Annotated in this window: 107 protein-coding genes, 8 tRNA genes, 2 rRNA genes, 1 pseudogene and 1 other annotated feature (2 of these 119 only partly in view); of the genes and pseudogenes, 55 read left to right on the top strand and 63 right to left on the bottom strand. The window is 60.4% G+C overall.

Annotated features, from left to right (window positions below; all coding sequences use genetic code 11):
* The 5 genes from L9O85_RS00830 to L9O85_RS00810 form a co-directional block, all read left to right on the top strand.
* Positions 1-712, top strand: the 3' portion of a protein-coding gene (locus tag L9O85_RS00830; RefSeq protein WP_301579205.1) for a C45 family autoproteolytic acyltransferase/hydolase. The gene continues 302 nt to the left of window position 1, outside the view; the window shows 712 of its 1,014 coding nt (coding positions 303-1,014); its start codon lies beyond the left edge, outside the window; the stop codon is at positions 710-712.
* Between the two features lie 147 nt (positions 713-859).
* On the top strand, positions 860-1,171 hold the full coding sequence (locus L9O85_RS00825; RefSeq protein ID WP_050622476.1) for a DUF6442 family protein: 312 nt from the start codon (positions 860-862) through the stop codon (positions 1,169-1,171).
* Positions 1,168-1,299: a hypothetical protein gene (locus tag L9O85_RS00820; protein ID WP_256181791.1), complete on the top strand. Its 132-nt coding sequence runs from the start codon at positions 1,168-1,170 to the stop codon at positions 1,297-1,299. The genes L9O85_RS00825 and L9O85_RS00820 overlap by 4 nt, the downstream gene beginning before the upstream one ends.
* Positions 1,300-1,320: 21 nt before the next feature.
* Complete coding sequence (locus L9O85_RS00815; RefSeq protein WP_108980073.1) at positions 1,321-1,635, top strand: DUF6442 family protein; 315 nt, start codon at positions 1,321-1,323, stop codon at positions 1,633-1,635.
* A gap of 4 nt (positions 1,636-1,639) precedes the next feature.
* Positions 1,640-1,846, top strand: coding sequence for a helix-turn-helix transcriptional regulator (locus L9O85_RS00810; RefSeq protein WP_050622479.1), 207 nt, complete (start codon positions 1,640-1,642; stop codon positions 1,844-1,846).
* A gap of 193 nt (positions 1,847-2,039) precedes the next feature.
* Here the strand turns inward: L9O85_RS00810 and L9O85_RS00805 are convergent, their stop codons facing one another.
* Positions 2,040-2,942, bottom strand: coding sequence for an MBL fold metallo-hydrolase (locus L9O85_RS00805; protein WP_108980074.1), 903 nt, complete (start codon positions 2,940-2,942; stop codon positions 2,040-2,042).
* Between the two features lie 17 nt (positions 2,943-2,959).
* On the bottom strand, positions 2,960-4,825 hold the full coding sequence (gene mnmG, locus L9O85_RS00800; RefSeq protein ID WP_276756371.1) for a tRNA uridine-5-carboxymethylaminomethyl(34) synthesis enzyme MnmG: 1,866 nt from the start codon (positions 4,823-4,825) through the stop codon (positions 2,960-2,962).
* Between the two features lie 313 nt (positions 4,826-5,138).
* On the opposite strand from mnmG, the gene proS reads away from it, so the two are divergent.
* Entirely contained in the window at positions 5,139-6,581 is a 1,443-nt protein-coding gene (gene proS, locus L9O85_RS00795) for a proline--tRNA ligase (RefSeq protein ID WP_050622482.1), read from the top strand.
* A gap of 309 nt (positions 6,582-6,890) precedes the next feature.
* Here the strand turns inward: proS and spoIID are convergent, their stop codons facing one another.
* Both spoIID and L9O85_RS00785 read right to left on the bottom strand, forming a co-directional pair.
* Positions 6,891-7,958 (bottom strand): stage II sporulation protein D, encoded by a 1,068-nt coding sequence (gene spoIID, locus L9O85_RS00790; RefSeq protein ID WP_301579202.1) that lies wholly within the window; start codon positions 7,956-7,958, stop codon positions 6,891-6,893.
* A gap of 129 nt (positions 7,959-8,087) precedes the next feature.
* Complete coding sequence (locus tag L9O85_RS00785) at positions 8,088-8,630, bottom strand: QueT transporter family protein (protein WP_301579200.1); 543 nt, start codon at positions 8,628-8,630, stop codon at positions 8,088-8,090.
* A gap of 352 nt (positions 8,631-8,982) precedes the next feature.
* Between L9O85_RS00785 and L9O85_RS00780 the strand changes: the two genes are divergently transcribed.
* From L9O85_RS00780 to L9O85_RS00765, 4 genes are all read left to right on the top strand, one after another.
* On the top strand, positions 8,983-10,026 hold the full coding sequence (locus L9O85_RS00780; protein ID WP_301579198.1) for an acyltransferase family protein: 1,044 nt from the start codon (positions 8,983-8,985) through the stop codon (positions 10,024-10,026).
* Positions 10,013-10,834, top strand: coding sequence for an amidohydrolase family protein (locus L9O85_RS00775; RefSeq protein ID WP_050622486.1), 822 nt, complete (start codon positions 10,013-10,015; stop codon positions 10,832-10,834). The genes L9O85_RS00780 and L9O85_RS00775 overlap by 14 nt, the downstream gene beginning before the upstream one ends.
* 85 nt (positions 10,835-10,919) lie before the next feature.
* On the top strand, positions 10,920-12,242 hold the full coding sequence (locus L9O85_RS00770; RefSeq protein ID WP_301580081.1) for an MATE family efflux transporter: 1,323 nt from the start codon (positions 10,920-10,922) through the stop codon (positions 12,240-12,242).
* A gap of 191 nt (positions 12,243-12,433) precedes the next feature.
* Complete coding sequence (locus L9O85_RS00765) at positions 12,434-13,828, top strand: MATE family efflux transporter (RefSeq protein WP_050622487.1); 1,395 nt, start codon at positions 12,434-12,436, stop codon at positions 13,826-13,828.
* Positions 13,829-13,920: 92 nt separating this feature from the next.
* On the opposite strand, the gene L9O85_RS00760 is transcribed toward L9O85_RS00765, so the two are convergent.
* Positions 13,921-16,215 (bottom strand): sensor histidine kinase, encoded by a 2,295-nt coding sequence (locus L9O85_RS00760; protein WP_301579195.1) that lies wholly within the window; start codon positions 16,213-16,215, stop codon positions 13,921-13,923.
* Positions 16,187-16,894 (bottom strand): response regulator transcription factor, encoded by a 708-nt coding sequence (locus L9O85_RS00755; RefSeq protein WP_108980081.1) that lies wholly within the window; start codon positions 16,892-16,894, stop codon positions 16,187-16,189. The genes L9O85_RS00760 and L9O85_RS00755 overlap by 29 nt, the downstream gene beginning before the upstream one ends.
* Positions 16,895-17,278: 384 nt before the next feature.
* Between L9O85_RS00755 and L9O85_RS00750 the strand changes: the two genes are divergently transcribed.
* Both L9O85_RS00750 and L9O85_RS00745 read left to right on the top strand, forming a co-directional pair.
* A complete protein-coding gene (locus L9O85_RS00750) occupies positions 17,279-17,743 on the top strand; it encodes an RNA polymerase sigma factor (protein ID WP_050622490.1) in 465 nt (154 codons plus the stop codon).
* Between the two features lies 1 nt (position 17,744).
* Positions 17,745-19,145, top strand: a complete 1,401-nt coding sequence (locus tag L9O85_RS00745) for a stalk domain-containing protein (RefSeq protein ID WP_301579193.1) — start codon at positions 17,745-17,747, stop codon at positions 19,143-19,145.
* Between the two features lie 454 nt (positions 19,146-19,599).
* Here L9O85_RS00745 and gdhA read toward each other — a convergent pair whose 3' ends face one another.
* The 6 genes from gdhA to L9O85_RS00715 form a co-directional block, all read right to left on the bottom strand.
* Complete coding sequence (gdhA, locus tag L9O85_RS00740; protein WP_050622492.1) at positions 19,600-20,946, bottom strand: NADP-specific glutamate dehydrogenase; 1,347 nt, start codon at positions 20,944-20,946, stop codon at positions 19,600-19,602.
* Positions 20,947-21,469: 523 nt separating this feature from the next.
* Complete coding sequence (locus L9O85_RS00735; RefSeq protein WP_050622493.1) at positions 21,470-22,594, bottom strand: ABC transporter ATP-binding protein; 1,125 nt, start codon at positions 22,592-22,594, stop codon at positions 21,470-21,472.
* Between the two features lie 184 nt (positions 22,595-22,778).
* Entirely contained in the window at positions 22,779-23,687 is a 909-nt protein-coding gene (locus L9O85_RS00730) for a dihydrodipicolinate synthase family protein (protein ID WP_108980084.1), read from the bottom strand.
* A gap of 48 nt (positions 23,688-23,735) precedes the next feature.
* On the bottom strand, positions 23,736-24,581 hold the full coding sequence (locus tag L9O85_RS00725; RefSeq protein WP_108980085.1) for a carbohydrate ABC transporter permease: 846 nt from the start codon (positions 24,579-24,581) through the stop codon (positions 23,736-23,738).
* Between the two features lie 14 nt (positions 24,582-24,595).
* A complete protein-coding gene (locus tag L9O85_RS00720) occupies positions 24,596-25,534 on the bottom strand; it encodes a carbohydrate ABC transporter permease (protein ID WP_050622496.1) in 939 nt (312 codons plus the stop codon).
* A gap of 134 nt (positions 25,535-25,668) precedes the next feature.
* Positions 25,669-27,021 (bottom strand): extracellular solute-binding protein, encoded by a 1,353-nt coding sequence (locus L9O85_RS00715; RefSeq protein ID WP_108980086.1) that lies wholly within the window; start codon positions 27,019-27,021, stop codon positions 25,669-25,671.
* Positions 27,022-27,255: 234 nt separating this feature from the next.
* On the opposite strand from L9O85_RS00715, the gene L9O85_RS00710 reads away from it, so the two are divergent.
* A complete protein-coding gene (locus tag L9O85_RS00710) occupies positions 27,256-27,924 on the top strand; it encodes a GDSL-type esterase/lipase family protein (protein ID WP_256181806.1) in 669 nt (222 codons plus the stop codon).
* 70 nt (positions 27,925-27,994) lie between these two features.
* On the opposite strand, the gene L9O85_RS00705 is transcribed toward L9O85_RS00710, so the two are convergent.
* On the bottom strand, positions 27,995-28,636 hold the full coding sequence (locus L9O85_RS00705; protein WP_301579190.1) for a YesL family protein: 642 nt from the start codon (positions 28,634-28,636) through the stop codon (positions 27,995-27,997).
* Positions 28,637-28,931: 295 nt separating this feature from the next.
* On the opposite strand from L9O85_RS00705, the gene L9O85_RS00700 reads away from it, so the two are divergent.
* A complete protein-coding gene (locus L9O85_RS00700) occupies positions 28,932-30,806 on the top strand; it encodes an LTA synthase family protein (protein ID WP_050622500.1) in 1,875 nt (624 codons plus the stop codon).
* 338 nt (positions 30,807-31,144) lie between these two features.
* Here L9O85_RS00700 and gpr read toward each other — a convergent pair whose 3' ends face one another.
* Positions 31,145-32,035 carry a GPR endopeptidase gene (gene gpr, locus L9O85_RS00695; RefSeq protein ID WP_108980091.1) on the bottom strand — a complete coding sequence of 297 codons (891 nt, stop codon included), beginning with the start codon at positions 32,033-32,035 and terminating at the stop codon, positions 31,145-31,147.
* Positions 32,036-32,233: 198 nt separating this feature from the next.
* On the opposite strand from gpr, the gene rpsT reads away from it, so the two are divergent.
* Positions 32,234-32,497: a 30S ribosomal protein S20 gene (gene rpsT, locus L9O85_RS00690; protein ID WP_050622502.1), complete on the top strand. Its 264-nt coding sequence runs from the start codon at positions 32,234-32,236 to the stop codon at positions 32,495-32,497.
* Positions 32,498-32,597: 100 nt separating this feature from the next.
* Positions 32,598-33,470, top strand: a complete 873-nt coding sequence (locus L9O85_RS00685) for a YihY/virulence factor BrkB family protein (protein WP_050622503.1) — start codon at positions 32,598-32,600, stop codon at positions 33,468-33,470.
* Positions 33,471-33,539: 69 nt separating this feature from the next.
* Here L9O85_RS00685 and secG read toward each other — a convergent pair whose 3' ends face one another.
* The 9 genes from secG to recJ all read right to left on the bottom strand — a co-directional run bounded on the left by secG (position 33,540) and on the right by recJ (position 44,168).
* Positions 33,540-33,770, bottom strand: a complete 231-nt coding sequence (gene secG / locus L9O85_RS00680) for a preprotein translocase subunit SecG (RefSeq protein WP_050622504.1) — start codon at positions 33,768-33,770, stop codon at positions 33,540-33,542.
* A 143-nt stretch (positions 33,771-33,913) separates the two neighbouring features.
* A complete protein-coding gene (locus tag L9O85_RS00675; RefSeq protein ID WP_301579187.1) occupies positions 33,914-35,788 on the bottom strand; it encodes a glycoside hydrolase family 13 protein in 1,875 nt (624 codons plus the stop codon).
* Between the two features lie 84 nt (positions 35,789-35,872).
* Entirely contained in the window at positions 35,873-36,811 is a 939-nt protein-coding gene (locus L9O85_RS00670) for a uridine kinase family protein (protein ID WP_050622506.1), read from the bottom strand.
* A gap of 4 nt (positions 36,812-36,815) precedes the next feature.
* A complete protein-coding gene (gene hemZ / locus L9O85_RS00665) occupies positions 36,816-38,327 on the bottom strand; it encodes a coproporphyrinogen dehydrogenase HemZ (protein WP_301579185.1) in 1,512 nt (503 codons plus the stop codon).
* A 43-nt stretch (positions 38,328-38,370) separates the two neighbouring features.
* Positions 38,371-38,985 (bottom strand): MBL fold metallo-hydrolase, encoded by a 615-nt coding sequence (locus L9O85_RS00660; RefSeq protein WP_050622508.1) that lies wholly within the window; start codon positions 38,983-38,985, stop codon positions 38,371-38,373.
* Positions 38,986-39,050: 65 nt separating this feature from the next.
* Complete coding sequence (gene dtd / locus L9O85_RS00655; protein WP_050622509.1) at positions 39,051-39,509, bottom strand: D-aminoacyl-tRNA deacylase; 459 nt, start codon at positions 39,507-39,509, stop codon at positions 39,051-39,053.
* A gap of 32 nt (positions 39,510-39,541) precedes the next feature.
* Positions 39,542-39,754, bottom strand: coding sequence for a hypothetical protein (locus L9O85_RS00650; RefSeq protein ID WP_108980095.1), 213 nt, complete (start codon positions 39,752-39,754; stop codon positions 39,542-39,544).
* Positions 39,755-39,782: 28 nt separating this feature from the next.
* Complete coding sequence (locus tag L9O85_RS00645) at positions 39,783-42,017, bottom strand: RelA/SpoT family protein (RefSeq protein ID WP_050622567.1); 2,235 nt, start codon at positions 42,015-42,017, stop codon at positions 39,783-39,785.
* A gap of 72 nt (positions 42,018-42,089) precedes the next feature.
* Complete coding sequence (recJ, locus tag L9O85_RS00640) at positions 42,090-44,168, bottom strand: single-stranded-DNA-specific exonuclease RecJ (RefSeq protein ID WP_108980096.1); 2,079 nt, start codon at positions 44,166-44,168, stop codon at positions 42,090-42,092.
* A 271-nt stretch (positions 44,169-44,439) separates the two neighbouring features.
* On the opposite strand from recJ, the gene L9O85_RS00635 reads away from it, so the two are divergent.
* From L9O85_RS00635 to ileS, 10 genes are all read left to right on the top strand, one after another.
* The gene (locus tag L9O85_RS00635; protein ID WP_108980097.1) at positions 44,440-44,955 is read left to right on the top strand and encodes a transcription repressor NadR; all 516 of its coding nucleotides are present in this window, start codon (positions 44,440-44,442) and stop codon (positions 44,953-44,955) included.
* Positions 44,956-44,976: 21 nt separating this feature from the next.
* A complete protein-coding gene (gene miaA, locus L9O85_RS00630; RefSeq protein ID WP_301579180.1) occupies positions 44,977-45,921 on the top strand; it encodes a tRNA (adenosine(37)-N6)-dimethylallyltransferase MiaA in 945 nt (314 codons plus the stop codon).
* Between the two features lie 52 nt (positions 45,922-45,973).
* Complete coding sequence (gene hfq / locus L9O85_RS00625; RefSeq protein ID WP_050622513.1) at positions 45,974-46,210, top strand: RNA chaperone Hfq; 237 nt, start codon at positions 45,974-45,976, stop codon at positions 46,208-46,210.
* Positions 46,211-46,261: 51 nt separating this feature from the next.
* Positions 46,262-47,530, top strand: coding sequence for an HlyD family efflux transporter periplasmic adaptor subunit (locus L9O85_RS00620; RefSeq protein WP_301579178.1), 1,269 nt, complete (start codon positions 46,262-46,264; stop codon positions 47,528-47,530).
* A gap of 51 nt (positions 47,531-47,581) precedes the next feature.
* A complete protein-coding gene (locus tag L9O85_RS00615; RefSeq protein WP_050622515.1) occupies positions 47,582-48,292 on the top strand; it encodes a YggS family pyridoxal phosphate-dependent enzyme in 711 nt (236 codons plus the stop codon).
* Between the two features lie 43 nt (positions 48,293-48,335).
* The gene (locus L9O85_RS00610) at positions 48,336-48,818 is read left to right on the top strand and encodes a cell division protein SepF (RefSeq protein WP_050622516.1); all 483 of its coding nucleotides are present in this window, start codon (positions 48,336-48,338) and stop codon (positions 48,816-48,818) included.
* A 4-nt stretch (positions 48,819-48,822) separates the two neighbouring features.
* A complete protein-coding gene (locus L9O85_RS00605) occupies positions 48,823-49,692 on the top strand; it encodes a hypothetical protein (protein ID WP_108980101.1) in 870 nt (289 codons plus the stop codon).
* Between the two features lie 31 nt (positions 49,693-49,723).
* Entirely contained in the window at positions 49,724-50,458 is a 735-nt protein-coding gene (locus tag L9O85_RS00600; RefSeq protein WP_050622518.1) for a DivIVA domain-containing protein, read from the top strand.
* Positions 50,459-50,605: 147 nt separating this feature from the next.
* Positions 50,606-50,837, top strand: a binding site (T-box leader).
* A 43-nt stretch (positions 50,838-50,880) separates the two neighbouring features.
* The gene (locus L9O85_RS15145; RefSeq protein WP_108980102.1) at positions 50,881-51,141 is read left to right on the top strand and encodes a PF20097 family protein; all 261 of its coding nucleotides are present in this window, start codon (positions 50,881-50,883) and stop codon (positions 51,139-51,141) included.
* A 14-nt stretch (positions 51,142-51,155) separates the two neighbouring features.
* A complete protein-coding gene (ileS, locus tag L9O85_RS00595; RefSeq protein ID WP_301579176.1) occupies positions 51,156-53,963 on the top strand; it encodes an isoleucine--tRNA ligase in 2,808 nt (935 codons plus the stop codon).
* 163 nt (positions 53,964-54,126) lie between these two features.
* Here the strand turns inward: ileS and L9O85_RS00590 are convergent, their stop codons facing one another.
* Complete coding sequence (locus L9O85_RS00590; protein WP_256181818.1) at positions 54,127-55,647, bottom strand: peptidoglycan DD-metalloendopeptidase family protein; 1,521 nt, start codon at positions 55,645-55,647, stop codon at positions 54,127-54,129.
* A gap of 112 nt (positions 55,648-55,759) precedes the next feature.
* On the bottom strand, positions 55,760-56,098 hold the full coding sequence (locus tag L9O85_RS00585) for a hypothetical protein (RefSeq protein ID WP_256181820.1): 339 nt from the start codon (positions 56,096-56,098) through the stop codon (positions 55,760-55,762).
* Between the two features lie 292 nt (positions 56,099-56,390).
* Here L9O85_RS00585 and typA point away from each other — a divergent pair, with 292 nt between their 5' ends.
* The 9 genes from typA (at position 56,391) to L9O85_RS00540 (ending at position 68,842) form a co-directional block, all read left to right on the top strand.
* Positions 56,391-58,217, top strand: coding sequence for a translational GTPase TypA (gene typA, locus L9O85_RS00580; RefSeq protein WP_108980104.1), 1,827 nt, complete (start codon positions 56,391-56,393; stop codon positions 58,215-58,217).
* Positions 58,218-58,319: 102 nt separating this feature from the next.
* Entirely contained in the window at positions 58,320-59,780 is a 1,461-nt protein-coding gene (locus L9O85_RS00575) for a hypothetical protein (RefSeq protein WP_050622524.1), read from the top strand.
* Between the two features lie 56 nt (positions 59,781-59,836).
* Positions 59,837-60,958, top strand: coding sequence for a hypothetical protein (locus L9O85_RS00570; RefSeq protein ID WP_050622525.1), 1,122 nt, complete (start codon positions 59,837-59,839; stop codon positions 60,956-60,958).
* A gap of 207 nt (positions 60,959-61,165) precedes the next feature.
* Positions 61,166-61,606, top strand: coding sequence for an Hsp20/alpha crystallin family protein (locus tag L9O85_RS00565; RefSeq protein WP_050622526.1), 441 nt, complete (start codon positions 61,166-61,168; stop codon positions 61,604-61,606).
* Between the two features lie 308 nt (positions 61,607-61,914).
* The gene (locus L9O85_RS00560) at positions 61,915-63,123 is read left to right on the top strand and encodes an MFS transporter (protein WP_050622527.1); all 1,209 of its coding nucleotides are present in this window, start codon (positions 61,915-61,917) and stop codon (positions 63,121-63,123) included.
* A gap of 136 nt (positions 63,124-63,259) precedes the next feature.
* Positions 63,260-65,113 (top strand): sigma 54-interacting transcriptional regulator, encoded by a 1,854-nt coding sequence (locus L9O85_RS00555; protein ID WP_108980107.1) that lies wholly within the window; start codon positions 63,260-63,262, stop codon positions 65,111-65,113.
* Between the two features lie 2 nt (positions 65,114-65,115).
* Positions 65,116-66,411: an SLC13 family permease gene (locus L9O85_RS00550; protein ID WP_050622529.1), complete on the top strand. Its 1,296-nt coding sequence runs from the start codon at positions 65,116-65,118 to the stop codon at positions 66,409-66,411.
* 33 nt (positions 66,412-66,444) lie between these two features.
* Positions 66,445-67,974 carry a serine hydrolase domain-containing protein gene (locus L9O85_RS00545; protein ID WP_256181828.1) on the top strand — a complete coding sequence of 510 codons (1,530 nt, stop codon included), beginning with the start codon at positions 66,445-66,447 and terminating at the stop codon, positions 67,972-67,974.
* A 13-nt stretch (positions 67,975-67,987) separates the two neighbouring features.
* A complete protein-coding gene (locus L9O85_RS00540) occupies positions 67,988-68,842 on the top strand; it encodes an alpha/beta fold hydrolase (protein ID WP_050622531.1) in 855 nt (284 codons plus the stop codon).
* 321 nt (positions 68,843-69,163) lie between these two features.
* On the opposite strand, the gene L9O85_RS00535 is transcribed toward L9O85_RS00540, so the two are convergent.
* From L9O85_RS00535 to L9O85_RS00500, 8 genes are all read right to left on the bottom strand, one after another.
* On the bottom strand, positions 69,164-69,529 hold the full coding sequence (locus L9O85_RS00535; RefSeq protein WP_301579170.1) for a DUF4368 domain-containing protein: 366 nt from the start codon (positions 69,527-69,529) through the stop codon (positions 69,164-69,166).
* Entirely contained in the window at positions 69,526-69,816 is a 291-nt protein-coding gene (locus L9O85_RS00530; protein ID WP_276756323.1) for a hypothetical protein, read from the bottom strand. Before L9O85_RS00530 ends, L9O85_RS00535 begins: the two co-directional genes overlap by 4 nt.
* Entirely contained in the window at positions 69,803-70,108 is a 306-nt protein-coding gene (locus L9O85_RS00525) for a plasmid mobilization protein (protein ID WP_276756321.1), read from the bottom strand. Before L9O85_RS00525 ends, L9O85_RS00530 begins: the two co-directional genes overlap by 14 nt.
* Before the next feature lie 600 nt (positions 70,109-70,708).
* The gene (locus tag L9O85_RS00520; RefSeq protein ID WP_276756319.1) at positions 70,709-70,957 is read right to left on the bottom strand and encodes a hypothetical protein; all 249 of its coding nucleotides are present in this window, start codon (positions 70,955-70,957) and stop codon (positions 70,709-70,711) included.
* Between the two features lie 170 nt (positions 70,958-71,127).
* Complete coding sequence (locus L9O85_RS00515; RefSeq protein WP_276756317.1) at positions 71,128-71,376, bottom strand: hypothetical protein; 249 nt, start codon at positions 71,374-71,376, stop codon at positions 71,128-71,130.
* Positions 71,357-71,809 (bottom strand): hypothetical protein, encoded by a 453-nt coding sequence (locus L9O85_RS00510; RefSeq protein WP_276756316.1) that lies wholly within the window; start codon positions 71,807-71,809, stop codon positions 71,357-71,359. The genes L9O85_RS00515 and L9O85_RS00510 overlap by 20 nt, the downstream gene beginning before the upstream one ends.
* Entirely contained in the window at positions 71,802-72,194 is a 393-nt protein-coding gene (locus tag L9O85_RS00505) for a hypothetical protein (protein WP_301579168.1), read from the bottom strand. The genes L9O85_RS00510 and L9O85_RS00505 overlap by 8 nt, the downstream gene beginning before the upstream one ends.
* A 39-nt stretch (positions 72,195-72,233) precedes the next feature.
* Positions 72,234-73,193 (bottom strand): LysR family transcriptional regulator, encoded by a 960-nt coding sequence (locus L9O85_RS00500; protein WP_276756312.1) that lies wholly within the window; start codon positions 73,191-73,193, stop codon positions 72,234-72,236.
* Between the two features lie 146 nt (positions 73,194-73,339).
* Here L9O85_RS00500 and L9O85_RS00495 point away from each other — a divergent pair, with 146 nt between their 5' ends.
* The 7 genes from L9O85_RS00495 (at position 73,340) to L9O85_RS00465 (ending at position 80,209) form a co-directional block, all read left to right on the top strand.
* Positions 73,340-74,311 carry a hydroxyacid dehydrogenase gene (locus L9O85_RS00495; protein WP_276756310.1) on the top strand — a complete coding sequence of 324 codons (972 nt, stop codon included), beginning with the start codon at positions 73,340-73,342 and terminating at the stop codon, positions 74,309-74,311.
* Positions 74,312-74,343: 32 nt separating this feature from the next.
* A complete protein-coding gene (locus L9O85_RS00490) occupies positions 74,344-75,045 on the top strand; it encodes an RraA family protein (RefSeq protein ID WP_276756308.1) in 702 nt (233 codons plus the stop codon).
* 34 nt (positions 75,046-75,079) lie between these two features.
* The gene (locus L9O85_RS00485; protein ID WP_276756306.1) at positions 75,080-76,075 is read left to right on the top strand and encodes a tripartite tricarboxylate transporter substrate binding protein; all 996 of its coding nucleotides are present in this window, start codon (positions 75,080-75,082) and stop codon (positions 76,073-76,075) included.
* A 28-nt stretch (positions 76,076-76,103) separates the two neighbouring features.
* The gene (locus L9O85_RS00480) at positions 76,104-76,655 is read left to right on the top strand and encodes a tripartite tricarboxylate transporter TctB family protein (RefSeq protein WP_301579166.1); all 552 of its coding nucleotides are present in this window, start codon (positions 76,104-76,106) and stop codon (positions 76,653-76,655) included.
* Positions 76,655-78,166: a tripartite tricarboxylate transporter permease gene (locus L9O85_RS00475; RefSeq protein WP_276756302.1), complete on the top strand. Its 1,512-nt coding sequence runs from the start codon at positions 76,655-76,657 to the stop codon at positions 78,164-78,166. Before L9O85_RS00480 ends, L9O85_RS00475 begins: the two co-directional genes overlap by 1 nt.
* Before the next feature lie 5 nt (positions 78,167-78,171).
* Entirely contained in the window at positions 78,172-78,990 is an 819-nt protein-coding gene (locus L9O85_RS00470) for an MBL fold metallo-hydrolase (RefSeq protein WP_276756300.1), read from the top strand.
* 70 nt (positions 78,991-79,060) lie between these two features.
* Positions 79,061-80,209 (top strand): amidohydrolase family protein, encoded by a 1,149-nt coding sequence (locus L9O85_RS00465; protein ID WP_276756298.1) that lies wholly within the window; start codon positions 79,061-79,063, stop codon positions 80,207-80,209.
* Between the two features lie 1,244 nt (positions 80,210-81,453).
* Here L9O85_RS00465 and L9O85_RS00460 read toward each other — a convergent pair.
* The 6 genes and pseudogenes from L9O85_RS00460 to L9O85_RS00435 all read right to left on the bottom strand — a co-directional run bounded on the left by L9O85_RS00460 (position 81,454) and on the right by L9O85_RS00435 (position 85,811).
* The gene (locus L9O85_RS00460; protein WP_276756296.1) at positions 81,454-81,963 is read right to left on the bottom strand and encodes a DUF4368 domain-containing protein; all 510 of its coding nucleotides are present in this window, start codon (positions 81,961-81,963) and stop codon (positions 81,454-81,456) included.
* Between the two features lie 230 nt (positions 81,964-82,193).
* Positions 82,194-82,316: pseudogene (locus L9O85_RS00455) on the bottom strand (hypothetical protein); the annotation flags it as partial.
* Positions 82,317-82,526: 210 nt separating this feature from the next.
* Positions 82,527-83,033, bottom strand: a complete 507-nt coding sequence (locus L9O85_RS00450; RefSeq protein WP_301579163.1) for a recombinase family protein — start codon at positions 83,031-83,033, stop codon at positions 82,527-82,529.
* An 89-nt stretch (positions 83,034-83,122) separates the two neighbouring features.
* A complete protein-coding gene (locus tag L9O85_RS00445) occupies positions 83,123-83,317 on the bottom strand; it encodes a hypothetical protein (RefSeq protein ID WP_276756292.1) in 195 nt (64 codons plus the stop codon).
* Between the two features lie 37 nt (positions 83,318-83,354).
* Entirely contained in the window at positions 83,355-83,501 is a 147-nt protein-coding gene (locus L9O85_RS00440; protein ID WP_276756290.1) for a hypothetical protein, read from the bottom strand.
* Positions 83,502-84,812: 1,311 nt separating this feature from the next.
* Entirely contained in the window at positions 84,813-85,811 is a 999-nt protein-coding gene (locus L9O85_RS00435) for a LysR family transcriptional regulator (protein ID WP_276756288.1), read from the bottom strand.
* 182 nt (positions 85,812-85,993) lie between these two features.
* Between L9O85_RS00435 and L9O85_RS00430 the strand changes: the two genes are divergently transcribed.
* The 7 genes from L9O85_RS00430 to L9O85_RS15110 all read left to right on the top strand — a co-directional run bounded on the left by L9O85_RS00430 (position 85,994) and on the right by L9O85_RS15110 (position 92,956).
* Positions 85,994-86,992, top strand: a complete 999-nt coding sequence (locus tag L9O85_RS00430) for a 4-hydroxy-2-oxovalerate aldolase (RefSeq protein ID WP_276756286.1) — start codon at positions 85,994-85,996, stop codon at positions 86,990-86,992.
* 2 nt (positions 86,993-86,994) lie between these two features.
* Positions 86,995-87,951 carry a 2-hydroxyacid dehydrogenase gene (locus tag L9O85_RS00425; protein ID WP_276756284.1) on the top strand — a complete coding sequence of 319 codons (957 nt, stop codon included), beginning with the start codon at positions 86,995-86,997 and terminating at the stop codon, positions 87,949-87,951.
* Positions 87,952-88,070: 119 nt separating this feature from the next.
* Positions 88,071-88,634 (top strand): HD domain-containing protein, encoded by a 564-nt coding sequence (locus L9O85_RS00420; RefSeq protein WP_276756282.1) that lies wholly within the window; start codon positions 88,071-88,073, stop codon positions 88,632-88,634.
* A gap of 63 nt (positions 88,635-88,697) precedes the next feature.
* Positions 88,698-89,519: an MBL fold metallo-hydrolase gene (locus tag L9O85_RS00415; RefSeq protein WP_276756280.1), complete on the top strand. Its 822-nt coding sequence runs from the start codon at positions 88,698-88,700 to the stop codon at positions 89,517-89,519.
* A gap of 27 nt (positions 89,520-89,546) precedes the next feature.
* A complete protein-coding gene (locus L9O85_RS00410) occupies positions 89,547-90,848 on the top strand; it encodes an SLC13 family permease (RefSeq protein WP_276756278.1) in 1,302 nt (433 codons plus the stop codon).
* A gap of 159 nt (positions 90,849-91,007) precedes the next feature.
* Entirely contained in the window at positions 91,008-92,336 is a 1,329-nt protein-coding gene (locus L9O85_RS00405) for an SLC13 family permease (RefSeq protein ID WP_301579160.1), read from the top strand.
* A 260-nt stretch (positions 92,337-92,596) separates the two neighbouring features.
* Positions 92,597-92,956: a winged helix-turn-helix domain-containing protein gene (locus tag L9O85_RS15110; protein ID WP_346015863.1), complete on the top strand. Its 360-nt coding sequence runs from the start codon at positions 92,597-92,599 to the stop codon at positions 92,954-92,956.
* Positions 92,957-93,037: 81 nt separating this feature from the next.
* Here L9O85_RS15110 and L9O85_RS00395 read toward each other — a convergent pair whose 3' ends face one another.
* From L9O85_RS00395 to L9O85_RS00380, 4 genes are all read right to left on the bottom strand, one after another.
* Positions 93,038-93,289 carry a TnpV protein gene (locus L9O85_RS00395; RefSeq protein WP_276756275.1) on the bottom strand — a complete coding sequence of 84 codons (252 nt, stop codon included), beginning with the start codon at positions 93,287-93,289 and terminating at the stop codon, positions 93,038-93,040.
* Positions 93,290-93,414: 125 nt separating this feature from the next.
* On the bottom strand, positions 93,415-93,783 hold the full coding sequence (locus L9O85_RS00390; RefSeq protein ID WP_276756274.1) for a TnpV protein: 369 nt from the start codon (positions 93,781-93,783) through the stop codon (positions 93,415-93,417).
* A 284-nt stretch (positions 93,784-94,067) separates the two neighbouring features.
* Positions 94,068-94,144: transfer RNA gene (locus tag L9O85_RS00385), tRNA-Arg, on the bottom strand.
* Positions 94,145-94,474: 330 nt separating this feature from the next.
* A complete protein-coding gene (locus L9O85_RS00380; RefSeq protein ID WP_301579155.1) occupies positions 94,475-95,911 on the bottom strand; it encodes an aldehyde dehydrogenase family protein in 1,437 nt (478 codons plus the stop codon).
* Positions 95,912-96,243: 332 nt separating this feature from the next.
* Between L9O85_RS00380 and L9O85_RS00375 the strand changes: the two genes are divergently transcribed.
* The 6 genes from L9O85_RS00375 to L9O85_RS00350 all read left to right on the top strand — a co-directional run bounded on the left by L9O85_RS00375 (position 96,244) and on the right by L9O85_RS00350 (position 103,469).
* Positions 96,244-97,134: a LysR family transcriptional regulator gene (locus L9O85_RS00375; RefSeq protein WP_108980171.1), complete on the top strand. Its 891-nt coding sequence runs from the start codon at positions 96,244-96,246 to the stop codon at positions 97,132-97,134.
* A gap of 250 nt (positions 97,135-97,384) precedes the next feature.
* Positions 97,385-97,651: a 30S ribosomal protein S15 gene (gene rpsO, locus L9O85_RS00370; protein WP_008982127.1), complete on the top strand. Its 267-nt coding sequence runs from the start codon at positions 97,385-97,387 to the stop codon at positions 97,649-97,651.
* Between the two features lie 214 nt (positions 97,652-97,865).
* On the top strand, positions 97,866-100,016 hold the full coding sequence (locus tag L9O85_RS00365) for a polyribonucleotide nucleotidyltransferase (protein ID WP_050622456.1): 2,151 nt from the start codon (positions 97,866-97,868) through the stop codon (positions 100,014-100,016).
* A gap of 68 nt (positions 100,017-100,084) precedes the next feature.
* A complete protein-coding gene (locus tag L9O85_RS00360) occupies positions 100,085-101,086 on the top strand; it encodes an acyltransferase family protein (RefSeq protein WP_301579149.1) in 1,002 nt (333 codons plus the stop codon).
* A 20-nt stretch (positions 101,087-101,106) separates the two neighbouring features.
* A complete protein-coding gene (locus L9O85_RS00355) occupies positions 101,107-102,060 on the top strand; it encodes a sugar-transfer associated ATP-grasp domain-containing protein (RefSeq protein WP_301579147.1) in 954 nt (317 codons plus the stop codon).
* Positions 102,061-102,218: 158 nt separating this feature from the next.
* Positions 102,219-103,469, top strand: coding sequence for a M16 family metallopeptidase (locus L9O85_RS00350; RefSeq protein ID WP_301579146.1), 1,251 nt, complete (start codon positions 102,219-102,221; stop codon positions 103,467-103,469).
* A gap of 72 nt (positions 103,470-103,541) precedes the next feature.
* On the opposite strand, the gene L9O85_RS00345 is transcribed toward L9O85_RS00350, so the two are convergent.
* The 20 genes from L9O85_RS00345 to L9O85_RS00250 all read right to left on the bottom strand — a co-directional run.
* Entirely contained in the window at positions 103,542-104,417 is an 876-nt protein-coding gene (locus L9O85_RS00345) for a CPBP family intramembrane glutamic endopeptidase (RefSeq protein WP_301579145.1), read from the bottom strand.
* A complete protein-coding gene (locus L9O85_RS00340) occupies positions 104,414-104,725 on the bottom strand; it encodes a YbjQ family protein (RefSeq protein WP_050622452.1) in 312 nt (103 codons plus the stop codon). Before L9O85_RS00340 ends, L9O85_RS00345 begins: the two co-directional genes overlap by 4 nt.
* Entirely contained in the window at positions 104,706-104,978 is a 273-nt protein-coding gene (locus L9O85_RS00335; protein ID WP_301579142.1) for a hypothetical protein, read from the bottom strand. The genes L9O85_RS00340 and L9O85_RS00335 overlap by 20 nt, the downstream gene beginning before the upstream one ends.
* On the bottom strand, positions 104,962-105,222 hold the full coding sequence (locus tag L9O85_RS00330; protein ID WP_050622450.1) for a hypothetical protein: 261 nt from the start codon (positions 105,220-105,222) through the stop codon (positions 104,962-104,964). Before L9O85_RS00330 ends, L9O85_RS00335 begins: the two co-directional genes overlap by 17 nt.
* Positions 105,206-105,859 (bottom strand): MerR family transcriptional regulator, encoded by a 654-nt coding sequence (locus L9O85_RS00325; protein WP_050622449.1) that lies wholly within the window; start codon positions 105,857-105,859, stop codon positions 105,206-105,208. The genes L9O85_RS00330 and L9O85_RS00325 overlap by 17 nt, the downstream gene beginning before the upstream one ends.
* Positions 105,860-105,929: 70 nt before the next feature.
* Complete coding sequence (locus L9O85_RS00320) at positions 105,930-106,724, bottom strand: YhfC family intramembrane metalloprotease (protein WP_050622448.1); 795 nt, start codon at positions 106,722-106,724, stop codon at positions 105,930-105,932.
* A 297-nt stretch (positions 106,725-107,021) separates the two neighbouring features.
* Positions 107,022-107,708: a tRNA (N6-threonylcarbamoyladenosine(37)-N6)-methyltransferase TrmO gene (tsaA, locus tag L9O85_RS00315; protein ID WP_050622447.1), complete on the bottom strand. Its 687-nt coding sequence runs from the start codon at positions 107,706-107,708 to the stop codon at positions 107,022-107,024.
* A 91-nt stretch (positions 107,709-107,799) separates the two neighbouring features.
* Positions 107,800-109,746, bottom strand: coding sequence for an FtsX-like permease family protein (locus L9O85_RS00310; protein ID WP_301579138.1), 1,947 nt, complete (start codon positions 109,744-109,746; stop codon positions 107,800-107,802).
* Positions 109,727-110,485 carry an ABC transporter ATP-binding protein gene (locus tag L9O85_RS00305; RefSeq protein ID WP_276854120.1) on the bottom strand — a complete coding sequence of 253 codons (759 nt, stop codon included), beginning with the start codon at positions 110,483-110,485 and terminating at the stop codon, positions 109,727-109,729. The genes L9O85_RS00310 and L9O85_RS00305 overlap by 20 nt, the downstream gene beginning before the upstream one ends.
* 78 nt (positions 110,486-110,563) lie before the next feature.
* Positions 110,564-111,574, bottom strand: coding sequence for a sensor histidine kinase (locus tag L9O85_RS00300; RefSeq protein ID WP_301579137.1), 1,011 nt, complete (start codon positions 111,572-111,574; stop codon positions 110,564-110,566).
* A complete protein-coding gene (locus L9O85_RS00295; RefSeq protein WP_301579136.1) occupies positions 111,561-112,235 on the bottom strand; it encodes a response regulator transcription factor in 675 nt (224 codons plus the stop codon). Before L9O85_RS00295 ends, L9O85_RS00300 begins: the two co-directional genes overlap by 14 nt.
* A gap of 1,004 nt (positions 112,236-113,239) precedes the next feature.
* A tRNA-Thr gene (locus L9O85_RS00290) sits at positions 113,240-113,315 on the bottom strand.
* A gap of 56 nt (positions 113,316-113,371) precedes the next feature.
* Positions 113,372-113,448: transfer RNA gene (locus L9O85_RS00285), tRNA-Asp, on the bottom strand.
* Between the two features lie 38 nt (positions 113,449-113,486).
* A tRNA-Trp gene (locus L9O85_RS00280) sits at positions 113,487-113,562 on the bottom strand.
* A gap of 3 nt (positions 113,563-113,565) precedes the next feature.
* Positions 113,566-113,642, bottom strand: a tRNA-Ile gene (locus L9O85_RS00275).
* Positions 113,643-113,712: 70 nt separating this feature from the next.
* A tRNA-Asn gene (locus L9O85_RS00270) sits at positions 113,713-113,788 on the bottom strand.
* Positions 113,789-113,825: 37 nt separating this feature from the next.
* Positions 113,826-113,941, bottom strand: a 5S ribosomal RNA gene (rrf, locus tag L9O85_RS00265).
* A 115-nt stretch (positions 113,942-114,056) separates the two neighbouring features.
* Positions 114,057-114,131: transfer RNA gene (locus tag L9O85_RS00260), tRNA-Glu, on the bottom strand.
* Positions 114,132-114,194: 63 nt separating this feature from the next.
* Positions 114,195-114,270 (bottom strand) — tRNA-Lys (locus L9O85_RS00255).
* A gap of 81 nt (positions 114,271-114,351) precedes the next feature.
* Positions 114,352-114,505: ribosomal RNA gene (locus L9O85_RS00250) — 23S ribosomal RNA — on the bottom strand; it runs 2,684 nt beyond the window's last position.

The raw sequence follows: 114,505 nt of genomic DNA, 5'->3' as shown, positions 1-114,505 counted from the left end.
AGGGGCCCTGTTCGGCCGGAACAGCGACTTTCTCACGGAGCTGGAAGAGCACAACGCCAACTGCCTATACCGTTTTTCCGACGGCGGCTATTCTTTTGTGGGCAACACCACCTCCTTCCTCCAGATGGAGGACGGCGTCAATCAGTTCGGACTGGCGGCGGGACTCACCTCGGTGCCCCCCAGCCCACCCCGCCCCGGGCTGAATGCTGGTCTGACCCTGCGGCTCCTGCTGGAATCCTGCCGGGATGTTCCCCAGGCCCTGTTGCTGCTCCAGCAGCTCCCCGTCTCCTCCTGCCACACGCTGGTGCTGGCCGACCGGGCTGGGCGTATCGCCCTGGCGGAGTGTGCCCCGGAGCGCACCCAGATCCATTGTCCCGGGGAGACGGACGCCTTCGTCTGCTCCGTCAATTCCTTCCACCTCTCCGCCATGGCCCCCTTCCGCCGGCAGACAGACGACGACTGGCGGGCGGAAGAGCGCTATCTGACCCTCACCCGCTCCCTGGCCGCCTGGGGCCCGGAGCTCGACCTCCAAGCTGGACAGGACCTGCTCTCCGGCAGGATGGGCTTCCTGTGCCAGTATGACCGCAGGGAGGGCCGGGACACCGTCTGGTCCGTGCTCTATGACACGGCCTCCGGCACCCTCCTGCGTGCGGAGGGCAACCCCGGCCGCCTCCCCTTTCAGCCAGACTCCAGGCTCTCGTTTCGTTCCTGACCTCATACGGGGAGCGGCCCTCTGCCGCTCCCCGTCATCTTATTACGCTTGTCATCTTGCAAAGTATTATTATTTTTTTGCAAGGTTTACTTGACAATTTTGGGGTGACGTGATATGCTTGCCTCACCAAACGAAAGGAGCGCTGCTATGATGGACAAGGAAGACATTCTGAAGCGGAGCCGCCGCGAGAAGGACGAGGGCCTGACCTATGCCCAGGACCGGGGCCGGCAGTACGGCGTGGTGGGATTTCTGGTGCTGTTTCTCGTCATCATGATCTACAACATGGTCCGGGGGCTGGACAACTCCCTGCCCCTGACCCTGTTTTGGGCCTATCTCTCCTGCGAGGCCGCAGGCCGCTACTTTGCCCGGAAGGAAAAGAGCGTGCTGGCCACCGCAGTGCTGGCCGGACTGGCCTCCCTCTTCTCCCTGGTCTCCTACATCCTGGAGACCCTGCCGTGAGCCCGGCCAGACCGCTGGGGCCGGCCAGGCTGGTACTGACGTTTGTGCTGCTGTCCGCCCTTTTCCTGCTGGCCCTGCTGGCGGGAATGCTGCGGCTGCTGGTACTGGCGCTGGTGCCCGCCCAATGAGAAAAGAAAGGAGCATGATCCATGAACAAGGAAGAGATCCTGGCGAAAAGCCGCAAAGAAAACGTCCTTCAGGACGAGATGGAGCGCACTGTCCGCATCGAGGGGGAGTCCTTCAGCCTGATCCTGGTCTTTCTGGTGGGGGTAGTGATCGTGATCTTCAACCGGCTCCACGGCCTGCCCGCCAACAGTGTGCTGGCCATGTTCTGGGCCTCCTGTGTGGGCAACCGCCTCTACCGTCTCACCAAGCGGAGGAACACCTCCGACGTGGTGACGCTGCTGATCTCTCTTGCTTTTTTGGCCTGGAATCTGGTAAGATACTTCACACAGGGATGGTGAGGACATGGATGAACAGCTGGTCTTGAAAAATCGCTTAAAGGTGGCCCGGGCGGAGCGCGGTCTGTCCCAGGGAGACCTGGCCAAGCTGGTGGGCGTGTCCCGCCAGACCATCAGCTCCATTGAGACCGGCCAGTTCAACCCCACCGCCAAGCTGGCCCTGGTGCTGTGCATCGCGCTGGACAAAAAATTTGAGGAGCTTTTCTATTTCTGAAATAAATTTTTCGAATTTTTGGTTTAATTTTTCTGTAATTTCTTGATATTAAACCTTGTTATTATCTACCCGCAAAAATTATATAATATTGAATATACGCCGACCAGCTGGCAGCAATATGCTCGTTAACGGTCCGCACAGAATTTACCGGGCCCCGGAGATCAAATATCTCCGGGGCCCGGTTATACTGTCCTCATATTTTCTTTGATGGCAGGTAGAAGGCCGTCCCCTGGCGGGTCTCCATGCCCAGCTCCCCCTGGTCCATCAGATACTCCACAAACAGGCGGATGTTCCGCTCGTAGTACAGCGCCCGGCGGGGCCGCCGGGTGAGCAGGGAAAACCGGGTGCATACCGCCCGGCAGATCTGGCTGAAGTCCATGGGCTCTGTGATCAGGTCCCGGATCTCTCCGGCCCGGCGGCGCACCAGCTCCTGGTTGGCGTCGATGAGGGGGCCGATCTCTCTTCCGGCGCACACCCCCTTGTGAGCCATGATAAAGAAGTCGCAGTCCTCCAGCTCCCGCAGCCGCTCCCGGCTCTCCATGGCCAGCTGGATGGACAGGCCGTAAGGCAGCTTGGCGTCCAGCAGCGCCTGGGACATCAGGGCGTCCCCGGTGTAGCACACGTTGTCCGGGGTGACGGCACAGATGTGGCCGGAGGAGTGCCCCGGTGTGTGCAGGATGCGGAACATGGCTCCCGCCAGCCGGATGGGCCCGTCCACCGGTGGGAGGATCAGATCCGGGACGTGCACCATCTCGCTCATCTCCTGCTCCGCCGCATCGGGGGAGACCAGCAGCCGGTAGCACTTCAAATTCAGGATACTGCTGCACATCCCCGCCTCCGGGGCGGTGAGTGCCACGGGGAGGTGGTACTTCTCCTGAAAATACCGGTTATTGGCGCAGTGGTCCACATGGGCGTGGGAGCACAGGATGCCTGCCGGCTCCAGCCCCGCCTCCAGCAGGGTCTTCTCGATCTCATCCCGCTCCTTGGCCAGCCCGCTGTCCAGGAGAACACACCGCCGGTCGTCCAGCAGGTACAGGGGGATCAGCTCGTTGGCCTCCAGCACCCAGGTGCTGCCCTTCACTTGTGTCAGCTTCATCTTCTTCTCCTTTGTCCTCACTTGCCCAGATAGACCATCAGCACCGCCACATCAGCGGGGGAGACGCCGGACACCCGGCTGGCCTGCCCCAGGTTCCGGGGCCGGATCTGGGCCAGCTTCTGCCGGGCCTCCAGCCGCAGGCCGCCAATGGCCTCATAGTCCAGGTCCGGCGGGAGAGGCCGGTCCTCCAGCTTCTTCATCTCCGCCACCTGCCGCAGCTGCCGGTCGATATAACCCTGATACTTGATGGTGATTTCCACCTCCTGGACAATCTCCCTGGGAAGGGGGGGGCGCTCCGGGTCGAAGGGAGCCAGCTCCTCATAGGTGATCCTGGGCCGGCGCAGCAGGTCGGCCAGCCGGGCCCCGTCCCGCACCGGAGGCTCCCCTTTCTCCGCCAGCAGGGTGTCCAAGGCAGCGGAGGGAGGTGTCCCGGCCCGCTCCAGCCGGGCCGCTTCCCGGTCCACCGCCTCATACTTGACCTGCACCGCCTCCGCCTGCTCCCGGCTCACCAGCCCCAGCCCGCGGCCGATGGGAGTCAGGCGGCGGTCGGCGTTGTCCTGGCGGTGGAGCAGCCGGTACTCGGTGCGGGAGGTCATCATGCGGTAGGGCTCGTTGGTCCCCTTAGTCACCAGGTCGTCGATGAGCACCCCGATGTACCCCTGGTCCCGGCGGAGGATCAATGGAGGGCGGCCCAGCAGCTTCAGGGCGGCGTTCACCCCCGCCACAAAGCCCTGCACCGCCGCCTCCTCATAGCCGGAGGAGCCGTTGAACTGTCCCGCTCCGTACAGTCCCGGCACCTGCTTGCTCTCCAGGGTGGCCTCCAGCTGGGTGGGGTCCACGCAGTCATATTCGATGGCATAGGCGCACCGGGTCATCTCCGCCCGCTCCAGCCCCGGAACGGTGTGCAGCATCTCCAGCTGCACCTCCTCAGGCAGAGAGGAGGAGAACCCCTGGATGTACAGCTCCTCCGTGTCCAGCCCCATGGGCTCCACGAAGAGCTGGTGGCGCTCCTTATCCGGGAAGCGGACCACCTTGGTCTCGATGGAGGGGCAGTACCGGGGCCCTACCCCCTCGATGGTGCCATCGTACAGGGGGGAGCGGTCCAGATTGGCCCGGATGATGTCGTGGGTGCGCTGGTTGGTGTAGGTCAGCCAGCAGACCGCCCGGTTCTCCGGCGGGCGCTCTGTCTGGAAGGAGAAGGCCAGCCCCTCCTCATCCCCAGGCTGCCGCTCCATGCGGGAGAAGTCCACACTGCGGGCATTGACCCGGGGGGGCGTGCCCGTCTTGAAGCGGCGGATGGTCAGGCCCAGCCCCGTCAGGCACGCTGTCAGGGGGACGGCGGCAGCCAGGCCGTCAGGCCCGGAGTCCCGGACCACCTCCCCCACGATGGTGCGTCCCCCCAGATAGGTCCCGGTGGCCACCACAGCCGCCTTGACCCGGTAGACCGCCCCGGTGTAAGTGACCACGCCGGACACCGCCCCTCCGTCTGTGAGGATGTCCACCACCTCGGACTGCTTCACCCACAGGTTTTCCTGGCGCTCCAGGGTGTGCTTCATCACCTTCTGATATTCCCGTCGGTCCGCCTGGGCCCGCAGGGACCAGACTGCCGGCCCCTTGCCCCGGTTGAGCAGGCGGTACTGGATGCAGGCCCGGTCGGCCGCCCGGCCCATCTCGCCCCCCAGGGCGTCCAGCTCCCGGACCAGATGGCCCTTACCGGTGCCGCCGATGGCCGGGTTGCAGGGCATGTTGCCCACCGCATCCAGGTTGATGGTGAAGCACGCCGTCCGCAGCCCCATTCTGGCGCAGGCCAGGGCGGCCTCAATGCCAGCGTGGCCCGCGCCGATGACGGCCACATCAAATTCTCCTGCGTCGTATCGTGTCATCGCTCTTTCTCGTCTCCCCGGCAGGCGGCGTGGATGATCCTCTGCCGCCTGCTCTGTGCATTTCGGGTCATTGTAACACAAAATCGGCCCACGCGCAAGGAAAAGGCCCGGTCCCGGCCCGCCTCAGCCTACCAGGTCCGCTGCCGCGGCGTGGCTGAGGATATAGAATTCCCCTTGTCTGGGCCTCCCATACCGCTTGTTTTCCTTGACTTTTCCCGGTTCTGTTTATAAAATGGATGGGACACATTGATCTGATGCCCGGCCCTGCGGGGCCGCGCCAGTTTTTAGTTTGATGATAAAGGACGGATCTAGAATGGCCAATGACAAGAAGAAGCAGGTGGAGCAGATCACCGACATGGAGGTGGACTTCGCCCAGTGGTACACCGACGTGTGCAAGAAGGCGGAACTGATCGACTACTCCTCCATCAAGGGCATGTTCATCTACCGCCCCTATGGCTATGCCATCTGGGAGAACATCCAGCGGGAGATGGACCGTCGGTTCAAGGAGACCGGCCACGAGAACGTGTATCTGCCCATGCTGATCCCCGAGTCCCTGCTCCAGAAGGAGAAGGACCATGTGGAGGGCTTTGCCCCTGAGTGCGCCTGGGTCACCTACGGCGGCAGCGAGAAGCTGGAGGAGCGCTACTGCATCCGTCCCACCTCTGAGACCCTGTTCTGTGAGCACTATAAAAACATTATCCACTCCCACCGGGACCTGCCCAAGCTGTACAACCAGTGGTGCTCTGTCCTGCGCTGGGAGAAGACCAGCCGCCCCTTCCTGCGCCACCGGGAGTTCCTGTGGCAGGAGGGCCACACCATGCACGCCACCGAGGAGGAGGCCCGGGAGGAGACCATGCGGATGCTGAACCTCTACGCCGACTTCATGGAGAATGTGCTGGCCATGCCCGTGGTCCGGGGCCGCAAGACAGATAAGGAGAAATTCAACGGCGCGGAGGAGACTTATACCGTGGAGTGCATGATGCATGATCGGAAGGCCCTCCAGGCGGGCACCAGCCACTACTTCGGTGACGGCTTCGCCCGGGCCTTTGACATCACCTTCACCGGCAGGGACAATCAACTCCACTACCCCCACCAGACCAGCTGGGGCGTGTCCACCCGGATGATCGGCGGCATCATCATGACCCACGGGGACAACAACGGCCTGGTCCTGCCCCCCCGCATCGCCCCCATCCAGGCCATCGTCATCCCCGTGGCCCAGCACAAGGAGGGCGTGCTGGACGCCGCCGCCGCCCTGCTGAACCGCCTGAAAGCGGCGGGCATCCGGGCCCAGATGGACGACAGCGACCAGTCCATGGGCTGGAAGGCCGCCCAGTACGAGATGAAAGGCGTCCCCCTGCGTGTGGAGATCGGCCCCAAGGACATGGAGAAGGGCCAGTGCTGCATCTGCCGCCGGGACTCCGGCGAGAAGGTCTTCGTCCCCCTGGCAGAGCTGGAGGCTAAGGTTCAGGAGCTGCTGGACGCGGTCCACGACGGACTGTTCCAGCGGGCTAAACAGAATCTGGAGGACCACACCAAGGTGTGCCGCACCCTGGACGAAGTCAAGTCCTTCATGGAGGGCGAGGGCGGCTTCGCCAAGACCATGTGGTGCGGTGAGCTGGAGTGTGAGCTGAAGATGAAGGAGCAGGCCGGGGTCACCTCCCGGTGCATGCCCCTCAAGCAGGAGGCAGTGGGCGACACCTGCGTCTGCTGCGGCAAGCCCGCCAAGCACATGATCTACTGGGGCGTGGCATATTGACCTTTGATGGATGAAATATGGAAGGGCTCCGGCAGTCAGAAGCTGCCGGAGCCCTTTTTGTATCCCCGCCTCTTCCCAATGCCATTCGGAGGCCGGCCTGCATCTGCGGCTCTGCTGTTGCTCCAGGTGCTCATATAGGGAGGCACCGCCCCGCGGGATGGTCTTTGAATTCTGCTCTCTGGTCCACTCCTCATCGGGCCGTGTTCCCGCATCTGCTGCTCTTCCTATGTGCTGCGGCCGCTGCGGACGGGACGGCCCTCTGTCAGAAGCGGAGGGGCCTCCGGTGCGGCAGGGGCTGTTTCCCCGATCTTATTCCCCCGCCGCTCCGTACAGCTCCCCCACCTCTGTCCCGGTGTAGTACCAGGTGAGGATCTCCTCGAAATCGCTCCCCTCCCTAGCCATGGCATTGGCCCCGTACTGGCTCATGCCCACCCCGTGTCCGTAGCCGGTGACGTCAAAGGTGAAGGCTTCCCCGTCCCAGGACACGGAAAAGCTGGCGGAGCGGAGCCCGAACAGAGTCCGCACCTCGCTCCCGGTGAGGGTGACGCCTCCCAGATCCACGGAGGCCACTCCGCCGGCTGAATTTTCCACCGGCTGCGAGAACCACCCCGAGGGGTCCCCGGACAGGTCCGCCCCCGGATACTGTGCCAGCGCCGCCGTCCTGACCTCTTCCGCCGTCAGGACCACCTGACTGTGGTAGTTGGGCACCTCCTCCCCCTCCGGGCTCTCCACTCCCACCAGATAGTCCACCGAATTCCCCCATGCCTCCACTGCCCCCACCGTCCGGCCTGCAGCGGAGGAAAAAAACACCGCCTGAATGGGCGCCCCATTATAGAGCACCCCCAGTCCATCGGTCTCCTCCACGGCCCGCTGGATCTTTCCGCTGTACAGTTCCGCATTGGCCCCCCAGCGGGCCTCCGCCTCCGCCCGGTCCAGATACGCCTGGCAGCAGCCGCTGTCATCGCAGATCTGGGCGTCCGGGTGCCGGGGGCTGGATGCCTCCTGAAGGGTGACCGTATAGGTACGGGCAGCGCAGGCCTGTGCCTTCAGGGCCTCCTCCTCAAAGGAAGCGGGCATCTCCGCTGCCACCACCCCCCACAGGTACTCCTCCATGGTCAGTTCCTCCACTGTCCCGTCCGATCGGCTCAGCCGCACTACCCGCCCCCGGTCCTGGCTGGCGGCCGAGACGCTGGACGGCGTCCGATGGAGGGGCAGTGTTCCCTGGGGCAGAAGCTCCTGGGAAAATTCCCCTTGCCGCACCAGCAGGGCGGGCATCAGGAACAGGACCAGAGCCAGGGCCATCCCCGCTCCGGCCGTCCGGCCCAGATCCTTCCGCATCCTCCGCCCCCTGGCGGCGTCTCGCCCCTGGAATCTCATGTCCCGCCCTCCCTCTTTTCCCCTGATCGCTCTCACACCCTCCAGATTATGCATGTCCCACCCCAAACATGCGCAAAAAGAGATCACCGGACGGCTCTCCCGACCGGTGATCTCTTTCTCGTTCTATCTTCAGGCCCGCTCCCGCCCCGCACGGGAAGACAGCCGCTCCAGCCGCTCGGCCGGGATCATCCCCCTGAAATAGGGCACCTGAGGCATTGCGGACAGCAGCAGGGAGCCCAGAGCATAGCAGGCGATCAGCTCACCCAGCCCCACCGTCACCGCGTTGAAGCCGAATGCCGTCCAAAACGCGGGAGTGATGCCGGCCTCCGCCCAGGCGATCTCCGCCCCCACGATCACTGCGTTGCACAGCACGGGGGGCAGGGGTGCCAGCCATCGGCTGGTCATCCGGCTGGTCCACAGGCAGGCCAGCAGGGTGGCCATGGACCCGAACACCACATCCAGCACGAAGGGGGAAAACAGGTTGGCGATGATGCACCCCACAAACAGCCCCGGCGTGGCGGCGGGGAACAGGAACGGGAGCACGGTGAGGGCCTCGGCGAACCGGATCTGGACCGCTCCGTACTGTGGCACGGGCAGAGTGATGGTGAGCGCTGCGTAGACAGCGGCCAGGACAGCGGCCAGGGTCAGGTCTCGGGTGGTAAATTTGCGCATAAAAAAACCTCCATTTTCTTTTTTAGAGAACGAGAGGCAGGGCCTCCCGAACGAACACGGCGCGTCTCACGACCGTGCTTGGACGAGATGTGGGAACTCGTCCCCGGCATCATACCACAGCCCGCTTCCCCTGTAAAGAAAAATTTTGCCCCCGGTCGTTCGCCTACTGTAGGAGTACAATACATGCTGGACAGATGAATAAAAAGGATGGAGGACAATGCCTCATCGGTTAAAGTTGAAGTTGTGGACAACAACTCAACGAGAGAGGGAGGAAGATCGGGACAGACTCGGCTTTTCTTTCCCGGGCGGCTGTGATATAATGTTACGTTACAGGCCAGAGGAGGTGAGGCGCATGGAGCGCGGGAGCGGACACAACGACAAGCTGGACCTGTGGAAATGTGTCGCCATTTACAGCGTCATCTTTATCCATATCCTCCTTCCGGGACAGATCGGGGTGGCGGTGAACTGCCTGGCCCGGTTTGCGGTCCCGCTGTTTTTCCTCTCCGCCGGCTTCTTCAGCTGGCGCAGTCCGCCCCGTGTGCTGGCCCGCCGGACGGTCCGCACCGCCGGCCTGCTGCTCTTCGCCTGCCTCGCCCTGCTGGGTCTTGGGTGCGCCATGGCCAGACACGGCGGTGCCTCCATGGGTGCCTACCTTCTGGGGCGCTTTACCTGGGCCAACGCAGCATCGCTGGTACTGTGGCAGCTCTTTCCCCTGCCCTACTCCTGGCCGCTGTGGTTTCTGGCCGCGCTGCTGATGATCTACCTGATGTGGTGGGGCCTCACCGCGCTGCTCCGGGGCCGCCTGCCCCACCGCCTGCTGGCCGTCCTGGCTCTGGGCCTGCTGGCCGTCCACCTGGTGCTGGGGGAGGGCCGGAGCCTCCAGGGGCTGGCAGTGGACAGCGTGCGCATCCGAAACGTGTGGCTGGACGGCCTGCCCTTCTTCCTCCTGGGCACCTGGATGGGATCGCAGCGGGAGCGGATCGAGGCCCTGCGGCCGGGCTGGCTCTGGCTGGGGGCGGCGGCGGGGTCCCTTCTGGCGCTGTGGGAGCGCAGCCGCACGGAATTCCTGGACCTCCATGTGGGGACGGTGCTGGCCGCGGTGTGCGTGATGGCGGCCTGTGTGGCCGGTCCGGCGGTGAAAAGCCCGGTGCTGAGGAGGACCGCCTGCCGCTGCGGGCGGGAGCTGACCTTTTATATCTTTGCCTTTCATGTGCCCATCTACGGGGTGATGAAGGAGTGGAGCGACACTGTGCCGGGCTTTGCCTGGGCCATGGAGCGGAGCTGGCTGCTCCCCTTCCTGGTGGCGGTGCTCTCCACACTGCTGGCCATTGGCCTGAATGGGGGCGCGGCCTGGCTGCGCCGCCGGATCAGAGGAGGGACTTATGAAGATCATTGACGCGCACCTGCACATCTTTCCGTCCGAGCCGGGGACCGATGCCATGGCCCGTGGGGTGGGGCACGAGAACTCGGTGGAGCATCTCCGGCAGGTCTATGGGGAGCTGGAGATCGTCCACGGGGTGGTGATGGGCAACCGCAGCCTGGAGACCGGCTTCCACAACTACCCCCGGGACCTGTTCCACTACTGCGTGGGGCTGGACAGCCTGGTGCTCCGCCGGGGGAGCCACATCCCGGAGGACCTGCCCGACCAGGTGGAGGAGCATCTGAAGCGGGAGAACTGCTGCGGCGTGAAGCTCTACCCCGGGTACAACCGGATCTGGCTGTCCGATCCGGTGTACGAGCCCGTCTACCGTCTGGCGGAGCGGTATGACAAGCCGGTAGCGGTCCATATGGGGCTCACCGCCCACCCCCGGGCCCACCTGAAGTACAGCCACCCCCTGGCGCTGGACGAGGCGGCGGCGGACTTCCCCAGGACCCGGTTCGTCATGTGCCACTTCGGCAACCCCTTCCTGGAGGCGGCCGCGGCGGTGCTGGAGAAGAACCCCAACGTGTGCGCTGACCTGTCCGGGCTGCTGGAGGGGCGTGCGGACCTGGACCGCTACTTTGTGGAGCGGGCCGGATACGTGGGGCTGCTGCGCACCTGGATGGACTATCTGGGCTGCTGGGACCGCTTCCTGTACGGCACCGACTGGCCCATCGTCAATCTGGCGGAATACCGGGACTACGTCACCCGCATCGTGCCGGAGGAGCGCCGCCCCGCCGTCTTCTTTGACAACGCCAACCGGGTCTATGGGCTGGGGCTTTGACTCAAAATCCAGAAAAGAAAGGCAAGTGACTCCTGTGGAGGAGAGAGAATCAAATGTGCTGGGGACGGCACCCATCGGCCGTCTGATGCTGAAGCTGGCCGTACCAGCGGTGGCCGCCCAGTTCATCAACATGCTGTACAACATCGTGGACCGCATCTACATCGGCCACATCCCCGAGGTGGGGGACCTGGCACTGACCGGGGTGGGGGTGACCTTTCCCATCATTACGCTGGTGTCCGCCTTTGCCGCCTTTGCCGGGCAGGGAGGCGCGCCGCTGGCCGCCATCCAGCTGGGGGCGGGAAAAAAGGACCAGGCGGAGCGGATCCTGGGCAACTCTCTGGCCCTGCTGCTGATGACCGCCGCAGTGCTGACGGTGGGCTTCAGCGCCTTCAAGGAGCCCATCCTGCGGGCCTTCGGCGCCTCGGACGCCACCATTGGCTATGCCTCCAGCTACATCGGCATCTATCTGCTGGGCACGGTCTTCGTCCAGCTGGCCCTGGGCCTGAACACCTTCATCAGTGCCCAGGGGAAAGCGATGACCGCCATGCTCAGCGTGCTCATCGGCGCGGTGCTGAATATCGTACTGGACCCCATCTTTATTTTTGTTTTCCATTGGGGGGTAAGGGGTGCGGCCCTGGCCACCATCCTGTCCCAGGCGGTGAGCGCCTGTTGGGTGCTTGCCTTCCTTTGCTGTCCCCACAGCATCCTGCGCATCCGCCGCGCCTATGTCCGGCCTGACCCCAGAGTGATGGGGAAGATCGCCGGCCTGGGGGTGGCACCCTTTATCATGCAGTCCACTGAGAGCCTGGTGACCGTGGTCCTGAACACCGGGATGCAGACCTATGGCGGGGACCTGTATGTAGGCTCCATCACCATCATCCAGTCCATTATGCAGATGATCGTCATGCCCACCCAGGGCATCACCCAGGGGGTCCAGCCCATTATGAGCTACAACTACGGGGCCAAGAACTACCGGCGGGTCCGGCAGACCTTCAAGCGGCTGCTGGCCGTCACCATGACGGTCACCTGCTCCGCCTTTGTCATGGTGGCCCTGATCCCGGGGGTGCTGGCCCGTATCTTCACCCCTGAGCAGGAGCTGATCCAGCTGGTGTCCCGGGTCATGCCCCTCTTCTTCGGGGGCATCTGGGCCTTCGGCGCCCAGATGGCCTGCCAGAGCACCTTCATGGCCCTTGGTCAGGCCAGGACCAGCCTGTTCCTGGCCCTGCTGCGGAAGGTGATCCTGCTGGTGCCCCTGGCCCTCATCCTGCCCAGAGTCACCGGCAGCGTCATGGGGATCTATGCGGCCGAGCCCATCGCCGACATCCTGGCCAGTGCCACCACCCTGACTTTGTTCCTCTCTCAGCGGAAAAAGCTGCTGCCCACCGAGAAGGACGCTCCGAAGGCCTGAGGGGCGAGACGGGCCGCTGTGGCAGAAGGCCCCACGGTCCCGGTCATGACAATTTGACAGACCGGCTGGAGGGGAGCGGGGAAAAGATTGTGAAAAAAAGCTCTATCCCAAAGGGGGGCGGACCGCTATAATATTGCAGTCCAGGAGACGGGCGCAGGCGCCCCGCTCCGCATCAGAAGGAGGGACCCCCTATGACCCGCGATCTCACCACCGGCAGCCCCATGCGGCTGATCGCCGGCTTCACCCTGCCCACGCTGCTGGGCCTGTTGTTCCAGCAGCTCTACAATCTGGTGGATACCATGATCGTGGGCAAACTGCTGGGGTCTGCCGCGCTGGCGGCGGTGGGCTCCACCGGCTCCATCAGTTTTCTGGTCATCGGCTTCTGCATGGGCATCTGCAACGGTTTCGCCATCCCGGTAGCTCAGCGCATTGGGGCGGGAGAGCCCTCCAAAATGCGCCGATACGTAGCCAACGCCGCCTATCTGGGGGCGGGCATCGCCGTGGTGCTCACCGCAGCCACCGGCCTGCTGTGCCGTACGATCCTGACCGCCATGCAGACGCCGGAGGAGATCTTCGCGGATGCGTACAGTTATATCTTCGTGATCTTCATGGGTATCCCGGCCTCCATCCTCTACAACCTGCTGGCTGCCATCATGCGCTCTCTGGGGGACAGCAAGACGCCGGTCTATTTCCTGGCCCTGGCCTCCATCCTGAATATCGGCCTGGATTTCGCTTTCATTCTGCTCTTCCGTGCGGGAGTGGCGGGGGCGGCCATCGCCACCGTGCTCTCCCAGGCTCTGTCCGGCCTGGCCTGTCTGGCTTTCATGGTCAGGCGCTTCCCCATCCTGCGCATGCAGGGGGCGGAGAAGCGGTTTGACCTCCACTCCGCCAAGGTTCTGTGCTGGATGGGCATCCCCATGGGCCTCCAATACTCCATCACCGCCGTCGGCTCCATCATCCTCCAGTCCGCCGTCAACGGCCTGGGAACTGCCGCTATCGCCTCGGTGGCCGCCGGAGCCAAGCTGTTCCAGCTGATCTGCTGTCCCTATGACGCCATGGGCTCCTCTATGGCCACCTACTGCGGCCAGAACGTGGGGGCCTGCAAGCTGGACCGGCTGGGACAGGGGATGCGGGCCTGCGCCTGGCTGGGGCTGGGCTATGCCGTGCTGGCCGTGGGGGCCATGCTGCTCTTCGCTCCCCAGTGCGCCATGCTGTTCCTGAACCAGGATGAGGCCGATCTTGCCCGGCTTGTGTCCCTCACCAGCCAGTATATCACTACCCTCACCGCTTTCTTCTTCCCCCTGGCCCTGGTCAATATCGTGCGCTTCTCCATCCAGGGGATGGGCTTCAGTCAGCTGGCCATCCTGGCGGGGGTGCTCGAGATGGCCGCCCGGACGGTGATGGGCCAGGTCTTCGTCCCCCTGTTCGGCTTCACCGCCGCCTGCTTTGCCTCCCCGGTGGCCTGGATCAGCGCCGATCTGTTCCTGATCCCCGCCGCCATCCTCTGCATCCGCCATCTGCGGAAGCTGTATCCCGATCAGACCGAGGAGGCCGCCCTCCGCCCCGTCCGCGCGGAAGGACCGTAACCCCATTGACACAGAGGGCCCAGGCGCAAAAGCGCCTGGGCCTTTCCATTTGTCAAAAAAGTCCGCCCGTACGGCTGTTTCCGAAATGCGGATCACCTGGGATCGGACGGGGAGGCGTCCAGGGGGAAGGAGACCAGGGCGGTGAAGAGGTCGGCCTGGGTCTCTACCTGGAACTGACCGCCGCAGGCCTGGACAAAGCTGGAGGCAATGGACAGGCCCAGCCCGCTGCCGCCGTCGGTACGGCTCTCGTCCCCCCGGACGAAGCGCTGGGTGTAGTCCAGGCCGGGACGGAGTTCTGCGGCAGAGGTGTTGCGCAGGGCGGCCACCGCCTGTCCCTCCTCCACCGTGAGGGTCAGGTACACCCGGGAACCGGCCAGGGAGTATTTCAAGGCGTTGCCCAGCAGATTCTGGAACACCCGGTAGAGGCGGTCACTGTCCCCCTGGATGAGCACCGAGTGGTCGGGGAGCTGGGTGCGCAGCTGCAGCCCGCTCTCCTGGATGGGCTGGTCCATATCCGCCAGGGTCTGGCGGAGCAGGCGGGCCAGGTCCAGCCGTTTGAGGCTCACCGGCAGCTGGCCGGAGGCCGCCTTGCTCACCTCGAACACATCCTGCACCATCCCCTTCAGCCGCTGGGCCTTTTGGGAGAGGATAGTCACATACTCCCCGGCAGGGGGCTCCAGATGTTCCTGCTCCAGCAGCTCGGCATAACTGATGATAGAGGTGAGGGGGGTCTTCAGGTCATGGGACACATTGGTGACCAGCTCCACCTTCATCCGCTCGCTGCGGGTGCGCTCCTCCATGGCGGCCTGGAGCCCCTGCTGGATGTGGTTCAGGTCATCCGCCGCCTGGTACAGGTCGTGGTCCCGGGGCAGTTCCAGGGGGCGGGCCAGCTCCCCCGCCCGGACGGCGGCGATCTGACCGGTGAGCGCCCCCAGATCCCCCCACAGCCGGCGCTGGCGGAACAGGAATGCCGCTGTCACAGCAGCGAGCAGAAGGGGCGGCAGACAGAGGAGCCAGGCCGTCTCCAGCCGGACGGAGCCCCAGGACCAGCTGGAGCACCAGATCAGCAGACCGGCTGTGACGCAGTTCAGCAGCAGACAGGACAGAGAGACCAGGCCGGCGGAGCGGCTGAGCCGCTTCTGGACAGGGAGCTCCAGCTCCCGGGCGGCCAGCATCCCCAGCACTCCGTGCCGCCATGCCTGCCTGTTGTACCGCAGGTCGTTGAATATCAGCAGGTACAGAGCCAGGAAGGCCAGAACAGCGGCGGCGGGACGGGTGCCCAGCGCCTGAAGGAAATCGAAGAGCACGTCCGGCCCTTCCCCCGTTCCATACACATGGGTCTCTGCCTGGGACTGAACCACATCCCCGCTGTAAGAATAGAGGGCGACGGCCCCCGTGTCCCACTGTGCGGAGCCGCTGCTGACGGTGGAAGAGGCCGCGGCATAGGCCGAAGTGGGCGTGGAGGCGATCCAGCCGCTCAACTCCCCCCAGGGGAGGAGGAGCAGCGCCAGAAGGGCCAGGAGCACCTTGACCTCGAACCAGATCCGGCCGGTCCCCCGGGCCAGGAAGCGGTCCGCCCTGGCCTTGTCCCGGCGCAGGACCAGAGCCAGGGCCAGCAGCAACACACCGCCCCCCAGCATCCCCCACTCTGTCAGCAGCTCCCGGCGGTACTGCGCCAGGTTCTGGACCAGGTCATAGAGCTGGGAGGTGCGGATATCCGCGCCGGAGCCCAGATAATTCCCGTAGACCATAGGCTTTGGATCTGACGCCGCGGCCAGATAGACCTGGATGTTTCTGGCATCCGCATCCATGGGGAAGTTCTCATAGCCTGGGACGAACCACAGGTCATCCTCGGTGTACCAGCCGTCCCCATATACATCCAATTCCCGGCCGTCCTGGGTAATGGACACCATTCCGTCCTCACAGCGCAGCGCGAAGCGGTACCCCTCCGGCGGCTGACCGGAGGAGAGGAAGCCGCCGTCCGAGGTGTTGGTGTACAGGACACTGCCCCGCCGCGCCACGGCGTAGAGCAGGTTCTTGTCCCCCTCCAGGCCATCCAGGAGCTCCTTCCCGTAGTCGCCTCCGGAGGTGTACTCCCAGGTCCCCGCGGTGAGACAGGCGTCCAGCCAGTTGCAGATGATAGTTCGGAAGGCGGCGGTGTCCTGCCAGTCCTCCTCCAGGCTGTCCCTGGCCCACCGGGCGCCCAGCTCCGTGGACCACCAGCCGTACTGGCCCAATCCGCCGGCCAGCAGGAGGCTGATCCCCAGCAGGAAAGCCGTCAGCCCCGCCGCCGCCCGCAGGCGGCCCCCCGCCGGGCACGCCGCCGGTGCCGGGGCCCTGTCTGTCTTGTTGCCTCTGTTAAGGATGTTTTTCCATTTTATAACCAATTCCCCACACCACCTTCAAATAGTCCGGCTCCCGAGGGTTGAGCTCGATCTTCTCCCTGATCCGGCGGATGTGCACCATCACTGTGTTCTCCGAGGCGTAGGCCTCCTCCCCCCAGACCCGGCGGTAGATCTCCTCCGCAGGAAAGACCCGGCCCAAGTTGCACATCAGCAGGTCCAGGATGCCCAGCTCCGTTGCGGTGAGCTTCACCTCGTCCCCGTCCGCCGTCAGGACCCGGCTGTCCGGGTCGTAGGACAGCCGGCCGTTGACAATGCGCCGGTCTCTGGCGGAGGCGTTCACATCCCCCAGCCGGGTGTACCGCCGCAGCTGGCTGCGCACCCGGGCCACCAGCTCCTGGGTGGAGAAGGGCTTGGTCACATAGTCATCCGCCCCCATGGACAGTCCCAGCACCTTGTCGCTCTCCTCGCTCTTGGCGGACAGGACAATGATGGGCAGGTTGCGCCGTTCCCGGATGCGGAGGACGGCGGAGAGGCCGTCCAGGCGGGGCATCATCACATCCATCAGGATCAGCCGCAGCTCCGGGTCCAGGGCGTGGTCCAGGGCCTCCATGCCGTCATAGGCACGCAGCACCCGGTAGCCCTCCTTTTCCAGGGCCAGGGCGATGGCCCCCACGATCTCCCGGTCGTCATCCACCACCAGGACGGTCTCCTTTGTGTCCATAGCGCAGCTCCTCTCTCGGTTTGCCTGGGAACAGGATAGCAGAGATTTCTTACAAAAAAGCGGGGGGAAGTCTTACAAGTTTCTTACAGATGGGGCCCGGCCGCCGGCCCTTCCATTTTTCCTGATATATATATACCATAAATGAGGAGATCACAAAAGAGGAAAGGTGCGGACCGCCCCCAAAGCCTTCCCCCCTCTGGGGGGAGGTGGCACGGTGAAGCCGTGACGGATGAGGGGTCTTTCTTCTCCCGTCCCGCTTCTATGAGGCAGACACCCACTGTGTGCCCCTGCGCAGGTCCGGTTCAGGGGCCGCGCAAAAATTTTTTGATCCCTGCAACATTTTGCCCCGCTGTGGGGTGTTTGAGGTGAAAGGAGGGGGATGACATGGACCGGACGAGCCAGGCGGAGGAGACGGTCCGCCGCTACTCTGACATGGTCTATCGCCTTGCCTTTGCCCGGACGGGGAACACCGCAGACGCTGAGGATGTGTACCAGGAGGTCTTTCTCCGCTACCTCCGCAGCGACCCCCAGTTCACCTCGGAGGAGCACCGGAAGGCCTGGCTGCTGCGGGTCACTATCAACTGCGCCAAAAAGCTTCATGCGGCGCCCTGGCGGCGGCGGACGGAGCCCCTCAGTGAGACGCTGGAGGCCCCCTCCCCGGAGGGAGAGGCGCTCTGGGAGGAGCTGCGCCGCCTGCCGGACAAGTACCGCACGGTGCTCCACCTCTACTACTACGAGGACATGACCACGGAGGAGATCGCCCGGCTGCTGGACCGGAGCCCGGCCACGGTGCGGTCCCAGCTGATGCGGGGCAGAGACAGGCTGCGGGTGCTGCTGGAGGAGGGATAGCATGGATCGAAGAGAATACAAGCAGATGATGGAGCAGATCCGTCCTGCGCCCGAGCTGATGGAGCGGGTGCTGGCGGAGGGGCAGACGGAAAGGAGCAGACCGATGAAGCACAGGATACGTGCTGCGGGGGTAGCGGCCCTGGCGGCAGCACTGCTGATGGGCACCGCCCTGGCAGTGAACAGCGGATTTTTGGAGCGGTATTTCAAGGGCGACCTGAGCGTGGTGGAGCCCTATATCCAGGGGGGCGAGAGCGTGTCGGACGGGAAATTCCGCCTGACCCTGGACAGCGCCGTGGTGGACCAGTACGGCCTGGTAGCCCAGGTGACCCTGGAGGCCCTCACCGACGAGGGGGCGGCCTGGCTGATGGAGGGGGCCCAGATGAGCCCATGGGAGCGCTATGATGCCCCTGAGTCCACCTTTGATCCCGGAGACGTATGGCTGGCCAGCGCCGACTACGCGGGGGAACAGCTGTCCTGGCGGTACTGCAACGCCTCCCCCAAACTGGAGGGTGCGCACAGCTACAGCTATTGGGAAGACATCAGCCTGCGCACCGACCGGAGCGTGACCACCCAGCTCCGGGTGGAATTCGACCCCAACGAGATGGAGGAGGGACTGGACACCCTGTGGATCGGGGTGGACTGCATGGGACCGAAGTATGCCATCCGTCTGCCGGAGGTGGGCTCCATGGGCGCCGTGACGGTGGAGCCGGAGCGCAAGATCCTCCTCAACCCGGAGTGGGACCGGAGCGCCACCGTCCACCTGCTGGAGTTCGGCCCCCTGAGCTACAAGCTGGTCTACTCTTATGGGGAGTGGGAGGAGTCCTGGGACACCTTCCTCCAGGGGGAGTTCTTCCTGAAGCTGAAGGACGGCACCATTTACACCCCCGGCGACCTGAAGGCCGGGTGGGGTACCCGTCCGGAGTATGACGATGCCCCGGAGGGCCAGCGCACCATCACCGAGACCACCATCGGCTTCTTTGACCGGGTGGTGGATCTGGACCAGGTGGAGTCGGTGATCCTGGGGGACCTGGAGTACCCGGTGGACAGCAGCGGGCCCGTCCCGGCGGAGCTGGACGAGAGCCTGCGGCCCTTCGTCCTCTACTACCCCGGCTGGAGCGATGACGACCAGGTGCCGGCGGCGGAGCTGTGCAGCCGGCTGGGAGCCGGCTGTCATTGGGACCGTGAGGCCGGGACGGTGACCATCACCTACCGGGGCCACACCGCGGTGCTCACCGTAGGGACTGAGGAGCTGGTGGTGGATGGAGCAGAGGAGATGACCTTCGGCCCCACTGTGGAGCGGGACGGCCAGGTGTACCTCAACTGGAAGGTCTGCGACTACCTGGAGATCCCCTGCCAGAGCATGACCTACGCCCTGCGGATCATGCCGCCTGGTCTGAAATAAAGGGGGACTGGCATCGGGCCCACACCCCGGCATATCAACGCGCCCCCGGGACAGAAACTGTCCCGGGGGCGCGTGAAACTGTCGAAAAAGTGGCGAAGTCACTTTTTCGAGAAAGCAGCAGTGCTGCGCGCAGGGTTTGTCCGCCGCAGGCTGGCAAACCCTCAGCTTGTCGACAAAGTATTTTCGACGAGCTGAGAGCACTTTTCAGAACGTTTTAACGTTCTGAAAAGTGGTTTGATTGCATGTGAAAGACAACCCTGACGGTTTTCTTTCACAGTATCTTTCCCCCCGAGTCCTTTGGCTGGCCGTTTTTTCGACAGTCTGCCTGCACCTGCAGCCTGAGTTGGTTTGCGTCTGCGGGCGCGAACTCTGCCAGGCTTTTTCCACAAGCTGATGCGTCCCCGGGACAGTTTCTGTCCCGGGGACGCTTCTGATAGGATCTCAGACGAAGCGGTCAATACACGCCCTGCCACAGCATGGCGTCGGCCACCTTCAGGAAGCTGACGATATTGGCGCCGGCCTGGATGTCGCCCTCCTGGCCGTACTTAGCTGCGGTGTCGGCGCACTGGCGGTAGATGTTCTCCATGATCTCCTTCAGCTTGGCGTCCACCGCCTCAAAGGTCCAGTACAGGCGCTCGCTGTTCTGGCTCATCTCCAGGCCGGAGACAGCCACGCCGCCGGCGTTGGAAGCCTTGGAGGGGGAGTAGAGGAGGCCGGAGGCTTTGATGGCCTGGATGGCCTCGGGAGTACAGGGCATGTTGGAGCCCTCAAAGACGGCCTTACAGCCGTTGGACACCAGCAGTTTGGCGGAGTCGGTGTCGATCTCGTTCTGGGTGGCGCAGGGCATGGCGATGTCGCAGGGGACGGACCAGATGCCGGCACAGCCCTCCACGTATTTGGCAGTGGGGACATAGTTGGGATAGGTGCTGATGCGCTCCCGCTTCTGCTCCTTGATCTGCTGGATGATGCGGAAGTCGATGCCGTTCTCGTCCACCACATAGCCGTTGGAGTCGCTCATGGCCACCACAGTGGCTCCCATCTCGGTGCACTTCTGATTGGCGTAGGTGGCCACATTGCCCGAGCCGGAGATGATGACCTTCTTCCCCTGGAAGGACTGGCCGTGGTCGGCCAGATAGGCGGCGCCGAAGTAGCACAGGCCGAAGCCGGTGGCCTCGGTGCGGGTGAGGGAGCCGCCGGAGGCCAGGCTCTTTCCGGTGATGGCGCCGGTCCACTGGTTCTTCAGCTTCTTGTACTGTCCGAAGAGGTAGCCGATCTCCCGGCAGCCCACACCGATGTCACCCGCAGGGACGTCGGTGTTCTCACCGATGTGGCGGTAGAGCTCATTCATAAAGGCCTGGCAGAACCGCATGACCTCGCCGTCGGACTTACCCTTTGGGTCGAAGTCGGACCCGCCCTTGCCGCCGCCCATGGGGAGGGTGGTCAGACAGTCCTTAAAAGTCTGCTCAAAGGCCAGGAATTTCATGACAGACTGGTTGACAGAGGGATGGAATCGCAGCCCCCCCTTATAGGGGCCCAGGGCGGAGCTGTGCTGCACCCGGAAACCGTGATTCAGGCGGGTCTTGCCCTGATCGTCCACCCAGGACACCGGGAAGCAGATCAGGCGCTCCGGCTCGGCCATGCGGCCCACGATGTTCTGCTGCTCATAGCGGGGGTCGGAATCGATCACAGGGGAAAGGGGCTCCAGAAATTCCTCCACAGCCTGGAGGTACTCGGGCTCGTGGGCGTAGCGGGCCCGCAGATCATCCATCACGGAATTAAGGTAAGCGTTCTGAAAGGACATTGTTGACCACTCCTAGAAATTTATTTTCTCTGGCACCAGGTACTTTATTGAGTTAGCGAAGTGATGCTATTATAGTCCTTTAAAAATTGATACGCAAGATGGGAAAATAAATAATTCATATTTTAACGAAAATGACGGATTTTTACCGCCAAATCCATCAAAAACAAAGGAGCGCAAAAATTATAATGCAAAAAAGACGGATGAGCTGCATCAAAATCCAGACTGGCCGCCGGGGCTGCCGGGGAGAGCACGCAGGCCGCCCTATGACTTTGTTAAAAATACCGAAAACTATGGGAAAATATGGTATATTCGGACAAAGGCCAGCCAAACATGTCCGCCCGGGCGCAAAGCCTCCCTGCTCCGGCTCGTCAGCGCCGGAACAGGGAGGCTGGAACGGGCACGGTCCCGTCCGGAGGTGGGCGGGTGCTGGGGCCCTCTGCAAAAAGGCGCGGTCCCCGTCCGCATGATCGGACGGGGACCGCGCCGGGTGCTTATCCGTGTCTTCCTACTTCTGTTCCTCGATTCAGACGAGCAGGCTCTTCTCAGATTCGGGGTCGAAGAGATGGATGAGGCTGGGGGAGAAGGTGAAGCGGAGCTTGGTGCCATAGGGCACGCCGCCCCGGTACTCCGCCGGCAGTTCTACGGTGGGGGTGCGGATGACCACCTCCTGGCCGCCCTCCACGGTGGCGTGGAGGTACAGCTCGCTGCCCATCAGCTCGGACACCTCGATGGATGCCTCGATGGCGGAGGCGGAGGGGTCCTTCTGCACCGCGATGTGCTCCGGACGCACACCCAGGATCACGTCGGCGCTCTGCTGTCCCTTCCCGGCCAGCTTGGCGCTCATCTCCCCGTCCAGCGGGAAGCTGGCCCCGGCATACTCCACCGAGTAGTCGCCGCCCTTCTTCTCCAGGCGGGCGTTGAAGAAGTTCATCTGGGGCGTACCGATGAAGCCGGCCACGAAGATGTTGATGGGCTTCTCAAAGACCTCCTGGGGGGTGCCGATCTGCTGCACAAAGCCGTCCTTCATGATCACGATCCGGTCGCCCAGGGTCATGGCCTCTGTCTGGTCGTGGGTCACGTACACGAAGGTGGTGTTGATCCGCTGCCGCAGCTTGATGATCTCCGCACGCATCTGGTTGCGCAGCTTGGCGTCCAGGTTGGACAGGGGCTCATCCATCAGCAGCACCTTGGGCTCCCGGACAATGGCTCGCCCGATGGCCACACGCTGCCGCTGGCCGCCGGACAGCGCCTTGGGCTTCCGGTCCAGATACTGGGTGATGCCCAGGATCTCCGCCGCCTGGTCCACCCGCTGCTGGATCTCCTCCTTGGGCACTTTCTTCAGCTTCAGGGGGAATTCCATGTTCTCCCGCACCGTCATGTGGGGATACAGTGCATAGCTCTGGAACACCATCGCGATGTCCCGGTCTTTGGGCTCCACGTCGTTGACCAGCTTGCCGTCGATGTACAGCTCTCCCTTGCTGATTTCCTCCAGGCCCGCCACCATCCGCAGGGTGGTGGACTTGCCGCAGCCGGAGGGGCCCACCAGCACGATGAACTCCTTGTCCGCGATCTCCAGGTTGAAGTCGCTCACTGCGGTGACCGAGTTGTCATAGATCTTGTAGATGTTCTTCAGACTGACAGTTGACATGGCTTCTGGCCGTGAGACCTCTGCCTCCGCAGCAGGCCCCTCCCCCGGGCGGGCTGTCCCTCCCGGGGCTTACGACAGGTCTCCACACTGCCGCACCGCCGGCCGGCGGTCTTTTCTTCCTCCTTTTTTATGGGTCCGAGGACTATGAAGAATGGAGTAGTTCCACGGCCCTGGTCTCGTTAGATCAGCAGTACTTCCCGATGGCAGCCGAAATCATCCCTGCCGCTTCCCGCACGATGGATGCGTCTCCGTCGGCCAGAGGGGGCATGGGCAGGCGGACGCTGCCTGCGTCGGGGCCGCCCTGGAGACGGATGATGGCCTTCTGGACCGCGTACAGGTTGCCCTTGGCGGTACACATCTTGTAAATGATGCGGCAGGCCTCGTTCTGGATCTGGCGGGCGGTCTCCATCTCACCCTTGCCGTACAGCTCATAGATTTTCAGATACAGCTCGGGCATGACGGCATAGGTGCCGCCGATGCCGCCGATGGCGCCCGCCGCCAGGCCGGACAGGAACTGCTCATCGGGGCCGTTGAATACGATGCAGCCCTCGTCCTTCCACATCTGAATGTCCTGGACAGGCATGGAGGAGTTCTTTACGCCGATGACCCGGGGATTCTTCAGCATCTCCTTGAGCAGGGAGCCGTTCAGGGCCACACCGGCCAGCTGGGGGATGTTGTAGATGACGAAATCCGTGTTCGGGGCGGCGGCGGAGATGTCGTTCCAGTACTTGGCGATGGCGTAGTCAGGCAGGTGGAAGTAAATGGGTGGGATGGCGGCGATAGCGTCCACCCCCAGGCTCTCCGCGTGGGCGGCCAGGGCCTGGCTGTCAGAGGTGTTGTTGCAGGCCACGTGGGCGATGATGGTGACCTTGCCTCTGGCCTCGGCCATCACATTCTCCAGGACCAGCTTGCGCTCCTCCACACTCTGGTAGATGCACTCGCCGGAGGAGCCGCCCACATACAGGCCCTTCACGCCCTTGCCGATCAGATAGCGGGTGAGCTCCCGCACCTTGGTGGCGCTGACGGCGCCCAAATCGTCATAGCATGCGTAGAATGCCGGGATGACGCCCTGATATTTGCTGAAATCGCGCATAAATCGATCACTCCAATATAATTTGCAAAGATTTAAAGTTTTTTAGGATCAGCCCTTGACCGCACCCATGGCGATACCCTGGGTGAAGTACTTCTGGAAGGCCACGAATACGATGATGATGGGGATGGAGGCCAGCGCCGCGCCCGCCATGATCAGGCCGAAGTCAGTGGACATCTCGCCCTGAAGGTTGGCGATGGCCAGCGGCAGGGTCCAGCTCTCCGTGCTGGTGAGCATGACCAGCTGGAGGAAGTAGTCGTTCCAGGTGTTGACGAAGGTGAAGATTGCCAGCGCGCCGATACCGGGCTTGATCATAGGGAAGACCACGGTAATGAAGGTGCGCAGCTCACCCGCGCCGTCCACCCGGGCCGCCTCCAGGATCTCTGTCGGGATGGTCTCGGAGAACTGCTTCATCAGGAATACGCCGAAGGGCCAGCCCACCGTGGGCAGGATGACGGCCCAAAGGGTATCGTTCAGATGGAAGAAGTTGGTCATCTCCTGGGCCAGAGGGATGACGATGACCTGCTTGGGCAGGGCCATGGCGCAGATGATGATGGTGAACAGGACGCCCCGGCCGATGAAGCGCTTCTTGCCCAGGGCGTAGCCCGCCAGGGAGGCGGTGAGACAGGTCAGGATCATAGCCGCCGCCGAAATGAAGATGATGTTGAACAGCCACAGGAAGGCGGGGTTGTCAAACAGCCGGGCGTAGTTTTCCACCGTGGGTTCGATGGGGAACCAGATGGGCGTCCGGGCCGTGATCTCCAGCTTGTTCTTGAAGGAGCCGGTGACGATCCAGTACAGAGGGAACAGGAAGAAGATCACCATGACCACCAGGATGGCCACGGAGAAAACCTTATACCCCTTGGAGGTGCCGCTCAGATCAGTGGTTTTTTTCATGTTCTCGCCCCTCCTTAATTGTCAGTCTTCGCCACTTTGAACTGGATGGCGGAGAAAATGGCGATGATGAGGGCCAGAACCACGCCGATGGCACAGGCATAGCCCAGGTCGTTGAGCCGGTACGCGGTGTCGTAGACCTGGTACATGATGGTCATGGTGGAGTTCAGCGGGCCGCCCTTGGTCAGCAGCTGGATCAGCGCGAAGCACTGGAAGGTGTTGATGGTGGTGATGACCAGCACATACAGGGTAGTGGGCATGATGGAGGGCCATTTGATCTTCCAGAACACCTGAAACTTGGTGGCGCCGTCCACCTCGGCTGCCTCGATAATGGAGTTGTCCACATTGCCCAGAGCCGCCACATACAGCACGATGGGCTGACCGATGGAGGTGGTGAACAGGATCAGGATGATAAACCAGATGGCGGTTTTGGGATTGCCCAGCCAGTCAAAGCTGGAGGTGCCGGCCACCTGATTGAGGATGCCGTTGTAGGGGTCCAGGATCCACTTCCACACCACGGTGATGGCCACCGAGCCGGTGACCACCGGCAGGTAGAACACACATCGGAAGAAGGAGCGGGGAATGGAGTGCATCTTGTAGATGGCGGAGCTCACCCACAGGGAGAATGCGGTGACGCTGGGCACCGCCACCACCACCATGAGCACCGTGTTCAGAAAGCCGCGGTGGAAGATGGGGTCCTGGAACAGCTTGATGTAGTTGGACAGGCCGGCGAAGCCCTTGACGCCGCCCAGTCCGTAGTCGGTAAAGCTGTAATACACACAGATGAACATGGGGACGACCACGAAGGTCACAAAGAAGATCAGGCTGGGCAGCAGGAACAGGTAGGCCGAGGTGGTCTCCCGCCGCACCAGCGCGCGGCTCATACCGGAGGTAGCGCTTTTCTTGACTTTTTTAGGCTTCTGTCCGGCAGCCGGAGCAGGAGTGTTCTGAGCCATAAGATTTCCCCCTCTTTGACAAGAATTTGCCTGCCCTCCCCCGGGGAGGACGGAAGATACACAGTGCCCGCCCCCTCTCATTCAGGGAGCGGGCACAGGATCGCATGGAACAGGATACGTGCTTCCGCAGGAGGTCAGCCGATGTTGGCGTTCGCCTGAGACACGAAGTTGTCGGCAGCGGTCTGAACGTCAGCGCCGGTGGTCAGGATCTCAGCGAGCATGGGCCACCACAGGGCGCGCTGCTCGGTCCAGCCGCCGGTCAGGTTGTAGTAGCGGCCCAGATAGTTGCTCATCAGGGCGAAGGGAGCGCGCAGGTCGGCATCCTCAGCGTCGGCGTAGACATCGCCCCAGTCGGAGTGCACGGGGAAGAAGCTGGAGGTCTTCACAGCCTCCACACCGGCGGTGGCATCGTTGCAGACAAAGTCGATGAACTTTTTGGCGGCGTCGATCTTAGCCTGGTCCTTGTTGTCGAAGATACCGAAGCCGTAGGGGCCGGCCATCTCCAGCTCGGGGGTGCCATCGTCAGAGGGGAACGCCATGGCGAAGGGGGTGAACTGGGTCTGGTCCGCGTACTGGCTGTAGTTGGAGAAGTTCCAGCAGAAGCTGACCGCACAGGTCTGGTTGGCGAAAGCCTGAAGCTCATCGGCAGCGGCGTAGCTGGCGTTGGCGGACAGAGAGCCGGCGTTCACCATGTTCTGCAGCAGGGTCAGAGCCTTCACATTGTTGGCGCTGTTGGCATTGTAGGAGGTGCCGTCCTCGGTGACATAGTAGTCGGAGTACAGGTTGTTCACCAGGGCGCGGGTACCCTGGTCACCGCCCTGGGCGCCGCAGTAGACGATACCGGGGGTGGCCACGGTGACGGTGCCGTTGTCGATGGCAGTCTTGATGGCAGCCATGGCGGCCTCGAAGCCCTCAGTGGTCCAGGTGCGGGTCTCCTCGTCGATGTACTGCAGGGCGCCGGCGGCCTCAAAGACCTCGTAGTTGATGGCCATGCAGTGGGCGGCCGCGCTCAGGGGGTACATGTAGTAGGTCCCGTCCAGCTGGCAGACGCTGGAAATATTCTCGCCAATATCCGCGGAGGCATCGCCCCACACGTCGCCCAGGTCCACCATCAGGCCCTCACGGGCGTAGTTGCCCACGATGCGCTCGGGGCCCTCAAAGATGATGTCGGGGCCGCTGCCGGAGGTGATGGCGGAGGTGAGCTTCTGGTCGCCGTCCTGATAGTTGATGGGGGTGACGGTGACCTTGATGTCGGGGTTGACCTCGTTGAAAGCGGCGATCAGGGAATCCCAGTTGGAGGCCTCGGTGAAGCCGCCGATGTTGAAGGCCCACAGGCTGATCTCAGTGGCGCTGCTGGAGGTGGTGCCCGATGAAGAGGCACCGCCGCTGGACTGACTGGGGGTGGAGCTGTTGCCGTTGCCGCAGGCAGCCAGGCCCAGCGTCATGGCGGAAGCCAAGACAAGAGCTGCTACTTTTTTGAATTTCATTTCATTGTCCTCCTTGTGAATCATTTTTCACAAATAATTGCCGATTGGGTTAAGAAAATTTTATAGGAAATCACCGAGCTTGTCAAGACGGAATGAAAAAATTTTCACAAATTGCGAAAAAAGAAAATTTTTAACGTGGAGTTAGACCCAAATTGAAACAAAACCTTGACAATTTCAGGAAAACTGATAGGTTATAGGTACAAAAAAATAAACAAAACGGGGGACTGAAATATCATGAAGCGCCATGTTATCTGTCTGGGCGACTCCAATACTCACGGCTACTGTGGAGCTCAGGAGGGAGAAACCCTCTGCGGAGGCCGGTTCAGCGAGGCGGAACGCTGGCCCTGTCTGCTCCAGCGCGCCCTGGGAGAGGAATATTTGGTGATCGAGGAGGGACTGTGCGGGCGGACCACGGTATTCCCCGATCCTCTGGAGCCGGGGCTGGACGCCATTTCCTATCTGCGTCCCTGCCTGCTGAGCCATGCCCCGGTCTCCCTGCTGATCCTGATGCTGGGTACCAACGACACCAAGGAGCGCTTCGGCCTCTCGGCGGAGGAGATCGCCCGTGGGATGGAGCGGCTGGCCCGGCAGGCCATGTCAGAGGACTGCTGGGGACCCGGGGGACCCGACCTGCTGGTCGTGGCGCCTCCCGCCATTCGTCCGGAGGTGGAGCACTCCCCCGTGGCCGCTGCCATGGGCCGGGGATGCGCGGAGAAGTCCCGTCAGCTGGCGGAGCACTACCGCCGGCTGGCAGCCAGGCTGGGCGCGCGTTTCCTGGACGGGGAGGGCTGTGAGCTGAATCGAGTGGACCACATGCACCTGACCCAGGCGGGCCATGCCCAGCTGGCGGCCAGGGTGGGAGCGGTCCTCTCCGATCCGGCCACGGGGGCGCTCGGGCAGTGAAAAAAGCGGGCGGGGACACCGGGAATGGTGTCCCCGCCCGTTTGCCGTCGAATGAGAGGTGCGGAGAGGGTCACAGCTCCTCCCCTTCAGGCTCCTTCTCCGGGAGATACCGGCGGATGACGCGCTCCGCGGGCAGGGAGGCGAGCAGTGCGTTGAGAGCAGGGGTGAAGACAGCCAGCGGGAAGAAGCCGACCGTGGCCCACACCGTGACGAACAGGAGCAGGATCAGGAGCAGGGTCTGGGGCAGGTGGCGCAGGGTCACCTGAAAGGAGGTGACCAGCAGGTGTCCCAGCCCCATCTGGAAGCGGGACAGCAGAGGGAAGGCCCAGCAGGACACGCCGGCGGGGACGATGAGGGCCGCGCAGTAGCAGCCGTACATGGCCAGGGCGCCGCCGCCCACGGAATTGGCCGCCAGGACCATGATCTGGTACCCCTGGAGGAGCAGGGCGCCCGCGGCCAGGACCAGCAGGCCGGCGGGGATGCCCACCCGGAGATTGGCCCGGAAGGAGCGGAAGAAGGTGAGGTAGGTGCTGTCCCCCTGGCGGACCACACAGTGGGTCACCGTGTGGTACAGGGCGGCACAGGCCGGGCCGAAGGTGACCAGAGGGAGGGAGAGCGCCACCCATAAAAGGCTGAGCCCTACCACGTCCACCATGCGGGAGAGTGTGCGGAAAAAGCCGTTTTCCGGATCAAAAATACCTCTGAGCCCCATAAGCGACACCCTTTCCCCGGGACATAGTCCCGTATCTGTGATAGGTCGGGAAACATTATACCACTGGAACGGCAGCAGAGGCAAGACGGGAGTTTGCGGGGCGGGTCTGGGCCCCCACGGGATGCTTGGAGCCGACGCCCCTTCCCGTCCTTTGGGCCCCGCATTCCACGCAGGGGGCGGCTGCCCGGGCATCGGGCTGGATCGCCTGGGAAATCCGCTGTTTCTTTTTCCGGTCCGCTGTGATATACTGCTCCATTATGGGGCCGCGTCCCCCATCCCGCATGAGGTGATCTGAATGACTCGGCTGCGCGCTGTTCTGCTGGCTCCCCCAGGGACCCAGCCCAAACTGCTCCGCTGGCACCACGTCTGGCTGGCATTTGCCCTGACAGGGCTGGGCTTCTGTGTCGGCGTCCTGACGCTGATGCTCGCCGCCACCGCCTATCTCAAACTGGACAGCACGGACCTGTTCCTGTCCTATTTCCTGTTGGAGCCCATGCTCCTGCTCCTCAATGTCCTGCCGCCCATCCTGCTCATCTGGTTCTTCTATTTTCTTACCCGTCGGGCCTGGGCAGCTTTTCTGGGCAGCTTCCTCCCCTGTGTGGGACTGGCCCTGGTGAATTACTTCAAGATCCGCCTGCGAGGGGACCCTCTGCTGGCCGCCGACCTGCGCCTGGTCACTGAGGCGGGGGGGATCGTGGGACACTATCAGTTGGACCTGACCTGGCTGGTGTGGCTGTGTGCGGCCTGCCTGATCCTGGGTCTCCTGTTCTCCGTTTTCCTTCTGCCCCGCGGGATAGGCCGGGGCCCCCTTCGCTGGTTCTGCCTGTGCTCCTCCGCCGCCCTGCTGGCGGTGTCCTATGCGGCCCTCTACTGCGACCAGAGCCTGTATGACCGCACCGCCAACGACACCCATATCACCCCCTGGTCGGATGTGGAGGTCTTTGTCTCCCGGGGCTGCCTCTACCCCTTTCTGTACAGCGTGCAGGACATGTTCCCCACCCCGCCGGAGGACTACGACCCGGAGGAGGCCGCCTCCCTGCTCGCCCGGTATCCAGACCAGGACATCCCGGCGGACCGCCGGGTCAACGTGGTCGGGGTGATGCTGGAGGCCTTCTGTGACCTGACCGACTTCCCCGCCCTGGCGGAGCAGCCCGCCGTCCAGGCGGTCTATGCCCCGCTCCACGACCTGGAGGAGCAGTCCGTCTCCGGCGACCTGCTGACCAATATCTTCGCGGGCGGCACGGTGGACAGCGAGTGGGGCTTTCTCACCGGCTACACTCAGCACGAGGACTTCCGCAAGCCCACTGACTCCTATGTCTGGTATTTCCGGGAGCAGGGCTATCACACCCTTTTTCACCACCCCGGCTACAGCTGGTTCTACAACCGCCAGAATGTCAACGAGTACCTGGGCTTTGAGGAGAGCTGGTTCACCGAGAACTACTACGGGGCGCTGGTGGACCCGGTGGATGCCGTGATGCGCTCCGACGAGGCGCTGGTGGACGGTATTCTGGACGGGCTGCGGGAACCGGGCCCCTGGTTCTCCTTCTCCGTCAGCTATCAGAACCACGGCCCCTATGAGACCGCCTCCGCCCAGGAGGTCTTCCTGTCCCCTGGGGACACCGGCTGGTCGGCGGAGACCTGCAACATGCTCAACAACTATATGTCCAATGTCTCCAGCACCCTGGCCGCCATGGAGCGGCTGACCCGGGAGCTGAATGCCCGGCCCGAGCCTTTTGTGCTGGTCCTTTTTGGGGACCACAAGCCCTGGATGGGCAACGGCAATACGGGGTACACCGAGATTGGGGCCGGCTTCGACCTGTCTCAGCTCTCCGGCTTCCGGGAGTACTACTCCACCCCCTACCTTATCTGGGCTAACTCCGCCGCCCGTGAGGCGCTGGGCAGCAGCTTCACCGGGGAGGGCGGCGACTTCTCTCCCTGCTTTCTGATGAACAAGGTATTTGAGCTGTGCGGCTGGGAGGGCCCCGGCTTCATGGAGCTGTCCCGCCAGCTGGAGGCCATCTCCCCCTTGATCCATACTCGGGGGCTCTTCCTGAGCGGCGGCATCCTCACAGATGCTCTCGTCCCGGAGGAGGCCCGATTCTACCAGCAGTTCCTCCAGGCCCAGTACTACCGGGAGACTGTGGTCATCCCCGGGGAAATTTCTTCTTAAAAAGCCCCCAGCCAGGACCGGCTCTGTTCCGGTCCTGGCTGGGGGTGTTTTGGTCCTATGTGGGGAAGGTCCACGGCAGGGGCGTTTCGGGAAGAAACCATTAGAAATAAGGAGTACAGGCCCGCCTCCGTCTCAGGATGCCACAAAAGGGATTCCGCCCCGCAGGGTGGAATCCCTCTGACAAATCATGACTGAGACGGGAAAAGAAAGACCCCTCATCCGTCGCGGCATACGCCGCGCCACCTTCCCCCCGGTGGGGGGAAGGCCTGAAGGGCGGCTCTGGGAGCCGCCCCTCTGTCGGGACCTCCCTTTCTTCCCATTTGGCAGCGGCTCCCCCCTCAGCTCAACAGCAGATCCAGGTCTTCCAGGGTGAGGCTCGGCTGTAAAGCCAGGTCAATGCCGTACCCGATCACCTTGGACAGGTCCGCCACCTGGCTGTCGATATCCTTGGGCGTGACCATCAAGTCCCTCCCCTCCCCCAGGGGAGGCAGCTCCTCCGTACCCAGCAGATCGGCGGCCAGGGTGGCCCCGTCCACCACGGTGGGCACCCCCACCGCAATCACCGGCACCCCCAGGGAAGCCCGGTCCAGCGCCGCCCGGTGGTTGCCCACCCCAGAGCCCGGGGCGATGCCGGTATCCGCCAGCTGCACCGTGCGGCACACCCGTTTTAGGGACCGGGAGGCCAGCGCGTCCACCGCAATCACGCAGGCGGGCCGCAGCCGCTCCGACACCGCCCGGACCAGTTCCCCGCTCTCCATACCGGTGGTCCCCAGCACGCCGGCAGACAGGGATGCCACTGGTCTCAGGTCCCCGAAGTGCTCCGGCACCTGCCGTACCAGGTGCCGGGTCACCAGGGTGTACTCGTGGACCTTGGGGCCCACAGCGTCCGGGGTGATGGCTCGGTTGCCCAGCCCCACCACCAGCACTGGGGCCTCTGGATGAAGGAAGCCCAACAGCTCCCCCAGCTCTGCCGCTACCGCCCGGGCCGCCCGGCCGAAAGCATTCTCTTCCCGTCTGGCCAGCCCGTCCAGGGTCAGGGTCACATAAGTCCCCACAGGCTTCCCCAGGGCCTCCTCCCCCCGCCTGTCCAGGATGCTGACCCGGGTCACGGGGATGCCCTCCCTCATCTCCTCCCGGGCCTCCACCCCCTCCAGCTGGGTACGCTCCTCCGCCGACTCCTGCCACAGCTCCCTGGCCTCCAGAGCCAGGTCCGTCCTTCTGTTCCGCATGTCCCGCTCCTCCCTCCGCAAGATATAGTGGAATAGCTGCCGCTTCTGCCCTATTTTTTGCGGCGCCAGGGATTCTATCCAAAAAAGCGGGAAAAATTTAAAAAAACAGTTGATTTTTTGAAGATCCAATGGTACAATACATATCTGCACAGAGTTTCTGTGCACCATTTTACGATTCGATCGGAGGAGGTGTTTGGTTTGCCGAATATTAAGTCTGCCAAAAAGCGTGTTCTGGTCAATCAGGCCAAGGCCATGCAGAACAAGGCCGCTAAGTCCGCGCTGAAGACCGACATCAAGAAGTTTGAAGCCGCGGTGGCGGAAGGCAACCGCAGCGAGGCCGATGTCGCTTACAAGGTGGCTGTCAAGGCGGTCGACAAGGCTGCTGCCAAGGGTCTGCTGCACAAGAACAATGCCGCGAACAAGAAGAGCAGCCTGACTCTGAAGCTGAACAAGCTGGCCTGAGTTCTGCCCTGTGTTTGCACCATAAAAGCCGTCTGCTTTGCAGGCGGCTTTTCTCAATTTTCCCTTATTCGACACCGTTGGACACGAGAGGAGGTGCCTCTTGAAGCGTCTGCTGTCCTTTCCGCCCATCTCCTTCACACTGGAGGCGTTCAGCACCTACGGCCGCTGCGGCGTGGCGCAGGCGGCCGCCGCCCTGTCCTATTTTCTGATCCTGACCCTGTTCCCCCTGCTTATGTGCGTGAACTACTTCATCGGGCTGTTCCACCTGAGTCTGGAGCAGCTCCTGTCGGGACTGGACCAGGTCCTGCCCGACCAGGCCCTGGCTGTCATGCAGGACTATCTGGCCTATGCCTCCCTGAACCAGTCCCCCGCCATCGTGGCCGCCGCCCTGGTGGCCATCGCCCTGTCCGCCTCCGCAGGGCTCCGCGCCCTGCTGCTGGCCATGGATAAGCTGTATGGCCTGGAACACCCCGGCGGGCTGCGCCGGATCGCCCTCAGCGTGATCCTCTCCCTGCTGTTCCTGCTCACCATTTACCTGTCTGTGGTGGTCATCTTCACCGGTGACTGGTTCTTCCATCTGCTGGAGACCCATCTGCCCCATCCCCTGCTGCGCCTGATCCCCCTCTCCGCCCTGTCCAGTCTCTGGCTCTGGATCCGCTATCTGCTGCTGTTCTGCTTCGTCCTGCTGCTGGTGCTGGCCATCTACCGCCTGGGCACTCCTCGGCGCTTCCGCAGCAGCCGGAAGCTGCTGCTCAGTTCCCTCTTCACCGCCGTCTCACTGGTGGCAGGCTCTCTTCTGTTCTCTTGGTTCATCGGCCTGTCCTCCCGCTACTCCATGCTGTACGGCTCTCTGGCCTCCCTCATCATCCTTCTGGTGTGGCTCTACTTCTGCGGCAACGTGCTCCTGCTGGGCGCCCTGCTCAGCCGGGTGTTGGAAGTACGCCGGGCACGGCATCACAGCACCGGCTCATAGATCCGACCAGTCTATCTTATAAAAAAGCCCCGCCTGTTTTGTTTTCAAAACAGGCGGGGCTCTTTACAGTCAAGGGATCAGGCTCAGGGACAGGGTGAGCAGCATAAAGGCGATGGCCACCCACTTGGTCCACTTGGCCAGCTTGGCGTCCACAGTCTTGGCCTTGTTCTTGGACAGGAAGGTATCCGCGCCGCCGGCGATGGCACCAGACAGGCCCGCGCTCTTGCCGGACTGCAGCAGGACCACGGCGATCAGAAACAGTCCGCACAACACCTGGATCACGGTAACAGCAGTTTTCATGGCATTTCTCGTTCCTTTCAAAGCCCAGAGCGGGCAAATCGTTTGTTCAGCGGGTCTATGCCCGGACGTAGGGAAAAGTATAGCATGTTTTTCAGGGAAATGCAAGGGGGCGTTTGAACTTTTTCGTCCCACTGGCGGCACTTCTACATCTGGGCCGGCTCCGCCTCCCCCACGCGCCAGATCCCGCCGCTGCGGGGGGGCAGCATCAGCACCGGGCCCTCCCCGGTCAAGGCCCACTCCCCAGCGCCCAGCAGGCGCTCCGGCTCCTCCGTCCAGGGCAGAGCCAGGACCGCCGGCTCGTCCCCGGCGTTCAGCGCGGTGAGCAGGCGCTCCCCCTCCGTGCTCCGGAGGAAAGCCAGCAGATGGCCCGTCCCGGCCAGATACCGGATATCCCCCCGCCGCAGGGCGGGGCACTCCTTCCGCAGCCTGCCCAGGGCGGCGAACCAGTCCACCAGCTCCCGATCCTCCCGGCCCCAGGGGTAGGGTCTCCGATTGAAGGGGTCCTCAAAGCCCTCCAGTCCCGCCTCATCGCCGTAATAGACTGTGGGGGAACCGGGAAAGGCGTAAAGGAGTGCCGCCCCCACTTTCAGCAGCTCCTTTCCCCGCTGGTACTGCTCCATACTCATACGGAAGCAGGCCCGCCAGTCCTTGCTCTGGTCCCTGCACTCGCTGCCCACCCCCAGCAGAGTGATGATGCGGGGGGTGTCGTGGGTGCCCAGAGAGTTCATGGCAGAGTAAAAGGCAAAAGAGGGGTAGTTCTCCCTCAGGGCCTCCATGGCGGAAACGAACTTGGCCCCGTCCCCGCCCCGCAGAAAGTTGAGGGCGGCATTTCGGAAGGGGTAGTTCATCAGCCCGTCGCAGTGGCGGCCCAGGATGTGCTTTCTCCGGACCCCATAGGCGATCTTGGTGGTACCGTCCTCCCACACCTCGCCGATGAGCAGGGCCCCGGGCTTCTCCGCCCGGGCGGCGGTGTGGATCCCGGCCACAAAGTCATCGGGCAGCTCATCAGCCACATCCAGGCGCCAGCCGTCCGCCCCCGCCCGCAGCCAGCGGCGGACCACCGAGTTCTCATCCCCAAAAATGAACTCCCGGTAGCCGGGGCAGCTCTCCTCCACAGCAGGCAGGGTATAGATCCCCCACCAGCTCTCGTACTGGTCAGGCCAGTGCCGGAACTGGAACCAGGGCCGGTAGGGGGAGCTCTCGCTCTGCACCGCCCCTGGCTCCGGGTAATAGCCGTCCCCGTTAAAGTAGCGGCTGACAAAGCCGGTGTGGTTGAACACCCCGTCCAGCATCACCCGCATCCCCCGGCGGTGGGCCTGCCGGCACAGCTCGGAGAAGTCCTCGTTGGTCCCCAGCATTGGGTCCACCCGGCTGTAATCAGCGGTGCCGTAGCGGTGGTTCTCCGCCGCTTCGAAGATGGGGTTGAAGTACAGCGTCTCCACCCCCAGGGACTGGAGGTAGTCCAGCTCCTCTATCACGCCCCTCAGGTCGCCCCCGAAGAAGTCCCGGTTGCGGATCTCCCCGTTGGCGTCGGGTCGGTACTCCGGCTCCTCCTGCCAGCTCTGGTGGACAGTGCGCCCCCCTACCAGCCCCGCGGGGTCAGGCACCCGGGTGCGGCGGAAGCGGTCGGGGAAGATCTGGTAGCTCACCCCCTCCCCGAACCAGCGGGGCACGATCTCGCTCCCGTCGTAGACGGTAAGCTGGTACTCCTCCTTTATGTTCCAGCGCCGACCGGTGATGGTCTCCAGCTGAAAGGTGTACCACACCAGTCCCACATAGTCCCCAGTGTCCAGGACGCCGGAGAAGGCATCCCGCCCCAGCTCGGTGTCTGTCCAGGGCAGCTCCACCGTGATGATCTGATTGTCCCGCTGCTCCAGCCGGGCGGTGAGCTTCCCCCGGGAGTAGCCCTCCGACCGCAGGGGGCGGAGGGTGAACGTCACCTGGGTCCCGGAAGGGACCGCTCCATAGGGGGATTTGAACCGCACGCTCCTTGAGTCATAGACAAGAGGATCAGACATCAAACATCACTCCACATTTTTCTGGCACGGCGTGCCCCGGGCCACACAGCCCGCGGGCTGCCGCCCCAGCTCTCTCTTCTTCGTTCAATGGTACTTATAGCTGCCGCCGCCGATAAACTCCCTCAGCAGAGAGTCTACCGGCACCAGCTCCGGGTCGATGGGCTCGAACCACTGGAACGCCTCGATCAGCTCCAGCAGCTCGCCACGCCGTGCGTTCTCCTCCGGCACCGCCTGGAGCAGAGGCAGGGCAAAATTCTTCATCACCGACACCTCATAGGGCAGGGAGGAGTCGAAGATGATGTCCGCCCGGTTTTTATAGGGGGAGATATACAGCTTCTCCCCCCGGCGCACGTTGGCCCACATCTCCAGTGTGTCAGCCACACCTGTGCCGCGGAAGCTGTAATCCCGCACCGCCCGCCGGGTCAGCCGCATCCAGGTCCCCTTGAATCGGAGGGCCGCCCCGTCGTTCACATTGGAACGGGCGGAGATATACAGCTTGGCGGCCTCCGGGTGAGGACCTGCGATGTCGTCGTTCAGGGCATGGATGCCCTCAAAGATGGCGATCTCATTCTTCCCCAGCTTCAGTGGGGTGCCCCGGGCGTCGTTGCGCATCTGGCGGGCAAACTCAAATTTGGGGATGATGATCTCCTCCCCCCGGCTCAGGGCGGCGAAGTGCTGGTCCAGCAGCTCCATATCCAGGCACTGGGGAGATTCGTAGTCGATGTCTCCCTCGGGGGTGCGGGGCGCGGTCTTGCGGTTCAGGCTCTTGAAGTAGTTGTCCATAGCCACCGCGTGGGTATTGACGCCCCGGCGCTGGAGCTCCTCCGCGATCTTCATGGCGGTGGTGGTCTTGCCCGAGCCCGAGGGCCCGGAGAGCAGCACCACGGGGCTCTTGTCCAGATTGCTCAGGATGCGGTCTGCGGCCAGGGACACCCGCTGGGCATACGCCTGGTCGCACTCCTCCAGAAACTCGGTGACATCGGTCTTGATCCTTCGGTTGATCTCCTGAAGTTGATAGGCCATTGGTTCAAACCTCCCGGTAGAAGCGCAGGATCTCGTCCTTCTGCTCCAGAACTTTGGCGGACATCGCCAAATAGTCATGGGGATACTTGGGGTTGGTGAGGCGGACGATCCGCCCCGAACTCCGGTCCACCAGCTTGGTGACCCCGCCAGCCCCTAGGGACAGGACGCTCTGCAGTTCCTCCATCATGATGATATTATAGTGGTTTTCCGTTCCCGGTAAACACCAGCTCACATTTTCCAGCCCGCCTGACATGTACTTCTGCCGGTAGAGGTAATAGGGCCGGTAGCCTGCCCCCTCCAGGACCTCCAGGCTGAGGTCCACCATTCGGCCCGTCTCCTCACCGGAAGGAAGCGCGCCCCCCTCCTCCATCAGCCTGGACCCCTTTTTCATGGCCAGGGTGTGGACGGTGATGTTTTCAGGCCTCAGGGCCAGCACCTCCTCCAGAGAGTCCCGGAAGCCCTCCACGCTGTCCTGGGGCAGGCCGGCGATCAAGTCCATGTTGATGCAGGCGAAGTCCACCTCCCGGGCGGTGCAGAACGCCTCCCGGATGTCCCGGGCGGTGTGGCGGCGGCCGATGGCCTGGAGCACCTGGTCCGACATGGTCTGGGGATTGATGGAGATGCGCTCAATCCCGTGTTCCCGCAGCACCTCCAGCTTTTCCCGGGTAATGGTGTCCGGCCGCCCCGCCTCCACCGTCATCTCCCGGCAGCCCGCCAGGGGAAGATGGGCCTCCGCCGCCGCCAGCAGGCGGTCCAGCTGGGATGCGGAGAGGGTGGTGGGAGTCCCGCCCCCCACATACAGGGTGCGGACCCGCAGCCCGGCCTGTTCCAGCACCTGTCCCGTGCGGCGGACCTCCTCCAGCAGCGCCTCCACGTAGGGGTCCACCAGCTTCAGGGCCCGACCCACGTCGGCGGAGACAAAGGAGCAGTAGGCGCACCGGGTGGGACAGAAGGGGATACCGATATACAGGGACACCTGTCCCTCTTCCAGCTGCCGGTCCTCCGCCAGACTGGCCCGGGCGCACTCCACCGCCAGCCGGGCCCGGCGGGGGGAGACGTGGTACTCCCGCTCCAGCTCCCGGCAGGCCTGGGCCTCCGTGGCCCCCGCCAGCATGGCCCGGGTGGGCAGCTTCACCGGCCTGACGCCGGTGAGGGCGCCCCAGGGTGGCTCGCCCCCCAGCAGGGCGGTGCCCGCCTGGTAAAATGCCATCTTCAGGGCGTGCTGGAGGGTGTGGTACACCTGCTCCGGCGGACGGTCCAGCTCCCCGCTCCCCACACGGACCGCAGCCTGCCCCATCCCCTGGGGCCGGTACACCTGGGCGCGGACGGTGGTCCACACGGGGCTGCGGCGCAGGGTGAAGCGGGCGGCGTTGGTCTCCCCCTTCAGTGTACGGCCCTCCCGGGGGGGATATTCCGGCCGCTCCTCCGGGAAGAGGGTGAGCATCATCTGCTCCACCGCGTATTTATAGCGCTCCGGCTGGTAGTCATAGTTGTCCAGATCCAGATACAGCTTCATAGTCCACCTTCCTCACGGGAAAAATCTTCGGGCAGGCGCCCCCTCAGCTCCGCATGGCCTCCATCAGGAAGGGGTTGCTCCTCCGCTCCCGCTCCAGGGTGGAGGTGGCCTCGTGGCCGGGACAGACGTGGAAGTCCCCCTTCAGCTCCCCCAGCCGCTTCAGGGACTGCATGATCTGCTCATAGCTGCCCCCCCGCAGGTCGGTGCGGCCGCAGGAGCCGGCGAACAGGGTGTCCCCGGTGAAAAGCACGTCCTCCACCTTCAGGGTGACGGAGCCGGGGGAATGGCCGGGGGTGTGGAGCACCTGGATCTCGTGGTCCCCCAGGCGGATCACATCCCCCTCGTCGTAGAGCTTCAGATCGTCCACCTCGCCGGCCAGGGGGAACAAGGTACTGCCCGCCCCGTTGGCGTCAGCCTGGTGGATATAGATATCCGCCTGGGGATACACCCGGTGGAGGGCTGGCACCGCCGTGGTGTGGTCATAGTGGCCGTGAGTAAGGAGGAGATACCGGACCTCCACCCCCTCCTTCTCCAGCGCCTCCTGGATCAGCTCCGGCTCGTCGCCGGGATCGATGACGGCGGCCAGGTTCGTCTGGTCGTCCTCCAGAATATAGCAGTTGGTGCCGATGGGCCCCACCCGCAGCAGCTTTACTTTCATCGTTAGAACACCTCTTTTGGGTCAAAGTCCGGCGGGGACAGCCAAAGCGCGGACCGCGCCGCGCTTTACGCCCTTCCCGCTCCGTTTTTGTCCGTATCGAACAGAATGGTCACTGGTCCGTCGTTCACCGACGCCACCTGCATGTCCGCGCCGAAGGTCCCGTGCTCCACCTGGAAGCCCCGCCGGCGGCACTGCTCCATGAATCGCTCGTACAGGGGGACCGCCAGGTCGGGTCTGGCCGCCCCGGTGAATCCAGGTCTTCGGCTGGAGGTATCGGCATACAGGGTGAACTGGGACACCACCAGCAGGGCACCTCCCACCTGCTCCAGGCTCAGGTTCATCCTGCCGTTCTCATCCTCAAAGACCCGCAGGTTGCAGATCTTCTCCGCCAGCTTGTCACACACGGCCTCCGTATCTCCGGGGCCCACCCCCAGCAGGACCAGAAAGCCCTGCTCAATGGCTCCCTCCACCGTCCCGCCGATGGAGACGGAGGCGGAGGAGACCCGGGTCACCACTGCTCTCATCGCATTTCACCTCGATCGTTTTTTGATGATCGTCACACTGCCATGACGATCAGGGAGACCAGCCCGCCCAGGATGACCGCCAGGGCCAGCGCCGCTCCAAAAGCATACCAGCCGCTCCCCCGGCTCTTCCCGTCTCCCGCCTCCTGAACGGCCCTGGAGATGGCGGCCGCCAAGCAGAACACGAATACAAAGGCCCAGATCGGCCAGGTCCAAGCGAACAGTATCCCTAAGATCTCCCATACCATGACATCCTGCCCCCTTTGTCCATCTATATTATTTTCCGCTGGCCCGGACCACCTGGTAGACACCCTGGATGTTATTCAGCTTGTTGATGACGGAAGAGAGCTCCTCCCGGTCCTTGACCTCCAGCACCACACTGACGCTGGCGTAGCCGTCGGGCATAGAGCGGGCGGACAGGGCGGACACCTTCACCTTGGCGGTGGACAGGGCCATGGCCACATCCAGGGTCAGGCCGTCCCGGTCCTTGGCGGACAGCTCCAAACTGGTCTGGTAGCTGGGCAGGCTGCCCTCCACCCAGGAGACCTTGACCCAGCGGGCGGCCTCCTCCGGCTTGCGCTTGCCGGGGTCGGCGTTGGGACAGTCCTGCCGGTGGACGGACACCCCGTAGCCCCGGGTGATGAAGCCCACCACCGGGTCGCCGGGCACGGGGGTGCAGCACTTAGCGAACTTCACCAGACAGTTGCCCAGCCCCTCCACGATGATGCCAGAGTCCGAGTGCTTGTTGGACCCCTTCAGCACCGGGACCTCCTGGCTGCTGGCGGGGACGATGACGCTCTCCGCCGTGGTCTTGGAGGCGGCCGCCGCCTTCTCCGCCTGGAGGCGGCCCAGGCGCAGCATCTCGTCCCGGATGCGGGCCACCGCTTTCACCGCGGTGGTGCCGCCGTAACCGATGGAGGCGTACAGCTCGTCCAAGGTGCCGAAGCGCACCTTGCGCAGGATGCTGGGCAGCACCTCCGGGGCGGTGATAGCCTCCAGCTTCAGGCCCACGTGCTTCAGCTCCGACTCAAAAGCTGCCCGGCCGGTGGCGATGTTCTCCTCCCGCTTCTCTTTTTTGAACCACTGACGGATCTTGTTGCGGGCCTCGTTGCTCTTGGCGATCTTCAGCCAGTCCCGGCTGGGCCCCTTGGCCGTCTTGGAGGTAAGCACCTCCACGATGTCGCCGTTGGAGAGCTGGTGGTCATAGGGGACCATCCGGCCATTGACCTTGGCCCCCACCATCCGGTTGCCCACCGCGGAGTGGACCGAGTAGGCGAAGTCGATGGGGGTGGCGCCGGCGGGCAGGCTCTTTACGTCCCCGTTGGGAGTGAAGACGAACACCTCGTCGGCAAACATATCCACCTTCAGGGTGCGGACGAACTCGTCCGGGTCGGTGTCCTGCTGGCTCTCCAGCAGCTTGCGCACCCACTCGAAGTCGTGCTCCGTGCCCAGCTGCTTGTTGGCCAGCCCCTGCTTATACTTCCAGTGGGCGGCCACGCCGTATTCCGCCGTCTGGTGCATGGCCCAGGTGCGGATCTGCACCTCGAAGGGGACCCCCTCCCGGCCAATGACGGTGGTGTGCAGGGACTGGTACATGTTGGGCTTGGGGGTGCCGATATAGTCCTTGAATCGGCCCAGCACCGGCTTGAACATGTCGTGGATGCAGCCCAGCACATTGTAGCACTCCGGGATGTCGTCCACGATGACCCGGAAAGCATACAGGTCAAAAATCTCATCCAGTGTCTTGTTCTGGGCGAACATCTTGCGGTAGATGGAATAGGTGTGCTTCACCCGGCCGTAGACCTTGCAGCGGATGCCCTCTTCCCACATCCGCTGGGTGATGCGCTGCTGGACGGCGGCCAGGAACTCCTCATGGGCAGAGGACCTGGCCGCCAGCTCGTCCTCGATCTCCTTATAGCCTACCGGGTCCAGGTAGCGCAGGGACAGGTCCTCCAGCTCCCACTTCAGCTTCTGCATGCCCAGGCGGTGGGCGATGGGCGCGTAGATCTCCATGGTCTCCAGAGACTTCTCCCGCTGCTTGGCGGGGGACTGGTATTCCATGGTGCGCATGTTGTGCAGCCGGTCACAGATCTTGATGAGGATCACCCGGATGTCCTGGGCCATGGCCATGAACATCTTCCGCAGGTTCTCCATCTGCTCCTCTTCCTTGGAGGTGTACTGCACCCGGGACAGCTTGGTCACCCCTTCCACCAGGGCGGCCACCGTCTCGCCGAACTGCTTGGCCACTTCTTCGTGGGTGGCGTTGGTGTCCTCAATGGTATCATGGAGCAGGGCCGCGATCACCGAGTCCGCGTCCAGCCCCAGGTCGGCCACGATCTCCGCCACCGCCAGGGGATGGGTGATATAGGGGGTGCCGTCCTTGCGCAGCTGCCCCTTGTGCTCCGCGTCCGCATAGGTAAACGCCCGGTACAGGCGCTGGGTGTCCAGTCCCGGGGTATAGGCGCTCACCTTGTCTTCCAGCGCCTGATATCGTTCCAGAATAGGGTCCATTCGGATCACCTCGCAAAAGTTTAGAGTAAAGCGGGGGCCGCCTAAAGCGCGCAGCGCCTTCTCTCCTCGGCGCTACGCCTCCGCACTGCCGCCGCGGATGGCCTGCCGCAGACGGCCCAGGATGGGGGAGGCCTCCAGGTCCACCTTCCTCTCCACCTGCCGCAGGGAGACCGCCACCCCCTGCGGGCCGGTCTCCAGGTCGATCAGCCCCCGTTCCGCCAGCACCTCCAGGCACAGCAGGACCCGCTCGGCGGCCTCCCTCTGTCCGGTGGCCCGGGAGGCCCCCCGGGCAATGCGGGAGGCGGTGTCCTCCACCCGGCCCAGCCCGGCGCACCGGCGCTGAAGATAGCGCCACAGCCCCACAAACTCCGCCCGGGAAGGCATCAGCAGCCGGGCCTCTGCCGGGGTCAGGCCCTCCCCCCGGCGGTATTTCTCATAGACAGCCCGCTCCGCCTGAGCCCGGGTGGGGGCCGGATGCAGGTCCGCCACCTGGAGCTGCACCGAGCGGGTGCCTCGAAACTCATTGATCTGGGGATAAAAGGCCACATCCACCCGGCCGCCGGGGGCCAGCCCCAGCTCGGCCCCGTCGGCGGAAAAGAAAATGGCGTCCAGCGGGGTCCCCTTGGACTCCAGCCGCAGCTTCAGGTGGCGGCCCCGCCCCACCTGGGACATGGACTGGATCAGGGCCCCCCGCAGCACCAGGACGGGCCGGGGGTTGCCAGTACCGCAGGGCTCCAGCCGGTCCAGATCGGCCACCGCCTCCACAGTGAGCTCCCGGGCCTCCACCTCTGCGTCGGCCTCCAGGGCGGCTGGGGATGCCCCGGCCCCCAGGGCCCGCTCCAAACCCTCCCGCAGGCGGCGGGAGAGAAGCGGGATGTTCTCCTCCCGCACGGTGAAGCCGGCGGCCAGGGCGTGGCCGCCGAAGCCCTCCAGCAGGTCACTGCACTCTGCCAGCCGCTCAAACAGGTTCACGCCGCCCCAGGAGCGGCAAGAGCCCTTCCCCATCCCGTGGTCCAGGCAGATCATAAACGCAGGGCAGCCGTACCGCTCCGTCAGGCGGGAGGCCACGATGCCCACCACGCCCTGGTGCCACTCCGGGTCGGCCAGCAGCACCGCCCCCTTCTGGGGGGCCCGGTCCAGCCGATCCACACACTGCCGGAAGATCTCGCCCTCAATGGTCTGCCGCTCCCGGTTCAGGGCGCACAGCTCCTGGGCCAGCTGCTCCCCCCGCTCCCGGTCCCTGGTGAGGAGGAGCTCCACCGCCATCTGGGCCCGGCCCATCCGGCCGGAGGCGTTGATCCGGGGCGCCAGGGTGTAGCCGATGGAGGTGGCGGTGATGGCCTTGTCCTCCAGCCCCGCCTCCCGGATCAGCAGGGCCAGGCCCAGCCGGCGGGGGTGGGAGAGCTCCTCCAGCCCCAGCCGGACGATGGTCCGGTTCTCCCCGGTCATAGGCATCACGTCGGCCACCGTCCCCACGGCGGCCAGGTCACAGTACTCCGCCAGCACGTCTCCGTCCCCTTCTGGTCCGTTGATGGCCATGGCCAGCTTCAGGGCCACCCCCACGCCGGCCAGGCCCTTGCAGGCGCTGGGGCAGTCGCTGCGCCGGGGGTCCACCACCGCCTGGGCGGCGGGCAGGCCGCTCTTGCACTCGTGGTGGTCCGTGATGACCACATCGATCCCCAGGGACCGGGCCCAGGCGGTCTCCTCCAGGGCAGTAATGCCGCAGTCCACCGTGACGATCAGGGAGGCGCCCTGCTCCTTCAGGGCCGTCACCGCCTCCCGGTTCAGGCCGTAGCCCTCCTCCAGCCGGTCTGGGATATAGGGGATGACTGCCCCGCCCTTCCGTCGGAGGAAATCGGTCAGCAGGCAGGTGGCGGTGATGCCATCCACATCGTAGTCCCCGTAGACTGCGATGGTCTCTCCCCGCTCCAGAGCCAGCCTGACCCGGCCGGCCGCCTGTGCCATATCCTTCAGAGCCAGCGGGTCCTCCAGGGCCGTCTCCCCACCCTCCAGCAGGGCCCGGGCCTCCTGCGGCACACGTACGCCCCGGGCGGACAGCACCGCCGCCAGCAGAGGTGAGATCCCCGCCTCCTCCAGGGCAGCCAGGGCAGCCGGATCAGGAGGGGCCACCGTCCATTTTTCATACTTCACAGGCACCCGCTCCTTTCCCGCCCTTCGGCTATAGTTGCTCAGAATAGTATTATAACACATCTATTTAAGATCCTTCAAGAGAAATTCCGACCCAGCCCCCTTTGTCTGTGCCGCGGGAGCGGAACGAAGGGGCGCATGCAGCCATCAAACGCGCCAAAAGCGGTCCCCGGAAAGATTTGGTGCCCGGCGTGCCGCAGACGGCAGTTGCTTCCCGCTCCGATCTGTGCTATGATTAAATATCACCCAGATTTTCAAGAGAGGAGGGTCCCCCATGGACGCAGTCCAGCGCCGGGCCGCGCTGTCCGACTATCTCTCCCAGGCGGCCGGGCCGGTCTCCGCCTCCGTCCTGGCGGCCCGTTTTTCTGTCAGCCGGCAGATCATTGTGGGGGACATCGCCCTGCTGAGGGCCGGCGGGCTGGACATCGCCGCCACCCCCCGGGGCTATCTGCTCCCCCGCCCCACCCCCGGTCTGACCCGCCAGCTGGCCTGTGTCCACCGGCCGGAGGACATGGGCCGGGAGCTGGAGCTCATGGTGGATAACGGCTGCACCGTGCTGGACGTGATCGTGGAGCACCCGGTCTACGGCCAGCTCACCGGCCAGCTCCACCTATCCTCCCGGTATGACGTGGGGCAGTTCCTCCAAAAGGTGTCCCGAAGCGGGGCACGGCCCCTGTCCGCCCTCACCGGCGGTGTCCACCTGCACACCATCCTCTGCCCAGATGAGGCCGCCTGGCACCGGGTCCGCGCCGCGCTGGACCAGGCAGGCTTTCTCTATACCGGCCCCTGAGCCCGCTGAAAGGAGTCTCCCATGCCCCCAAAGATCCTGGTCATTTCCGGCCCCACCGCCTCGGGCAAGACCCGCCTGGCCGTAGAGCTGGCCCTGCGCCACGGCGGCGAGGTGGTCTCCGCCGACTCCATGCAGGTCTACCGCCGGATGGACATCGGCACTGCCAAGCCCACCCCGGAGGAGATGCGGGGCATCCCCCACCACATGCTGGACGTAGCCGACCCGGAGGAGGACTTCTCCGTGGCCCGGTACGTGGAGCTGGCCGCCCCCTGCGTGGACGACATCCTGGCACGGGGCAAGCTCCCCATCGTGGCCGGTGGGACGGGTCTCTACCTGGACTCCCTCCTCTCCGGCCGCACCTTCGCCCCCTTCTCCCCCGACGGCGGTCTCCGCGCCCGGCTGGAGGCCCGCTTTGACGCCCTGGGGGGGGAGGCCATGCTGGGGGAGCTGGCCGCCGCCGACCCGGAGGCCGCCGCCCGCCTCCACCCCAACGACCGCAAGCGCATCGTCCGGGCCCTGGAGGTCTTTCAGCAGACCGGAAAGACCATCTCCCAGCATAACCGGGAGACCCGGGCCCTCCCGCTCCGGTACGATGCCCTCACCCTCTCCCTGGCCTTTCAGTGCCGGGAGGACATGTGGGCGCGCATCGACCGGCGGGTGGACGAGATGATGGCCGCAGGCCTGGCGGAGGAGGTCCGGGCCCTCCTGGACTCCGGTGTCCCGGTGCGGTGCACCGCCATGCAGGCCATCGGCTACAAGGAAATGGCCGCCGCGCTGCGCGGCGGCGGAGATGTCTGCGCCGCCGCGGAGGAGATCAAGCTCCGCTCCCGGCAGTACGCCAAGCGCCAGCTGACCTGGTTCCGCCGCACCGAAGGGGCCAAATGGCTCTTCTGGGGACCGGAGCCTGATTTTGAAGCGGCCTGCCGGACTTCGACAAAATATTTGGAAGAATTTGGTTTAGTATAGAGGCACTCGGGCCGAGCTCTGCTCCGCCTTAAAGAAAAAAGGAGTGCTCACCATGCAGAAAACCAACAATCTTCAGGAGATCTTCCTCACCCAGGTCCGCCGGGACCGCCGCCCCGTCACCATCTTTCTGATGAACGGGTTTCAGATGCGGGGCTATGTCACCGGCTTTGACGCCTTCACCGTGGTCCTCACCAGCGATGGCAAGCAGCAGGTGATCTACAAGCACGCCATCTCCACTATCGTCCCGGAGCGGCCCGTCCCCCTCTGCCAGCCCGGCGAGCTGGAGTAACTCCCGCCCCATCCCCACACCCATCCGCAAAAGAGAAAGAGAGCCGGTCACATGAAACAGGGCAACAGTCTGGTCACGCTGGTCATCGTCCTTCTGGCGGTGATGCTGGCCGCCTATCTGGGCGTCTACGCCTGGGACAGCTTTACCGATCCCTTCACCACTACCCTCACCTACTCCTATACTGCCAATGACAGCCTGGAGGCAGACGGCTGGGTAGTGCGGGAGGAACAGCTCCTCCCCGCCCAATCGGGCATCCTGGACATTACCCGGGCAGAAGGGGAGGAAGTGGGCCGGGGCCAGACTGTGGCTCTGGTCCACCAGAACAGCCAGGCGCTGGACGTCCAGGCTCAGATGGAGGAGCTGGCCATGGAGATCGAGCTGCTGGATTACGCCATGAACCAGACCGACGACGTCGTCTCCGTCGCCCGGCTGGACGAATCCATCCTCCAGTCCCTGGCCTCCCTGCGGTTCGCCTCCGCCTCTGGCTCCTACCGTCAGCTGGACGACGACGTGATGGAGCTGAAAAGCCAGGTGCTCAAGCGCAGCTACACCTATGGTGAGGGGCTTGACTCCTCCCAGCTCTCCGCCCTGCGGCAGTCGCTGATAGAGGAGTACCGCGCCCTGCGCACCCAGTCCAGCAGCGTCACCAGCCGCATCACCGCTCCTGTCGCGGGGGTGTTCTCCTCTTTGGCCGACGGCTATGAGAGCCTGCTCACCCCTCAGTCCATCCTGACCATGACCCCCGCCGACCTGGATGCCCTGGCCGGGCAGCAGGTCACGGCCCCCTCCGGCACCGCCGGCAAGCTCATCACCTCCGACCGCTGGTACTTCGCGGCCGCGGTCTCGGAGGAGGAGGCCCTGCGCCTGTCCAAGGAGAGCTCCGTCACCGCCCGCTTTTCCGGTTCCTTCAGCCAGGACGTCCCCATGACGCTGGAGCAGGTGGGGGAGGCGGTGGACGGCCGTGCGGTGGTGGTCCTCTCCTCCAACCGCTATTTGTCCCAGATCACTCTGCTCCGCGGCCAGACAGTGGAGCTCATCTTCGGCAGCAGCTCCGGCCTGCGCATCCCCAAGGCCGCTCTGCGCATGGTCACCCAGGAGTCCACCGATCCGGAGACCGGCGAGACCGTCCAGACCAACCTGGTGGGGGTCTATACCCTGGTGGGCGGCCGGGCAGAATTCAAGCCGGTGGAGATCCTCACCGAGGAGTCCGACTTCTATGTGGTCTCCCCCGCCACCGAGGGGCGGGCCGTCCTGCGGGCGGGGGACGAGGTCATCGTCCGGGCCACCGGGCTCTATGACGGGAAATTGCTGAATTTCTGAGGGCCGCCCATCCGGCAGCCCGTCACCTGTAGAGAAAGAGAGAGATTGCATATGTCCATCCAACAGCAGGTCCAGGCAGTCCGGGCCCGCATGGCGGCCGCGGCAGAGTCGTCCGGCCGCCGCCCGGAGGATATCGCCCTGTGCGCCGCCACCAAGGTGCAGAGCGACGACACCATCCGCGCCGCCATCGCCGCCGGCATCACCCTGTGCGGAGAGAACCGGGTCCAAGAACTCACCGCCCACCTGGCCGCCGGCGCCTATGAGGGCGCCCGGGTCCATTTTATCGGCCACCTCCAGACCAACAAGGTCAAGCAGGTGGTGGGACGGGTGGACCTGATCCAGTCGGTGGGGTCGGAGCACCTGCTCCGGGCTGTGGAGGCCCAGGCGGACAAGCTGGGCCTGGTTCAGGACATCCTGCTGGAGGTAAATATCGGCATGGAGGAGAGCAAGGGCGGGGTGGACCCGGCCCAGCTCCGTCCCTTGGCTGAGCTGGCTCAGTCCCTGCCCCATGTGCGCCTGCGGGGTTTGATGGCCATCCCGCCTATCAGCCCCCTCCCCGGTGCCAATCGGCCTTTTTTTGCAAAAATGTATCAGCTTTTTGTTGACATAAGACGCGAAATGTCCGATAATCAATGTGATATCGATTGCCTGTCCATGGGAATGAGCGGCGACTTTGAGGACGCCATCGCCGAGGGGGCCACGCTGGTCCGGGTCGGCACCGCGCTGTTCGGCCCCCGGCCGCCCATGCACACCGCCCGTTGAACCGGCGGCAGAGCTTACACCAAGGAAAAGAGAGGATACCGCTATGGGATTTATGGATGAACTCAAGCGCTTGGCCCACCCCTACGAGGATGAGGACGAGGACGATTTCGAGGAGTTTGAGCCGGCGCCTCGTGCTGCCGTCCCTGAGCGCCGGGACCGCTCCGAGCGGATGGACCGCACGGGCTCTTTGTACAGCGCCCCGGTCGAGCCGGAGCGCCGCAGCAACAAGGTCGTCAATATTCACACCACTACTCAGCTCCAGGTGGTGCTGGTAAAGCCAGAGCGCTTTGAGAACGCCAGCGAGATCGCCGACCATCTGCGGGAGAAGCGCACCGTGGTGCTCAACCTGGAGTCCACCAACAAGGAGATCGCCCGCCGCCTGCTGGATTTTCTTTCCGGCGTGGCCTATGCCAACGAGGGCAAGATCAAGAAGGTGGCCATCTCCACCTATATCATCACCCCCTACAATGTGGACATCCTGGGGGATCTGATCGACGAGCTGGAGAACAACGGGCTGTACTTCTGAGCAGATGGGACGCGTCGCCGTTCGGCCGCCGGGCCGGCTCCTCCCCCTCCTTTTGCTCCTGGCCCTGCTGTCCGGCTGCGCCGGCGGAGGGGCCGCCTCCGCCTCCGAAGACGAGGAGCCGCAGGCCCCGCTCCTCATGGAGCACGGCTGCCTCTCCATGGATCTGGACGGAGACGGCGCAGAGGAGGCCGTCCGCCTGTATGCCCTCCAGGCCGCGGACGACCTGCCCCCTGAGGCGCTGCCGCCGGAGGGCTCGGATTCCCGGAATCTGCTGTTCCGCTGGTATGTAGAGGCCCAGATTGGGGATGACTTGGTCACCTGTGACCTGAATGGCCGGTATTATTACTATTCTCCCCAGCAGGATCAGCCCCTGTTCTTCTCCATTCAGGACCGGCAGGGCGCGTCCCTGGTGGTGGCCGGTCTGATCCCACAGTCCAATGGGGCCGGGGCCGGCATGCTGGAAGTGCATGTCCTCTCCTATGACAAGGGAGCTTTTCAGGTCCTGGAGCTCCCCCTCTGGTCTATCCAGAGCGTTCAGGCCGGCATGACCGCCCAGATCACCGTACCAGAGACCGGCACCGTGGAGACGCTGGACCTGCTCCAATGGCTGGAGCTGCGGGGAGAGGGACCGCTCTATGAGGCGGACGGGACTCTCGCCTGGCCCTGCGCCCCCGCCTCCTGGGAGGAGGGGGATATCTATGCCCTGCTCCCAGCCGAAGAGGGTATCTGGACGGCCCAGCGGCTGTACGGACAGGCCCTGTCGGACTTGATGGGCTATCTGGTGACCCACCTCACCTGGGACGACGGCACTCCCGTGGTCCTGGAGCAGTATTTTGACTGGCGCGCCCAGAACGACGACGAGGTCCTGCGCTGAAAAAAGCGTTTTGATTTAGGAGGTAATGAATATGCTCACTCCTCAGGAGGTCTCCGAGCGCGCCTTTCCCAAGGCTTCCTTCGGCGGCTACAACATGGCTCAGGTGGATGAATTTCTGGATCTGCTCACAGCGGACTATACCTCACTGTACAATGAGAACGCCGTTTTGAAGAGCAAGATGAAGGTCCTGGTGGAGAAGGTAGAGGAGTACCGCGCCACCGAGGACGCCATGCGCAAGGCGCTGATGACCGCCCAGCGGATGGCCGACGAGCTGGTGAAGGAGGCGGAGGCCAAAAAGGCCCAGATCCTCTCCGACGCCGAAGGGGAGGCCAAGGAGCGGGTGGCCAATATCCGCAAGCAGGCCGGCGACGAGGAGTTCCGTCTGTCCGCCGCCCAATCCGCCACCGCTGCCTATGTGGCCAAGGTGCGGGCCCTCCACGAGCAGGAGCTGCGCTACCTGGACGGCCTTTCCCAGCTGTGCCCCGACGCCCCGGTCTCCCAGGCCGACCCGGTGGAGGAGGCCGTGGAGGAGATCGATGACAATGTCCAGCGCCTGGTGGCCCAGGCCATGGCAGACGCCACCGCCGAGAATCTAAAGGCCCAGGCCGCCCAGGAGGCTGCGGAGGGCCCAGAGGACCTGTCGGACACTGCAGAGTTCCCCCCCGCCCCCCAGGCGGAGGAGGAGCCTGAGGAGGAGCCGGTCCACGGCACCCGCCGCATCGACTTCGGCAACCTCCAGTTCGGCCGGGACTATGAGATCAAATAAGATCGCAGAGATACACTGGAAGCGCCCCCTCCGCCGTGCGGAGGGGGCGCTCTGCGCACCTATGACTGGAGCGTGCTAGACATGAAAATCCTCAACAAAATTCTTGACATTCCTCAATAAAGTGGATAGAATATAAGGGTATATCGTTATCATGCGCAGAAAAGGAAGAGTACCCGCCTCCGAGACGCACAGAGAGCCGCCGTTTGGTGCAAGGCGGACGGGAGGGGCTGGGGAAGATCACCTTGGAGCAGGGGGGCTGAACCTGAGTAAGCCCCTCCGGACGCCCCCGTTACCGGGCAGCATTTGAGTGGCTGGGACGGGATGCCCTTCCGGCAAGAAGAGTGGTACCGCAGAGGTCTTGTTCGCCTTTGTCTCTTTGAGAGACAAGGGTGTTTTTGTTTTTCCAGAGAGGAGTGGCTTTGATGAAGTGCCCTAAGTGCGGCCTTCTTATGGAAGAAGGGACTATGCACACGCAAAAATATCCCTTCTGGACCCAGCAGGAATTGCGTTTTTTTCACAGCCCCACGGATATGGTGGAACTGGGCCCCCTGGGTGATGACACCACCAGTATGTTCACGCGGGACCCGTTTCCGGAATTTCCCCACGCTATGCTCTGCCGGGCGTGTGGCCTGGTCACATTTCTATGTAATTTGATCGAAAAGTCTAAAAAAGACCCAGAATAGGAGGAAGCAAACCCATGGACTACAACAAGACCATCAATCTCCCCAAGACTGACTTCCCCATGCGGGCCGGTCTGCCCAACCGGGAGCCCGGGATGCTCCAGCGCTGGAACGACATGGACCTGTACCACGAGCTGCTGAAGAAGAATGAGGGCAAACCCCGCTTCGCCCTCCATGACGGCCCTCCCTTCTCCAACGGCAATCTGCACATGGGCCACGCCCTGAACAAGTCCATCAAGGACTTCATCACCCGCATGTACGCCATGCGGGGCCGCTATACCCCCTACATCCCCGGCTGGGATAACCACGGCATGCCCATCGAGTCCGCCATCATCAAGGAGCAGAAGCTCAACCGCAAGAAGATGAGCGTGGCAGAGTTCCGCACCGCCTGCCACAACTACGCCCAAAAATACATCGACATCCAGATGGAGGGCTTCAAGCGCATGGGTGTGCTGGGGGACTGGGAGCACCCCTATAAGACTATGGACCCCGGCTTTGAGGCGGAGGAGGTCAAGGTCTTCGGCTCCATGTACCGCAAGGGCTACATCTACAAGGGGCTTAAGCCCGTGTACTGGTGCCCCCACGACGAGACCGCTCTGGCCGAGGCGGAGATCGAGTACCAGGACGACCCCTGCACCACTGTCTATGTGAAGTTCCGGGTAAAGGACGATCTGGGCCGTCTGAGCCAATATGGCGACCTGTCCAACATGTACTTCGTCATCTGGACCACTACCATTTGGACCCTGCCCGGCAACCTGGCGATTGCCGTTCACCCCCGGGAGAGCTATGTGCTGGTCAAGGCGGACAATGGAGAGCTCTACATCGTGGCCGAGGCCCTGTGCGCCAAGGTGATGCAGGCGGGCGGCTTTGACCACTATGAGATCGTTAAGCAGTTCCGCGGCCAGGACTTCGAGTATATGAAGGCCCAGCACCCCTTCCTGGATAAGGAATCCCTGCTGTGCTGCGCCGAGTATGTCACCATGGATTCCGGCACCGGCTGCGTCCACACCGCCCCCGGCTTCGGCGCCGATGACTACGAGACCTGCAAGCGCTACAAGGTGGAGCTGGTGGTCCCTGTGGATGACCAGGGCCGCCACACTGACTACGCGGGCAAGTACGCCGGCCTGAAGACGGAGGAGTCCAACCCGGTCATCCTTGCCGACCTGAAGGAGAGCGGAGCCCTCTTCGCCAGTGAGGAGATCGTTCACTCCTATCCCCACTGCTGGCGCTGCAAAAAACCCATCATCTTCCGGGCCACCCCCCAGTGGTTCTGTTCCGTGGACTCCTTCAAGGACGAGGCGGTGGCCGCCTGCGACGATGTTCGGTGGCTCCCTGCCTGGGGCAAGGACCGGATGATCTCCATGATCCGGGAGCGGGCCGACTGGTGCATCAGCCGCCAGCGCCGCTGGGGCCTGCCCATCCCGGTGTTCTACTGTGCCGACTGCGGCAAGCCCATCGTCACCGACGAGACCATTGAGGCTGTGAGCAGGCTCTTCGGTGAGAAGGGCTCCAACGCCTGGTATGAGATGGAGGCCAAGGATATCCTGCCAGAGGACTTCGCCTGCCCCCACTGCGGCTCAAGGACGGGCTTCACCAAGGAGGAGGACACCCTGGACGGCTGGTTCGACTCCGGCTCCACCCACTTCGCCTCCATGCAGAAGGACCAGAATTTCTGGCCCGCCGACATGTATATGGAGGGTCTGGACCAGTACCGCGGCTGGTTCCAGTCCTCCCTGCTCACCGCCGTGGGCGCGCTGGGCAAGGGGGCTCCCTTCCAGGAGTGCGTCACCCACGGCTGGACCGTGGACGGCGAGGGCAAGGCTATGCACAAGTCCCTGGGCAACGGCGTAGACCCCGCGGAGATCTTTAAGAAGTATGGTGCCGACCTGCTCCGGCTGTGGGCGGGTTCTGCCGACTACCATGTGGACGTGCGCTGTTCGGACAACATCTTTAAGCAGCTCAGCCAGAACTATCTGAAGTTCCGCAATACCGCCCGGTACTGCCTGGGCAACCTGGACGGCTTTGACCCCGATCACCTGGTGTCCCCGGAGGAGATGCTGGAGCTGGACCGCTGGGCGGTGACCAAGCTCAACGAGCTGATCCGAAAGTGCTTTGCCGCCTACGACAACTACGAGTTCCATGTGGTCTCCCACGCCATCAACGACTTCTGTGTGGTGGAGCTCAGCTCCTTCTATCTGGACATCATCAAGGACCGTCTGTACTGTGAGGGAGTGGACAGCCTGGAGCGCCGCTCCGCTCAGACCGCTCTGTGGATGATCCTGGACACCATTACTAAGCTGTTCGCCCCCATCCTGGCCTTCACCTGCGACGAGATCTGGCAGGCCATGCCTCACCGGGAGGGTGACGACCCCCGCAATGTGGTTCTCAATGAGATGAACCAGCCCTTCCAGGACTACGACATGGGCGCGTTGGTCTCCTGGACTGCTCTGATCCAGCTGCGGGACGGGGTGAACGCCGCCCTGGAGGCCGCGCGGAACGAGAAGAAGATCGGCAAGAGCCTGGAGGCCCACATCACTCTGGTGCGGGCCCAGGACCAGGCGGACAACCTGACCGCCCTTCAGGAGAAGTTCCAGGACCAGTGGGCCGACCTGTTCATCGTCTCCGACGTGGAGGTGTCGGACGACCCGGCTCTGTACGCCCAGGGGAGCGACACCCCCATCGCCGGTGTGCGGGTACTGGTGAGCGAGGCCAATGGAGACAAGTGCGAGCGCTGCTGGAAGCACCACCCCCTGGTGGGTGCCAATGCGGCCCATCCCACCCTGTGCCCCCGGTGCGCCAAGGTGGTCCAGGCCATCCATCTGTGATCGGGTCCTCCTTTCCTTCTGACTAACGATCAGAAGTCCCGCCGCTCAGGCTCCTGAGCGGCGGGACTTTTCTTATTCCCCCGTTATTCCGCATGTACAAAGGGGCATGAAAAGGCTCCGGCACAGCCTTTCCTGTGCCGGAGCCCAAATGGTTTCTGGTCGTTCAGCTGAGATAGGACAGGGGATTCACCGAGGTGCCGTTCACCCGCACCTCAAAGTGGCAGTGGGTGCCGGTGGACCGGCCGGTGCTGCCCGCCTTGGCAATCTGCTGTCCCTTGTACACCTTCTGTCCTGCGGACACCAACAGGGAAGAGTTATGGCCGTAATAGGTCTGGGTGCCGTTGTCGTGGGTGATGATGACCAGATAGCCATAGCTCCCCTTGTAGCCGGCGAAGGTGACGGTGCCGCCGTCTGCCGCCTTGATGGCCGCACCGTAGGAGGCGGAGATATCGATGCCGGAGTGGTAGCTGTAACTGCCGAAAATATTCCGCCCGCCAAAGTAGGAGGTGATCCGCCCCCGGATGGGCCAGGAGTAGCTTCCAGTGGAGGCTGTCTTAGGCTTCTCCTTGGTCCCCACCGCCTTGACTGTTGTGGTGGGCTCGCGCAGGGTGGTGGAGGACAGGATCTCCCGCTGGGTCTCGCTCCCGTTCACATAGGTCACCTGGGCGTGGACCTGGGCCTCGCCCTCTGTACCCTGGGTCAGGATCTTCGAGTCCCCCACATACATGCTGGAGTCCTTCACCTCCTCCACCGGGCATGCGATGGGCTCGGTATAGGTCACGTCGTCCACCGTAGTCACCGACAGCAGCGGGATCTGCTCCTTCACATTGAGCACGTCCCCGATCATCAGTCGGTTGATATCGATGCCCGGATTCAGCGCCTTCAGGTCGCTGACAGACATGTCGTTGGCATAGGCGATGGCGTTGAAGGTGTCTCCCTTCACCACCGTGTAGGTGGTGTCGCCAGTGGTGTTGGCCATCAGGGCGGTCTGGAGCTCCTCGGCGGTCATCTGCCCCTCCTCCGAGTAGACATCCTCCACCTGGATGTCGTCTACAAATTCAGCGGAGATGGTGTTCTCATTCACATACTGGCCCTTCAGCTGGTCCAGCACGGACTCCAGGGCTCCCATCTCCTCCACGGAGCCCACCGCCACGCCGTTGACGCTGACCTGATAGCGGCGCAGGCCATCGGCTACCTGGCTGAGCTGCTCCAGGAAGTAGTTCTCCACCTGGTCGGGCTGGGTCAGCTCAGACCGCAGGGAAAGGGTGAAATCATAACCGATCTGCCCCTCCACCTGGTAGTCGTGTCCCAGGATCTCCGTGCCTCGGCGCTCCACCTGAGCCACCGCGTCGGCTACCACAGCCTGGTCGCTCACCACACCCAGAGTATCCCCGTCCACCGTGACAGTGTAGGCCGGGGCGTATAGGGTGGAGACAGTCAGCGCCAGTCCCAGCGCTCCGGACACCGCCAGAAAGGTGACCGGACCGGTGGCGCGGTTCCCCCCCGCCAGGTCATGGACCGTGTGGATCACACGGCGGCCATGGAACCGGGCCCACTGATAAAAATGCTTCCAATCTGTGACCACCCGGCGCGCCAGCAGCCCCAGCTGCTCCTGAGCTGACAGCTCCCGGCCGTCACTCTGCCGGGGCCGGCGGCCGGCGGGCTTGTGCAAAACCTCGTCCATGAATCATGACCTCTTCCAGATCAAATTTCCCGCTGCCCCAAAAGTGACAGAACGGAAAAGAAAATGTTACAATTTGGTTACAAATGTACTATACACGCAATCCCGCTTTACGTCAACCCCTTTTTCTCCTCTCCAAATGTAAATTTTTTATTTCTTTTTCTCGTCTTTTTCCGGTTTTTTCACGATATCTTGTGGCCCCTGTCCCGTCCTCCCCACTCTGTCCGTGGGCTCCCCTGTGCCCCCCGTTTTCCCGCCTCAAATTTTTGGCGAAATCACAATATCCTCTCCTATTTTTCCGCTTCTCCGTGTCAAATCGGGGATCCAAATAGATCCTCTCCTGTTTTTCCGCAAAAAATGTTGCGTTTCTCGAAAGGGCGCTGTATAATATTACGTCAACACGAACACCTCCCCTTTTGGGAGCGCTTCCCGCTGATCTGCGGCGATCCGCCATTTGAGCCTCCTCTCCGGCGTCTCATATGGTTTTGTGTCTTTAAATGAGAAGCGGCCGCAAAGCGCGAAAAACAGAGACGTGCCGCCATGATCGCCCACGCCGGCCACGGTATGGCCGCCCCGCGGGCCTGATGCCCCGCAGGGACCCCAGATATTTAAATGCTTGGCGGAAATAAATTCCGCCTGCGTCAAGCTTTTTCTTCCGGACAAAAGCTTGTACGCGCCATTCGGCGCGCCCCATCGGCGATGGGGCCCCGAGTGGTCTTGCCATATTGCTGGTAGGAGGAAAAATGATGAAGAACGAAAAACTGAGAAATATTGCCATAATTGCCCACGTTGACCATGGCAAGACCACTCTGGTGGATGAGATGCTCAAGCAGTCCGGCGTGTACCGGGAAAATCAGGCCGTGGTGGAGCGCGTTATGGACTCCAACGACCTGGAGCGCGAGCGGGGCATCACCATCCTGGCCAAGAACACCGCCATCCAGTATCAGGATGTGAAGATCAACGTCGTGGATACTCCGGGCCACGCCGACTTCGGCGGCGAGGTGGAGCGCATCCTGAAGATGGTCAACGGCGTCATCCTGCTGGTGGACGCCGCGGAGGGCCCCATGCCTCAGACCCGCTTCGTGCTGTCCAAGGCCCTGGAGCTGGGCCACCGGGTCATCGTGGTAGTAAATAAGATCGACCGCCCCGACCAGCGGGTGTACGAGGTCATCGACGAGGTGCTGGAGCTGCTGCTGGACCTGGATGCCACCCCGGAGCAGCTGGACTCCCCCATGCTGTTCTGCTCTGGCCGTCAGGGCACGGCCTCTGTCCAGCCCGATGTGGCGGGCAGCGACCTGAAGCCCCTGTTCGACACCATTCTGGAGTATATCCCCGCCCCCGAGGCGGACGTGGACGCCCCTTTCCAGATGCTGGTCTCCTCCATCGACTACAACGAGTTCGTGGGCCGCATCGCCATCGGCCGCATCGAGCGGGGCGCCATCAAGCAGAACCAGGAGATCGCGGTGTGCAACTACCACGACCCCGACGCCGCCCCCAAGAAGGCCAAGGCCACCGCGCTGTATGAGTTCGACGGCCTGGGCAAGGTCCCCGTCACCGAATCCACCGCCGGCAACATCATCGCCATGAGCGGCATCGGCGACGTGACCATCGGGGACACCATCTGCGCCCCCGACGCGGTGGAGCCCATCGAGTTCGTGAAGATCTCCGCCCCCACCATTGAAATGACCTTCTCCGTCAACGACTCCCCCTTTGCCGGACGGGAGGGCAAATTCGTCACCTCCCGCCAGCTGCGGGAGCGGCTGATCCGGGAGACCATGAAGGACGTCTCCCTCCGGGTGACCGAGACCGACAGCACTGATGCCTTCAACGTGGCCGGCCGGGGTGAGATGTCCCTGTCCATCCTCATCGAGACCATGCGCCGAGAGGGCTATGAGCTCCAGGTCTCTCCCCCCCGTGTTCTGTATCAGGAGATCGATGGTGTGAAGTGCGAGCCCATCGAGCGCCTGGTAGTGGATGTGCCCTCTGACTGTGTGGGTGCGGTGATGGAGAAGATCGGCTCCCGCAAGGGCGACCTGGTGGAGATGACCCCCGTGGGCGACCGGATGAAGGTGGAGTTCCTGGTCCCCGCCCGGGGCCTGTTCGGCTACCGCAACGAGTTCCTTACCGACACCAAGGGCGAGGGCATCATGGCTTCCGTCTTTGACAGCTACGCCCCCATGAAGGGGGAGATCCAGCGCCGGAACACCGGCTCCCTGGTGGCTTTCGAGACCGGCGAGGCAGTGACCTACGGCCTGTTCAACGCCCAGGAGCGGGGCGTGCTGTTCATCGGCGCCGGCACCCCGGTGTACGCCGGCATGGTCGTGGGTGAGACCCCCAAGGCAGAGGACATCTCCGTCAACGTGTGCAAGAAAAAGCAGCTGACCAATATGCGGGCCTCCGGCTCTGACGATGCCCTGCGCCTCATCCCGCCCCGCCAGATGTCTCTGGAGCAGTGCCTGGAGTTCCTGGCTGACGACGAGCTGCTGGAGTGCACCCCGGAGAACCTCCGGCTGCGCAAGCGCATCCTGGACCACGGCGACCGGATGAAGGCCCTGAAGGGCGGCCAGAAGTGATCCCCCTTCCATGCCAGAACACCCAAAGCGAACAAACGGCCCCTCCCCCGGCCTGACCGGCGGCTGGGGCCGCTTTTTCATCCCCCGAAAGGAGGCCTCTCCATGACCACCCGCCGGCGGCGCTGGGACGTGCTGCTCTCCGCTGCCCTGTTCCTGCTCCTCGCCCTCCTCTTCGTCCCTGAGTGCGACGACTGCTACTTCATCTACTGGGACTTCGCCTCCTGGAAGGACTTCCTGCTGGTCCGCCCCATCCCCCAGGAGGGCGTGGTGCTGGGCGTCCCATCCAACGGCCGGTATCTGGGCAACCTGCTGGGGCTGATCCTGGGCAAGCTGGCGTTTTCCCCCCTCTGGCCCCTCCGGGTGCTGATCCTGGGGGGCGGGATGCTGGGACTCACCCTGCTCCTCTCCCGCTTCTTCCAGGGCGGGCCGGCAGGCGGCCGGGAATCCTTTGCCCTGGCCCTCTTCCTGGTGGTATGGGCCCCCTGGGGCATCTGGCAGCAGGTGTACAGCTGGTCTGCGGCCTGGGCCAACTATCTGGCCCCCACCCTGCTCCTGCTCCCCCTGCTTCTCCTGCTCCGCCAGGGGCGGCCGGACCGCTGGCCCCTCGTCCTGCTCCTCTCCCTGTCCATCGGTCTGTTCACCGAGCACAATACCGCCTATCTGGTCCTCCTCTCCTCCGCTATGGCTCTGGCCGGACTGGTCCCCGCCCTCCGGGGCCTCCTGCCCGCCCCGTCTCTCCGGGCCGCCCTGCTGGCAGGCAGCTGGGCCGGGCTGGCCCTGAGCATGACCAACTCCGTCTTCGCTCAGGTGGACAGCGGCCTGCGGGGGGTGGGGCTGGATCTGGCCCGGGACAACCTGCCTGTCATCTTTACCGAGGTCCTCCTCCGCCCCATTCCCCTCTGCCTGACCATCAGCCTCCTGCTGCTGTGGCTGGTACGGCGGCAGGGCTGCCCCCGCTGGAGGCTGTGGGCCTGCCTCCTCCTCCCCCTCCACCTCTACATCGGCTATGACCGCCTTCTGGTCGTTCTGAAGCGGCGGGACCTGTACCGGGAGGAATGTCTTTGGCTGGGCCTGGCTCTGGCCCTGCTCTGGCTGATCCTGGCGGCCGAGTGGCGGGGCGGCGCGGACAGGCGGGAGCTCTGGTTCTGGGTGGCCTCCCTGCTGGTGGTCACCGGCCCCATGCTGGTGGTCTCCCCGGTGAACGCCCGGATGTTCTTCTCCAGCTACCTGTTTCTGTGCCTGGCCGCGTCAGTGCTCTTCCGACGTGCCCGGGCAGAGGGCCTGCGGCCCCTCACCCGCCTGAATCGGGCGGCTGCCGCCGCTGGGGTCCTGCTGGTGGCAGTGTATGCCTGCAACGCTGCCGTCTGGGTCCATCGGCTGGACACCGCCCGCGCCCAGGCTGACGGAGGCGCCAGCCAGATCACCCTGCCCCTGGTCCCCTTTCCCCAGTTCACCGCCAATGAGATGGCAGGCAAGGGAGACATCGTCTATCTGGTCTACCACCAGCAGCCTTGGGACATCTCATTTACCTTTGTGCCCTATGAGGACTGGGCGGAGGGGTGAGCTTTTCTCTCCTATTTGTATTTTTTCGACATGTCACAACAGAAAGGACTGATCGTTTGAAGCGGCACACCGTCCCCTGGCGGAAGCTGGCTGTCCTTATCCCTGCCGCCCTTCTGGGGGCCGCAGGGGGCTACTTCTTCATGTGGGCTCTGGACCCCTATGGAATGACTGTCCTGCTGCCCTCCCTGGCCTGCCTGATCCTCTCCTTCTGGCTCCAGGCCATCCTGCACGAGGGCGGTCACCTGGTCTGCGGCCTGCTCTCCGGCTACCGCTTTCTCTCCTTCCGGGTGGGCTCTTTCACCCTGCTCCGCCAGAATGGCCGCCTGGTCCTGCGCCGCTTCTACCTCCCCGGCACTGGCGGCCAGTGCCTGCTGGAGCCCCCAGACGGGGACGAGGTCCCCTTCCGGCTTTATAATCTTGGGGGCGGCTTGGCCAATCTGCTTTCCGCCCTGGCGGCGGCCCTGACCGCCTTTCTCCTCCCCTTTCCCTGGCCGGTCTTCCTGCTGATCTTTGCAGCTGCCGGCCTGTTTCTGGGGGCCGTCAACCTCATCCCTCTCTCCATGGACGGGGTGGCCAACGACGGCTTCAACCTGCACCTGCTCTCCCGCAGCCCCCAGGCCCGCCGGACCTTCGCCCTCCAGCTGCGGTGCCACGCCCTCCTCCAGCGGGGCATCCCCCTCCGGGACCAGCCCGCCCGCTGGTTCCAGCTCCCCCAGGACCTGGAGCCCCAGGACCCCTTTACCGCCGCCGCCCTATCCTTCCTCCCCAGCCGGCTCATGGACCAGGGGGACCTGTCCGGGGCGGAAGCCGCTTTCCGAACCCTGCTGGACGTCCCCTCTGGCCTGCTGGACATCCAGCGGTGGGACCTGACGGTGGATCTGCTCTCCTGCTCCCTGCTCCTGGGCCGCTCCCAGGAGGAGCTGGCCCCCCTCCGCACCCCTGCCCTTCTCCATTACTGCAAGGCTACCCGGAAGTTCACCCCCTCCACCAGCCGCATGGAGTTCCTCTGGGCTCTGCTGGCCCAGCGGGACCCGGAGGCCGCCCTGCTGTCCTGGCGTCAGTTCCAGCGCTGTGCGCCCCGCTGGCCCTATCCCGCCACCCTGGACACGGACCGCCGCCTGATGGAGCTTGGCCTCCAGCGCGCCCAGGGGCAGGGGTTTCCCCTGCCTCCCCTCTGACCACCCCAACTTTTTCGGAATATTTCTTCCATTTTCGTTCTGTTTATGTCTTTTTTTGCAATATCTTGTGAACACTTTATGAATTTTAGCACTCTCTGCTTGACAGTGCTAATTTCAGTGCTATACTAAGGGCGTACCAAGAAAGAGGGGGACCTGAGAGGTCCCCCGGCAGGCACGAAATAAGGATCGCGAATGGAGGAATGACTTATGTTGCCTAGCATTTTTGGTGAGAACCTGTTGGATGAATTCTTTGATGAGCCTTGGGAGAAGAGCCTGTTCGGCGCCCGGAATCCCCTATACGGCAAGCACGCCAAGAATCTGATGAAGACCGACGTGAAGGAGACCGGGGACCACTACGAGGTGGATATCGACCTGCCCGGCTTCCAGAAGGATGAGATCAGCGTGGAGCTGCAAAACGGCTATCTGACCATTCAGGCCGCCAAGGGCTTGGACCGGGACCAGAAGGACCAGGAGGGCCGCTACATCCGCCAGGAGCGGTACAGCGGCACTTGCAGCCGCAGCTTCTATGTGGGCGATGTGCAGCCCGAGGAGATCAATGCCAAATATGACAGCGGCATCCTGATGCTGACCCTGCCCAAGAAGGACCAGCAGACCCTGCCCACTCAAAACCGCATTGCCATTGAATAAGTTCTCTCCGAAATGCCCCCGCTGTGTACACAGCGGGGGCATTTTTTTGCTCTGGCACCAAGCTTCTCTTTTCTGTACGGGGCAGCGGGCAGTTCAAGCCAAATATTCCTGCCTTTCAAATTTGCTGATGGTCCTCTTTTTTGTATCGCGAGACAGATATGAAACACTTTTGAGACAGCATCATTTCTAAAAAACCCCCTTTTTTCTGCCGTTTTCCCGTAATTTTTAATAAAATTAAGTTGGCACAGAACTTGCTTGTATTAATCTATGGAATTCCAAAACAAACTATAAAATGGGAGGAAATTTGAATGAGTAATGCTGTTCCGCAGAAGAAGACCTTCTTCCAGATCGCCAACAAGAACTTTATTATGCTCTTTGTGGCGTACACGGTCATCTGCATCACCCACTCTATGACCAACTCTGTCACCAGCGCAGGCTGGCGGCTGGCCGGCATGGACCTGACCACTATCGGCCTCATTGCCAGCGCCATGAGCTGGGCCGCCTTCATCATCCGCCCCTTCTCTGCCCCTATTACCGACCGCGGCAACAAAAAGCTGATCTACATCGCTGCAGTGGGGGCCCTGACCCTGGCTGTGTTCATGTATTCGCTGAGCATGGACAACTCCGCCTTTGCAGTGCCGGCCAAAATTATCCACGGCGTATCCTGGACTTTTATCTCCACTATTACCGCCGTCATCGTCAGTGAGTATGTTCCCCGGGAGGATCTGGGGACCGCCATGGGATTTTTCATGATTTCCCAGATGATCGCTTCTGCGGTCTCCCAGCCTGTGGCCTTTGCCCTGGCCGAGTACATGGGCTATGCCTCCATGCTGCTGGTCTTTACCGCCATCTCCGCCTTCGGTCTGGTGCTGGTGTGCTTCACCGCCCCCACCAAGGTCCCAGCGCGCCTGCCCGGCCAGTCCATGTTCGGCGGCCTGAAGCTGAACAACCTGTTTGCCAAGGAAGCCATCTCCCCCATGATCATCAATGTGGCCTTTCAGGGCACCCGGACCGGTATCACCGTCTTTATGGCTGCCTTTGCCCTGGAGGAGCTGGGGATCGCCAATATCGGCGTGTTTGCCACCGCCGCCTCTCTCATGGGCTGGGTCGCCCGCCCCGCCCTCGGCATTCTCCTCGACAAGAAGGGACCCATTGCCACCCTGATCCCCGCAGGCCTGTTCTTCTCTGCAGGCCTCCTGTGTCTCGCCTTTGCCCAGGATCTGACCTGGTTCATTATCTCCGGTATCCTGATCGGAATCGGCCAGAATGGCATTTCTCCCGTACTGATGACCATCTCTATGCGCACCGTTCCTGCGGAGCGGAAGGCCGCTGCAAATTCCACCAACTACCTGGGCATGGACATCGGTTCTGCACTGGCCTCCACGGTGGGCGGCGTGCTGTGCGCTGTGTTCGGTTACCGTGTGGGCTTTGCCGCCTTTGTCGTCCCTGTGGTCCTGGCCGTTGCCCTGGCTGTGGTAATTTTGTCCAGATTGGAAAAGCAGGAAAGGACTGCCTGACTGTTTCGCTCCCCCACATTTCGGTCAGGGCTGTGGTATAATCGTTATATTTCACCCACGGGCCTGGGGGCGGCTCAGCTGCGTATGTCCTCCCCCTCCCGGAGCAACGCCGAAACGAATAAAGGAGCGATGGGATATGCACTCAGACATTACGTTCATTGCCTCGGACCTGCTGGCCGCCGAAAAGGTCCAGAATATTTTGCGGGAATCCCCTGCCAACTGCCAGGTGGTCCTCTCCAATACCCAGGATCTTGAGGAGGTATCCCGCAGCCAAGTAGCCCAGGGCGCCAAAGTTCTGATCGCCTTCGGCATGTTTGCAAAAATCGTGCGCCAGAGCGTGGATGTCCCCGTAATTATGGTGGATCTGCAGGCGGAGGACGTTATGGACGCTCTGCTGGAGGCATCTAAGCTGGGAAAGCGCATCGCTATCTTTGGCTTCCGCCGAGTTCTGAAGGATGTGTTTTATGTCCGGGACCTGCTCTCCATTGATCTGGTATGGCTTCCTACTGTGTCCCCGGAAAAGATCCCCCATGAGCTGGAGAAGGTCCAGGACATCGATGTACTGGTGGGGGGCTACTATCAGGCCAGGATCGCCAAGCAGTACGGGATCCCGACTGTACTCATCAAGACCCGGGATTCCGAGATCCGAAAGGCCATCTCTCTGGCCCAGTCCTATCTGGAAAAGCGGCAGGATGAATCCGAGACCGGGACCCCCATGATGGAGTCCTCCATCTATGCCGCCATTACGGTGGACTGCCTGGGTGAGATCCTGATGATGAATCGGCTGGCCAGCGAATATCTGAAGCTGGACCAGCTCAATGCAGTCGCCTTTTCTGTGGATGACGTCTGTCCCCAATTCAGCCGCATCGCTGACGTCATCTCTACTCGCCGTCCCTATCTTAATCAAATCGCCAAGCTGGAAGACCGAATCTTTCTCTACCATGCGGAGCCCATCCTGCGGAAGCGGGACGGCACGCTGGAGGGTGTGTCGGTCATCTTTCAGGACGTAAACACGGTCATGAGCTCCGAGGTCAGTATCCGCCGTACGCTCACCACCAAGGAAAATCAGGCTGTCTATTCCTTTGACCACATTCTGGGGAACAGCCCCTGCATGACGCAGGCGCTCAGGCTGGCCCTGCGCTACTCCAAGGTGGACGAGACTGTGCTCATCCAGGGGGAGACGGGTGTAGGCAAGGAAATGTTTGCTCAGGGAATTCATCGGGCCAGCCGCCGGCGGGACATGCCATTTGTGGCTGTCAACTGCGCCTCCCTCCCAGAAAGCATTCTGGAAAGTGAGTTGTTCGGCTATGTAAAGGGAGCCTTTACCGGAGCCAGCCGGGACGGCAAGCGGGGCCTGTTCGAGTGTGCTCATACCGGAACTATTTTTCTGGATGAGATCGGTGAGATCTCTCCCTCCATGCAGGGCAAGCTGCTGCGTGTCCTGCAGGAGCACAGCATCCGCCGCATTGGTGCTGAGACTCCCATTCCCATTGACATCCGCATTATTGCTGCCACCAACCGTGATTTGGTCTCTATGGTCCGGGAGGGCACCTTCCGGGCAGATCTGTACTTCCGCATCAATGTGCTGGGACTGTGTATCCCGCCTCTGCGCCAGCGCCAGGGGGACATTATCCTGCTGGCCGACGCCTTTCTCTCCGAGACCTCGGAGCGGGCGGGACGCTATCTCCGCTTCAGCAGCCAAGCCAAAGCCGCCATGCTCCGTTATGACTGGCCCGGAAACATCCGGGAACTCCAGAACATGGTGCGCCGGGTCAGCGTCATCAGCGACTCCGATGAGATCGGTCCGGAGCTGGTGGAGACCTATATTCAGGAAAACAGGGGGCTTTCCGCCGCCGGTGGGAGCCTCCGCAGCCGCTATACGCTGGAGGAAGCCCTGGCCCTCAGCGGCGGCAACAAGCTCCGGGCCGCCGAACTGCTGGGCATCAGCCGCGCCACCTTGTATCGGATGCTGGAGCGAAAGGGGATGTAAGCTTGCTCAATACGATCCTGTTTTTTGTTTTTATCGTGCTTGCCCTAATCCTGGGGACCAGGCTGAACATCAACATTGGCCTGATCTCGCTCAGCTTTGCCTTTCTGCTGGGCACCACAGCAGGCGGTCTGACCCCCGGCGGCGTGGTCGCCCTCTTTCCAGTGCCCCTGTTTTTTAACTTTATGGTGGCCACATTTCTCTTCGGCTTTGCCCAGGAAAACGGGACACTGAAAAAAGTGGCGGAACATCTGCTCTACTCCTGCCGGGGGGCAGGCTGGCTTCTGGGTCTGTTGTTTTTCGGCGTGTCCGCCATTGTGGCCGGTCTGGGTGCTGGTGGGGCCGCTCCCTTCTTCATGTCTGCCATCTGCTTCAGTTTGGCTCTCCAGGCGGGCATCGATCCGCTCCTGGTATCCGTGGCGCTTTGGACCTCCTCCATGGTGGGTGGCAGCATGCCCTGGACCTCCGGGTATGCTACCAATGTGGGACAGCTGGAGATCTACTTCGATCTCTCCACTTCCTCGGGATATGTGGTGGACTTCTTTACCTTCCGCGGAATATTTTACACCATTCTGTATGTGGCAATGTTTGTTCTCCTGAGGGGCTGGCGGGTCAGATCCTCGGCGGTCTCTCTCACCAGACCGGCCCCGTTTGATACTGGGCAGCGGCAGACGCTCTTTATCATCCTCGGCATCATCGCTATGATCGTGGTGCCTGCCGCAGTCCAGCTGCTGTTCCCCAATCCTGTGACCCAGTGGATCAGCACCTACTGCAGCTTTCAGTTTCTTGCGGTCATCGGCATCACGCTGAACGTGCTTCTGAAAACTGCGGATTATCACCGCGTAGTTCAGACGCGCATCCCCTGGGACACCCTGCTGATGCTCTCCCTGACCGGCATGTACATGGCCCTGGCCAACTCCATGGGGGTCGTCAGCTATCTGTCCGATCTGCTCCAGAACACCATCCCCGCCCATTGGATCCTGCCTGGGGTAGTGCTGGTCATGTGTGTGCTCAGCTTTTTCGTCTCAGGCGGCGTGGTGGTTCCCATGATGCTTCCTCTGCTTTCCGCCCTGTCCTCTGCCTCCGGTATGCCAGTGGGGACCATTTACTGCGGGATGCAGATGGGCCTGACCGCCAGCAGCATCAGCCCCTTTTCCCAGGGGGGCGCCGCCGTGCTCACCGGCTGCAGTGATGAGTCCCTCCGCCGCAGGCTGATCCGGCAGCAGACCATCCTCGCCCCCATTTTTTCCGCAGTTCTTGTTTTTGTCGCAATTCTAGGCGGCTTTCGTCTGGTCGGTTAACGACAGACAGCCGCAGAAAGGAGGGGGACCACCTTGCACTATGTCCCCTATTTGGAAGGCCGCTTCCATACCGCCTCCCCTGATTCCCAGGGCGTTCCCAGCGGTGCGATCCTGCAGTTTCTGACCGAGCTGGACCGCCTGGATGTCGATCTCCACAGTCTGTACATCTTCCGCAACGGCTTTCAACTGCTGGGTGCCAACCGCCGTCCCTATCAGGGCGACACCCCCCGGCGCATCTATTCCGCTGCCAAGGCCCTCACCGGCCTAGCTGTTCTGTTCGCCATTCAGGAAGGACTAGTCTCACTGAAGACACGCCTGACTCAGCTTTTTCCGGAAGATCTGCCCGAAACAGTCACCCCCAGGATGGAATCCATCACCGTCTACCATCTCCTGACCATGACCACCGGCCATGATCGGGACACCTTCCGACCGGTGCTCAACAGCACCAACAGCGTCCGCGCCTTTCTGGAGGAGCCTCTGGACTTTGAACCCGGCACCCATTTTCTCTACAACAACGGTGTCCCCCACATCTTGGGCCTGATCGTGAAGAAAGTCTCCGGCATCAACTATCTGGACTTCCTGCTCCCCCGCTTTCTGGAGCCCCTGGGCATCTACTGCACTGTGGAACAGACCCAGCGCGGGGAGCTGGAGGGCTCCCGCACCATGTGTACTGCGGAAGGTTTCGCCAAGCTCTCCCTGTTCTATCTTCAGGAGGGCAATTGGAATGGACAACAGCTGCTGGACGCCCGACTGGTGCGGGCAGCTGTCTCCTTCCAGGTCCCTACCCGGCGCTGCTCCTCTATCTCCTTCATGCACAGCGACCAGCTGGCAGGCTACGGCTTCCAGCTCTGGCGCAACGCCCGGGAGGGAGCCCGCCTGGACGGCGGCCGCAGTCAGTTCGGTTTTCTGTTCCCGGACAAGGAAATGGCCATCGTCTGCAACGCCATTGAGGAGGACAGCGGTCTGATCCCTGCCGTCCTCTGGGATACCCTCTATTCAGCCATACAGCCCCAAGCCGTCCCCGACCATGGAGAATCCGCCCGTCTCAAGTCCTATCTGTCCCATTGGTCCTGCGCTCCGCGCACAGCGGCACAGCCCAGCTTTCTGGACGACTACTACGGCTGCGTCTATGTGCTGGAGGAGAACCCCTGGCATCTGCGCACCCTCTCTCTGTCCCTGCGGGAGGGACAGCCCCATATTTCCCTGGAAACGGATCAGGAATCCTGTACTCTTCAGGTCGGTCTCCATGGGGATTGGATCGCCAATGATGCCTTTCTTTCCATGCCCAGGGAAAACGAACGGCTGAACATGATGTTTCACACGGGTCCGGTCCGGCACTGGGTCAGCGGTGGCTGGGCCTCTGATTTCTGCTTCATCTTTCAGGTCCGCTCCACAGATTGGATGGACTACAATACATTTTACTGCCGTTTCAACGGCCAGCGTCTCAGCCTTGTTGTAGAATCCAACATGGAGCGAATGAGCCACTGCCGCCGCCGCATTCCCATGCGGCCCTGGCCCTATCCAGATCATCAAATCGAGGGAAAACGTCAATCTGCAAACTGAGGAGGAACCTTTTATGCCCATTCTGAATCTGAACCATGTTTCACTCTACTATGAAGAATTCGGTCGGGGAGACCGCTATCTCATCCAGGCGCAGCAGTTTGTCAACAGCCATATCTACTATACCAAGGATCTGGCGGACCGCTGCGGCTTTCATGCCTTCATCATCCGAATTCGGGGCTATGCCCCCTCCTCCATGGTCACAGAGGACCTGGGAGACGACTGGTATGACGTATGGGCTCAGGACGTAGTGGATTTTGCCGATGCCATGGGGATAGAAAAATTTTTTTACACCGGCCACTCCCACGGTGCCGGCATTGGCTGGCATCTGTGCATGAACCACCCGGACCGCCTGCGGGGCTTTTTTGCCAGCGGGAGTGGTCCCCATCTCAAGGACGGCAAGCCAACCGGCTCTGCCCGCATGGACACCATCAACGCAGCGAAAAGCCGGGAGACCTGGGTCCCCTATGCGGAAAAGCAGGCCTCTTACTGTGCCAAGGCGTTTGTTCCTCTGGAGTCTGACCCCGTCATCGGCGGAGAGGCCAAAAAAGCGGTAGAGCAGACTGTGGAGTTTTGGACCAACATGCCCGCCCAGTCCGCTGTTCTCAATCCCCGGAAACCCTTTGCAAAAGTTCAGACAGAGGAGGAGCTTGCCCAGGTGCTGGGCCGCATCACTGTCCCCACCATTATGATGGGCGGGACCGAGGACAACATCAGCAGCCCCGAACTGATGCTCCGTACTCTCAGGGCCCTGAAAGGCTCCAAGCTGGTACTCCACCAGGGGGTGGACCATGTTGACCTTCCCATTAAGTGCAGGGAGGACTATGTGGGGGATATTATGGCTTTCTGTCAGGAGCGGGGTCTTCTGTAATCCAGCACCCTCTCCCGCTGGCAGGGACGGCATACTGCCCCCGGACACTGATACGATAAAGAGAGATGCGGCTACCGGCTTTGAAAAGGGGACGCGTCAATATTAATAAACGGTCACATGAATGTTGGTGTGAGGGACTGGACGGATGCCGTCTTTTGGGGCAAGGGCACAAAAAGACCGCGCAGGCGATACGGGGCAACTCCCATAAGGAAGTTGCCCCGTATCTGGGTACTTGTAAGTGAAAATCATTTGATTAGGACGGCGTGGCAGTTGCTATGCCGTCTTTTTCTTGCGCTTCCGCATGGCTCGGTAATAAGCCATCTATTCCTGTTCCAGCGTTTCCGGGTCGGGTTCTGTCCACAGGCCAATGGTATTGTAGTGGATATCCACTGTCTGATGCCGCTTGCCGTCCAATTTCTCCGGCTTGGATACCACGATCTTCTCAATAAACTCATGGACGATCTCAGGCGTCAGCTCCGTCAGTCGGGTCACCTGTCTGGCCCTCTCAATGAAACGCTGAAAATCGGCGGCGGTAGCATCCAGGATGGCTTCCATCTCCGGGATAGCCGCTTTCAACTGCGTCTGCTCGGTTTCCAGCGATACCGTCAGCGTGGAGAACCGTTCCTTGGACAGGCCCTTGGTCATGTCCTCGTAGCTTTTCTGGATAAGCTGGTCAATTTCCGTCACCCGCTGTTTGGCCTTGTCCAGTTCCTGCGTTTGGCGGTCAGCGCCTTTTTCTCTTGCAGGCCAAACCGCTCCTTGACCGCCTGCATCTCCTGAAAGGCGGTGTCCCGGTTACAGTTTACGCCGGTGACGAACATGGCCCGTTCCGTCCTCTCAACGGTTTTTTCTTCGTTCGCGGCGTAGTGGAGAACATTCCGCAAATCCAAGTAAGTGGTTTTCTCCGGGTTTTGGGCGTAGTCCACCACACGGGCAAGGCTGTCCTTGGCGGGCCAGATTTTAGTGGTCGCCATCGTCCACACCCCCGCTGGTGTAGGCCGTCAGGATCAGACCCGCCAACTCGTCCAGTTGGGCCGCTGTCCGCTCCATGGGCTGGGTAGTGGGATCATCCCGCAGGCCGTTGACCTGCCGGTAGAGTTCATGGAATCGTTGGCTGTGAAAAGCCGCCACAGGCTCCCCAGTGCCTACCCGCCGGAGATACCCGGACAGGGACAGGCCGCACCGCTTGGCTTGACGTTCCAGCTTTCTCTTTTCCTGTTCAGTCACCCGCACCTGGATGGCTGTTGTTCTCTTTCTGTAGGTCATGTTGAGCCGCTCCTTTCTGACCGGGGTTACAGGGGCGGAGCCCATTTCGGCGCAAAGCGCCGCCCGCTTTTGGGGCGCCCCCGGCAACACAAAAGCTATGCTCTCTACCCCACAAGACAGGGGTCAGGCGGCTTCTCTTTCTGCCGTGGCCGGGGGTGAACTGCCCTCCTTTCAGCCGGTCTAAAAGAGCAAAAAAGAAGCCGGTACATAGACGCACCGACCCCAGCGGGAGCCTTGCTCTCGCTGAGGTTCTTGTGTTGGTTGTCTATGTACCGGATGAAAGGCCGTATTCAATTTGTGCGATATGTGGGTATTAAATTACATAGCAAATTATTCTTGGCAATTTTCTGTGTGCACATATTTGTTGTAGAATCATTTCGGAAAATTCAGGAAGCCCTGCAGTAACGCACCTGGAAACTGAAACTTTTTCTCTGTCTCGCCAAAGAGTACAATTATCATGCCGCCTTAGACTTCTTTGACCGTCCTCATGCCGAACGCCTTATGCCGAAGCTGACTACCAACTGTAACACGGGACAGATCCACCTGCTTTTGCGGCACAGGCTGTACCGGGGTTGGTACAGCTGCGGTCTGGTGCGGCTTTTACTTTTTGGGCTGATCCATATCCCGGACAGCTTCCGCAAAATCCAGAAATGGCTTTTCCGGCAAATCATCTGCCGAAGGAATTGGTACTTCTATCAAAGCCTGTTGCAGAGCGAACATACTGTTATAGTCAGCATCCATGATAACAGTATCCCAACCGCCACGGTTCTCGCCTTCATGCCGGCTAATGCCAGTATAGCTCAAGCTGGTATCTTCGTATCTCTTGAACTTATAAACGGCATCGTTCATCAGCGAATCATTGAATACACCGAGAGACACCAATAATTCAAAAGCTTTAACATCCAGACCTGTTACTTTCTTAAAAAGCCCCGGTTCCAGCTACGTGATAGCATCCTTCAAAGAGCGTTCCCGGTACTCGGTCAGATACATGAAACCCGGAATGCGGGTGGCGAACTTAATCAGTTCTCCTGAATCTGTTTGCGTTTGGATTTATACTCTTTTTCTTCCTCACTCAGCTCATTTTTCTCTTTTGAAGTGAGTTTTTCTGTACTTTCTTTCTTTGCCTTTTTAACGGCTTCGGACTTATTGATAATGGTCTTTATATCCTCGTTCAGACTACGAAACCCCTCAATTTTCATCAAAGCATCCATCGCCGCCGGATTTGCCATCAAACGGGAAAAAGTATCGTTATCCACATTGACAAGCAACGCACTTTCCCAACGTTTGGCAAGCAGGGTGGCAGGTACCTGCCATAGCAATGTCCAGAATCTCACCTGCATCAACCTGCTGCATGGTGCTACCATCATAGGCAATGACTGGAAGGAAATTGATAAACTCCGCCGATTTCTTTTCCGGGTTACCTTCGTCAATGTTTAGACGGCAACTGTAATCGGAAATCTGCTTGAGCGTCCGGTCAAGCGCAAAGTCAAACACATAACATTCCTGCTTGACAATTTCCTTTTTCCCGTCGTCTGTTGTAATCTCCCACAGGCTTTGCACCCGGAACGCTGCCTGAAAATAGGTTTTCGGGCTGGGCAGGTTCCGCAACATAGAAATCCCCGTCCACGGCTTGACTGTAACACCCGTTGTTAGCTTGCCACAGGAGAGGGAGATTGTCTTACTCTCCAACGGGTCACGCATGGATTTTTGCACCGGCTCCTGTACCGGCGCAGACATTGATGGTGTAATCATGATAGAAGGTGTTTTGCTTCTGCATCAGCAGATTTTTCATCGCATAGCAGGAAGCTACATTGGGCAGAAACCAAAGTGTATGCTGCAACACATTCAGCAAGCGTACATCGGCATACGGCATGGCGAGCTTCTTATCTCCTAGCTTCAAATCATCCACCCAGGTTTCCAGATAAGCACCCCGAATCAGATCCAGCCACTTCTGCACCTCATTTTCATAGACAAAGCGAGCGTCTGTGCCTTTGGCAGAGAAAAACACATTTAGGTCAAACTCGTTGAACTCTCCCTTCATGGCGATCTGACGGATACTGTCCAGGATACGGTAAGTCATCATCACTATGCGGGGCAGTGCCGCATAACCAAGCAGGATCCCCCGCTAAACAATATGAGCGATTTGGACCTGTTCCATGCGGGCGGTCGTCTCGAACAACAGCTCCATGAAATATTTTGAAAAGTGGGTGAGATACCGTTGCCGGTGGCGCAAAAGAGATAGGGACTGTGTCATAGGTCCATTTCCCTCCAACAATGGGAAGATGTTCACTCCAGTCCCCAGCTGATCCAGATGGCTTAACAGGGCCATATGAGTTGCAAAGCAAGCGGTAACACCCATGGCACAGAGCGGCATGATCTGGGAAGAGGAGGGGCTGGTGAAAAACACATTGGGCCGGATTCCGGCACGTTTGAACCGCTCCTGGAGCAACCTACCCAGCCGGGTATCCATCATGGAAAAGGGGAGCCGGGCGAAATCTTCCAGACCGACGTCCTCTGTGGCCCGAGCCTTGACGGCCTGTATCTCCTCCGGGCTGTAGTACTGCTGAAGCAATCCTTCCGGAACGCAAAGGTAAACCGGGTCCTGCAGGAACTCGTGCTCAATCAAATCGGGGTGGTACTCCTTTGAGAAGGCGATGGCAAAGTCCAATTCTCCATTGAGGATCTTTTTCTCCAACTGGAAGGCCCGCCCATCCTCATAGGAGACAGATACCCGGGGATATTTTTTGTGAAAATCCGGAAGGATCTGAGGCAGGAGCTGAATACTCCTTACCGTGCTTGCCCCCACCCGCAGGGTGCCACGCTCCTGGCGCTCGATGTCGGAGAGGATGTCCTTCAGGTTGCGTTCCTCCTTCTCCATCACCTGGGCAAAGCCCAGCACGAACTCCCCGGCACAGGTGAGCGATAGGGAGGGCTTCCGATAAAAAAGAGGTGCATTGTAGTACTGCTCCAGGCGCTGAATGTGGTTGCTGAGGGTCTGCTGGGATATGTAGAGTCGTTCGGCGGTCTTGGTCATGTTCAGGTCTTTGGACAGCTCCTGAAAGTAGTGAAGACTGATCAGATCCATGGGCCCCTCCTCTTCTACAAAATTATTTTGTTGAAAAGTGAAAAAATCTCTGTTTGCTTTTTGGGTTAGTCCATATTACCATGAATTCGAAAAGAGCACAACATTTTTTGTGAAAAATAAACATCGATAGAGAGTGAGGAATGTTTATGGCGACCCGTGTGCTGATCCCCCAGCCCATTCTGCCGGCGGGCTATGAATATCTGCGGAAGCATGGCTATGAGGCGGTGGACGGCAGAGGATTTACCGAGGAGGACATCATCACCGATATCAGGGATTGCGATGCACTTATTGTCCGAACCGCTCGAATTACCAGGCAGATCTTTGACGCGGCCCCCAAGCTGAAGATCCTGGCCCGCCACGGGGCAGGTTATGACGGGGTGGACCTGGCGGCCGCCCGGGAGCACGGAGTGCTGGTATGTACCGCCGGCGGAGCCAACGCTATCTCGGTGGCGGAACTGACCATCTTCTACATGCTCTACTGTTCCCGGAACTTCAAAAAGGTCCAGAACCTGTATCTGCAGGACTACCGCCAGGCCAAGATGGGCGTCCCCAAGACGGAGCTGGAGGGCAAGACCCTGGGTCTGGTGGGCCTGGGCAACATCGGCAAGCTGGTGGCCCAAAAGGCTGCCCTGGGTTTTGATATGACGGTGCTGGCCTATGATCCCTTTGCCAAGGGCGCCGGCCTGCCTGATTATATTCGGATGGTGGAGGACCGGGACGAGATATTCAAGCGTAGCGACTACGTCTCCCTCCATGTGCCTGCCACAACTGAGACCGTCCACTCCGTCAGTGACCGGGAGTTCGGCCTGATGAAGCCCACCGCTTATCTCATCAACGCCGCCCGGGGGAGCATCGTGGACGAGGCAGCCTTGTACCGGGCACTTCAAGAGGAAAAAATCGCCGGGGCAGGCTTGGACGTGCTGGAGCAGGAGCCCATCGACCCGTCTAACCCCCTGGTGGCCATGGACAACGTGCTCACCGCTCCCCATATCGGCGGTGCCACCAAGGAGGCCTCTAGCCGCTCCTCCGTGGCCTGTGCCCAGGCTATCGACGATTTCTTCTCCGGCCGCACTCCAAAATTTGTGGTGCCCGAGCTGCGTGACCTGATTCAGAAATAAAACAAGAACATTACTGAAAGGAGAAAATCGACATGAGCGTAGGAAAGAGGATCTATCTGCAGCGGGAGCTGCCCGCCCCGGAACTGGTGGAGGCTTTTAAGTCCATCCCCGCCTCCAACACCGCCGACGTGATGGGCCGTAGCTGTGCCATGAACCCCCGCATCCGCCTGGTGAGCAGCCCCAAGGCCCAGATGATGGCCGGCCCCGCCTACACCGTCAAGTGCCGAGCGGGGGACAACCTGACCCTCCACGCCGCCCTGAACTTCTGCCACGAGGGGGACGTGCTGGTGGTGTCCAACGAGGAAGACGACACCCGGGCTCTGATCGGCGAGATCATGATGGCCTATCTGCGGTACACCAAGAAGATCGCCGGTATCGTGCTGGACGGCCCTATCCGCGACATTGACGAGATCGGCAAGTGGGACTTCCCCGTGTACTGCACCGGCACCACCCCCGGCGGCCCCTATAAGGAGGGCCCCGGCGAGATCAACGTCCCCATCGCCTGCGGCGGGGTGAGCGTCAATCCCGGTGATATCATCCTGGCCGACCCTGACGGTGTCATCGTGATCCCGCGGAAGGATGCCCCCGTCATTCTGGAGGATGCCCGAAAGTTCCAGGCCGCCGACGAGACTAAGTTGGCCGCCGCCAAGGACGGCACCGCCAAGCGTGGCTGGGTGGAGAAGTCCCTGGAGGAAAAGGGGTACGAGATCATTGACAGCGTATACCAGCCGTAAGCGGCACAAACATATTAAAAAAGGAGAATAATCAATGAAAAAGATGTTTGCACGTATGTTGGCCCTGGCTATGACCTGCGTAGTTCTGCTGACCGGATGTGGTCAAAATCCTAGTTCCTCAGTGTCGGGCAGTGGGGGTAATGGATCCGGTGTCCAGAGTTCTGGCGATTGGCCGAAACAGCCGGTAAATGTGATTTGCCCCGCCTCTGCCGGCGGTGGCACCGACCTTATTCTCAGGACAATCAACGAATACTTCACACGCATGACAGGGCAGCCTTTTGTTGTCAACAATATCACGGGGCTGACAGGGTATGAAATGATACATCAGGGCACCACCGATGGGTATGATTTTATCATGGGCACCACCACTATTTTTACCAGTGAGCTCGATGGGACCCTTGACTATGACTGGAACGACTATGAGATGGTCGCGTTTATTGAGGGCGACTTCAATACTGTGATTGCGGTACAGGCCGATTCCCCCTATCAGACGATCAACGATCTTCTGGATGCAGCCAAAAACGATCCGTCCAGTGTCACCGGCGGGATTACGCTCTCTGGTCAGCCCTATATGTTCTCTAAGGCTCTGGCTGATGCAGTGGGTATCGACCTCTACTATGTGGATTGCGGTACAACAGCTGAGAGGAATACTGCGTTGCTTGGTGGGCAGGTTGACTTCATCATTACTAACGTGCTTTCTTCTCAGGCATATGTGGATTCTGGTGATTTCCGGTTTATCGCCATTGATGGAGACGAGAGGTTTGAACTGGCTCCCGATGTGCCCACCTTCAAAGAGCAGGGCGTGGATTTCTCTTTTGCGGCACAGCCCATGGTAGTCCTGGCGCCCAAGGGAACTCCATCCGAAGTCTGCGGGGCATTCAACAGTCTGCTGGCTCAGATTTATGCTGACCCTGATTTCATTGATACTTACCGGGAGACTTTGACCATGATTGCGCACCCGGTTCCGTCTATTGAGGAATCCCTCCAGATGGGAGAGGAGTTTGCCGGAATCCTGGCTCCCTATGTGTGATGACGGGATGCATCTAAATGAGGGGACTATGATGAAACAAAAAATTGATAGGCTGGCGGGTGCCATTGTCCTTGGGTTTCACATCTATTGCGATGTGATTTTGGGGGCTGTTTTAGCGGTGGTAGGAGCGGCTGGTTTTTATCACTCCTTTTTCATAAGAATCATGAGAGAGCCTGTGGCTGCAGTGGATACGGCGAGGTTCTTTCCACAGTTGGTATTTGGCGCGCTGATTCCTGTGGGGATTGTCATGGCTTTGCTGGGAATTCGAAAAATCAAAGTCAATCGGGGCTCTGCCCCCACTGGACAAGTGCTGGACAATTCCGTACAGGCATTGGAGCGGGGCATCATTATCCTGCTCAGCATTGCGGTATTTATTGCCTTGATGGCGCCCCTGGGATTTATTCCTACTGCGATCCTGTATATGGTGTTCAGCATGTTATTTATATCCACGAAGGATGGTTGGAAACCCGTGATTTACGTTGTGACTGCAGTTGTGGTCGCCATAGCGTGTTTCTTCCTGTTCCGGAAGTTCGTGTATGTTGAACTGCCGACTGGTCTTTTGGAAGGAGTGCTTGGATAATGGACGGCTTGTTAGGAGGATTTTCCGCACTCATGTCGCCTGACCTTTGGGCTTTGATGCTGGTCGGTGTAGTGGTGGGCATCATCTTCGGTGCGATTCCTGGCCTGAGTGCGACAATGGCTATTGTCCTGTTCTTGCCAATCACGTTCAGCTTAAATGTGTATCAAGCGTTTACGCTGCTGGTGGCCCTGTATATTGGTGGTGTGTCCGGCGGCCTGATCTCGGCTATCTTGATCAACATTCCTGGCTCGGCTATGTCCATCGCCACTTGTTACGACGGGCACCCTATGGCCGAGAGCGGCCATGCCAAGCGCGCGCTGGGGATCGGCATTGTGTTCTCGTTCCTGGGGACGATATTCAGCCTGATCATTATGATCGTTGCCGCACCCACCCTGGCGGATTTTGCGGTAGGGTTAAGCGCTTATGAGTTCTTTGCACTGACATTTTTCGCTTTGGTCTTAGTATCCAGCGTAGGCGGGAAGAATATTTTTAAGGGGTTGGCAGCGGCCTTAATGGGCTTGGCCTGCTGCATGATTGGCATGGCGCCTGTAGACGGTGCGGTTCGGTATTCCTTTGGGATCACCGGCTTGCTGCAGGGAATCCCCTTGACTCCCGCTGTTATCGGTATGTTCGCTGTGACAGAGATATTGCTCAATGCGACTAAGCCGATTAAGCCCGGGGGAGTGGATCAGAGGAAAATTGAAAAAATTCGGGGGTTTGGTTTCTCAGTCAAAGAGATGTTCTCTCAAATGAAAAACTTCCTGATGTCCAGCGTGATTGGTCTTGTGATCGGATTTCTGCCCGGTATGGGTGGCTCCTTGGCCAATCAAGTGGCCTATGTGGCAGCACAAAAGACATCGAAACATCCGGAGAAGTTTGGAACCGGTATCATGGACGGTATTGTGGCCTCGGAGACATCCAATAACGCATCCATCGGCGGGGCCATGATCCCCCTGCTGGCGCTTGGTATCCCTGGTGACGGTCCCACCGCAATGCTACTAGGAGCATTCACGATCCACGGCCTAGTTGCCGGCCCCCTTCTGTTCACCACCAGCGGTAATTTGGTAAACCTGATTTTTGCCGCCATGTTCGCCTGCTCGCTGATTATGATCGTGGTGGAATTTTTCGGCATCCGCATCTTCTCTAAAATCATTGATGTCCCCCGGGAGATCCTGTACCCGGTCGTGCTGGCTATCTGCATTGTGGCCGCTTATGCCAACAACCGCACTATGTTCGATGTGTGGCTGCTGTTTGTGTTCGGCGTACTGGGTTTCTTAATGGCGAAGTTCAAGATTCCACGCGCCTGTTTCGTACTGGGCCTTGTGCTGGGAGAAAACATTGAGACGAATCTTCGCCGGGCGATCCAATTGGGCCACGGTAGCTTTGAGGAATTCTTTACCCGTCCTATTAGCTGCGTACTGTTGATCATTTCCTTTGTCATCATTGCTCGGACAATTTATGTGCAGGTTCGCAGCTCGAGGGCGACAAAACAGGCAGCACCAAAGGAGTGATTTCTGTGGCTGGAATTGAAGATCGTGTGAACAACTGGCTGAAAAATCCGTGGACACTTGCGCATCGCCCGTTCAAAGTTGTGGACAATGTTTATTTTGTGGGAACCAGTTGGGTATCCGCGTTCTTGCTGAATACGCAAAAAGGACTGGTTTTAATCGACTGTGCCATGCAGGAGACGCTGTATCTCCTGGTAGATTCCATTCGGGAACTCGGTTTCAATCCCCGTCAGATCAAAAAGCTACTGCTGACTCATGGGCATTTTGACCACTGCGGTGCTGCCCGAGCAATTAAAGAGATGAGCGGGTGTGAGATCTGGTTGGGAAAGGATGATGAGTATTTCTTTACGGAACGCCGTGACCTAATTGCATTTGAAGATCATGTCTCTGGATTCCCCATTGATAGGTTTTTCAATTATTCGAGTACCATTGATTTGGGAAATTTCGTTCTTCGCCCGGTCCATTGTCCCGGGCATACACCTGGAACGACTTCAATTTTCTTTGATGTGGATCATCGGGGCAAAAAACTGAGCTGCGCACTTCATGGTGGGTTGGGCAACGGAGTTCTGACCCGTGATTATCTGGCGAAAAAAAATCTTCCGCTGGAGACGAGAGACATTTATCTGCGGAGTCTGGATCAGGTTGTGGATGCCAAGGTGGATGTTGTTCTACCCTCTCATGCTGGGCATTGTGTAGGCCATGATTTCTTTGCAATCGCTGATCAGGATGACGGTAGTGGAGCCGGGTTTATTGATCCTACCGCATGGAAACGGATGCTTTTGGGAAAGCGGAAGGAATTGCTGGATCTGATTCAAACTGAGGGATAATTTTCATCAGGGGGCCGACTCTGCGGCATAAACGCAAGCCGGCCCCCTCAAATAGGCAGGTTGATAGATTATGTACCAAATCATCATCAAAAACGGAATAGTCATTGACCCTGCAAACAGATTTCACGGCCAGGCAGATGTTGCCGTTGCCGAAGGGAAAATTGCAGGGATCGGTCAATATAGTAATGACGCCGTAATGGTCGTGGACGCCTCCGGTTGTATCGTCACCCCGGGTCTGATTGACCATCATGCCCACCTTTACCCGCTAGCTAAGATTGGAATCCCCGCTGAGGCAATGTGCTTTTCCTCCGGAGTTACCACTGCGGTGGATGCAGGCAGCACTGGCTGCGATACTTTTTCAGCCAACATCCTGTTCATGGATCAGAGCAAGTTGACCATCCGGGCGTATCTCAATGTTTGTTCTACCGGGTTGGACTCGCTGCCGCAAGAGATGGAGGATGTTGACCCGGCCCATTTCGATGAAGGTAAGATTGCAGCTGCCTTTCAGATGTATGGGCCTATACTTCAGGGGCTGAAACTCCGCACCAGCCGGGCAGTCGTGAAGGAACTGGGCTATGCGCCGCTAAGGAGAACCCTGGAGTTGGCAGGAAAGCTGGGCGTATCCGTTATGGTCCATTGCACTGACCCGCCGGGTGAAATGGATGAACTGCTTTCCATCCTGCGGCCTGGAGATGTGCTTACTCATATGTATATGAACAAGGGCAGCACTATTCTGGACGGGAAAGGAACTGTCTCCAAGGCGGCCTATGATGCCAGAAAACGGGGAGTGCTGTTTGAGGCTGCGGATGCGCGGGCTCACTTCTCGTTTGAGGTGGGTGAGTCGGCCATCCGGCAGGGATTTCTTCCCGATTTCATTGCCACTGATCTGACTCGATTGAGCATGAATCTGCGGCCCACCGCCTTCAATATGGCCAACCAGATGTCCAAGTACTATATGATGGGCATTGGCCTTGATGCGCTGATTGCCTGCTGCACCAGCATCCCCGCAAGAAATATGGGGCTTGCCAGCGAAGCCGGATGCCTCTCTCCGGGAGCTTGGGGAGATGTTGCGGTATTTAAGCTGGAAGAATGTAATGCTGAGTTTGGAGATCACCCCTATTCTAACCCGCAGTGTCAGTTGCGGCAGGGCTCAAAGCGGTTCCGGCCGGTGTTCACTGTAAAAAACGGAGAGGCAGTCTTTCGAGATACCATGCTGTAGTTTTGATTCTCTTTCCTGCTGATTCCTGTCGTGCAAATTTTATTGGAAATTCACAGCAAAAGCTATCCAAAGAGGAACACCAACAACGCAACTACCATCTTATTGTCCATCGCGCGGTCTTTGAAAGCATTGTGCTGGAAACAAAAGACATGACCGATGGGGGAACTACCACCCTGTTGACAAGACACTTTGTGTACGATAAACGGAATCCACAACATAGCAGGGCAACAGAATATGGCCTGACCTAGCTATTCAGCCGTTACATAGACGACCACGCAAGGCCCCCCAGCGGGAGGAGAACTCCCGCCGGGGCTGGTACGCCTATGTAACGCTTCTTTGTACGCGCTGACAAGTGACCGACCGGCCGAATGAGACACCGTGCCATGACCTCGCTAGGAGAGAGCGGGACAATGCCGCTGAAAGCCATTCGGGAAGAGCGGCAAAAACATATAGCAGCAAAATTAATATTACTGTAAGGATTGTTTTCTTTACAGGCTAGCCGAAGGCCGACACTTCTTTACGGAGTGTCGGCCTTCGTGTTTGACTTGCTTACTATGTATTGACAGAGCCTATTTGTCCCCGACACTCCGGCCTGCAAAGGGAAGTCGTCAAGCGGCGGTGTGCCGCACCGCCTCACGGGAGTTTCACCCCAACTGCCAGAGCCACCCCCATTGCTTGAGACTGTGGCTGGGCGGGAGTACCATTGTCATTCTGACTGTCATCGCCGCGCAAAGGGCAAACTGGCGCTTGCAGAGGGTGTTCTCGCTCGGTCCGATAGGACAGGGTCATGGCGTACCCTGCTGCTGTGGCTCATGCTTTCGTACATCGGAACTAATGTACTTGACGAATGGGTATTCGGTTATCAAGGAGCATCGAGAGGGTTGCGACCTTCCTAACCTTTACCACGATTTTTGAAGACCAAAACCGAACAGAGATTTGTGGAAATCGCATAAATCTTTAGCGGGGAGATCTGCGGACGGCAATAAGTCCTCTCAACTCCCTACTACAACTTTTACGACTCAAAACGGAACTTTTATTTTCCGGGCGTTTTGTACAAAGTTTTCCGAGAAACATTTTACAAATGGACATAGCCTTTTCAGCAGGGATAGAAGCAACCGCTCCCAACGCTGCAAACAACTTCTTACATACTAAAAAACGGGCTGGCAGAAGCGTCTGCGCTGATAAGGATGTTTTTGGGTTCTAAACATGGCCCCAGGATGTTACGGCATCCTGGGGCCGTTTTGTCATGCCTGGCCGATGAAATTGAAGTAAATATCAACCTGCTGGGTGTAATGCTTTTTCTTGTACCGCCCGGAGCGTTCGTGTATCTCAATCCGCTGGATAAACTCCCGCACCAGTTCCGGCGTCAGTTCTGTAATATCCGTGTACTTGTCCACCAGCCTGTGGAAGCGGTCGGCGTTCAGAAGCGTGTCTTGCCGGTTGGCAATTTCATTTCTGAGCGTTTCCGACTTTGCCTCCAGTTCCGCCTTTTCCTGCTCATAGCCTTTTACCAGCGTTTGAAACTGCCTGTCGGAGAGATGACCCAAAGCCAGTTCCTCGAAAGAACAGCGGAACAGCGTTTCCAAGTCTTTCAGCCGCCGTTCTCCCTTGTCCAATCCCTGCTGTTTGGCGGCTAGTTCCTTTTTGGCCCGGCTCTGATGGCTGCTGGTGAGGCGCTGGAACAATTCACCCCAATGCTCCCTCGCTTCGGCAGACACCCGCTGGATCTCGCTGAGTACAATCTGCCGCCGCAAGGCCGCCGCTTTAATGGTGTAGGGCGTACAGTCTTGCCACACACGAAGGTATATCGGCTTTCGTCCCAGCTTCCGCACCGGCAGAAATAATGCCGTGAGCCGCAGTCCTTGCAGTAGACCAGCCCGAAGAGAATATCCTGCCGCCCCAGCTTGGTAGGCCTACGTTTGCCCTGCCGCACCCGCTGGACGATTTCCCATGTGTCCAGAGCAATCAAAGGCTCATGGGTCCCCTCAAATCGGAGTATCTTGTCCGGCGGGTTCAGATGGCTCTTTTTGCTCTTGAAGGATGGGGTATAGGTCCGGCAGTTGATAGTGTTGCCGATGTATTCCTCATGCTCCAGAATACCGGCCACTGTACTCCCAGACCAGGCATAGGGCCTGTCCGGATTCAAAGCGGAGTGGCGGACACTTCTGGTGCGGTAGGCGTAGGCGGGGTGAGGACTCGTTCCTGTGTGAGCATTCTGGCGATCTTGTCCGGCCCCAGCCCGCCGGCGCACAGCTCAAAGATACGGGACACCACAGGGGCGGTTTGTTCATCCGGGACTAGATGCTTTGGATTTTCCTCATTCTTCTTGTAGCCGTAGGAGGCGGAGGTCCCGATGCGCTCTCCCCGCCGCCATGATGACCGTCTTCACCTTCTTGCTGGTATCACGGGCGTGCCACTCGTTGAACGAGTCCCGTACGGCGATGCTGTCATCAATGCCGTTGATCGTGTCCACGCCGTCGTTGACGGCGATATAGCGAACATGGTACTGGGCAAAGGTTTCTTCCAGCAGGATGCCTACCACCAGCCGATTCCGGCCCAGGCGGGAGTGGTCTTTGACGATAATGGTAGACACCCGTCCCGCCTCTACCTCTGCCATCATCTCCAAATAGGCCGAACGGTCGAAGGTGACACCGGAGTATCCATCATCCACAAAGGACCGGAGATTCTGAAAGCCGTTCCATTCTACGTACTCTTTTAAAATCTGTTTTTGATTGTGTATGCTGTTGCTCTTTCCGGCCAGCTCGTCCTCCTGGCTCAACCGGCAGTAGAGAGCGGTCATGGTTTGATTTGACCGAAGTTCCATGCTGCTCCTTTCCGTGTGCGGTCAAATCGGTTCCCTTGGTTTGTGACAGCTTGATTATACTGGAAACCGACCGCCGCGTCCAGGTGTTTTTAATGGGCGGACCGGAGTTCCTTTTCCATAAGCCGAATGAGTTTATCCGTAACGGCGGCGGCGCCGCTGTCCCGGTAGTGCCGGGTGATCTGGTAGACCGCGCCGCCGATTGTCATCGTTGTTCTGTGTAATTCGGTTTTCTGTTCAGCAGTTCGATTGTGTTCGTCACAATGGAAATTGCCGGAAGCCTGCATAACTTCCCTCCCTTCTCACAAAATGGGGTTTTCCTGCTTAGTCATCATCATCGGTGTCATAGCTGTCAGAGTCGTAGTTGACAAAGTCAAAATCAGGGGAATACATCTCCTCGTAGCTTGGGTCTCGCCTGGCCGGAGCGTGCCGCTTCGTGCGTTTGACAATGGCACGGTTCAACTCGCTCATGCTGGATTCCAGCAGTTTCCTCCGTCCGCTGGCGTAATCCAGTCCCATTTGTCTGGCAATACGCTCGATCTTCTCAACCGAGGTATAGCGGTCCTGATCCACAAGCGTGGTCGCAAAAGCGAGATTCGCATAGTAAGCACTGGCCGAAAGGATGGTCAGCCGGTTCAGAAGTGCGGCGATGCGGCCGGTCTGCTGTCTTACAGAATGGGCAATTTCTTCACGGATGATGTCCCGCAGCGGGTCGGTCTGACGGGCATAGTCCTCTCCGTTCAGCCCCAGTTCCGCATAGCGGCGCAGGAGTGTGGAAACGCTCTGGTGGTTCTGTTTGGCCCGCTCACCCAGGCGTCCGACGAGGGCCTTGGGAAAGCAGAGTAGGTTCCCTGCGGCTCAATCGCGCCTCCTTTCTCCCGAAAACGCTGTAAGGCGGTTTTTCGGGACGGTTTCAAAAATCATACCTGTAAAGTCCGTTGAAAGCACTGCTTTCAAGCGGTAATTCCGCCGTCTGGTAGGACGGCTATTCCTGCCTTAACCCGGAAAGCTCCGCTTTTCCGGGGATAAGGCCCTGCGGGGCCGGTATTGACGATCCCCCCGTATCATAAGAGTGGCATCCTTTCTGCCCGGCAAATGAAAAAGCCATACACAATCCGAAACTGTCTGTTCGGGCCGTGTATGGCTTCCTGTTTTTGATCTTCCGCCGAACTGCTTTGAGATGTAGACAGGGGGTGCAGTTCAGTGTGTTGTCCTTCTTCCTGTCTTACAAAGAGAGTAGCGCGAAGAAGGGGATTTGTCAAGAGGAATTTCCGAGGGGGCTCTGCATGGAAAGCCATTTCGATTTTCGATTATCTGGCAACGCTTATGATAATGAGCGTAATTTGCGGTCTGGGACAATGCAGATGGTGAAATATGCAATAGAACGGCATCGGCAGTTAATCTATATTTACCCAGACACAGCAAATGCAGCTGATTTTTTTCAAATATAAACGATATTCACTATTGAGATTTAAGTAGAGTTTATTATCTGCGCTAACCATAACAAAAATTCCCCCGCTTATAAAACCCAACCTTGATCTAACCGACTGTCTGCCATACTTCAATTACGATGTTAAACATCGAATCAATTTTATGGAGGTTATTTTATGAAACTCAAAACTATGGTAAGCGGACTGTTGGCGGTTAGTGTCCTGACTGTTGGATCTATACCGGCATTTGCCACAAGCAATATATAATAGGTTGAGTTGGTAAATTGATTTACTATCGTAAGCGCAAAATAACAATAGCGCCAGCCTACATCTCGGGTTGGCGCTGTTGCCATTAGTTTAGGCCAGATATATTCAGCTTCGTATCTGGAAGCCAAATTCGCTCCAGTTCAATAGCTGCAAAAAAAGCCTGGGTCAGGGAAATAAAGTGCTGGGCCGGCTTGGAGAGATACCGGTGGCGGTTGGTGAGCAATGTAATTTCCCGCTTGATAAAGTCCCCGTTGAGAAGCAGGGGGAAAGCGTGCAGGGGCGGAACGCCGGCCGGCCGGTTGCGCAGATGGTCACTGAGAATCATTCCTGTGGCAAAGAACGCGGCCGTTCCCTGAAAGTACAGGGCGCGGAATATCTGTGGATATGCTGTGTTCAAAAGTACGTTCGGAGCCACCCCTGTCTCCTCATAGCAGGACAGAATCACCCGGGACAAAGGAATTCCGTCCGAGGGGAGGGCCACCGGCAGTCCGGGAAACTCCGCCATGGTAATCCCATCCTGTCCGGTGTGGAGCAGGTCCTCCGCCCGGTCCGGAGCATACGTCCGGAGCAGGCCGTCCGACATGCACAGGTACAGGCCGTCTGTCAGCAGATGGGTCGCCTGCAGCTCCGGATTCTGGGACTGAAACACCCCCACGCAGAAATCCATAGCGTTGTCCGCCAGCTGCCGCTCCTGCAGGTAAGAGGGCCGGTCGGAGATCCGGACGCTGACGCCGGGATAGGTTTTGGTAAAGTCCCGCAGAATCTCTGGGATGAAAATGGCGGCCCGGGGCGTAGAGATTCCGATGTGCAGCCGCCCGGAATCCTCGTCCGCCACCGCCTTCAGCACAGAGAGTATGTTGCTCTCCGAGGCCACCGCCTCCTTGGCGTAGGCCAAAAACAGCTCTCCCTCATAGGTGAGCTGCACTTTCGGCTTCCGCTGAAACAGCTTGCAGCCGCATTTGGATTCCAGCCGCGCGATGTGGCTGCTGAGATTCTGTTGGGAGAGAAACAGACGGTTGGCGGTCTGTGTAAAGTTTAAATCCTTGGCAGCCTCAGTGAAATAGTACAAGCTGATCGTATCCAACCGCAACACTTCCTTTCCGTGAGGCCGTCCCTTTGGTCAAAATAAAACAAATAGGGACCAGACCACAAAAAATTTTTGGGGGACCTCCAAATTATCTATGTTTTACATTTTACCACATTTTTTGTATTTTAAATATAGTAAAAACCACACATTTTGTGCCATCTTATGGAGGGAAACTGCACATGAAAATTATGGATTGCACTCTGCGGGACGGAGCCAACGTGGTAGGAAACGGCTTCTCCCCGGAGCTGACCAAGATGATGATTGAAGGGCTGTTGCGCAGCAACATCCGCATCATTGAGATGGGAAACGCCAAGGGCCTGGGCGCCACCGAGAAGGGCTCCCCCGCCCCCATCAGCGACGTGGCCTACCTGGACCTGATCCACCCCTATCTGGGCCAGGCGGAGATCGGCATGTTCTTAAACGCCAAGCGGTTTGAGGCGGACAATGTGGCCATGGCCGCGGACAAGGGCATCTCCTTCCTGCGCCTGGGCGCGGACGCGGGGGACGGAGCCTCCACCTATGAAAAGGCCGCTGTCATCAAGCAACACGGCATCAAGGTGCGCTACTCTTTGATGAAGGCCTATCTGCTCACCCCCGAGGAGCTGGCCGAGGAGGCCGCCGGACTGGAAGCCCATGGGGTAGACGAGGTCACCATCATGGACTCCGCCGGCACTATGCACCCCGCTGACGCCGGAGCGTACGTCGAGGCTCTGAAAGCCCGGGTTAAGATTCCTGTGGGCTTCCACTGCCACAGCAACCTGGGTCTCAGCGCCGCCAACGCCCTGGCTGCGGCGGAGCACGGGGCGGACATCCTGGACTGCGGCCTGCTGGGCATGGCCCGCAGCGCCGGCAATATGCCCACCGAGCTGGCGGTGGCCCTGATGCACCAGCAGGGGAAGGCCCTGGACGTGGACCTGTACAAGCTGCTGGAGTTTGAGGATCAGGAGCTGATTCCCGCCATGGAGAAGGAGGGCTATCACGCCCCCCTGAAGCCCAAGGACCTGATTCTGGGCTATAGCGGTGCCCACTCCTCCTTTATGAGGACCTTCAAAGCCGTGGCCCAGGACTGCGGCGTGGACCTGTACCACTTGATTGTGGAAACCTCTAAGGTGGACCGCAAGTCCCCCTCGGAAGATCTGATGCGCCAGGTGGCCGCACAGATCAAGGAGGTGAAGTAACCGTGAAAATCGCACTGGCTGGTCCTTATCCCGTCGGAACTCTTGAACAATTCCAGGAACTCCTTCCAGCGCAGGAATTCTTCTCCGTTGCGACGCAGGAGGAGTATGAGGCCCTCGCCGACGTGGACTGTGTGGTGGTCCGGGTTCTGAAAACACCGGAGTCTGTTCTGGCCAACAAGCCCAGTCTGAAGGCGGTCATCCGCTGGGGCGCCGGATATGATTCGGTCGACATCCAGGCCGCCGGCCGCCGGGGGATTCCCGTCCTCAACACCCCGGGTGTCAATGCCTATACGGTGGCCGAGCTGGCCCTGGGCATGATGATCACCCTGAACCGCAAGGTCCTGGGCTACTGGAGCAACGTCCAGCGGGGCAATTGGGACCGGGGCGCGTTTACCTCCCTGTCCCTGAACCACAAGACCGTGGGCATCGTGGGCGGCGGAAACATCGGCCGCCGGATGGCCGCTCTGGTTCAGGCGCTGGGCGCCCAGGTGATTTACTTCGACGCCTTCCGTCTGGCTCCGGAGCGGGAGCAGGCCCTGTGTATGACCTACGCTCCTCTGGAGGAGCTGGTGGAAAAGGCCGACCTGATCTCCCTCCACGTCCCCCTGCTGGACAGCACTCGCCATATCATCGGCGCGGAGCAGCTCGCCCGTATGAAGCCTGATGCCTGTCTCATTAACACCGCCCGCGGCGGTCTGGTGGACGATGCCGCACTACTTCAAGCGCTCCGAGCGGGACAGCTGGCTGGCGCGGGTCTTGATTGCGTAGAGGACGAGAATTCTTCAGTTACCCAAGGGCTTATGACAGCCCCTAACGTTCTGATCACCCCGCACATTGGGGGATCCACCACGGATTTGGCCGATGCGATGATTCCCGCCGTCGCGGCCTCTATTCAGAGCGTTTTTGAAGGAAAAGATGTAAAAAATGTTGTAAATAAAGCATATTTGCCCGCGAACTGATTTAGAAAGCCGGTTCCGATGATAAGTAATATAAGTTGCACCTCTCTTTAAGGCGGCGGTAAAACAATTGGTCGAATGCAGCCGGGATGACGAGTGTGTCCCGATGGGGGAATTGCAGGATGGTTTATGAAGATATCTATAAAATTTTTCCGGAAATACATGAGATAAAGGACAAGGTATTGCAGCAAAAGAGCGCTGACGCGCTGATATCTGCGATGGAAATCGGGGGATGGGATGGAGAGAGCGTTTATCTGGCTCCCGTTACTATGAATTGGCAGGGATGTACCTGCAGCTTAGTTGAGCATATTCGTTTGGTTACTCGTATGTGCATGGATGACTACAAGCATTTAAAGAAGTTTTATCAAGCAAATGGCGTTGAATTTGAATGGGATATTATAGTTTGTGGCGCACTGCTTCATGATTTGGGGAAATTTACAGGGTTTGTGAGACGAAATGGCGTGATAATGCATGGTGAAGACGCTAATTTGCTGCGCCATCCCTTATCTGGTGCAATTTTGGCTGCGAAAGCCGGACTGCCGGACAAAATTATTCACCTAATTGCAACGCATTCCTTTGAGGGAGAGCGCTCCTATCAAACTGCGGAATCGGCATTTGTCAGGGCAATTGATGACTTTGTATTTAAATGCACAGTCTACGGCCTGAAGCAGGGACCGGTTGGTTGATCCGCGAATTCTTGGGACATCCGTATAAGAATATGTTGTGATATTTGAAAGGAGAAAAAGGAAATGACAATCGACAGCTTTAAATTCCGCTACATCAACGCACAGTGCTATGAATTTATTTTGCCCAACGGAAAGCATTTGATTACGGACCCGTATATTACCCCCACAAACCTGGTTGGATTCAGGCCCTTTCATGTCGACGAAATTGAGCAGTGCGACTATATACTATTGACCCACACCCATTATGATCACACCTCTGACATCGGGAACCTCTACAAAAAGTTCGACTGCAAGGTGTTCTGCAGCGGCATGGTGGCTTCTGAGCTGGCTAAGTATTTTCAGGTAGCGCCGGGCAGAATTTATCCTTTTGAAAATATGGATACGTATGAAATGGAAGACTTTTCCCTCATGACGGTTCGTGGAAAGCATTTCCCCATGCTGAATATCAGTTTTGAGCCGGGAAGCTTTCCCGACAGCTTCGGCGGCCCGAAGCACGATGAACTAAACTTTATCGGCACAATCTTCTCCTATGATTTCTGCCTGACCTTTAAGAACAACATACGGATCATGTTTGTCAGCGGCTTGGACGAGATGAATAATATTTATCAGGTGGCACATGATTTCAAACCCAATGTTCTGTTCCGACATACGGCTGGAAGTGTTTCTGCGAAAGATTGGGCGAAAACGATTGCCCGCTACAACACGCAGGTTGCGTTCCCGAACCATCAAGACAATCTCTACAACGGGAAATGGAGTAAGAGTATGGATGAATTTTCATCAGAAATCCAGGCCGAATTGAAGAATTTGGGCAGCATAACACAGTTCATTAATCCAGAGCCCTACAAGTGGTACACGATTTTGATGGGAATTTCCAAGGAAGATTGATTTTTGGAGATACGGAGGAGGCCGACAATGAATCAGCTCATCATTTCGATAATTATATTCGTAATTACAGTTATTTTGTTCTTTTCAGGAAAATTCTCACTGGGCCTGATTGGCCTGTGTGCTGCGGTTGCACTGCAGCTGACAGGCGTGCTGGACGCCGCAACCGTGTGGAACAACTTTACCAACGAAAGTGTGGTTATGTTTGTTTCTCTGTTTGTCCTGTCTGCCGGCCTCATGAAGACCAGATTGATTTCAAACTTCGTTGAAAAACTAGCTAAGCTGCAGGGAAATGAACGGAAAGTCCTGTGGGGCTGTCTGATAATCACCATGCTGCTTGCTGTGTTTATGAATGCTACAGCCGCGGTGGCAACGATGCTCCCCATGATTACGCTGATCTGTGAACGTTCTGAAGTCAACCCCAAAAAGGTTATCAAGCCTTGCTGTGATATGGCAAACTTATGGGTTGGGGCCCTGCCACTTGGGGTGGGAGCAAGTACTTATCTGACCACGAATCTGACCATTCAGCAGATGGGCGGGACCCAGGAAATGGGGATTTTGGATACGATGATTCTTAAACTCCCCGTGCTGATTGCGGTATCAGTTTACTACTTTCTCTTTGTGAGAAAGTTCCTGCCGAATGACCTGCCTCTGGCAATGCGTGCAGAAATGTCTGGTTCTTCCAACAAGCATGGGGAGGTTCAGCTTAGTCCGGCCAAAGAGAATATCGCTTATTTTCTGTTCTTTGGAACAGTCGCCTGTATGGTGGCGGGAAGCCTGCTCGGATGGCCGATTTCTACGTTTATGTATCCGGTTATCGGCGGCATTCTCATGGTGCTGACCGGTGTGCTGACGGCCCAGGAGGCCACCAAGAGCATCCCGCTTGAAATGGTGTTTTTGATTGGCGGTATGCTGAGCGTAGCCAATGCGCTTGGTTCCACCGGCGGAGCGACACTGATTGGTGATGCTGTGTCTAAGGTCCTTGGAGGGACTACCAATTCTTATATCGTCCTGGCTGTCCTTTTTGCTGTGCCGGCCATTATGACCCAGTTCATGAACAATATACCGGTTGCCCAGGCATTTACTCCAATTGCGATTGCAACCTGCTTTACGGTTGGTGTAGACCCCCGCTTAGGTGCCACGGCAGTGGGTTTTGCGGCAACTGCGTCTATTATGACGCCGATGGCTGCGGTTGCACAATCGATGGCAATGGGGCCGGGGGAGTATAAGCTTATCGACTATCTGAAGTGCTCGACCATTCCGATGCTGATTTACTTTGTCGTGCTGCTGATCTGGGCCCCGCTGGCTGCAAAGCTGCTTTGGGGTGTCTGATACGACTCCGTTCATCGCAGACAGACCGGAAAAGACCACTCCACAGGCGTAAGGCAGATATACGTTTTTCGACACAGAGCGGACATTCAATGCAGCCAGAGCGGCCAGACGCACTTGCTTTGAACAATCCAAATAACGAAAACGAAAAGGAGAGATAGTATGGAAGCGATACAGATTATACAAGGTATGAATCTCACGCAAATTGCAAATCTGTTTTGCCTTGTTGTCCTTTGCGTCGGTTTACTAAGTGGGCGGCACCCCCTTGGTCTGGTAGCCATGACCACTTGCGTTCTGCTTGTCCTCACCCAAGTTTTGACCATTGAGGAGGCTTTTGCTGGGTTTGCCAACCAGACGGTTGTCATGCTTTCCTGCATGTATGTCCTCAGCTCCGCCTTCAGCCGCACCCCTTTGATGACAAAAATCCGCGGACTAATGGGGACGTTGCAGGGAAAAACAGGCTTTATCTTGGTCGTCGGCGTTTTCGGTGTCTGTTTTGTCCTGGCCCAATTCCTGCCCAGCGGCGTCACCGTACCGCTGATGGTTACTTTCCTCGCCTCGCTCGGTGATACCGGGGGCGATGTTACCCCTAGCCGTCTGATGTTTCCCTGTATGGGCATTGCCAGCTTTTGCTTGGGCTCTCTGCCCATTGGCCTGGGTGTGGGCGCACAGGCCCAGATCAATGCGTTCTATGAGGGGATGATTACAGATCCCAGCCAGCTCTGCCAGTTCCTGGACCCTGCGCTGTTTATGATAATTCCCAGTATCCTCTGCCTGCTCTTTTGCATCTTTGGGTACAAGATTCTGCCCAGAGGCGGCGTCGTGTCTTCAAAAGATACGGGAAAAAGCGCAATTCACACCGGCGGTGAGCCTATCACGGGGATTGGAGAGAAAATTGTCTACTTCTGCTTCTTTGGCACAGTGCTTTGCCTGGTTGTATTCAGCATGCTGGGCAGTGACCTTGCGTACATTTTCCCCGCAGTATCGGTCTTGATTCTCTACTTTACCAAAACGATGACCCTTCCGGATATTAAGAAAAGCCTAACCGGCACAATTGTGTTCATGGTCGCAGGTGTACTGATAATGTCTGATGCCATGGCAAAGACCGGGTTGGGCGATGTCGTTGGTGAGTTGATTCTTACCTTGATTGGAAAAACCGCCTCTCCGTACTTTGCCCTTTTTGTTTTCGGCGTTTCTGCAATTGCCATGACTACCTTTATGTCCAATTTTGGGTCCTTGGCGGTGCTCACTCCGCTGGCCGTATCCACCGCTATTTCGGCTGGCTGGAATCCTCTTCCTTTTGTTTTGATAGTGAAGCAGCTGGCTTGGTGTGACATTTTACTGCCTTCCGCCTCCTCTGCCGCCGCCACAGGGCATGCTGCAGCTGGATATAAGCTGGGCGAGAGTTTACGCTTCTCGATACCTTTTGTTTTGCTTGCAGTAGGAGGATGTATGCTCTCTACGGTTCTGTTCTTCCCTATTCGTAGCTGAATGATTTGGGGGACACTTAGTTTTAATTTATTTTATCAATAAGAAACCAGCAAAACGCCACTAGGCCTCTTGCTGGAATAAAAAAATTACGATAAATTGGAATGTTGTTCCAACTCATACGCTGACCAATTCCGTTTCAATCGCAATCTAGTGATTTCAGCTAAATCTTTCTACGCAATCCGTCACGAAAAATGGCGATCCAATTTCACTGACAAATAATAAATATAATCAATTCTAATAGCGGCACTTTTAAGAATATTATGTTGGATAAACCCGTTCAAATAGTTAAAGTAACCGCTTCCACGCTGTCATTTAGAGATATTGAAATTCATCCAGCCTACCGGCAAGTATTTAAGGCGGGAAATGAGATTCACCTGAATTATGGCGAATATTCCATGCCCTATTGTCTGGCAAAAAGTCCTGGACGGGTATTTACAAGAGATCAGCTCTATGCGTCAGCTTGGGACACAGAGCAACACTTCGGTTCTAACACAGTAGAAAATACGATTTGCCGCTTGCGGAACAAACTGGAGCCAGAACCCCGGCACCTGCAGTATATTAAAACGGTAATTGGTACTGGGTATAAGTTAGTAATACCAGCACAAACGCCTGCAAAATAGTTTTCTCCGCCATACTCTTCAAATCATTCAAATGGCGCGTGCGTTCCAGAATGTCATCCGTTACTGGCATAGGAGCGTCCATCAGTATTTGTTGGGTAAACGCTCTACCTGTTCTGTGGCCTCCCGCTGAACCTGATACATTGTTTCCATGAGTGATCCATTCATTTTTAATGCCGTATAGCAATCCGAGTGATTCTCGCGCAGATAGGAGAGCGCCATCCTTCCATATCGCCCCAGCGGGCAGTCATCTTCCGCACGGTTGGAAATTTGAATGTTAGGCAATAACATTCCGTCCTGTTCATGGTAGGATAAGTTAAGATTTGGCTTTTTCATTTCGTGTGCCTCCAGTGATTTGGATTTCGTCACAAATCCATGAAACCAATCTGGTTCACACTCTGTCAAAAGTTTTTCTTAACATCCTTATCTGTACGTACCGAAACTCTGCCAGCCCGTTTTGCTCAACAACATATATATTCGTGATAGACAAGTTCTTCTGCCCGGTTGTGGATGCTACTCATTCGCTTTACCCATTCCATCTCATGCTCTGCTTTGAGTTGTTCGTTCACACCCTCACTGCTTGTCATTTGGCTCACCAACTGAGAAAACATGTTCTCCGCCTGCCGGTCGATTTCAGCGAGGTGGGTGTCCAGCTTCCCGCCGAAAAGCAGGGCGGTGTAGAGCGTTTGCCGATGCTTCCGTAGATACCGCCTGCGCCGCTTGCCCCAGATGCCGACAGAGATGTTCCCCGGTACGGTGAGATTGGGAAGAAGATGATCTCCCTCCTCACGGTAAGTTCCGTCCATCTGCTCAAATGTAGACTTTTTCATGGAAGTTTCCCCCGAAAAATTAAATTTCCCTGCAATCCAATCCGGCTGGCTTAACAAATGGTTGTGGGGGACACTTCCTTATAAAGTATCCCCCACGGCACTTGCCCCGACGTGCAAGGGCGGTTAAACCGATATTTCTGTCATAAAGGAAAAATAGCCGCCCGCAGGGCGGCACCAAACCAGCGCCCAACGAAGTGAGTCCGGTTTGGAAGCGAGAAACAGCAGAATGAGTGCGCTCTGACTTTAAAAAAGTCGGAGCAAGCGATATGGCGCTTGCTCCGACGTGGCACGCCCGAGAGGAGTCGAACCTCCGACCTACCGCTTAGGAGGCGGTCGCTCTATCCTACTGAGCTACGGGCGCATAAGAATCTACTTTATTTTAACGCAAGCTGCCCCTTCTGTCAACGCCGATCTTCCGCAAACACCACAAACGCCCGGTCCTTTCGGACCGGGCGTTTGTGGGAAGAAGGAGACAATACAAAAGGGGACCGGGCCCCGGCCTGCCGACTGGCAGGCATGTCCGGCGGCCTTCTGTACAGGGGTAGCGATGGAAACGGAGGTCAGCGGCCCCCTTCGGGGCCCCGGCCTCGGCTTTCCGCCTTGGACCTTTCAGCGGCCTCGCGCCGCCTCTCTGGAAAACCGTGCCGGCCCGGCCGGGCCGGCACGGAATGGATCAGAACTGGCTCTCAGATCACTCCACGTCCATGTCCGGCTTGTTGAACTCGCCGAACAGCTCCTCGTTGCTGGGCATATCCTCGGGCAGAGGACGGGCCACCCAGGTGGTGTTCATGTAGTGCTTCAGGCAGATGTTCTCGGACACGATGTTGCCGCCCCAAGTGCCGCACCCCATGGAAGACGTGGGAGGCATGCCGTTGGTGGAAGAACCGGAGTTGCCGCGGTTGTTGGGCTGGCGCACCATGATGCGGGACACGGGGGCGCACATGCCCAGACGATGGATGTGGTCGTCGTCGAAGGAGTAGATGCCGCAGCTGTGGCCCTTGCCGCCCACGTTGAACATGGCCTGCATCATGGTCAGTGCGTTCTCAAACTCCCCGTAGTACTTGAACAGGGTCAGCAGAGTGGTCAGCTTCTCGCTGGAGAAGAAGTGCTCCTTGCCCACGTTCTCGATGCCGCCGCCGGTCACAGCGATGAACTTCCGGTCAGCCGGGATCTCGAACCCAGCGGCCTCCGCCAGCTTCTGCGGGCTGATGGCCACGGTGTTGGGCAGACGGTGCCCAGCCTCGTCCCACATGACGGCCTTCAGCTTCTCAGCCTCTTCCTCGTTGGCCAGGTAAGCGCCCTCCTTCACCAGGGCGGCTACGAACCCGTCGTACACGTCCTCGTGGATGATCAGGTTGCCGTCGCAGGAACAGCCGGAGCCGAAGTCGGAGCACTTGGAGATCCGGGTGTTCATGGCAGCCTCAGCCTGACGCTCGGGGGTGTTGCAGGTGTTGTCGATGATGACAGTCGCGTTGCCGGCGCCGGAGCCGTAGGCCGGCACGCCGGAGGAGTATGCGGACTTGACCATGGGACGACCGCCGGTGGCGATGACCAGGTCACAGCGCTTCATCAGCTCCTGGGTCAGGGTGATGCTGGGCTCCTCGATGCCTTGGATGATGTCGGCGGGAGCGCCCTCACGCACCAGGGTCTCACGGATGATGTTGATGCACTTGTTGGTGGTCTTCTTCGCGCGCGGATGGGGGCTGCAGATGATGACGTCACGGGCCTTGATGGCATAGATCACCTGGCCGGCAGGGGTCAGGCAGGGGTTGGTGGTGGGCACCAGAGACGCAATCACGCCCACAGGCTTGGCATACTTCACGATGCCCTTCTCAGGGATCTCCTCGATCACGCCCACGCTCCTCTGACGCAGGCAGTCCCGCAGGATCAGCTTCAGCTTGTTCCGCTTGTTCCGCTTGGTCACCTTGTCGCCCAGGCCGGTCTCGTCCACCGCCTCGTCAGCCAGGTTCGCCCAAACCTTCATGTCGATCACAGAAGCGGCTACCGCCTGGCACAGCCGGTCCACGCGCTCCTGGTCATAGGTGGCGATGATCTCCGCCGCAGCGCGGGCCTTAGCGACCATCCCGTCCAGCATTTCGATCTGCTCAGGAGTGACTTCTTTCGCCATTGTAATGATCTCCTTTTCCTTATTATTTGCCGGACCTCCGTCCAGCTTTCCTTACTGTCGCCATTATACCACTTCTTCCTCTCCCGTCCAATACTTCATTTCAATGAAAATGATAGAGGCATTTTATGAAAAACTTTTTCATTCTTTGGCCTTTTTTCTGTCATATGGATGATTTTTCCTCTCTTTTCCCCTGAAGGGACAATGGTTATGCTTGACACCGGCCCCGGAATAGAATATCTTTATAATATGTCCTTAAATTAGACCCGGCACCAGGAATCGACTCCCTCAGGCTCGACTCCGGCTTCGCCAAACCATGCAGGGAGGTGGACTTCTTGACTTTGCTTCAGCTCCAATATTTTCAGGTCCTGGCCCGTGTCCTGCACTACACCAGGGCGGCGGAAGAGCTGCACATCTCCCAGCCCTCCCTCAGCTATTCCATCAGCGAGCTGGAAAAGGAACTGGGGGTCAAGCTGTTCGAGAAGGAGAACCGGAAGATCAGCCTGACCGCCTATGGGGAACAGTTTCTCCCCTATGTGCAGCGTTCCCTGGCCCTGCTGGACGAGGGGGCCGCTGTTCTGGAACAGATGGCGGGCAATCTGCCCCAAGTAGCCAAGCTGGGCTACTTCCACAGCATCTCCGCCTCCCTGATCCCTGCGCTGGTGGAGGGCTTCTACCGGGAGGAGGACAACCGGAGCATCCGCTTCCAGTTTACAGAGGGCCCTTCCTTTGATATCTTTAACCAGGTGAAGGCCGGGGAGCTGGATATGGCCTTCGGGATGCACCGGGATGACTGGGCCGAATCGGTCATCATCATGCGTCAGCCCCTGTATCTGGCGGTCCCCAGCGACCACCCCCTGGCTGCCCGCCACTCCGTCACCTTTGATGACTTTGCCCGGGAACCCCAGGTGATGCTGGACAAGCCCAGCAGCCTGCGCACCCAGATGGACCGCATCTTCGCCCAGCGGGGCGCGGTGCCCAACGTGGTGTTCGAGGTGCGGGAGTGCAATGCCGCCCTCCAGTATGTGGCCCTGAAATTCGGGGTGTCAGTGCTTCCCCAGGTTCCAGCCATGGACACGGAGAAGGTGTCCATCATCCCCATCTCTGACCAGGACAAGGAGTTTGTCCGCACGGTCTATCTCTCCTGGTCCCGCTCCCGCCCCATGTCTCCCGCTGCCCAGAGGGTGCGGGACTATATCGTGGAGCACTACTCCATCCCGGAATGAACCGTTCCGCCGGAGGTCCGCCCGGACCTCCGGTGTTTTTTCTCTCCCCGGCACACCGCGGAAAATTTCCGAAAAACCCCGATTTTTTCCTTTACAGCCGGGCCAAACTATGATATAGTATCCCAGCATGGAATCATGCGTCATCCTGCCCATCCGCTTCGTTTCAGGGTACGGCCCGGACAAGAGCCCGGGGCTTCACCCACCTGTTACGCAGCCCTTTGGGCAAATCATTGGAAAGGTGGAATCTCCCATGATCCGCAAGGACGAAAAGACGGCCGTGATTGAGGCCAACCGCACCCATCCCACGGACACCGGCTCCCCCGAGGTCCAGATCGCCATCCTCACTGCCCGTATCAACGAGCTCACCGAGCACCTGAAGGTCCACAAGCAGGACAACCACTCCCGCCGCGGCCTGCTGAAGATGGTCGGTAAGCGCCGCAAGATGCTGGACTATCTGATGGCCAAGGACATCGAGCGCTACCGCGCTATCATTGCCAAGCTGGGCATCCGTAAGTGATTTGTTGAATAAGGGGTGGCGCGCCTGCGCCACCCTTTCTTCCCATCTGAGACCAACTTTTCCCGAGGGCAATGCCGCTTTTTTAGCAGTTGAATCCGGGCCTGAAGCGGGCGGGCGCCGGCATGAGGAGGGCCTTCCTTCAGACCCGGATTCAAGTGCTAAAGGGCTGGTATTCCACCTCCGGGACAAAAAACTTCAACAAAGGAGTGTAGACATGTCAACCATCATCAAGCACAAGGAATTCCCCAAGTTCAAGAGCTGGACCATGGACCTGTGCGGCCGTCCCCTGACCATCGAGGTGGGCAAGGTGGCCGAGCTGGCCAGCGCCTCCGCCATGGTCAAATATGGCGAGACCACCGTCATGGTGGCCGTCACCGTCTCCCCCCGCCCCCGGGACGGGGTGGACTTCTTCCCCCTGTCCGTGGACTTTGAGGAGAAGCTGTACGCCGTGGGCCGCATCCCCGGCTCCTTCATGCGCCGGGAGGGCCGTCCCTCTCTGCCCGCCGTGCTGGCCAGCCGCCTGATCGACCGGCCCATGCGCCCCCTGTTCCCCTACGACTTCCGCAACGACGTGTGCATCCAGTGCACCGTCATGAGCGTGGACTACGACTGCTCCCCCGAGGTGGCCGCCATGATCGGTGCCTCTGCCTGTGTGAGCTATTCCGAGATCCCCTTCGCCGGCCCCATCGGCTGCCTGGAGGTGGGCTATGTGGACGGTCAGATCGTCCTCAATCCCAATCAGGAGCAGCGCAAGACCTCCCGCATGGACGTGACTGTGGCCGCCACCGCTGAGAAGGTGGTCATGATCGAGGCCGGGGCCGACGAGATCCCCGACGAGATCATGTACGCCGGCATCGTGAAGGCCCACGAGGAGATCAAGAAGCAGGTGGCCTTCATCAACCAGATCGTTGCCGAGATCGGCAAGCCCAAGATGGAGTATGAGCACGCTCAGTTCAACCAGGAGCTGTTCGACAAGATCGTGGCCGACTTCATGGACGAGGCCAAGGCCGCCATGGATACCGACGACAAGAATGTCCGGGAGACCCGCTGGAACGCCATGATCGACCACTGGCACGAGAAGTATCTGGAGGAGTATCCGGATATGGACCAGTACCTGGAGGAGTTCACTTACAAATTCCAGAAGAAGATCGTCAAGGCATGGCTGCTGGAGGGCCACCGTGTGGATGGCCGCGCCAAAAACGAGATCCGTCCCCTGGCCGCCGAGGTGGGCGTGCTGCCCCGGGTCCACGGCTCCGGCCTGTTCACCCGCGGTCAGACCCAGGTCCTGTCCGTGTGCACCCTGAACACCCTGGCCGCCTCCCAGAAGCTGGACACCATCTGGGAAGAGACCGAGAAGCGGTATATGCACCACTACAACTTCCCGCCCTACTCCGTGGGCGAAGCCAAGCCGCCCCGCTCCACCAACCGGCGGGAGTACGGTCACGGCGCTCTGGCCGAGCGGGCCCTGCTCCCCGTGCTGCCCAGCCAGGATGAGTTCCCCTATGCCATCCGCGTGGTCTCCGAGGTGCTCTCCTCCAACGGCTCCACCTCTCAGGGCTCCATCTGCGGCTCCACCCTGGCCCTCATGGACGCCGGCGTGCCCATCAAGGCCCCTGTCGCCGGCATCTCCTGCGGTTTGATCCAGGACGACGACGGCGGCTTCACCACCTTCATCGACATCCAGGGCGTGGAGGACTTTCACGGTGAGATGGACTTCAAGGTGGCAGGCACCAAGGCGGGCATCACCGCCATCCAGATGGACCTGAAGAACGACGGCCTGACCCACGAGATCATCAAGGAAGCCCTGGACATCACCCGGGATGCCCGGTACGCCATTCTGGACGAGATCATGCTCCCCTGTATCGCCGCCCCCCGGCCCGAGGTGAGCAAGTATGCCCCCAAGATGATCACCATCAAGATCGACCCCGACAAGATCCGGGAGGTCATCGGCAAGGGCGGCTCCGTCATCCAGAAGATCACCGCCGAGTCCGGTGCTCAGGTGGACATCGAGGATGACGGCACCATCCACATCGCCTCCCCCAACGCCGAGGCCTGTGACGCCGCCAAGAAGATGATCGAGACCATCGTCTTCGTCCCCGAGGTGGGCCAGTTGTATTACGGCAAGGTGGTCCGCATCCTCCAGTTCGGCGCTTTCGTGGAGCTGGCCCCCGGCAAGGACGGCATGGTCCACATCTCCAAGCTGGCGGAGCGCCGGGTGGAGAAGGTAGAGGACGTGGTCAATATTGGCGACATGATCTGGGTCAAGGTCACCGACATCGATGACAAGGGCCGGGTCAACCTGTCCTACAAGGACGCCCTGCGGGAGATCAAAGCCAAGCAGGCCGCCGGTGAGAGCGTGAAATAACTATCCACACGTGAGTTTGGCGGCGGAGTGCGGGCACTCCGCCGCCTTTTTCTGATGGGGACAAAGCTATGGGCTATTCTGTGTTAAGCAAATATCGCTCTGAGCTGATGGGGGCCGCCATGCTCTGGGTGATGCTGTTCCATGCCGCTGATCTGACCTTCCCCATCCCCGGGCTGGACCTGTTTCGGGCGGCGGGCTTCGGCGGGGTGGACATCTTCATCCTGCTCTCCGCCATGGGGCTGTCCCTCTCCCTGAGCCGCCGGGAGCAGGAATACGGTGCCTTTCTGGTGCGCCGGGCCCGGCGCATCCTCCCCGCCTATTTTGTGGTGATGGTTCCCTACACCCTCTTCCTCATTCTTCGGGGACAGGCCCCCCTCTCCGCCCTGGTGTGGAACTCCACCCTCCTCGCCTACTGGGTCCATACCCCTGGGGCCTTCAACTGGTATGTGTCCGGCATCCTGCTCTTCTATGTCCTCACCCCCTGGTGTTTCCGCCGGCTGCGCCGCTCCAGGCACCGGGTGCTGTGGACGGCAGGGGCCGGCGCCGCGGCGGTGGCTGTGTGCCACGTGCTGATCCAGGACGAGTACTGGCACTACCTGGACGTCTTTTACCGCTTCCCCATCTTTTTTCTGGGACTGCTGATGGGGCTCTATGTGTGGGAGGACCGCCGGCTGGGCAGGCGTGATCTGCTGTTCTGGACCCTGTGGCTGGCGGCCGGCCTGTGCTACCTGGCCGCGGCCCTGCCCCGGCTGGAGGTCCCCCACCTCCCCATGTGCCATCTGTTTCTGTTCACCACCGTCCCCATGTGCCTGGCGGGCTGCGCCTGCTTTGAACACCTGCCCCTGGGATGGCTGCGCCGGGGACTGCGGCTGGTGGGGGAGCACAGTCTGGAGATCTATCTGCTCAACGTCAGCCTCTTCTCCGAGACTGCCCTGCTGCGCAGCTGGCTCCCTCTGGGGACTGGCCCCTACTATTTCCTCGCCTTTTTCCTGAATATCCTTTTGGGCATCCTGCTCCACCGGGGGGTGGAGGCCGGGATGCGCCGCATCCAGGCCCGCCGGGCCGATTGATCCGCAAAGGAGGCCGCACTATGGGAAAGATCAAACGTCTGCTGGACCGCTTCGACGAGATGGGCCGCTACCCCATCCAGGAGCTGGGCTACTCCCGCACATGGCTGATGTTCAGCTATCTGGGGGCCTTTCTGGTCCACCGCTGCACCATCGCCGACTACTTCCTCTACCACTTCTATGAGCGCAACCGCCGGGGCCGGGCAGAATTCGTCACCCTGTACGACATGCGGGATATCCACCGCAAGAACCCCCAGACCGCCTTCGCCGACTTTGAGGAGAAGGACCGCTTTCTGGACCGGTTCCAGGCCTATGTGCACCGGGACTGGATCGGCCGGGTGTGCCGGAACAGCCGGGAGGAATTCGACGCCTTTGCGGACCGCCATCCCCGCTGCATCATCAAGCCCCGCACTGACTCCGGCGGCCACGGCGTGGAGCTGTGCACCATCACTCCAAACAACCGGGATCAGGTGTGGGAGCGGCTCACCTCCCAGGATATGATCGCCGAGGAGCTGCTGGAGCAGTGCCCGGAGATGGCCGCCCTCCACCCCAGCTCGGTGAATACAGTCCGGGCCCTCACCATCCGGGGAAAGCTTTGCTCCGCCGTCCTGCGCATGGGGGTGGGCGGCGGCTTTGTGGACAACGGCTGCTCCGGAGGCATTTTCGCCGGCCTGGACGTGGACACCGGCATCGTCACCACCCAGGGGGCCGATCTGATGGAGCACCGCTTCCTCCTCCACCCCACCACCGGCCTGACTATCCCCGGCTTCCAGGTCCCCCAGTGGGAACAGGTGCGCCGGACGGTGGAGGAGGCGGTGACCCTGGTCCCCAACGCCATCATCGTGGGCTGGGACGTGGCCGTCACCGCCCAGGGTCCTGTGCTTATCGAGGGCAATGCCTATCCCAGCGTGCAGATCATGCAGACAGCCGGGATGCAGGGACTCAAGCGCCTGTGGAACAGCGCCCTGTGGGGCTGACCGCCTTCTGCCCGGGCGCGGAGGCCGAATTTTCGGCCCCCGCGCCCTTCTTTTCGTCTTTTTTCTTGATTTTCCGACCATTCTGTTATAGACTGTCTAAGACTTGCCAGGATAGGTGGCTGCCTCCCCCGCAGTCAATCTTTTCGAAGGAGAGATCTATGTACCGTTCCATTACCCTGCCCAACGGGGCAAAGCTGCTGACCGAATTCGTCCCCGGAGCCCGCACCGCGGCCCTGGGGTTCTTTGTGGGCACCGGCTCCCGCCACGAGCGCGCCGCGGAGAGCGGCGCGGCCCACTTTATTGAGCACATGTCCTTCAAGGGGACCCAGCGGAGGGACGCTGGCGCTCTGGCCCGGGAGACCGACGCCATCGGCGGGCAGATCAACGCCTATACCACTAAGGAGCTCACCTGTTACTATGCCCGGTGTCTGGACAGCCACCTGCACCGGGCCATCGACCTGCTCAGCGACATGCTGTTCCACTCCCGTTTTGCTCAGGGGGACGTAGAGCTGGAGCGCGGGGTCATTCTGGAGGAGATCGGGATGTATGAGGATACCCCGGAGGACCTGGCCGCGGAGCGGCTGGCCGCCGCGGTCTACCAGGGTTCCCCGTTGTCCCGCCCCATCCTGGGGAAAGCCTCCACCCTGAACAAGATGACAGGGGAGAGCCTTCGGGCCTATCAGGAGGCCCACTACCGCCCCGGCAATCTGGTCACCGCCCTCACCGGCAGCTTCACCCCCCAGGCCGTGGAGGAGCTGCGCGCCATCCTCTCTGAACTGGAGCCCGGCCACGTCCCCAGCTGCAAGGGGGCCCGCTACCGCCCCGCCTTCACCGTCCGGCGAAAGCCCACAGAGCAGAACCACCTGATCCTGGCCTTCCCCGCCTTCAGCTATCTGGACCCCCGCCGTTACCAGCTGCTGCTGCTCAACTCCATCCTGGGGGGCGGCGTCTCCTCCCGGCTGTTTCAGGAGCTTCGGGAGAAGCGGGGGCTGTGCTACACCACTTACTCCTATGTAGCCGACCACGCCGACACCGGCCTGCTGGGGGTGTACACCGCCCTCAGCCCCGAGCTGGAGGGGGAGGCGCTGGATGCTGCCTGCGCCCTGCTCCGGGAGCTGGCGGAGCACGGCCCCACCCAGGAGGAGCTGGAGCGGGCCCGGGAGCAGGCCAAGGCCAGCGTGCTCATGGGGCTGGAATCCATTCAGGCCCGCATGAGCCACCTGGGCACCTCCCAGCTGCTCTATGGCTCTGTGCTGGAGCAGGACGACATCCTGGATGCCTATGACGCGGTCACCGTCCCTCAGCTGCGGCAGCTGGCGGAGCAGATCTTTGACTTCTCCCAGCTCTCTCTGTCCGCGGTGGGCCGGGTGCCCCCGGCGGAGGAGTACGCCCAGCTGCTTTCCCCCTGACTCTCCCTCCCAGTTCTGTCTCAGACCAAAGCCCGGGGCGGCACTGATGTGCCGCCCCGGGCTTTTACGATTTTACCAGCTTTTCCGCCAGCTTCCCTTCCGCACCAGAAGGACAGCCGACAGGACCAGCATGGGCATCCCCGCCAGTATGCCGGTGACGGCAGGACCCCAGATCTGGCGCACTGCCCCTTCCGCCCCCCGGAACAGCAGAGCGACCTGTGCGGCGGCGTTGATCGTCCCGTGGGCCAGCGCCGTCGGCCAGAGGGAACCGCTCCTCTCCGACAGCCAGGCCAGGAAAGTGCCTGCCGAGGTGGTAAAGAGGCACATCCCCAGAATCCCCAGCCATGGGAAGCCGGGATAGCTGGTGCCATAGTTGTGTCCCATAAGATTGATCGGTGTGTGCCACAAACCCCAAATCGCGCCCACCAGCAGGCAGGCAGGGAGGGTGGACATCCTCTGCCGCAGGGCCGGATAGAGAAACCCCCGCCAGCCGATCTCCTCTCCTATGGCAAAGAACAGATTGATCACCGGACCGTAGACCAGTACCCCCAGCAGCAGGGATACCGCCGTGCCCCTAGAGATCCCCGCCTGTTCCATCATTGGCGCCAAGGCTGGAAGCGTGCTGTCAAAATCCCGGGGATATACGCCAAAATAGAGCAGCGCACCCAGGACTGCGGCAGCCAGGGATAGGGCCCAGGCAGCCAGATACCACTTCCAGTTCCTTCTCAGGGCGGGCCGCATGGAGAAAGACAGCACCGGTCTGCGCCTCCCCGCCAGCCACATCAGCCACACCGCCAAGGCAGGCGTCCACATCACCACCGTGTTGAGCAGCTGAGCAGTGACAGCGCCCGGGGGCATCATTCCACACATCAGCCAGATCCCCCACGCCGTCCCATAGGAGAGGAGCAGATATCCCCCCATCTCCCTGCCCCCGGGCCGATGGGTCATTTATATTTCACCGCCGTGCCGTAGGCAATGACCTCAGCTGCCCCCTGCATCACAGAGGAGGAGCCGTAGCGCACGTTGATGACCGCGTCGGCCCCCAGGGCCTCCGCCTCATCCACCATCCGCTTCACCGCGATCTGCCGGGCCTCGTTGAGCATCTCCGTATAGCCGGTGATCTCGCCGCCCACCAGCGTCTTCATACCCGCCATGAAGTCCTTTCCAAAATTCTTGGACTGCACCACAGTCCCCTTCACCATGCCCAGTGCCTCGATCTCTTTTCCAGGGATATATTCAATATTTACGAGCAGCATCCAGCTCTCCTCCTTCAATTTCTTTCATTCGTTGCTTCAGCACGATCCACACGGCTGGGATGGTCACCAGGTCGCCCACTGCCAGGATCAACAGGAGCAGCCGCAGCCAGTCCAGCCCCTCCAGTCCGGCCAGCTGGGATCTGCCCCACAGCATGAGCAGTGCCATGGCCAGCTGGACCAGGGCAAAAAAGGCCGCGCCCTTCCTGGCGTCCTTCTTCTGGGCGCGCTGGCCCGGGTCAATATTTTTTGGCATCCTCTTCCTCCCCTCTTTTAATTTCCCTCAGCCGCTGGATCAGGGCGGCCAGCACTCCTCCCACCACCGCCAGCCCCACCACGCCGTACAGGGCCATGACGCCCACCGCGATGGTATCCGCCCCGCCTGCGCTGAGGAAGGCCCACAGCATGGTGCCTACCAGGATGAACACCACCAAAATGGTGCCCAGCGCCGCCAGGACCGGGGCCAGCCGGCTGGGTTTTCGGTCAGTATTGCTTCGCATCCTCCGCCTCTCCTTTCTCGATCTCCCGAAATCGCTGGATCATAGCCAGCAGGACCCCCAGGATCACCACGCCCGGGATAGCCACCAGCACCACCAGCAGGGGCAGCGGGGGCGCATCCTCCGCATCGATGGAGAAGCCCCACAGCATCAGGGCGATCAGCCCCCCCATCAGGAACACGGTGAGCAGCGTCACCACCACCGGGGCCACATATCGGATCCTGCGGGTGTCTCCCTGCTGGCGGTCCAGAAAGGTAGCCCCCTCCTGCTCCATCTGTTCCATCTCCCGGAGCAGTCCCCCCGCGTCCAGACTGTCCAACCGGACCTCCCGGTCCTTCAGCGCCTGACAGAACTGGACCGCCTGGTCCAGATTCTTCCGCTCCCGCTCCAGCGTGACCAGATGCCGGCGCATCCCGTCCCCCAGGGTCCGGCTGCCCGTCTGCATCTGCCGGATCTCCTCCAGGGGGACTCCCAGCTTTCTCAGCAGCTTGATCTGCCGCAGGAGCTCCACCTCCGGCTCACCGTACTCCCGATAGCCGTTCTGGCTGTTCCGTCCCGGCTTCAGCAGCCCCTGCTCCTCATAGAAGCGGATGTTCTTCTTTGTGATGCCCACCAGGGCCTCGACTTCGTTGATCTTCATCGGTATCCCCCTCGCTCTGTGGTTAGGTTATACCCTCCAGCGAGGGGAAGGTCAAGCATTTTCCGTCATTTCATAAAGATTTTTTCTCTCTCTGCCGCCAGATCCACCGTGCCAGCACGGCCAGGGCCACAGCCCAAACCAGCGCCACCAGCTCCACCCCCGCCAGGGGCATATGGGCCGCGGCCAGGATGGCACAGGCGTCCACCCCCGCGTGGAGGGCAATGGCCGCGGGGAAGAGCCACAGGGACGCCCGGCGCTCCACAGCCCGCCAGACCAGCACCGACAGGGAGATGTGGATGGCAACGGCCACGATCCGCTCCAGCCCGCCCCACAGATAGGTGTGGGGCGGCGCGGCCACCGCAGCCGCCAGCGCCTGGGCCGCCGCGTCATCCAGCTGGCCCATGTGCTGCTCCAGCGTGCCTGTGTTCAGCCAGAAGGAGAGCAGCAGGTTGCTGACGTTGGTCAGCCCCACCAGCAGCACCGCCTCCATGCCGCCGTGGCCCGCCCCGTAGATCAGGGCGTCCTGGGGCGTGCCCCCCTTCCCGCTCCGCCTCAGCAGCTGAAAGGCGGCAAATCTCCCCGTCTCCTCAAACAGCCCCGCCATCAGGCCCCCATACAGTGCGTAGAGTCCCAGATCGCCCGTAATGACCCCGCCCGCAGGGCCGCCTAGGATGAGCTGGTGGGCTCTCTGCTCCAGCACCAGGGCAAATACCAGAAACACCGCCGCCCCCAGAAGAAAGGCCCGCCAGCGCCCGCCTCTCCGGCGGAAAAACAGCCCCAGTCCCAGGGGCAGGCCAAAGGCGATCAGCAGGGAGGCCGTCATGCAGGCCATGGCGGCCCCAGGCATCGTTCCGTATCCTTCCATTTTTATCCCTCCTTTTTCGACCGGCCCCGGCGTTTTGTCCCGGCCGGCTTTCGGGCCCACCCTACCCCTTTCCCCCGGTAGAAAGTCAAGGGTTTCTGCAAAAAAAGTTTCCTTCCCCCTGGTGGAAACTTGTGTTTCTGCCGGTTTTACCCCTGTTTTTCCCAAAAACGGGTGCCCCGGCGCGCTCTGCATTGAGATGCGGGCCCGGAGAGAAAAACAGCGGACGCCTGTCATGCGCCCGCCGTTCTCTATCCGGAACCTCGGCCCTGTACGCGCCGCGGTCCTTCCTGTTCTCTGTCAGCCCTTCTCTTTTACTTCCACCACCGTCAGCCGCTCTCCCCGCACCTGGAAACGGATCTCCCAGCCGGCGAACTCCATGCCGTAGATCCGCTCCGGGTCCCTCTGATAGGAGGGCCGGGGGTCCTGGGCCAGCACGCCCGCGGCCGCCTGCCGCCGGTCCTCCGGCAGCAGGGACAGCCACCGCTCCGGGAACTCCACTTCCAGCAGCCGGTCCGCCCCGGGTGCAAAGCCCCCTGTGGCCTCCGGCCGGCAGTCCCCGTAGGGGAGGTAGGGCTTGATGTCAAAGATGGGGGTCCCGTCCATCAGGTCCGCCCCCGCCACGTGGAGCACCGGGCCCTGGGGGGTATGGGGCTCCACCCGCTCCAGGCGGACGGAGGACAGCCCGACAGCGTTGGGCCGGAAGGGAGAGCGGGTGGCAAAGACCCCCATGCGGGTATTGCCTCCCAGCCGGGGCGGCCGCACTGTGGGGGACCAGTCCTCCCGCACCGCCTGGGAGAACTGCCAGATCAGCCAGATGTGAGAAAACCCCTCCAGCCCCCGCACCGCCTCCGGGCTGCGGAAGTCCGGCTCAAAGACCACTCTGGCCTTCAGCGCCTCCACCAGCCCGCTCTGGCGGGGTATCCCGAACTTGGACGGGAAATCACTGTGGATGCGGGCAATGATTTTCATAGGCACAGTCTCCATGGGCTCTCCTCCTGACAGGCATCTGTTTCGGGCCCCTGGGCCCCTGCTGCCCCTATTATAGCGGAGGGCAGGCCCACTGTCCATGCCCCTGTCACTCTTGTGGCAGGACATTTCGTTTCAGGCTGGTATAGGCCATCAAGATATAGAACAGGTAGATCAGGCAGAACAGCCCCAGCGCCAGGGCGGTGATGGCTGCGGGGTGATAGATCCCCGTCATGGTTCCCGGCTCCACCGCGCCGCCCAGGTTCAGGAGAAAGGGAACTGCAATGAGCGCCGGCGGAAGGGCAGGCATGGCGTAATAGATGGCAAACTGGCACCCCAGCGCCCGCCGCATCTCCCGCCGGTCCATGCCCAGCTTCCGCAGCAGGGCGAACTGTCCCCGGTAGCGGTCTGTCTCGCTGAGCTGCTGGACTGTCAGGATGGTAGCGGCGGTCATGGTGAGGACCAGTGCCAGATAGTACAGGGGAAACACCACCATGGCGGACATGGAGGCCGCTTCTGTCTCCTGATCCGCCTTGGAGTAGAGGGTGTCGTAGAGGCCCTCGGCCGCGTCATAGCGGTCCCGGATGGCACAGAGCCCCGCAAACTGTTCCCCACTCACCGGTTCCTCTGTCATGGCGGCTATGGCGCCGTGGCTGACTGGACAGTTCCGGGCCAGCTCGTCGGGCACCACCAGCACAAAGCCGTGTCCATTGGCATCCCACAGATTCTGATTCAGCGGGCCTGTCTCTATCCCCGCCAGCTCCAGTGTCTGGCCGGAGATCCGGATGGGCTGCCGGTAGTCCGCCAGGGACGGTCCCAGATAGTCCTGGCAGTGGATCAGATACTCCCCAGTTTCCAGAGTCACTGCGGGCCACCCCTTCATGGCCCGGAGGGCGGCATAGTCGCTGAATGCCATCAGCATGTCCCGGCTGGAAAACTTGTGGTAGCTGGCGTGGTCCGCCAGATAGTCGGTGACCTGGGCGTCCTCCCCCTGATAGACCGCGTACCGCCGCACCGCTGTCACTGGAACAGAGCGGCGGATCTGGTCCTGATAGGCATCCAGATGAGCCTCGTTTTTCGTGCCGATGTACAGATCAAAGGCGGATGCCTTTTCCATCCGGCTCTGAAACATGGCGCTGAAGGTCATCCCGCTCCCCTCCACGATCAGGGTGGCGGTGAACAGCAGAGAGACCGTGGCCATGACGATCCCCATGGTGGCCAGCTTGGCGGTGAGAGTGCGGAAGACCAGCAGAGTCTGCCCAGCGTACTTTTTCGCCGGACGCCTTTCAAAAAAGGCGGGGACCCCTGAGGCAAAGCTGAGAAAGAACCCGTAGAGGAAGGCGATGACGCACCCCGTGCCCAGCAGGCTGGGGAGCATCCCGCCCATCAGCAGCAGAAGGGTCCCCACTGCCCCCAGGATCACCGAGAGAACAAAGATCCGCCGGCGGCTCCGGCTCTTTTCGATGACTTCCTCCTCGTTCCGTCGGTCCAGGTAGATCAGCTCCCGGATCTTCATCCTTCGGATGCGCCTCCGGCCTTTCAAGAGAGCAAAGAGGTAGATGAACAGAAAATAGACCAGGGTCAGCCCCACCGCCGGGGGCGAGAACGCCAGGGAGACCCGGTAGGGCGCGCCGAACAGAGCCAGCATCACAGCCCTCAATGCCTGAAACAGCAGATCCCCCGCCGCCAACCCCAGGAGCAGAGCCGCGCCGCCCACCGCCAGATTTTCCAGAAAAAACAGCCGGGCCACCTGACGGTGCTCCAGCCCGATCAAAATATAGGTGCCCAGCTCCCGGCTGCGGCGGGAGAGCATGAAGCCGGTGGTATAGGAGACCAGCCAGCCGGTGATGAGCACTGCGGCCGCGCTGGCCAGGACGATCATCAGGGGCAGAGAAGCCAGTTTTTCCGACAGATCGGCGATCTCCCGGGAAAAGACCAGACCGTTGAAGGCATAGATCAGAGCGGCGGCCATCACAATGGTGACGAAATACACCAGATAGTCCCGTGCCTGCCGCCGGGCGTTGCGCCAGGAAAGCTTATATAACGTCACTGACATCACCCCCCAGCAGAGCCAGCACGTCCAGGACCTCATGGTAAAAAACCGGACGCCCCCGCTCCCCTCGGAGCAGTTCGTGGAACAGCCGGCCGTCCTTCAGAAAGAGGACCCGGGCGGCATAGCTGGCGCTGTATGCGTCATGGGTCACCATGAGGATGGTGGCCCCCATGTCCCGGTTCATCCTGGTCATGATCTCCAGCAGGTTTTTGGATGCCTTGGAGTCCAGCGCTCCGGTGGGCTCGTCGGCCAGCAGCAGGGACTGTCCGGCCACCATGGCCCGGGCGCAGGCCGCCCGCTGCTTCTGGCCGCCGGATACCTGATAGGGGAATTTCTCCAGCACGTCCATAATCTCCAGCCTGGCCGCCATCTCCCGCACCCGGCGCTGCACCGTCTCCGGGTCGGTGTTGTTCAGGCTGAGGGCCAGGCCGATGTTTTCCTCCAGTGTCAGGGTATCCAGCAGATTAAAGTCCTGGAACACAAAGCCCAGCCGCTCCCGGCGGAACCGGGCCAGCTCCCGGGGCGGGAGGGCGGCGATGCTCTCCCCGTCCAGCAGGATGTCCCCGGCGCTGACGGTGTCGATGGTGGAGATGCAGTTGAGCAGGGTGGTCTTCCCGCTGCCCGACGCCCCCATGATGGCAATAAATTCCCCGTCATCCACTTCAAAGCTGACCCGGTCCAGCGCCTTGGTCACATTGTTTTTGCTCCCGTAGTATTTTTCGATGTTCCGTACTTGCAGCATCTTGATCTCCTCCTTTGCTGTCCCTTACAGGATACTGCAAGACCGGCCCCACTGGTATCGGCTTTCTATGGCCTCAGCTTACAATTTTGAAAGGTTCTCCCGGGCCGGAAAGAGGAGGGTCATCCGGGTCCCCTTTCCCTCCTCCGAGGCGGCCCGCAGCTCGATCTCCAAGACAGCCGCCAGCCTCCGGGCCAGATACAGCCCCATTCCGGTGGAGCCGCCCCGGCTGCGGCCGTTGCTGCCCGTAAAGCCCCGGTCAAAGATCCGGGGCAGCTCATGGGCGGGGATGCCGATACCGTTGTCCTCCACTGTCAGCTCTACCCGCCTCCCCAGTGCCCGGGCGGACAGGGTGACGACAGGCTGGGCGCTGCGGTAGCGGGCGGCGTTCTGGAGCAGCTGCCCCAGCAGGAAGCATACCCATTTCCCGTCGGTGTAGACCCTCTGATCCAGATCCCGGGTCTCCACCCGCACCCCGCTCTGGATCAGCAGGGCCCTGTGGCTCTGGAGGGCCTGGTCCGCCAGCTCCTCCAGGCTGGTCTCCCGGATCACCAGGTCCTTTTCCGGACTCTCCGCCCTGGCATAGAACAGGGCCCGCTCCACGTGGGCGTCGATCTGGGCCAGTTCCCGCTCCAGCCTGCGCCGGGTATCCGGCCCTACGGTCCTGGAGATCAATCGGGCCGCCGTGATGGGGGTCTTGATCTCGTGGACCCACTGTTCCACATACTCCCGATACTCCCGCTGGGCCGCCTGCGCCTCCGACACCGCGCCCACCATGGCCTGGCCCGACTGGTGCATCAGGGCGAACAGCTCCCGTTCCCAGAGCCCTTCCGGCTTTGGGGCACACTCAGCAAACAGCTGCTTCTGGTCCAGCCCCTCCATAATGGCCTTTAGCTCCGCCAAGCGGCGGCGGAGCCGGACGCACTCCCAGAGCTGCGCCAGCACAAAGACCAGGATCAGCCCCATCAGGAGCAGAGCCACCACGCCGGGCTGTGTCCCGGTGGCCAGCAGGAAGAGGGCGGAGGCCGCCGCGCACCCCCCCTGGAGCACAATCCGCCCCAGCCGGTCGGACAGAAAATCAGCGATCGTCATACTGATACCCCATTCCCCGCCGGGTCTTGATCTGCTCCGGCAGCCCCAGCTCCCCCAGCTTGTTCCGCAGCCGGGTCACATTGACACTGAGGGTGTTGTCATCGATATAGATCCTGCTGTCCCACAGCGCCTCAATCAGGTCTGCCCGGGACACGATCTCCCCGGCGTGGGCCATCAGGTGGGCCAAGATCTTCAGCTCGTTCCGGGTGAGCTCCGCGGTCCGTCCACTTGCCCACACGGTCCCCCTGGACAGGCTGAGCCGCATTCCCCCAGCCTCCAGGATGTCCGGCTCCGACGGACCTCCGCTGCGGCGCAGCACCGCCTTGATCCTGGCAAGCAGAATGGGGATGCTGTACGGCTTGGTGATGTAGTCGTCTCCGCCCAGACTGAGCGCCCGCAGCTCGTCCGCCGCCGAGTTCCGGCTGGTCACCACCACGATGGGGACCGGGCATCGTCTCCGAAGCTCGGCGCACAGGGAGAAACCGTCCCGCCCGGGCAGTCCCAGATCCAGCAGGACCAGATCCGGCCCAAAGGTCCCCGCCTGCCCCGGCACGTCCCCAAAATCCGTCACCGCCAGAGCCTGATAGCCCTCATTCTCCAGCAGGAGGGCCAGCTCCTCCCGGATGGCTGGGTCATCCTCCACGATCATGATCTTCCGCATGGTCTCCGTCCCCCTCTACATCCCGTTTGGCGCTATTGTACCACGCCCAAGCCCGGGCGTCTACGCTGCTCCCTGGCATATTGCCGCCAAGTCAAGCCCTATCTTCCTTCTCTGAAGCCCCTTGCCCCTCCCTGCCGATTTCCTGTTTTCTAAAGCGCAGCCGGCAAAATATACTTTCTACGGGCTCCAGATTTTTTGTTTCTCGGCATTTTCACAAGAACTACTGCTTTCCCCTGTTTGTTTTCTTTTAAAAGACAATTGTCCCTCCTTGGATTACGATGGTAACATGTGCCTCTCTCATATGTGTCTATTTCCCAGTTTTTTACCAAAGCTTCCTTTATATTTCTTCAGTCTATCAGAAAAATAAATTTTACGTTCTGCACAGATTTCTTATTCATGAATAGGGTCACACAGACTCCCTCCCTTATTTTGTTAAATTTTAGTTTTGACTTCCCCCTTTTTTCATGGTATTTTGTTTTGCGTGCCTCCCAGACAAGATGCACTCTTTCAGATACTGGCAGACAATTACTTGATACAGGAAAGGATGACTCAAATTATGAATCCCCCTACTTCCTCTCTCAAAAAGGGCTCCAAAGAGTCCCTTACTTCTGTAAAGAGTGAGGAGCCTCCCAGTTCTCCGGCCACGACTCATATTTCCATTCAGGTCACCCATCGCTCCAGCAAGTCTGGCCGCAGCCACATTCTACCCCTTCTGCTCCTGATCATTGCGGCTGTCCTTCTTCTTTTCCTTCTGACCGTTTTTCCTGGTTCTGTTTCCGTGTTTTTTTCGCTGAATACATAAAGGGTATCCTCTATTTGAGGACACCCTTCCGAAAATCCAAATTTTTACCCGAAAGACCGATTCGTAAAATAATTCCGGTCTTTCGGGTACATTAAACCACAAACCAAACCGCACTCCGCTGGAATAAGGAGGCGCAACGACTGAGCACGCTCTCTAACTGATAAAACAAATCGGAGCAAGCTTTGTATCGCTTACTCCGATGTGGAGCTGCTACCCAGATTTGAACTGGGGACCTCATCCTTACCAAGGATGCGCTCTACCGACTGAGCTATAGCAGCATACGTTCCCCCAATGGGGGTTATATTAGCAACAGGTAAAACCTGACATTTTTAAATGGCGACTCGGAAGGGACTTGAACCCTCGACCTCCGGCGTGACAGGCCGGCGTTCTAACCAACTGAACTACCGAGCCATTTAATCAATATAAAAACAGATCACTCTGCAACTCTCTGGCAGGGGCAGAAGGAATCGAACCCTCGGCACGCGGTTTTGGAGACCGCTGCTCTACCTGCTGAGCTATACCCCTATATGGTGGGCCTTCACGGGCTCGAACCGTGGACCGGCCGGTTATGAGCCGGCTGCTCTAACCAACTGAGCTAAAGGCCCATTAACCGTTCACACGTTATTTTGAAATTACGGCTTGCCGTCACGAGCAAGTGGCGGCAAGCCGCATTTTTGGCTCCCCAAGTTGGACTCGAACCAACGACCCTGCGGTTAACAGCCGCATGCTCTACCGACTGAGCTATTGAGGAATGTGAAAGGGTCCGGTCCGGTTGGACCGGACCCTTGTGTAGGCACTACCTATTTTCCCGGCCCGTCTCCAGGCAAGTATCTTCGGCAGAAGCGAGCTTAACTTCCGTGTTCGGAATGGGAACGGGTGGACCCTCGCTCTAATCAGCACCTACTTTACTTTCTCCGAAAAGAAAGTAAGCAAAGAAAAGTTCTTACGCCTTTTCTCTCCTTACCGTCTTCCCAACAGTAAGTATTATATCCGCTATTTTTGATTTGTCAAGAGAAATTTGGTGACCCGTACGGGAATCGAACCCATGTTTGCGGCGTGAGAGGCCGCCGTCTTAACCGCTTGACCAACGGGCCATCGTCGCTCCTCTTTCAGCAGTCCCCGCCCAGGACGCACCCAGCGTCCTGGACAGGACCACTTGGTGCACCTTCACGGATTCGAACCGGGGACCCACTGATTAAGAGTCAGTTGCTCTACCAACTGAGCTAAAGGTGCATCTCCTGCGCCTTCAAAACCGAACAGTGAAACTCGCTTTTCCTTCGCTCACAAGCGCCTGCATTCTTCTTCCCTGACCTTAAGGTCAAGCCCTCGGCTTATTAGTATCGGTCAGCTACATGCCTCGCAGCACTTCCACCTCCGACCTATCAACGACATAGTCTACGTCGAGCCTTACTCCATAAAGGATGAGAGATCTAATCTTAGGGAGAGTTTCACGCTTAGATGCTTTCAG

Origin of the sequence: Lawsonibacter asaccharolyticus (genome assembly GCF_022453915.1) — a bacterium.
GTDB lineage: Bacteria > Bacillota > Clostridia > Oscillospirales > Oscillospiraceae > Lawsonibacter > Lawsonibacter asaccharolyticus.
This window is presented reverse-complemented; position numbering and strand designations above follow the sequence as displayed.

Coding starts and splice junctions, on each gene's coding strand:
- L9O85_RS00755 (WP_108980081.1), bottom strand. CDS start 16,894: ATGGACACAAAGGAGACCGTCCTGGTGGTGGATGACGACCGGGAGATC.
- L9O85_RS00300 (WP_301579137.1), bottom strand. CDS start 111,574: ATGACGATCGCTGATTTTCTGTCCGACCGGCTGGGGCGGATTGTGCTC.
- L9O85_RS00530 (WP_276756323.1), bottom strand. CDS start 69,816: ATGGCGACCACTAAAATCTGGCCCGCCAAGGACAGCCTTGCCCGTGTG.
- L9O85_RS00605 (WP_108980101.1), top strand. CDS start 48,823: ATGGGACGCGTCGCCGTTCGGCCGCCGGGCCGGCTCCTCCCCCTCCTT.
- L9O85_RS00825 (WP_050622476.1), top strand. CDS start 860: ATGATGGACAAGGAAGACATTCTGAAGCGGAGCCGCCGCGAGAAGGAC.
- L9O85_RS00810 (WP_050622479.1), top strand. CDS start 1,640: ATGGATGAACAGCTGGTCTTGAAAAATCGCTTAAAGGTGGCCCGGGCG.
- L9O85_RS00615 (WP_050622515.1), top strand. CDS start 47,582: ATGTCCATCCAACAGCAGGTCCAGGCAGTCCGGGCCCGCATGGCGGCC.
- L9O85_RS00320 (WP_050622448.1), bottom strand. CDS start 106,724: ATGGAAGGATACGGAACGATGCCTGGGGCCGCCATGGCCTGCATGACG.
- L9O85_RS00510 (WP_276756316.1), bottom strand. CDS start 71,809: ATGCGTGACCCGTTGGAGAGTAAGACAATCTCCCTCTCCTGTGGCAAG.
- L9O85_RS00775 (WP_050622486.1), top strand. CDS start 10,013: ATGAAGATCATTGACGCGCACCTGCACATCTTTCCGTCCGAGCCGGGG.
- L9O85_RS00440 (WP_276756290.1), bottom strand. CDS start 83,501: ATGAGCGAGTTGAACCGTGCCATTGTCAAACGCACGAAGCGGCACGCT.
- hfq (WP_050622513.1), top strand. CDS start 45,974: ATGCAGAAAACCAACAATCTTCAGGAGATCTTCCTCACCCAGGTCCGC.
- L9O85_RS00780 (WP_301579198.1), top strand. CDS start 8,983: ATGGAGCGCGGGAGCGGACACAACGACAAGCTGGACCTGTGGAAATGT.
- L9O85_RS00345 (WP_301579145.1), bottom strand. CDS start 104,417: ATGACCCATCGGCCCGGGGGCAGGGAGATGGGGGGATATCTGCTCCTC.
- gdhA (WP_050622492.1), bottom strand. CDS start 20,946: ATGTCCTTTCAGAACGCTTACCTTAATTCCGTGATGGATGATCTGCGG.
- L9O85_RS00610 (WP_050622516.1), top strand. CDS start 48,336: ATGGGATTTATGGATGAACTCAAGCGCTTGGCCCACCCCTACGAGGAT.
- L9O85_RS00390 (WP_276756274.1), bottom strand. CDS start 93,783: ATGAAAAAGTCTACATTTGAGCAGATGGACGGAACTTACCGTGAGGAG.
- L9O85_RS00465 (WP_276756298.1), top strand. CDS start 79,061: ATGTACCAAATCATCATCAAAAACGGAATAGTCATTGACCCTGCAAAC.
- L9O85_RS00415 (WP_276756280.1), top strand. CDS start 88,698: ATGACAATCGACAGCTTTAAATTCCGCTACATCAACGCACAGTGCTAT.
- L9O85_RS00785 (WP_301579200.1), bottom strand. CDS start 8,630: ATGCGCAAATTTACCACCCGAGACCTGACCCTGGCCGCTGTCCTGGCC.
- tsaA (WP_050622447.1), bottom strand. CDS start 107,708: ATGGAGACTGTGCCTATGAAAATCATTGCCCGCATCCACAGTGATTTC.
- L9O85_RS00430 (WP_276756286.1), top strand. CDS start 85,994: ATGAAAATTATGGATTGCACTCTGCGGGACGGAGCCAACGTGGTAGGA.
- L9O85_RS00325 (WP_050622449.1), bottom strand. CDS start 105,859: ATGAAGATCAACGAAGTCGAGGCCCTGGTGGGCATCACAAAGAAGAAC.
- L9O85_RS00355 (WP_301579147.1), top strand. CDS start 101,107: ATGGGAAAGATCAAACGTCTGCTGGACCGCTTCGACGAGATGGGCCGC.
- ileS (WP_301579176.1), top strand. CDS start 51,156: ATGGACTACAACAAGACCATCAATCTCCCCAAGACTGACTTCCCCATG.
- L9O85_RS00710 (WP_256181806.1), top strand. CDS start 27,256: ATGAAGCGCCATGTTATCTGTCTGGGCGACTCCAATACTCACGGCTAC.
- L9O85_RS00700 (WP_050622500.1), top strand. CDS start 28,932: ATGACTCGGCTGCGCGCTGTTCTGCTGGCTCCCCCAGGGACCCAGCCC.
- L9O85_RS00310 (WP_301579138.1), bottom strand. CDS start 109,746: ATGTCAGTGACGTTATATAAGCTTTCCTGGCGCAACGCCCGGCGGCAG.
- L9O85_RS00475 (WP_276756302.1), top strand. CDS start 76,655: ATGGACGGCTTGTTAGGAGGATTTTCCGCACTCATGTCGCCTGACCTT.
- L9O85_RS00645 (WP_050622567.1), bottom strand. CDS start 42,017: ATGGACCCTATTCTGGAACGATATCAGGCGCTGGAAGACAAGGTGAGC.
- L9O85_RS00525 (WP_276756321.1), bottom strand. CDS start 70,108: ATGACCTACAGAAAGAGAACAACAGCCATCCAGGTGCGGGTGACTGAA.
- L9O85_RS00675 (WP_301579187.1), bottom strand. CDS start 35,788: ATGTCTGATCCTCTTGTCTATGACTCAAGGAGCGTGCGGTTCAAATCC.
- L9O85_RS00575 (WP_050622524.1), top strand. CDS start 58,320: ATGACCACCCGCCGGCGGCGCTGGGACGTGCTGCTCTCCGCTGCCCTG.
- secG (WP_050622504.1), bottom strand. CDS start 33,770: ATGAAAACTGCTGTTACCGTGATCCAGGTGTTGTGCGGACTGTTTCTG.
- mnmG (WP_276756371.1), bottom strand. CDS start 4,825: ATGACACGATACGACGCAGGAGAATTTGATGTGGCCGTCATCGGCGCG.
- typA (WP_108980104.1), top strand. CDS start 56,391: ATGAAGAACGAAAAACTGAGAAATATTGCCATAATTGCCCACGTTGAC.
- proS (WP_050622482.1), top strand. CDS start 5,139: ATGGCCAATGACAAGAAGAAGCAGGTGGAGCAGATCACCGACATGGAG.
- L9O85_RS00410 (WP_276756278.1), top strand. CDS start 89,547: ATGAATCAGCTCATCATTTCGATAATTATATTCGTAATTACAGTTATT.
- L9O85_RS00480 (WP_301579166.1), top strand. CDS start 76,104: ATGATGAAACAAAAAATTGATAGGCTGGCGGGTGCCATTGTCCTTGGG.
- L9O85_RS00715 (WP_108980086.1), bottom strand. CDS start 27,021: ATGAAATTCAAAAAAGTAGCAGCTCTTGTCTTGGCTTCCGCCATGACG.
- L9O85_RS00635 (WP_108980097.1), top strand. CDS start 44,440: ATGGACGCAGTCCAGCGCCGGGCCGCGCTGTCCGACTATCTCTCCCAG.
- L9O85_RS00815 (WP_108980073.1), top strand. CDS start 1,321: ATGAACAAGGAAGAGATCCTGGCGAAAAGCCGCAAAGAAAACGTCCTT.
- L9O85_RS00765 (WP_050622487.1), top strand. CDS start 12,434: ATGACCCGCGATCTCACCACCGGCAGCCCCATGCGGCTGATCGCCGGC.
- L9O85_RS00660 (WP_050622508.1), bottom strand. CDS start 38,985: ATGAAAGTAAAGCTGCTGCGGGTGGGGCCCATCGGCACCAACTGCTAT.
- L9O85_RS00705 (WP_301579190.1), bottom strand. CDS start 28,636: ATGGGGCTCAGAGGTATTTTTGATCCGGAAAACGGCTTTTTCCGCACA.
- L9O85_RS00365 (WP_050622456.1), top strand. CDS start 97,866: ATGTCAACCATCATCAAGCACAAGGAATTCCCCAAGTTCAAGAGCTGG.
- L9O85_RS00600 (WP_050622518.1), top strand. CDS start 49,724: ATGCTCACTCCTCAGGAGGTCTCCGAGCGCGCCTTTCCCAAGGCTTCC.
- L9O85_RS00720 (WP_050622496.1), bottom strand. CDS start 25,534: ATGGCTCAGAACACTCCTGCTCCGGCTGCCGGACAGAAGCCTAAAAAA.
- rpsO (WP_008982127.1), top strand. CDS start 97,385: ATGATCCGCAAGGACGAAAAGACGGCCGTGATTGAGGCCAACCGCACC.
- L9O85_RS00420 (WP_276756282.1), top strand. CDS start 88,071: ATGGTTTATGAAGATATCTATAAAATTTTTCCGGAAATACATGAGATA.
- L9O85_RS00450 (WP_301579163.1), bottom strand. CDS start 83,033: ATGGAACTTCGGTCAAATCAAACCATGACCGCTCTCTACTGCCGGTTG.
- L9O85_RS00380 (WP_301579155.1), bottom strand. CDS start 95,911: ATGGCGAAAGAAGTCACTCCTGAGCAGATCGAAATGCTGGACGGGATG.
- dtd (WP_050622509.1), bottom strand. CDS start 39,509: ATGAGAGCAGTGGTGACCCGGGTCTCCTCCGCCTCCGTCTCCATCGGC.
- L9O85_RS00585 (WP_256181820.1), bottom strand. CDS start 56,098: ATGGCGGATCGCCGCAGATCAGCGGGAAGCGCTCCCAAAAGGGGAGGT.
- L9O85_RS00520 (WP_276756319.1), bottom strand. CDS start 70,957: ATGAACGATGCCGTTTATAAGTTCAAGAGATACGAAGATACCAGCTTG.
- hemZ (WP_301579185.1), bottom strand. CDS start 38,327: ATGAAGCTGTATCTGGATCTGGACAACTATGACTACCAGCCGGAGCGC.
- L9O85_RS00565 (WP_050622526.1), top strand. CDS start 61,166: ATGTTGCCTAGCATTTTTGGTGAGAACCTGTTGGATGAATTCTTTGAT.
- L9O85_RS00495 (WP_276756310.1), top strand. CDS start 73,340: ATGGCGACCCGTGTGCTGATCCCCCAGCCCATTCTGCCGGCGGGCTAT.
- L9O85_RS00735 (WP_050622493.1), bottom strand. CDS start 22,594: ATGTCAACTGTCAGTCTGAAGAACATCTACAAGATCTATGACAACTCG.
- L9O85_RS00805 (WP_108980074.1), bottom strand. CDS start 2,942: ATGAAGCTGACACAAGTGAAGGGCAGCACCTGGGTGCTGGAGGCCAAC.
- L9O85_RS00335 (WP_301579142.1), bottom strand. CDS start 104,978: ATGCCAAAAAATATTGACCCGGGCCAGCGCGCCCAGAAGAAGGACGCC.
- L9O85_RS00725 (WP_108980085.1), bottom strand. CDS start 24,581: ATGAAAAAAACCACTGATCTGAGCGGCACCTCCAAGGGGTATAAGGTT.
- L9O85_RS00670 (WP_050622506.1), bottom strand. CDS start 36,811: ATGGCCTATCAACTTCAGGAGATCAACCGAAGGATCAAGACCGATGTC.
- L9O85_RS00490 (WP_276756308.1), top strand. CDS start 74,344: ATGAGCGTAGGAAAGAGGATCTATCTGCAGCGGGAGCTGCCCGCCCCG.
- L9O85_RS00540 (WP_050622531.1), top strand. CDS start 67,988: ATGCCCATTCTGAATCTGAACCATGTTTCACTCTACTATGAAGAATTC.
- L9O85_RS00770 (WP_301580081.1), top strand. CDS start 10,920: ATGCTGAAGCTGGCCGTACCAGCGGTGGCCGCCCAGTTCATCAACATG.
- L9O85_RS00555 (WP_108980107.1), top strand. CDS start 63,260: ATGCACTCAGACATTACGTTCATTGCCTCGGACCTGCTGGCCGCCGAA.
- L9O85_RS15145 (WP_108980102.1), top strand. CDS start 50,881: ATGAAGTGCCCTAAGTGCGGCCTTCTTATGGAAGAAGGGACTATGCAC.
- L9O85_RS00445 (WP_276756292.1), bottom strand. CDS start 83,317: ATGCAGGCTTCCGGCAATTTCCATTGTGACGAACACAATCGAACTGCT.
- L9O85_RS00590 (WP_256181818.1), bottom strand. CDS start 55,647: ATGGACGAGGTTTTGCACAAGCCCGCCGGCCGCCGGCCCCGGCAGAGT.
- L9O85_RS00650 (WP_108980095.1), bottom strand. CDS start 39,754: ATGGTATGGGAGATCTTAGGGATACTGTTCGCTTGGACCTGGCCGATC.
- L9O85_RS00395 (WP_276756275.1), bottom strand. CDS start 93,289: ATGAAAAAGCCAAATCTTAACTTATCCTACCATGAACAGGACGGAATG.
- L9O85_RS00750 (WP_050622490.1), top strand. CDS start 17,279: ATGGACCGGACGAGCCAGGCGGAGGAGACGGTCCGCCGCTACTCTGAC.
- L9O85_RS00295 (WP_301579136.1), bottom strand. CDS start 112,235: ATGCGGAAGATCATGATCGTGGAGGATGACCCAGCCATCCGGGAGGAG.
- L9O85_RS00730 (WP_108980084.1), bottom strand. CDS start 23,687: ATGCGCGATTTCAGCAAATATCAGGGCGTCATCCCGGCATTCTACGCA.
- L9O85_RS00500 (WP_276756312.1), bottom strand. CDS start 73,193: ATGGATCTGATCAGTCTTCACTACTTTCAGGAGCTGTCCAAAGACCTG.
- L9O85_RS00350 (WP_301579146.1), top strand. CDS start 102,219: ATGTACCGTTCCATTACCCTGCCCAACGGGGCAAAGCTGCTGACCGAA.
- miaA (WP_301579180.1), top strand. CDS start 44,977: ATGCCCCCAAAGATCCTGGTCATTTCCGGCCCCACCGCCTCGGGCAAG.
- spoIID (WP_301579202.1), bottom strand. CDS start 7,958: ATGAGATTCCAGGGGCGAGACGCCGCCAGGGGGCGGAGGATGCGGAAG.
- L9O85_RS00330 (WP_050622450.1), bottom strand. CDS start 105,222: ATGCGAAGCAATACTGACCGAAAACCCAGCCGGCTGGCCCCGGTCCTG.
- L9O85_RS00405 (WP_301579160.1), top strand. CDS start 91,008: ATGGAAGCGATACAGATTATACAAGGTATGAATCTCACGCAAATTGCA.
- L9O85_RS00620 (WP_301579178.1), top strand. CDS start 46,262: ATGAAACAGGGCAACAGTCTGGTCACGCTGGTCATCGTCCTTCTGGCG.
- L9O85_RS00485 (WP_276756306.1), top strand. CDS start 75,080: ATGAAAAAGATGTTTGCACGTATGTTGGCCCTGGCTATGACCTGCGTA.
- gpr (WP_108980091.1), bottom strand. CDS start 32,035: ATGCGGAACAGAAGGACGGACCTGGCTCTGGAGGCCAGGGAGCTGTGG.
- L9O85_RS00305 (WP_276854120.1), bottom strand. CDS start 110,485: ATGCTGCAAGTACGGAACATCGAAAAATACTACGGGAGCAAAAACAAT.
- L9O85_RS00340 (WP_050622452.1), bottom strand. CDS start 104,725: ATGCTGCTCGTAAATATTGAATATATCCCTGGAAAAGAGATCGAGGCA.
- L9O85_RS00560 (WP_050622527.1), top strand. CDS start 61,915: ATGAGTAATGCTGTTCCGCAGAAGAAGACCTTCTTCCAGATCGCCAAC.
- L9O85_RS00360 (WP_301579149.1), top strand. CDS start 100,085: ATGGGCTATTCTGTGTTAAGCAAATATCGCTCTGAGCTGATGGGGGCC.
- L9O85_RS00745 (WP_301579193.1), top strand. CDS start 17,745: ATGGATCGAAGAGAATACAAGCAGATGATGGAGCAGATCCGTCCTGCG.
- L9O85_RS15110 (WP_346015863.1), top strand. CDS start 92,597: ATGTTGGATAAACCCGTTCAAATAGTTAAAGTAACCGCTTCCACGCTG.